Source organism: Shewanella morhuae (assembly GCF_900156405.1).
In the GTDB taxonomy this organism is placed as follows: domain Bacteria; phylum Pseudomonadota; class Gammaproteobacteria; order Enterobacterales; family Shewanellaceae; genus Shewanella; species Shewanella morhuae.
In genome coordinates this window covers 1-115,343 of sequence record NZ_FTNN01000010.1, presented here as the reverse complement: position 1 = coordinate 115,343, position 115,343 = coordinate 1, and the positions used below count along the sequence as shown (strand labels likewise).

General features: G+C 43.2%; 85 protein-coding genes, 1 tRNA gene and 1 pseudogene (1 of these 87 running past the window's edge). 49 read left to right on the top strand and 38 right to left on the bottom strand.

What is annotated here, in order from left to right:
* The 4 genes from pheS to lpxM form a co-directional block, all read left to right on the top strand.
* Positions 1-546, top strand: partial view of a phenylalanine--tRNA ligase subunit alpha gene (pheS, locus tag BW947_RS12865; RefSeq protein ID WP_076500197.1) — the 3' portion only. 438 nt of this gene lie to the left of the window's left edge; 546 of the gene's 984 nt are visible here — the last part of the coding sequence; its start codon lies off the left edge, out of view; the stop codon is at positions 544-546.
* Between the two features lie 15 nt (positions 547-561).
* Complete coding sequence (gene pheT, locus BW947_RS12860) at positions 562-2,949, top strand: phenylalanine--tRNA ligase subunit beta (RefSeq protein ID WP_076500195.1); 2,388 nt, start codon at positions 562-564, stop codon at positions 2,947-2,949.
* Positions 2,950-2,952: 3 nt separating this feature from the next.
* Positions 2,953-3,249 (top strand): integration host factor subunit alpha, encoded by a 297-nt coding sequence (gene ihfA, locus BW947_RS12855; protein ID WP_006081370.1) that lies wholly within the window; start codon positions 2,953-2,955, stop codon positions 3,247-3,249.
* Positions 3,250-3,353: 104 nt separating this feature from the next.
* On the top strand, positions 3,354-4,292 hold the full coding sequence (gene lpxM / locus BW947_RS12850; protein WP_076500194.1) for a lauroyl-Kdo(2)-lipid IV(A) myristoyltransferase: 939 nt from the start codon (positions 3,354-3,356) through the stop codon (positions 4,290-4,292).
* Positions 4,293-4,458: 166 nt separating this feature from the next.
* Here lpxM and hypA read toward each other — a convergent pair whose 3' ends face one another.
* From hypA to hyaA, 11 genes are all read right to left on the bottom strand, one after another.
* A complete protein-coding gene (gene hypA / locus BW947_RS12845; protein ID WP_076500192.1) occupies positions 4,459-4,812 on the bottom strand; it encodes a hydrogenase maturation nickel metallochaperone HypA in 354 nt (117 codons plus the stop codon).
* Positions 4,812-5,828, bottom strand: coding sequence for a hydrogenase expression/formation protein HypE (gene hypE / locus BW947_RS12840; RefSeq protein WP_076500190.1), 1,017 nt, complete (start codon positions 5,826-5,828; stop codon positions 4,812-4,814). The genes hypA and hypE overlap by 1 nt, the downstream gene beginning before the upstream one ends.
* Complete coding sequence (gene hypD / locus BW947_RS12835) at positions 5,821-6,960, bottom strand: hydrogenase formation protein HypD (protein ID WP_076500189.1); 1,140 nt, start codon at positions 6,958-6,960, stop codon at positions 5,821-5,823. Before hypD ends, hypE begins: the two co-directional genes overlap by 8 nt.
* 55 nt (positions 6,961-7,015) lie before the next feature.
* Positions 7,016-7,279 carry a HypC/HybG/HupF family hydrogenase formation chaperone gene (locus tag BW947_RS12830; protein WP_076500187.1) on the bottom strand — a complete coding sequence of 88 codons (264 nt, stop codon included), beginning with the start codon at positions 7,277-7,279 and terminating at the stop codon, positions 7,016-7,018.
* Entirely contained in the window at positions 7,279-8,070 is a 792-nt protein-coding gene (hypB, locus tag BW947_RS12825; protein ID WP_076500185.1) for a hydrogenase nickel incorporation protein HypB, read from the bottom strand. Before hypB ends, BW947_RS12830 begins: the two co-directional genes overlap by 1 nt.
* Positions 8,071-8,278: 208 nt before the next feature.
* Positions 8,279-10,723 carry a carbamoyltransferase HypF gene (gene hypF, locus BW947_RS12820; protein ID WP_076500270.1) on the bottom strand — a complete coding sequence of 815 codons (2,445 nt, stop codon included), beginning with the start codon at positions 10,721-10,723 and terminating at the stop codon, positions 8,279-8,281.
* A 94-nt stretch (positions 10,724-10,817) separates the two neighbouring features.
* A complete protein-coding gene (locus BW947_RS12815) occupies positions 10,818-12,779 on the bottom strand; it encodes a NiFe hydrogenase (RefSeq protein ID WP_076500184.1) in 1,962 nt (653 codons plus the stop codon).
* Positions 12,760-13,323: a HyaD/HybD family hydrogenase maturation endopeptidase gene (locus BW947_RS12810; RefSeq protein ID WP_076500182.1), complete on the bottom strand. Its 564-nt coding sequence runs from the start codon at positions 13,321-13,323 to the stop codon at positions 12,760-12,762. The genes BW947_RS12815 and BW947_RS12810 overlap by 20 nt, the downstream gene beginning before the upstream one ends.
* Positions 13,324-13,330: 7 nt before the next feature.
* Positions 13,331-14,005 (bottom strand): Ni/Fe-hydrogenase, b-type cytochrome subunit, encoded by a 675-nt coding sequence (gene cybH / locus BW947_RS12805; RefSeq protein WP_076500180.1) that lies wholly within the window; start codon positions 14,003-14,005, stop codon positions 13,331-13,333.
* 19 nt (positions 14,006-14,024) lie between these two features.
* A complete protein-coding gene (gene hyaB / locus BW947_RS12800) occupies positions 14,025-15,728 on the bottom strand; it encodes a nickel-dependent hydrogenase large subunit (RefSeq protein ID WP_076500178.1) in 1,704 nt (567 codons plus the stop codon).
* A 3-nt stretch (positions 15,729-15,731) separates the two neighbouring features.
* Positions 15,732-16,868, bottom strand: coding sequence for a nickel-dependent hydrogenase small subunit (gene hyaA, locus BW947_RS12795; RefSeq protein WP_076500176.1), 1,137 nt, complete (start codon positions 16,866-16,868; stop codon positions 15,732-15,734).
* A 617-nt stretch (positions 16,869-17,485) separates the two neighbouring features.
* Between hyaA and BW947_RS18925 the strand changes: the two genes are divergently transcribed.
* The 7 genes from BW947_RS18925 to mepK all read left to right on the top strand — a co-directional run bounded on the left by BW947_RS18925 (position 17,486) and on the right by mepK (position 26,642).
* Positions 17,486-17,698 (top strand): hypothetical protein, encoded by a 213-nt coding sequence (locus BW947_RS18925; RefSeq protein WP_076500268.1) that lies wholly within the window; start codon positions 17,486-17,488, stop codon positions 17,696-17,698.
* On the top strand, positions 17,662-18,321 hold the full coding sequence (locus tag BW947_RS12785) for a response regulator transcription factor (protein WP_076500174.1): 660 nt from the start codon (positions 17,662-17,664) through the stop codon (positions 18,319-18,321). Before BW947_RS18925 ends, BW947_RS12785 begins: the two co-directional genes overlap by 37 nt.
* Before the next feature lie 87 nt (positions 18,322-18,408).
* A complete protein-coding gene (locus tag BW947_RS12780) occupies positions 18,409-19,833 on the top strand; it encodes an ATP-binding protein (RefSeq protein ID WP_076500172.1) in 1,425 nt (474 codons plus the stop codon).
* 464 nt (positions 19,834-20,297) lie between these two features.
* Positions 20,298-21,926 carry a glucan biosynthesis protein G gene (locus tag BW947_RS12775; protein ID WP_076500170.1) on the top strand — a complete coding sequence of 543 codons (1,629 nt, stop codon included), beginning with the start codon at positions 20,298-20,300 and terminating at the stop codon, positions 21,924-21,926.
* A 23-nt stretch (positions 21,927-21,949) separates the two neighbouring features.
* On the top strand, positions 21,950-24,133 hold the full coding sequence (gene mdoH / locus BW947_RS12770) for a glucans biosynthesis glucosyltransferase MdoH (RefSeq protein ID WP_076500168.1): 2,184 nt from the start codon (positions 21,950-21,952) through the stop codon (positions 24,131-24,133).
* Between the two features lie 165 nt (positions 24,134-24,298).
* Positions 24,299-25,933 (top strand): L,D-transpeptidase family protein, encoded by a 1,635-nt coding sequence (locus BW947_RS12765; RefSeq protein ID WP_244153255.1) that lies wholly within the window; start codon positions 24,299-24,301, stop codon positions 25,931-25,933.
* 160 nt (positions 25,934-26,093) lie between these two features.
* Positions 26,094-26,642: a peptidoglycan L,D-endopeptidase MepK gene (gene mepK, locus BW947_RS12760; RefSeq protein WP_076500166.1), complete on the top strand. Its 549-nt coding sequence runs from the start codon at positions 26,094-26,096 to the stop codon at positions 26,640-26,642.
* Between the two features lie 13 nt (positions 26,643-26,655).
* Here mepK and BW947_RS12755 read toward each other — a convergent pair whose 3' ends face one another.
* Positions 26,656-27,027: a hypothetical protein gene (locus BW947_RS12755; protein ID WP_244153254.1), complete on the bottom strand. Its 372-nt coding sequence runs from the start codon at positions 27,025-27,027 to the stop codon at positions 26,656-26,658.
* Between the two features lie 303 nt (positions 27,028-27,330).
* On the opposite strand from BW947_RS12755, the gene rplY reads away from it, so the two are divergent.
* Positions 27,331-27,618 (top strand): 50S ribosomal protein L25, encoded by a 288-nt coding sequence (gene rplY, locus BW947_RS12750; RefSeq protein WP_076500164.1) that lies wholly within the window; start codon positions 27,331-27,333, stop codon positions 27,616-27,618.
* 112 nt (positions 27,619-27,730) lie between these two features.
* Here rplY and tamB read toward each other — a convergent pair whose 3' ends face one another.
* Both tamB and BW947_RS12740 read right to left on the bottom strand, forming a co-directional pair.
* Entirely contained in the window at positions 27,731-31,717 is a 3,987-nt protein-coding gene (gene tamB / locus BW947_RS12745) for an autotransporter assembly complex protein TamB (RefSeq protein ID WP_076500163.1), read from the bottom strand.
* Positions 31,714-33,567: an autotransporter assembly complex protein TamA gene (locus BW947_RS12740; protein WP_076500161.1), complete on the bottom strand. Its 1,854-nt coding sequence runs from the start codon at positions 33,565-33,567 to the stop codon at positions 31,714-31,716. Before BW947_RS12740 ends, tamB begins: the two co-directional genes overlap by 4 nt.
* Positions 33,568-33,687: 120 nt before the next feature.
* On the opposite strand from BW947_RS12740, the gene BW947_RS12735 reads away from it, so the two are divergent.
* The 4 genes from BW947_RS12735 to hrpA all read left to right on the top strand — a co-directional run bounded on the left by BW947_RS12735 (position 33,688) and on the right by hrpA (position 42,255).
* On the top strand, positions 33,688-34,719 hold the full coding sequence (locus BW947_RS12735) for an isoaspartyl peptidase/L-asparaginase family protein (RefSeq protein ID WP_076500159.1): 1,032 nt from the start codon (positions 33,688-33,690) through the stop codon (positions 34,717-34,719).
* Positions 34,720-35,419: 700 nt separating this feature from the next.
* Positions 35,420-37,669 (top strand): nitric-oxide reductase large subunit, encoded by a 2,250-nt coding sequence (locus tag BW947_RS12730; RefSeq protein ID WP_076500157.1) that lies wholly within the window; start codon positions 35,420-35,422, stop codon positions 37,667-37,669.
* Positions 37,670-37,837: 168 nt separating this feature from the next.
* Entirely contained in the window at positions 37,838-38,254 is a 417-nt protein-coding gene (locus BW947_RS12725) for a CBS domain-containing protein (RefSeq protein ID WP_076500155.1), read from the top strand.
* Positions 38,255-38,376: 122 nt separating this feature from the next.
* Positions 38,377-42,255, top strand: coding sequence for an ATP-dependent RNA helicase HrpA (gene hrpA, locus BW947_RS12720; protein ID WP_425272277.1), 3,879 nt, complete (start codon positions 38,377-38,379; stop codon positions 42,253-42,255).
* A gap of 71 nt (positions 42,256-42,326) precedes the next feature.
* Here the strand turns inward: hrpA and nrdD are convergent, their stop codons facing one another.
* The 9 genes from nrdD to BW947_RS12675 form a co-directional block, all read right to left on the bottom strand.
* Positions 42,327-44,120 (bottom strand): anaerobic ribonucleoside-triphosphate reductase, encoded by a 1,794-nt coding sequence (gene nrdD, locus BW947_RS12715; protein ID WP_076500151.1) that lies wholly within the window; start codon positions 44,118-44,120, stop codon positions 42,327-42,329.
* Complete coding sequence (gene nrdG / locus BW947_RS12710; RefSeq protein WP_076500148.1) at positions 44,107-44,577, bottom strand: anaerobic ribonucleoside-triphosphate reductase activating protein; 471 nt, start codon at positions 44,575-44,577, stop codon at positions 44,107-44,109. Before nrdG ends, nrdD begins: the two co-directional genes overlap by 14 nt.
* A gap of 256 nt (positions 44,578-44,833) precedes the next feature.
* Positions 44,834-45,220, bottom strand: a complete 387-nt coding sequence (locus BW947_RS12705) for a putative zinc-binding protein (RefSeq protein WP_076500146.1) — start codon at positions 45,218-45,220, stop codon at positions 44,834-44,836.
* Positions 45,221-45,297: 77 nt separating this feature from the next.
* A complete protein-coding gene (locus tag BW947_RS12700) occupies positions 45,298-47,961 on the bottom strand; it encodes a nitrate/nitrite transporter (protein WP_076500144.1) in 2,664 nt (887 codons plus the stop codon).
* 59 nt (positions 47,962-48,020) lie between these two features.
* Entirely contained in the window at positions 48,021-48,785 is a 765-nt protein-coding gene (locus BW947_RS12695; RefSeq protein ID WP_076500142.1) for a peptidylprolyl isomerase, read from the bottom strand.
* Positions 48,786-48,857: 72 nt separating this feature from the next.
* Positions 48,858-49,547 (bottom strand): respiratory nitrate reductase subunit gamma, encoded by a 690-nt coding sequence (gene narI, locus BW947_RS12690; protein ID WP_076500140.1) that lies wholly within the window; start codon positions 49,545-49,547, stop codon positions 48,858-48,860.
* Positions 49,548-49,558: 11 nt separating this feature from the next.
* Entirely contained in the window at positions 49,559-50,281 is a 723-nt protein-coding gene (gene narJ, locus BW947_RS12685) for a nitrate reductase molybdenum cofactor assembly chaperone (RefSeq protein WP_076500138.1), read from the bottom strand.
* Between the two features lie 2 nt (positions 50,282-50,283).
* A complete protein-coding gene (gene narH / locus BW947_RS12680) occupies positions 50,284-51,819 on the bottom strand; it encodes a nitrate reductase subunit beta (protein WP_076500136.1) in 1,536 nt (511 codons plus the stop codon).
* 21 nt (positions 51,820-51,840) lie between these two features.
* Positions 51,841-55,554 carry a nitrate reductase subunit alpha gene (locus tag BW947_RS12675; protein WP_076500134.1) on the bottom strand — a complete coding sequence of 1,238 codons (3,714 nt, stop codon included), beginning with the start codon at positions 55,552-55,554 and terminating at the stop codon, positions 51,841-51,843.
* A gap of 550 nt (positions 55,555-56,104) precedes the next feature.
* Between BW947_RS12675 and BW947_RS12670 the strand changes: the two genes are divergently transcribed.
* The 7 genes from BW947_RS12670 (at position 56,105) to BW947_RS12640 (ending at position 61,916) form a co-directional block, all read left to right on the top strand.
* Positions 56,105-56,263 (top strand): periplasmic nitrate reductase, NapE protein, encoded by a 159-nt coding sequence (locus BW947_RS12670; protein ID WP_076500132.1) that lies wholly within the window; start codon positions 56,105-56,107, stop codon positions 56,261-56,263.
* Between the two features lie 36 nt (positions 56,264-56,299).
* A complete protein-coding gene (locus BW947_RS12665; protein WP_076500130.1) occupies positions 56,300-56,557 on the top strand; it encodes a chaperone NapD in 258 nt (85 codons plus the stop codon).
* A gap of 2 nt (positions 56,558-56,559) precedes the next feature.
* Entirely contained in the window at positions 56,560-59,049 is a 2,490-nt protein-coding gene (napA, locus tag BW947_RS12660) for a nitrate reductase catalytic subunit NapA (protein ID WP_076500265.1), read from the top strand.
* A gap of 10 nt (positions 59,050-59,059) precedes the next feature.
* Entirely contained in the window at positions 59,060-59,545 is a 486-nt protein-coding gene (locus tag BW947_RS12655; protein WP_076500128.1) for a nitrate reductase cytochrome c-type subunit, read from the top strand.
* Between the two features lie 8 nt (positions 59,546-59,553).
* Complete coding sequence (locus BW947_RS12650) at positions 59,554-60,141, top strand: cytochrome c3 family protein (protein ID WP_076500126.1); 588 nt, start codon at positions 59,554-59,556, stop codon at positions 60,139-60,141.
* A 242-nt stretch (positions 60,142-60,383) separates the two neighbouring features.
* On the top strand, positions 60,384-61,553 hold the full coding sequence (locus BW947_RS12645) for a cupin domain-containing protein (RefSeq protein ID WP_076500125.1): 1,170 nt from the start codon (positions 60,384-60,386) through the stop codon (positions 61,551-61,553).
* Positions 61,554-61,625: 72 nt separating this feature from the next.
* The gene (locus tag BW947_RS12640) at positions 61,626-61,916 is read left to right on the top strand and encodes a hypothetical protein (protein WP_076500124.1); all 291 of its coding nucleotides are present in this window, start codon (positions 61,626-61,628) and stop codon (positions 61,914-61,916) included.
* A 229-nt stretch (positions 61,917-62,145) separates the two neighbouring features.
* Here the strand turns inward: BW947_RS12640 and asnS are convergent, their stop codons facing one another.
* Positions 62,146-63,546, bottom strand: coding sequence for an asparagine--tRNA ligase (gene asnS / locus BW947_RS12635; RefSeq protein WP_076500123.1), 1,401 nt, complete (start codon positions 63,544-63,546; stop codon positions 62,146-62,148).
* A gap of 151 nt (positions 63,547-63,697) precedes the next feature.
* Here asnS and BW947_RS12630 point away from each other — a divergent pair, with 151 nt between their 5' ends.
* The gene (locus tag BW947_RS12630) at positions 63,698-64,033 is read left to right on the top strand and encodes a hypothetical protein (protein WP_076500122.1); all 336 of its coding nucleotides are present in this window, start codon (positions 63,698-63,700) and stop codon (positions 64,031-64,033) included.
* 28 nt (positions 64,034-64,061) lie between these two features.
* Here the strand turns inward: BW947_RS12630 and BW947_RS12625 are convergent, their stop codons facing one another.
* Positions 64,062-64,649, bottom strand: coding sequence for a CoA pyrophosphatase (locus tag BW947_RS12625; protein WP_076500121.1), 588 nt, complete (start codon positions 64,647-64,649; stop codon positions 64,062-64,064).
* 41 nt (positions 64,650-64,690) lie between these two features.
* Positions 64,691-66,094 (bottom strand): aminodeoxychorismate synthase component I, encoded by a 1,404-nt coding sequence (pabB, locus tag BW947_RS12620; RefSeq protein ID WP_076500120.1) that lies wholly within the window; start codon positions 66,092-66,094, stop codon positions 64,691-64,693.
* 119 nt (positions 66,095-66,213) lie between these two features.
* On the opposite strand from pabB, the gene BW947_RS12615 reads away from it, so the two are divergent.
* From BW947_RS12615 to BW947_RS12605, 3 genes are all read left to right on the top strand, one after another.
* Positions 66,214-67,764, top strand: coding sequence for a fumarate hydratase (locus BW947_RS12615; RefSeq protein ID WP_076500119.1), 1,551 nt, complete (start codon positions 66,214-66,216; stop codon positions 67,762-67,764).
* A 283-nt stretch (positions 67,765-68,047) separates the two neighbouring features.
* Positions 68,048-70,099 (top strand): alpha/beta hydrolase family protein, encoded by a 2,052-nt coding sequence (locus BW947_RS12610; RefSeq protein ID WP_076500118.1) that lies wholly within the window; start codon positions 68,048-68,050, stop codon positions 70,097-70,099.
* Positions 70,100-70,362: 263 nt separating this feature from the next.
* Entirely contained in the window at positions 70,363-71,298 is a 936-nt protein-coding gene (locus tag BW947_RS12605; protein ID WP_076500116.1) for a M14 family metallopeptidase, read from the top strand.
* A gap of 162 nt (positions 71,299-71,460) precedes the next feature.
* Here BW947_RS12605 and adhE read toward each other — a convergent pair whose 3' ends face one another.
* A complete protein-coding gene (gene adhE, locus BW947_RS12600; protein ID WP_076500114.1) occupies positions 71,461-74,067 on the bottom strand; it encodes a bifunctional acetaldehyde-CoA/alcohol dehydrogenase in 2,607 nt (868 codons plus the stop codon).
* 316 nt (positions 74,068-74,383) lie between these two features.
* On the opposite strand from adhE, the gene BW947_RS12595 reads away from it, so the two are divergent.
* The 11 genes and pseudogenes from BW947_RS12595 (at position 74,384) to BW947_RS12550 (ending at position 84,539) form a co-directional block, all read left to right on the top strand.
* Entirely contained in the window at positions 74,384-75,016 is a 633-nt protein-coding gene (locus BW947_RS12595) for a YchE family NAAT transporter (protein ID WP_076500113.1), read from the top strand.
* Between the two features lie 328 nt (positions 75,017-75,344).
* On the top strand, positions 75,345-77,339 hold the full coding sequence (locus tag BW947_RS12590; RefSeq protein ID WP_076500111.1) for a methyl-accepting chemotaxis protein: 1,995 nt from the start codon (positions 75,345-75,347) through the stop codon (positions 77,337-77,339).
* Between the two features lie 200 nt (positions 77,340-77,539).
* Positions 77,540-77,627 (top strand) — tRNA-Ser (locus tag BW947_RS12585).
* A 357-nt stretch (positions 77,628-77,984) separates the two neighbouring features.
* Entirely contained in the window at positions 77,985-79,220 is a 1,236-nt protein-coding gene (locus tag BW947_RS12580) for a tyrosine-type recombinase/integrase (protein WP_076500109.1), read from the top strand.
* 128 nt (positions 79,221-79,348) lie between these two features.
* A complete protein-coding gene (mntA, locus tag BW947_RS18920; RefSeq protein ID WP_083948204.1) occupies positions 79,349-79,747 on the top strand; it encodes a type VII toxin-antitoxin system MntA family adenylyltransferase antitoxin in 399 nt (132 codons plus the stop codon).
* Between the two features lie 15 nt (positions 79,748-79,762).
* Positions 79,763-80,191 (top strand): type VII toxin-antitoxin system HepT family RNase toxin, encoded by a 429-nt coding sequence (hepT, locus tag BW947_RS18915; RefSeq protein ID WP_076500107.1) that lies wholly within the window; start codon positions 79,763-79,765, stop codon positions 80,189-80,191.
* 432 nt (positions 80,192-80,623) lie between these two features.
* A complete protein-coding gene (locus BW947_RS12565; protein ID WP_076500105.1) occupies positions 80,624-81,700 on the top strand; it encodes a hypothetical protein in 1,077 nt (358 codons plus the stop codon).
* A gap of 144 nt (positions 81,701-81,844) precedes the next feature.
* Positions 81,845-82,057, top strand: a complete 213-nt coding sequence (locus BW947_RS12560; RefSeq protein ID WP_076500103.1) for an AlpA family phage regulatory protein — start codon at positions 81,845-81,847, stop codon at positions 82,055-82,057.
* 57 nt (positions 82,058-82,114) lie between these two features.
* The gene (locus tag BW947_RS18985) at positions 82,115-82,573 is read left to right on the top strand and encodes a DUF3987 domain-containing protein (protein WP_115014957.1); all 459 of its coding nucleotides are present in this window, start codon (positions 82,115-82,117) and stop codon (positions 82,571-82,573) included.
* Positions 82,518-83,660 (top strand): annotated as a pseudogene (locus BW947_RS18910) (DUF3987 domain-containing protein). The gene BW947_RS18985 and the pseudogene BW947_RS18910 overlap by 56 nt, the downstream one beginning before the upstream one ends.
* Before the next feature lie 201 nt (positions 83,661-83,861).
* On the top strand, positions 83,862-84,539 hold the full coding sequence (locus BW947_RS12550) for an inovirus Gp2 family protein (protein WP_076500101.1): 678 nt from the start codon (positions 83,862-83,864) through the stop codon (positions 84,537-84,539).
* A 145-nt stretch (positions 84,540-84,684) separates the two neighbouring features.
* Here BW947_RS12550 and BW947_RS12545 read toward each other — a convergent pair whose 3' ends face one another.
* From BW947_RS12545 to radC, 9 genes are all read right to left on the bottom strand, one after another.
* A complete protein-coding gene (locus tag BW947_RS12545) occupies positions 84,685-84,978 on the bottom strand; it encodes a type II toxin-antitoxin system RelE/ParE family toxin (RefSeq protein WP_076500099.1) in 294 nt (97 codons plus the stop codon).
* A complete protein-coding gene (locus BW947_RS12540) occupies positions 84,966-85,250 on the bottom strand; it encodes a CopG family ribbon-helix-helix protein (RefSeq protein ID WP_011920070.1) in 285 nt (94 codons plus the stop codon). Before BW947_RS12540 ends, BW947_RS12545 begins: the two co-directional genes overlap by 13 nt.
* A gap of 286 nt (positions 85,251-85,536) precedes the next feature.
* A complete protein-coding gene (locus BW947_RS12535) occupies positions 85,537-86,259 on the bottom strand; it encodes a lecithin retinol acyltransferase family protein (protein ID WP_076500097.1) in 723 nt (240 codons plus the stop codon).
* 78 nt (positions 86,260-86,337) lie between these two features.
* Positions 86,338-86,904, bottom strand: coding sequence for a site-specific integrase (locus BW947_RS12530; protein WP_076500095.1), 567 nt, complete (start codon positions 86,902-86,904; stop codon positions 86,338-86,340).
* A gap of 108 nt (positions 86,905-87,012) precedes the next feature.
* Complete coding sequence (locus tag BW947_RS12525) at positions 87,013-87,420, bottom strand: DUF2787 domain-containing protein (RefSeq protein ID WP_076500093.1); 408 nt, start codon at positions 87,418-87,420, stop codon at positions 87,013-87,015.
* A gap of 192 nt (positions 87,421-87,612) precedes the next feature.
* A complete protein-coding gene (locus BW947_RS12520; RefSeq protein ID WP_076500091.1) occupies positions 87,613-88,026 on the bottom strand; it encodes a DUF2787 domain-containing protein in 414 nt (137 codons plus the stop codon).
* Positions 88,027-88,271: 245 nt separating this feature from the next.
* Positions 88,272-88,628, bottom strand: a complete 357-nt coding sequence (locus BW947_RS12515; RefSeq protein WP_076500089.1) for a type IV toxin-antitoxin system YeeU family antitoxin — start codon at positions 88,626-88,628, stop codon at positions 88,272-88,274.
* Between the two features lie 139 nt (positions 88,629-88,767).
* Complete coding sequence (locus BW947_RS12510; protein ID WP_076500087.1) at positions 88,768-89,130, bottom strand: hypothetical protein; 363 nt, start codon at positions 89,128-89,130, stop codon at positions 88,768-88,770.
* A 40-nt stretch (positions 89,131-89,170) separates the two neighbouring features.
* The gene (gene radC / locus BW947_RS12505; RefSeq protein ID WP_076500085.1) at positions 89,171-89,677 is read right to left on the bottom strand and encodes a RadC family protein; all 507 of its coding nucleotides are present in this window, start codon (positions 89,675-89,677) and stop codon (positions 89,171-89,173) included.
* 378 nt (positions 89,678-90,055) lie between these two features.
* On the opposite strand from radC, the gene BW947_RS12500 reads away from it, so the two are divergent.
* From BW947_RS12500 to BW947_RS12460, 9 genes are all read left to right on the top strand, one after another.
* Positions 90,056-90,817 (top strand): hypothetical protein, encoded by a 762-nt coding sequence (locus BW947_RS12500; protein ID WP_076500083.1) that lies wholly within the window; start codon positions 90,056-90,058, stop codon positions 90,815-90,817.
* A 3-nt stretch (positions 90,818-90,820) separates the two neighbouring features.
* Positions 90,821-91,366, top strand: a complete 546-nt coding sequence (locus tag BW947_RS12495; protein WP_076500081.1) for a BREX protein BrxB domain-containing protein — start codon at positions 90,821-90,823, stop codon at positions 91,364-91,366.
* 9 nt (positions 91,367-91,375) lie between these two features.
* Positions 91,376-94,849: a BREX system P-loop protein BrxC gene (gene brxC / locus BW947_RS12490; protein WP_076500079.1), complete on the top strand. Its 3,474-nt coding sequence runs from the start codon at positions 91,376-91,378 to the stop codon at positions 94,847-94,849.
* Between the two features lie 170 nt (positions 94,850-95,019).
* Entirely contained in the window at positions 95,020-98,505 is a 3,486-nt protein-coding gene (locus BW947_RS12485; RefSeq protein ID WP_076500077.1) for an Eco57I restriction-modification methylase domain-containing protein, read from the top strand.
* 1 nt (position 98,506) lies between these two features.
* A complete protein-coding gene (locus BW947_RS12480) occupies positions 98,507-99,619 on the top strand; it encodes an AAA family ATPase (protein WP_076500075.1) in 1,113 nt (370 codons plus the stop codon).
* Positions 99,616-100,287: a DUF4276 family protein gene (locus BW947_RS12475; RefSeq protein ID WP_076500073.1), complete on the top strand. Its 672-nt coding sequence runs from the start codon at positions 99,616-99,618 to the stop codon at positions 100,285-100,287. Before BW947_RS12480 ends, BW947_RS12475 begins: the two co-directional genes overlap by 4 nt.
* A 2-nt stretch (positions 100,288-100,289) precedes the next feature.
* Complete coding sequence (gene pglZ / locus BW947_RS12470; RefSeq protein ID WP_076500071.1) at positions 100,290-102,341, top strand: BREX-1 system phosphatase PglZ type B; 2,052 nt, start codon at positions 100,290-100,292, stop codon at positions 102,339-102,341.
* Between the two features lie 133 nt (positions 102,342-102,474).
* Complete coding sequence (locus BW947_RS12465; RefSeq protein ID WP_076500069.1) at positions 102,475-107,850, top strand: protein NO VEIN domain-containing protein; 5,376 nt, start codon at positions 102,475-102,477, stop codon at positions 107,848-107,850.
* Positions 107,850-109,532, top strand: a complete 1,683-nt coding sequence (locus tag BW947_RS12460) for a nuclease-related domain-containing DEAD/DEAH box helicase (RefSeq protein ID WP_076500067.1) — start codon at positions 107,850-107,852, stop codon at positions 109,530-109,532. Before BW947_RS12465 ends, BW947_RS12460 begins: the two co-directional genes overlap by 1 nt.
* Positions 109,533-109,609: 77 nt before the next feature.
* On the opposite strand, the gene BW947_RS12455 is transcribed toward BW947_RS12460, so the two are convergent.
* Together BW947_RS12455 and BW947_RS12450 are read right to left on the bottom strand one after the other, a co-directional pair.
* On the bottom strand, positions 109,610-111,469 hold the full coding sequence (locus tag BW947_RS12455; RefSeq protein WP_076500065.1) for a DEAD/DEAH box helicase family protein: 1,860 nt from the start codon (positions 111,467-111,469) through the stop codon (positions 109,610-109,612).
* Positions 111,470-111,509: 40 nt separating this feature from the next.
* Entirely contained in the window at positions 111,510-113,510 is a 2,001-nt protein-coding gene (locus BW947_RS12450) for a DEAD/DEAH box helicase family protein (RefSeq protein WP_076500053.1), read from the bottom strand.
* Between the two features lie 410 nt (positions 113,511-113,920).
* On the opposite strand from BW947_RS12450, the gene BW947_RS12445 reads away from it, so the two are divergent.
* The gene (locus tag BW947_RS12445) at positions 113,921-114,148 is read left to right on the top strand and encodes a hypothetical protein (protein ID WP_143562244.1); all 228 of its coding nucleotides are present in this window, start codon (positions 113,921-113,923) and stop codon (positions 114,146-114,148) included.
* Positions 114,149-114,212: 64 nt separating this feature from the next.
* Entirely contained in the window at positions 114,213-115,313 is a 1,101-nt protein-coding gene (locus tag BW947_RS12440; RefSeq protein ID WP_076499763.1) for an ISAs1 family transposase, read from the top strand.
* The last annotated feature ends 30 nt before the right edge of the window (positions 115,314-115,343 follow it).

Here is a 115,343-nt window from a genome sequence, read left to right as displayed (position 1 = left end):
GAGCACCACCCAGCGCGTGCTGATCATGATACCTTTTATTTCAATCCTAAACTGATGTTGCGTACCCAAACCTCGGGCGTGCAAATCCGTACCATGGAAACTGAAAAACCGCCATTACGCATTATTTCTCCAGGCCGTGTTTATCGTAACGATTACGACCAAACGCATACGCCAATGTTCCACCAAGTGGAAGGGCTGTTGGTGGATGAGCATGTGAACTTTGCCGAATTGAAGGGCATTTTGCATGATTTTCTGCGCAATTTCTTCGAAGAAGATTTGCAAGTACGTTTCCGTCCATCTTACTTCCCCTTCACAGAACCTTCAGCAGAAGTGGATGTGATGGGTAAAAACGGTAAATGGCTAGAAGTGTTAGGCTGTGGCATGGTGCATCCAAATGTGCTGCGCAGTGTGGGCATCGATCCAGAAAAATACTCTGGTTTTGCTTTTGGTATGGGTGTCGAGCGTTTAACCATGTTGCGTTACGGCGTAAGTGATTTACGTGCGTTTTTCGAAAACGACCTACGCTTCCTGAAGCAATTTAAATAACGGAGCTGTAATAGCATGAAATTTAGCGAATCTTGGCTTCGTGAATGGATTAACCCTTCTATTAGCCGTGAAGCATTATCCCACCAGATCACTATGGCTGGTCTTGAAGTCGATGGCGTTGAAGCCGTGGCTGCCGATTTTAGCGGTGTAGTGATTGGTGAAGTGGTTGAGTGTGGTCAGCATCCCGATGCCGATAAACTGCGCGTCACTAAAATTAACGTCGGTGGCCCAGAGCTGATTGATATCGTCTGCGGAGCACCAAACTGCCGTCAGGGTCTTAAAGTGGCCGTGGCTATGGTTGGCGCCGTATTACCTGGCGATTTCAAAATCAAGAAAGCCAAGCTGCGTGGCATGCCATCAGAAGGCATGTTGTGTTCATACAGCGAACTGGGTATTAACGTCGAAAGTGATGGCATTATCGAATTGCCATTGGACGCGCCATTAGGCACTGACATCCGCGACTATCTGCAACTTAATGATGCCGTTATCGATGTGGATTTAACCGCCAACCGTGCCGATTGCTTAGGCATGGCAGGTCTTGCCCGTGAAGTGGGCGTGTTAAACCGCCAAGCTGTGGCTGAGCCGCAGTGGCAGTCAGTAACGCCAACTACAGATTCACAGGTGACGATTAACGTTAAGGTGCCTGCAGCTTGCCCACGTTACTTAGGCCGTGTGGTTAAAAACGTTAATGTTAAAGCGCCTACGCCATTATGGATGCAAGAAAAACTGCGCCGTAGCGGTATTCGCTCAATCGATCCTATCGTTGATATCACTAATTTCGTGTTGATTGAATTTGGCCAACCGATGCACGCCTTCGATCTTGCCAAGTTAACTGGCGATATCCAAGTGCGTTTAGGCACAGGCGAAGAGAAAATAACCCTGCTTGATGGCAGCGAAGTAACGATTCCAAGCGATACCTTAGTGATCGCCGATGATGCGCGTCCATTAGCCCTTGCAGGTGTGTTTGGCGGCGAATACTCAGGCGTGAGCGACACGACCCAAGACATACTGCTTGAATGTGCGTTCTTCGCGCCGCTTGCCATTATGGGTAAGTCACGCCGTTTAGGCTTGCACACTGATTCATCACACCGCTTTGAGCGTGGTGTTGACCCAGAGATGCAGCATAAAGTTATCGACCGGGCTACCCGTTTAGTGCTCGATGTCTGTGGCGGTGAAGCGGGTCCAGTGGTTGAAGCCAAATCAGATGCTGATTTACCAAAACCTGCACAAATTGTTTTACGTCGCAGCAAGTTAGATAGAATTTTGGGGCACCATGTGCCAGATACTGATGTGGTTGAAATTCTACAACGCTTAGGTTTTGGGGTTGTGGTTAATCAAGATAGTTGGCAGATCACAACCGCGACTTACCGTTTTGATATGGCGATTGAAGAAGATCTCATTGAAGAAGTGGCGCGGATTTACGGTTATGACAATATTCCTAATACGGCGCCCGTTGCCGCGCTGCGTATGTCTGACCATAAAGAATCAAACTTAAGCCTAAAACGCGTGCGTGCCTTATTAGTCGCTCGCGGTTTCCAAGAAGCGGTAACCTATAGCTTTGTTGATCCCAAACTGCAAAATCTGGTTCACCCAGGCGTTGCGGCAATGGTGTTACCTAACCCCATTTCCAGTGAAATGTCGGCCATGCGTCTGTCAATGTTCACCGGTTTATTGGCAGCAGTGGGTTACAACCAAAGTCGTCAACAGAGCCGTGTGAGACTTTTTGAAACGGGTTTGCGCTTTGTTCCTGATATCAATGCAGAATCTGGTGTAAGGCAGCAAGCAATGCTTGCGGGTGTCATTACCGGACTCCAAAATGATGAACATTGGTCGATGGAATCGAAAACGGTTGATTTTTTTGACCTTAAAGGTGATTTAGAAGCTATTATCGGCTTGACAGTTTCCGTCTCAGAATTTAGCTTTAGAGGGGCGACGCATTCTGCTCTCCATCCGGGGCAATGTGCTGAAATATTGAGAAATGATCGCGTAATCGGTCATATAGGTGCAATCCATCCTAGTTTGGAGAAGCCTTTTGGACTCAATGGTAAAACCATCGTTTTTGAGTTGGAATTGGATGCTTTATTGCATACCAGTTTACCGCTAGCCCAAGCTGTATCTAAGTTTCCAGCTAATCGTCGTGATATCGCAGTAGTAGTAGATGAGAGTGTGTCTGCAGGCGATGTGATGAAATTGATAAGAAAAGTTGGCGAAAATCAGTTGGTTGGCATAAACTTGTTCGATGTATACTTAGGTAAAGGTGTTGAACCTGGCAAGAAGAGCCTGGCGATAGCACTTACATTACAAGACACTACTCGTACGCTTGAGGAAAAAGAGATTGCTGAGACGGTTGCTTCAGTTGTTTCTGCCCTTAAGTCCGAGTTCAACGCATCGTTGAGGGATTAAAGTATGGCACTTACCAAAGCCGAAATGGCAGAACATCTTTTTGAAACACTCGGAATGAACAAACGTGTCGCCAAAGAGATGGTTGAGTCGTTCTTTGAAGAAATTCGGGGCGCCCTCGAAAGTGGTGAGCAGGTCAAGTTATCTGGCTTTGGCAACTTCGACCTTAGGGATAAGAATCAAAGACCGGGAAGGAACCCAAAAACAGGCGAAGATATCCCTATTTCTGCTCGTCGTGTCGTGACTTTCCGTCCTGGCCAAAAGCTGAAAACTCGTGTAGAAGCAGCAAACACGGGTAAGTAGTTTCGTTTGTTTGATGGGAAGGCCACTCCTTTGAGAGTGGCTTTCCTGTTTATTTTTTAGTGCAATATTTTCATTGTCCTTATCCACTGTCTGAGGTGATTTCTTTGTCAAGACAGCCTAAACATTTCGACCGTCGTTTTAAACTCGCCTTATTACACCCTAAATACTGGGCCACTTGGTTGGCGATTGGTCTATTAGTCATTTTTGGACTCATGCCTGCATGGCTGCGTGATCCTATTGCAAGATTATTAGCAAAAATGGTGATGCCGATTGCTAAAAAGCCCATCCGCATTGCCCGAGCTAACTTAACAGCGTGTTTTCCTGATAAATCTACCGCTGAAATCGAAGCGTTAATTCAACAAAATGTGCAAAATTTTGTGCTAGTGCTGTTAGCTCAAGGCGAATTACTCGTACGATCAAAAGCGCATTTGCGTCGTAGAGTAAATCTTCTTGGCTTTGAGCATGTGCTCAAGGCACAAGCAGCGGGGCAGCCGATTATTTTTGTTATGCCCCATGTTTGGCCCATCGATTATGCTGGTTTACGCTTAAATGTTGAGTTACCCATGGTGACAATGGCTAAGGCCCATAAAAACGGCTTATTTAATTGGTTTAGTAATCGTGTTCGCAGCAGTTGTGGTGGCCATGTATATATGCGCGAGGCGGGTATTCGGGCGTTATTAGCCGAGCTTAAACGCGGTAACAGTTTCTTTTATCTTCCCGATGAAGATTTAGGTCCAGAACAAAGTGTATTCGCGCCTTTTTTAGGCACAGTTAAAGCAACATTGCCTGTCGTTGGACGTTTAGCGCAGGCGGGTAATGCCCAAGTGCTACCAGTTAAGATTGGTTATAACCAAGTAACACGTCAGTTTGATCTGACTGTGATGGCAGCTATTGCCCCCGAAGATATGCAGGGTAAGGAAAATGAAGCTCTGGCACTGAATAAAGTGGTTGAGCAAGTGATTCTAGCGTATCCAGAACAGTATATGTGGTTTTTACGTGTACTTAAAACGCGGCCAGAGGGTGAAGCCTCTATCTACGGTTGATGAGTGATCGGCAGACCCGTTGACCGGTTTGTGTTGCAAAAATGGCTTTGAGCACTCAGTGCTCAAAGCCATTTTTTGAGGGTTCCTAAAACGATGACACATCTACAGCGATAGCACTTTTTATCAATACAGCCTTCACTAGAAATACAGATAAGGAATATTGTATCTAATCTCCATCTTGCTCCATTTCAAGCTGCATCAATAACATCTCTTCACCATCTAGCACGCGGGTGCGATAGCTTTGGCAGGCTGGGCAAATAATCGTGCGTTCACTCAAAATAGATTCGATCTGGCAGTCATTGCAAAGTATCACTAAAGGCTGAATTTGCATATTTAGCTGCGCATTATGGCAAATGCTATCTTGTTTAAAGGTATCAAATGCAGTGTGTAGCAATGCGGGCTCAACGCCGCTCATCACGCCAATTTTGATGTCCACCCGAGTGATGTGAGTCGCCTGATTTGCTAAGGCATGTTGTTCACATTGCTCAATCAGCGCACTCACAATCGAATATTCGTGCATCAGCAAATCCTTGGTAGCAGTTCCCCTTTGGGGAGGTCAAGATAGCGCTTGGTATTCCAAGGGGTTTTTAGGATAACTTTTCCGACAGACTCATCACTTACTGCGCCGATAATGGCCGCGTGCTCACAGTGGCCAAAGCGCTGCATAATTTCTAAAGCGCCTAAGGCGATATTATTGGGTACGGCTAAAATGAAGGTGCCTTCGTTAGCCAGATCCATAGCCTCAAAACCATAGATCTCACACAGCCCTTTAACCTCATCACTGACGGGAACACAAGCTTCATCGACTGTGATGCCAACATTAGAAGCGACGGCCCATTCATTAAGCACGGCTGATAAGCCACCGCGGGTCGCATCACGCATTGCATGGATTTGTATATTTGCAGCAATGAGCTGCTCGACCACTGGCCAAAGTGTTGCGCAATCGCTTTGCAATGCCGATTCGAGCGTTAATCCTTCGCGCGCCATTAAAATTGCCGCGCCGTGACAGCCAATATCGCGAGAAACAATAATCGCATCACCAGCGGTGAGATTTGCCGCCGATATATTAGGGCGTAAAATACGGCCAATACCCGAGGTGTTAATAAATAAACCGTCGGCGCAGCCCTTAGGTACCACTTTTGTGTCGCCGCAAACAATCCGCGCACCACTTTGTTTTAACTCCTTTGCCATACTGCGGACAATGGTGGTTAATGCATTAATAGAAAAACCTTCTTCTATGATCACGCTACAGCTTAAATATTGAGGTTCTGCGCCCATCATGGCCAAATCGTTTACTGTGCCTGCGATGGCGAGCTTGCCGATATCACCGCCGGCAAAAAACAGTGGCGATACGGTAAATGAGTCAGTAGTAAAGGCGTTGGCACCGTGCAAATCAAGTTTTGCAGCGTCTTCTTCGCTACGCAAAATAGGGTTATCAAACTCGGCAAAAAAGAGATCGCGAATGAGTGTATTCATTTCTTTGCCGCCACCGCCGTGGCTGAGTTGAATGGATTTATCTTTTGGCGTATCAGCCATGATTTAGCTCCTTAATATCAACACCTTGATAGCGATAATAGGCATTACAAGCGCCTTCGGAGCTGACCATGCAACTGCCTAAAGGCGTTTCGGGATTACAGCCGCGGCCAAAGACTTTGCAGTCTTTGGGTTTAGCGAGACCGCGCAGAATATCACCGCACTGGCAAGCTTTATGATCGTCAATTTCTTTTACCGGTAAAGATGCTTTAAAGCGCAGTTCGGCGTCTCTATGGGCATATTCCGATTTAAGTTGCAGTGCCGAATGTGGGATTGGACCTAGGCCGCGCCAGCGAAATTGCGGCCGAATATCAAAAGCTTGATTAACTTTAGCTTGTGCTGTGAGGTTACCGTTTTCAGATACTGCGCGGCTATATTGAATATCCAACTCTGCTTTGCCGGCCGCTTTTTGGCGCACAATACGTAAAATAGACTCCATCACATCAACAGGCTCAAACCCTGAAACCACCACGGGCGTACCGTAGTTTTCGACTGTGTTGCGATAGATTTTAGCGCCGCTAATAACGCTCACATGTGCAGGGCCAATAAAAGCATTAACCCTGACGTTAGGGTCTTGCATCACAGCATCAATAGCCGGTGGTACCATTACATGATTAATGTGAAATAGCAGATTATCGAGTCTTTCTTGTTCAGCCAGTTGCAATAAAATGGCGGTCATTGGTGTTGACGTTTCAAAACCGATGGCAAAAAACACCACGGTCTTATTGGGATTATCGCGGGCAATTTTTAATGTATCTAAGGGGTCATAAATTGGGCGGATATCGCAGCCTTTGGCTCTAAAACTGGCTAAGGAACCTTGGGATCCGGGCACTCGGATCATATCGCCTAGCGTCACAAGAATTGCATTATCTTGGGAGGCAAGCGCCGCCGCTTGATCAATACGCTCTTTGGGCATAATACACACAGGGCAGCCAGGGCCGTGGATAAATTCAATATTATCAGGCAGTAAATCCAACAGGCCGTATTTCATAATTGTGTGAGTATGGCCGCCGCACACCTCCATGATATTGATTTGTTGCTTGACTGATTTAGCGGTTAATTGAATATCCCGTGCCAAATTAGCAATCGTATTGGGATCGCGAAAACCTTGATAGAGGTGTTTTAGTTCAAGCATGCGCTTTCCTTGGTGTACTTGATGTCAGATATGAATCTGTTTTTAAACTTAAGCGTTACATTAAAGATGTGGGCATTACCGCATCTTCGAGTTCGAGTTTAGTCACTATTTCACGATACAGTTCAATGCTGTGCAGTGCATCTTCCTTGTCGATTTTGTTCATCACAAAACCGATGTGGATCAACACATAGTCACCAAGTTCTAAAGGTTCTGCCATCAAATGGCTACTGACATCGCGGCGTACTCCTAGGGTATCTACGGTAACGCTTTGGCGGTCATTATCGATGGCGATAACTTGTGACGGTATGGATAAACACATTATTGTGTTCCTCGCATATTATCTTTAAGCCAATGGGCTACAGCGCGCATGGAATCACCATCTTTAATTGATACTTCAAGCAGTTGAATATCAGGATTGAGTTTTTTAAGCTGTGCTCTGGCTTCATCCATTTTGAAATCAAAATGAGGCAGTAGATCGCACTTAGTCACCAATACCACATCAGCACGGCGGAACATCACCGGATATTTTTCAATTTTGTCATCACCCTCTGGCACGGATAACAGCACGATATTTTTGTGGGTGCCGACGTCATAACTGGCCGGACAGACAAGATTACCGACGTTTTCGATAAAGCAGATATCGAGCCCTTCAAGTGGCAGATGATGCAGGGCGCCGTGCACCATAAAGGCATCAAGGTGACAGGCTGAACCGGTTTGAATTTGATAGGCTTTAATGCCTTTAGCAATTAAGCGGTCAGCATCGCGTGAGGTTTCTAAGTCACCTTCAATCACTGCGTAGTTGAGCTGTGTATATTCTTTCAGTTGTTCTAACAGCGTAGTTTTGCCGCTGCCGGGGCTACTCATAATATTAAAGGCAGTAATATTATGCGCCTCAAAATGGGCGCGGTTATGTCCGGCTTCGACATCATTTTTATCTAAAATCTTGTGGATCACTGATAAGGTTTTCTTATCATTTAACTGAGGATTGGTGTGTAACTCTTGATGTTCATGAGTATGGGAGTGACCGTGCGCATGGCTATGGTCATTATGATGTGTGTGCTCGCCTAAATGATCATGGCGGGTGAGGGAGCAACCGCAATCTTTACACATTTTATCTCTCCTTGGATTGGCACAGTTCTAGAACCTTGCCTGGCAAATCGTGAATATGGCTATAGGATCGTTAATTTGGTTACGCTAATGTTGAGTGTGATACAAATTGCGCTGTAGATCTTTGATGCCCGTCAGATTTATGGGGATAAAAAATAATCACAGGATGCTTATTAGCGCTTTTGTCGATTATTGTTATTTCTTAATAAAATCAGCTAAATCCCTGCGCATTAATCATGTGTTGATGCATGCCATACCAGAGTTGACCTAGGGCAATGCCGCCATCATTAATTGGGATGAGTTTACTGGGTAAAATGTGATTTCCTTGGGCGCTAAGTTTGCTAAGGCAGTATTCCAAAAGGTATTTATTTTGAAATACGCCGCCGCAGAGCACAGTTGGAATATTTTTGTACTGAGCGGCATAATCACAGATAGCATCACCTAATGTGTGTAAAAAGGCGCGGGAGATGGCATCGCGTCTGTTGTCTGTTAGCGTTTTTTCAGTAATTAATTCAACTATCTGCTTGAACATTTCACTGCTTTTCCACTGGTTGATATCAAGAGGTAAGTTAAGCGGTATGACGTCAAGGGCTAATGCATCGGCGCGATTAGCCGCGGCTTCTATTGCCATGCCGGCTTGACCTTCAAATTGGGTGGTTTCGATTAAGCCTAATGCGCAGGCGAGGGCATCAAATAATCTTCCAACGGATGAGCTTTTAAGGGCACGGTCGTTATGCCAGATTTTATACAAATTAGTTAGGGTATTTGGGCTTAGGCTGCTGAGTATGGGCAAGTTCAGTGCAAGTACAGCATTCAAGTTCATTTGCTTGAACAATAATGCCAATAATAACCTCACCGGTTGTTTAATTGCTTGCTCGCCGCCCAATAGGGACATTGGCTCAAAGTAAGCTAATCGCTGCGCTTTATCGAGCGTGGTTAATAACACTTCACCGCCCCATAAACTGCCATCGTCGCCAAGCCCGGTGCCATCAAAACTAAAACCTAATACGGTATCTTTATATTGGTTAGCCGCCATTACGCTGAGTACATGGGCATGGTGGTGCTGCACCGCTAAACATGCAATTTTGTGAGTGTTATCTAGCTCTACATTTGAGTTTGAGTGCGTCTCTGCCCAACGTGAAGGGGCATAATCAGGATGTTTATCGCGGATGATTAGCTGTGGTTCAAAGTGATACAGCCGTGAAAAAGTGGCTAAAGTGCGCTCAAAATACTGTTCTGCACCGACACTAAATAAATCGCCAATATGGGGACTTAAAAAAACATTGCAGCCAAAGCCTAGGGTAATAGCATTTTTTTGCTGCGCGCCTACCGCCAGAATTGATTGGCTGAGCGGCGTATCGAGTGAAAAACTTAGCGGTGCATAACCGCGCGCTAAGCGCAGCATTTGTATTTGTGTTTTAGTACCCAATTCAGTATTTGTTTGGATAACCTGCACCACACTGTCATCGCAACCATTAATAATGGGCCGATTATGATCCACTATCGCATCCACCACATGGCTTAAGCTATTAATCAACTCATCATAATCTGTGATGATAGGCTCACCAGAAACATTAGCGCTGGTCGCAACCAAAGGCCCTTTAAAAAGACTTAGCAGTAAATGATGCAGCGGCGTGTAGGGTAAAAATACTCCGAGCTTATTCAGATTAGGGGCGACAGCAAAGCTAAGATCGTGTTCAGCGCGACTGCTCATTAGCACTATGGGCCGCTCCTGTGAGCTGAGCACTTGCCACTCTGCATCCGTGCCGGTGACATACTGCTGCGCCATGGTGATATCTGCCATCATCACCGCCAGCGGTTTGGCTTGGCGCTGCTTTCGTAGCCTAAGTGTGTTGACGGCATTGCTGTTTTTGGCATCGCAGATTAAGTGAAATCCACCAAGCCCTTTAATCGCCAGAATTTGCCCTTGTTGTAATCTATCTGTTGCGGCTTGAAGCACCGCAAGGTCCGTACTCAATTCAGGTGCACTGACATTTGAGGCATTGGGAAGGATGCATTCCCGTTGCGGCGTTTTTAAACTGAGCTTGGGGCCACATGCTGGGCAGCTTACTGGCTGAGCATGGTAGCGACGGTCGAGTGGGTTTTGATATGCATTGGCGCAGTCGGGGCACATGTTAAAATCGGCCATAGCCGTATGGTGGCGATCATAAGGTAAGGCATTGATAATGGTGTATCTTGGGCCGCAGTTAGTGCAGTTAGTAAAGGCATAACCAAAGTGACGATCATCAGGGTTATGTATATCGTTTAAGCAATCTTGGCAGATACTTTTATCGGCAGATACCGCCACTTGTGCGCTTATTGATGAACTGGAATCATCGTCTTTATTGCTGTCACTTTTTATAATTTCAAATGCCGTTTCGCTTAGCAAAATCGGCAGCGGTGTTTGGGTTATATTGTCGATACGGGCCAGTGGCGGCGGGGTGGTATTGAGCGTTGTAATAAATTGCGTGAGATTGTCTTCTGTGCCTTGCAGCTCAATAGTGACGCCATTAACATTGTTGAGCACTGTGCCTGTTAGTTGATACTCAAGAGCATAACGATAGACAAAAGGACGAAATCCCACCCCTTGCACTATGCCAGTGATGTGCAACTGGCACCGCTTAAGCGCGGCGCCTTTATGAGTAAGGTATTCCAATGCCAGTCGGCGTTTTATGTGTAAATCACTGTGCTTTTTGTGCCGACTATGATGCTTATGCGGTTTTATACTTTTAAACTTCACTTTTGCTACCCTAAGCATGGGAATTAAGTCGTCGCTGCTTAACGTAAAGCGCGCCAACGGCTAAGTTATTACCGTCTACATCGAGACTGCGATTAATCATTAAGGGAAAGTTTTTACCTAGCCGTAAACTGATGCGCTTACATAAGGTTTCGTTCACCAATTCGTTGCCGGCTAAGGCAATATTATGCACACCGATATTTAAATCGATATGCTCTAGCCAGTTGGCAAGATAATCAGCCAGAGAGTCTTGCATCGCAAAGGCCAGTTGACTGGGGTCATCATTACCGGCAATACGAAAACTTAATAGTGAACCTAAAGTTTTGCACCAGTTCAGGCTACGGTGCGCTTCACCTTTGGTCAGCGGGTAATCAATACGCGGGGCATTGGCACCGTGGTAACGCATGGCGGCGGCCATCAGTGCATCGCTGAGCCATTCTTGGCTTTGGTTTTCCTCTTGGGGATTAAGGCCCATTAAAATGGCGGCAATCGCCCACAGGCTTTGTAAATTATCGCGCCTGCCATGCAGTTTTAGGCTCAAAAGTGCTAAATAGTCGCCTGGGAATAGGTGCTTAAATTTTTGTGCTATAGCATTTTGCGGGCTGTTATCCAGTTGATGGAAGATTTCATAACCGTTATCGGGTAGTTCGGGTAGGGCGAAAAAGAGTTCAGTGTCACCTTTATTATCGCAGGTGACGATTTGACTTGCGTGACTATGACTTAGGTAAATCACGGCGGCATTTTTTGCTGGTTTGTGGCTGGTGAGTTTACCGTTTAACAGTGCACTGAATAACGCAGCATCCGCTATGGTGTGATTTTCTGTATCGTTATCGTCAAAATCGGTAATCTCTTTGACGACAGCGCTTTCAAAATCATTACCTTCAAAATCATTACTCTCAACAGTAAAGCCTTCTACTGTTGGTTTGTGAGGTAAGGCGGCGACACTCAGCTCTCCTTGCTGTAAACGTGAGCGAGAACGTTTAGATGCTTGCCACTTTGCTTGATATCCATGAAAAATAACAGTTTCTCTTAAGGGTTCAGGTGCGATAAGGTTTTTAACGGCAACAGAATCGACTCCTACACTGCAAATCTGCGCCCATGCGCCATCGATCCACGCTAGTTGTGGCCGCTGATGCTGTCCTTGAATATAAATCCAATCGATACCTTTTTGTCGCAGTACTTCGGCGAGCACTAATGTCACTCGACTATAAGCAAAGCAAATTTCGTAGAGCGGCGCGTTGAGTTTATCGTGCTCTTGCGTTGGTCTGGCACAAATAAGCGGTTTTTCAATGCTGGATAGTGCAAGGATTTGTGCATCATTCAAACAAAAATGGGCATTCAATGTATTGGGGTTACAAATTAACAGCTGTGGCCGTCCGCCTAAGGATTCATTAAAGGGAGTCAGGCTGAGTTGCAGGTTATCGGCAGCGGCTAACGTTAATGTGACTTGTGTTGGTAAATCCTGTGTTGGTAAATTTTGTGTCGATAAACCCTGCGTTAGTAAATCCTGCACCATGGCGTGAATATCGGATAGCGTTAACGCTTTTTGCGCGGGCGTTAATAGCGTTTCACCTTTACAGCAAGGGCAGGTTAAATCTAGCGCGCCAAATTTAGCTGACTGATTATCGCCAATCAGGGGATAGCAGTGCTGGCAAAAGGGTGTGAGCGCTTGGTTGCTATCTGATTGTGGATAATTGAGTAAGGTTTTCCCACCTAGAGGCGTATCGATGGCCTTAATGCTGGAGTCAATCAGCCACGCAGAAATTAAAAAGTCTGCGGCTATGGCATCGGCTAATTGTTCTAGCTGAGTTTGTTCACCTAAAGCCTCGATAAAGTAGTTATATGTGCCAAAGCCATTTTGCCCATCACAGCCTATGTTAATGTTCAGTGCATCGTAATGTAGATATTGATTACATAAATGTGCATATAAAGGCACCTGACGTGAACAGGTAAAATCAAATCGAATATTCTTCATCTGCATGGACGCCACGTTTATAAGAATCAGGGATCAGCGAGTCGATACTATGTTCAGCAATACGCGTTGCAGTGAACCCAAGGGAGGATAAATGCGATAACAGCGTTTTTTCCATTAACGGTACCGCTGCCGCGACCTTAGGAGTAAGGCCAAGAACCATAGGTTCAAGTACTGTAGGTGTTACCCCTAAGATAAAGGTTTTAGGACGGTCACCCACCATTTCCATCATATTAAGGGTTTGCAGCATTTCAACTTCATGGGCGCTGCCTTGCCAATCGATTTCTTTGGGCGCTTTATCAAAATCGAAGAAGTAGACTTCGCCAGCTTCGACCCCGTTGGCATTGACGGTATCGACCACGATTAAGTATTCATATTGGCAGATAATAGGAATGAGCCCTTGAGCCAAGGTGCCACCATCGAGCAGCTCTAGCCGATGAGACTCATGGGTAAACTGATAGTTATCAGAAATGTAATTGACAAAATGTACGCCGATACCTTCATCGGCGTACAGGACATTGCCAATACCAAGCAGCAATATCTTCATTGGGCTCCTAGTGGTGTGAGTCTGGCTTTGGATAGTCGTAGCCAGAGACAATTGAGTCGACAGAGTTATGTTTGAAACGTATTCCTGACCAAACCGCCATGTAGACGTGGATCACGACAAAAATAACAAATGCCCAAGTTAAATAATGATGCCAAATCCTCAGCTGTGCCAGTCCACCCATTTGTGCGGTGATCCAAGCTGCACTCCCCCAAAGCATGCCACCTAAACCTTCGTGGTACACATTGGCGTATAGCACCAGACCCGTTATGCATATCACAACAGCGACAAGTGAGATTGCTACATAAGTCACAAATTGCAGCGGTCCATAGACACCAGCTTTATGCAAATGGCCCATCCACAAATAGGATTTGAGCTGAGTGATCCAGCTTTTTATGTTCATTACATCTCGAAATGAGCGCCGCTCAATATCACTTCGACTGAAAAAATACAGATAGAAGCGCACTAAGGTGATAGCGGTTAATAGAAAACCACCCATCAGATGAGCGAAGCGGATCCAGCCCTGTACCAGTACATCAGAGCTATCGGGTGTGGCTAAAAACGGCCAAGAAATATAAAATCCTGTCACGACGAGCACGAGAATTGATAATGCCCGTAGCCAATGAAAAATCCGTATTGCAGGACTAAAAACCAGTGTCCGAATGCGGGTTGCAGAATGGTCCATTTTGCGTTCCCTCCCTCGTTTATTGGCCATTGGGGCTGACACGAAACTCGCTCAGTTCCTGACCTTTAAAATCCATAACGTGTACTGAACACGCCATGCAAGGGTCAAATGAGTGAATAATACGTATCACCTCAAGGGGTTTAGTGGGATCTTCCAGTTTTAGGCCGATGAGTGATGCTTCATAGGGCCCCATTTTCCCGTTGGCATCAATAGGACCGGCGTTCCAAGTGGTCGGTACCACAGTTTGATAGTTTTCAATCACACCATTTTTGATTCTGATCCAGTGGCTTAACGAACCACGGGGAGCTTCCATCATGGCATGGCCAATATATTCCTTATTCGGGTCCATATCGGGTTTTATATAGGTTGTTTCATCTGACTGAATATTGGTAATTAATGCGTCGAAGGTTTTTAAGCCTTGTTGCGCCGCGATCAGTGTTTGCAACATACGTGCAGCGGTACGGCCTAAAGTGGTAAATAATGCTTCAATAGGTAAGCCCGTCCGCGCGAGTAGGCCATTAACGGTATCCACAACAATTTGATTACCGCGGGCATAGCTAACCAGTAAGCAAGCGAGTGGGCCAACTTCAACCGGTTCACCTTTATAACGAGGTGATTTCACCCACGAATATTTACCGTCACCGTCTAAGGTTGGCAATTTACCGTAAACAGTATCGCGCTCAACAAAGCCGGTATAGTTAGGGATAGTTGTCCCGTCGTAGGGGTGTTGCGGCGCATCGGCGCTGTACCAAGCGTGGGTGACGTCTTCGGCAATCCAGTCTGGGTTGATATCACTGACGCCCGCTAAATCGCCATTCATAATCACACCTTGGTCAAACAGGTGCTCACCATTGGCAAGAACAAACTCTTGTGAAGCCATAAAGTTCTTCACGTTAACGCCACCCAGTACACTGGGTTCAGCACCAAAAGCTTCGGCGGCCATGACGATGTCAGCTTGGTATCCGCGCACAATAAAGTCAGTCACGATAGCGTGTTTTTGCTTCCATTCTTGCAGGCGTGCAGGGCTTAACATGTCGCGTACTGAGGTTACTCCGCCGACCACAATCGATTGTGGATGAGGAGATTTACCGCCGAATATTGCCATCATTTCAGCAGCAATACGCTGTATTTCAAGAGCTTTAAGGTAATGTGATAGAGCAACAAGGTTTTGTTCAGGCGTAAATTTATAAGTGCCATTACCCCAATAAGCATTCGCAAAAGGGCCCAGTTTACCGGTATCGACAAAGCCCTTAATTCGCTCCTGGACTGCCCTTAAGTCACCTTCACCAGCGGCAATGGGGTTATCGGTATATTTTAAGGCAACTTGGGCGGCTTTCGCGGGATCGGCGCTGAGTGCAGAAACCACATCAACCCAATCTAACCCATGTAGGTGATAAAAATGCACAATATGGTCGTGCATAAATAATGAGGTTTGCATCAGTGAGCGCAAATATTTAGCGTTAAGTGGAGTGGTCATCCCTAAGGCATTTTCCACCGCTTCAGTACCACAGCGGTAGTGTGAATAAGTACACACACCGCAAATGCGCTGGACAATTAATCCCACGTCCATTGGAGTACGGCCTTTAAGAATGACTTCAATACCGCGCCACAGGGTAGAAGATGACCAAGCCTTACTGATGACATTATTCTCATCCACTTCGACTTCGATACGTAAGTGACCCTCAATACGTGTGATAGGGTCGATAACTACGCGTTTACTCATGGGTTATTCCTCCAGCGGTTTGGCAAAAAGACTGGCAACAGCATGAGCTCCAATACCCACAACAGTCGCGCCTAAAATCACCGCACCAATAGTATCTGCGGTCGCATCCAATCCATGGAGGAGTTGACGGCCAAGGGGTTTTTCAAAGTCAGCCATATCATCCCAGAAGTTAGGTTCTGAGCAGCCCATACAACCGTGTCCAGCGAGTACTGGCCAACTTGTGTGATGGTTAAAGCGCTCGGTGGGGCAGTTGTTGTAGGTATAAGGTCCTTTACAACCGACTTTATACAAGCAATAGCCTTCTTTAGCGCCATGATCGCCAAACTCTTCAACAAATTCACCGGCATCAAAGCGGCCGCGGCGTTCACAGTTATCGTGTACCCGTGCGCCATAAGCCCATTTAGGTCTGTTAAACATATCCAGCGCAGGTAATTTGCCGAACATAATGAAGTACATCAAAGTGCCAACTATGTTCTTTTCGCTTGGTGGGCAACCTCCTAAGTTAATCACGGGTTTACTGACCACCTCATGTACGCCCTTAGCCCCCGTTGGGTTCGGATAGGCGGCTTGCACGCCACCGAACGCGGCGCAAGTGCCTACAGATATAATGGCTGCAGCGCCTTCTGCGGCATGTTTGATGATTTCTAAACCTGTGTGACCTTTACAGCCTACCGTTAAAAAACTGCCGTTATTTGCAGTGGGAATCGCCCCTTCAACGGCCAGTAAATAACGTCCTTTGTAGGTTTCGAGTGCATTTTCAAGGTTTTCTTCGGCTTGCCAACCAGAGGCCGCCATTAAGGTTTCGTGATATTCCAAGGAGATGTGATCGAAAATTAGCGAGTCTAGGTTTGGCGTATCGGTACGAATTAACGATTCTGAACAGCCCGTACATTCGGCCATATGCAGCCAGATTAACGGAACTCTGTCGGCTAGCTCAGCGGCCTGTGCAACTAAGTTACTAAAGGGCAGTGGTAATGCGAGCATGCCCGTCACCATGGCACTCCATTTCATGAAATCACGGCGACTGATGCCATGTTGTTGCATCTTTTCAATCAAGGATTGCTGTTGACGGGGAGCGAATTGGCGTAACGCATCTAAGCGAGCCTTTCCCTGTTCATATAGGGCTGCATGTGTGTCCATGGGTCAACCTTTATTGTTGTTTAAATGTAAATTGGTAAGGGTTTACATAATTGACAAACTCAGTTTAGCCCTGGGGAATGTAAATAATGTTGATATATATCAAGGATTTTAAATCAACGTGACGAAAGCGGATTCTACATTCCATTAACATGACGCAGATCTGATTTCAGTTTTTAAAGTGGGTCAAAATGTCGCGCTTTTGTCATGTTGCAGGCAAGAGAGTATTAAGGGGGCTGTTTGTGGATTCAATTGAGTCGATACCAGCGTGATGCGCTTAATCCAGTTAATTGAAGCAATATCAAATAGGTTAATAAAGCCTTAAGATTGGTTGAATAGATTTGGATACAATTGTTGGTGTTAAACGTCCTTAATAATGAACCTCGATATTTTTGAAATAGATCCTTAATATTATGGTGATATAGCGAAGCGTGGCGCCGATTATCACGCCGGTTATATCGTATATTTGCTGCAGATAGTAAGGTTAAGAGTGTGACGGAATGGTGTGGTTGCAAGTATGACGAAGTATGCGGTAAGGCGTAAAATAGATAGCATTTTCACACTAATATAATGTTATACCAATCACATTAACTATCTAACCAGTTCAGAGCCCCACAGGTATTTCAACGCGCTTTATACTGGGTTTAAGGCTTTCGCCAGAGCACCACTATGCTTTCAAGCCTTCGCCTTGTCTAAAGCGCGTTGTACTCCCGCTGAATGAACAGATAGTTAATACGATTGGTATTAGAAACGTTAAAATTAGCATTCCCACCCATCGCTCAGTTAAGGAGATTAAATGCGTATTATGTTGGTTGAAGATAATGAGTTATTAGCCCAAGGAATATGCCTAAGCTTAGGTAAGCTAGGCATGCAGGTTGATCATCTTAATACTTACCAACAAGCATTACAGGGTGTTAAAAATGAAAGTTTTAGTGCCATAGTGCTCGACCTTGGTTTACCCGATGGCAACGGCAAAGAATTACTCAAGACTTGGCGGCAGCAAGGGGTATCCATTCCAACGATAGTGTTGACCGCTAATACCAATTTTGATACTAAACTTGAGTGTTTGGACATAGGTGCTGATGATTATTTAGGTAAACCCTTTGATGTGCGTGAGTTGGCAGCCCGTATACGTGCCATTGTTAGGCGTCAGTATGGACTCGATCACAACAGTTTGATTATTGGCGCATTGAGTATTGGCTTAGATACTCGTGAGGTGATTTTTCGCGAACAAAATGTAGTGCTTTCACGCCGTGAGTTTCAATTATTACTTGAACTTGCCCAGTCAGCTGGGCGCGTATTGACCCGCAGTCAACTCGAGCAGTTAACTTATGGTTGGGATGAAGTCGGTAGCAACTCGATTGAAGTGCATATTCATCATTTGCGTAAGAAGCTCGCCAACGAGCTGATTAAAACTGTGCGTGGCATAGGTTATACCTTGATTGAAACAAATTAATCCGATCAATTCAGTGACAAAAACTGCGTTTGTGGGTATTGATATCTTAACTGTTTGCTGAGAATGTAAAGACGTTAGGAAATTTAAGTGATTAGATTAAAAGGGCAGGATGTGTATTCACTGCGTTTAGTGCTGACATTATTGATTTTGTCAGGGATTTCAGTCTCAGTGGCTGTCTCTAGCTGGTTGAGCACCCGTGATTCTAAGCATCAAATAGAAGAGCTTTTTGATGCGCAAATGATACAAACTGCAAAAATGCTGGAGCTGTTTTATCATACAGATCTTGGCGCACCCGTTAAAAATCAAACGAAACTGCAAATATTGCATGTCCCAGATAGTCAAATCAGCACTTTTGCTGAAAAAGCGGATGCGTTGAAACTCGCCTATGAGCATAAGTTGGCGTTTCAAATTTGGAGTGAGGCAGGTGAAGCGCTGGTTTTATCCGATAATATTGGCCTCAAACCGATTACGCGTTTTGTGCAGGGCTATCATCAGACCATGTTTGAAGGTCAACTTTGGCATGTGTTTAGTTTTTTCTCAATAAAAAATAATGTGTGGATTGTGACCGCTCAGCGTGATGACGTGCGTCAAGAGTTGGTATCACAAATTATGCATAATGCAGTGATAGTGCCCTTGATTGTGGTGCCTTTGACATTGTTGATCGTAAGCTTATTGTTTTATCTTTTATTCAGGCCGTTAAAAACCTTTGAAAGAGAATTAATCAGTCGAGCGCCAAACGATCTTACGCCACTGACCATGTCGTTACCCAAAGAGCTTGTGCCTGTGCGCCGCGCATTAAATTTGTATATTGATAGCATTGCCCGCTTTATTGCCCGTGAACGCCGCTTTAGCGCCGATGCCGCCCATGAACTAAAAACACCATTATCGGTAATTAAATTACATCAACATGGTTTAGAAAGCTTGATTGAGGACGATCCGCAGCAGAAGTTTCATTTAGCGGCGATTGATGCGGGTGTCGAACAGATGAGTCATACGGTTGAACAGCTCCTAGTGCTTGCTAGAGTTGATTCAATTAATGAACTTAATGTGTCATCTCATGGTATTTTGCCGATGATTGAAGATGCACTTAATCAGCTGATGCCACAAATAACTGATTATGAATGGAACATGGATATTACCTCTGTGCTGACCGTGAAATGCGACCGCTTTTATTTGCTACTCGTGCTAAAGAATATTATTGAAAATGCCTGTAAATACAGCCCCAAGGAATCTGAAATATCAATCTCAGCTCGCATTGTTGATGATGAAATCAGTATTTGTATTGCAGACAAAGGGCAAGGTATGTCGGAACTGCAGATTGCCAGTGCAACTGAGCGCTTCTATCGTGTAAATGAAAATGAGGGCATTGGTGCCGGTTTAGGGTTGTCTATTTGTCATCACATCATTGAGTTGCATCAAGGTCGTTTGGTGTTGGCAGCAAGAGAGCTGGGAGGATTATCGGTGACTATTTTTTTGCCACGTGAGCAGCACAAGTCAAATCGAGAAATATAAGCAGTACTATAATGATCTTACTTCAGTTTGTAGCTGAATTTAGTTAGAACGCGAATATGCTGCTTATCGACTTTAACGCTAGAGTGTATTGTTTTATCAGATTTTTGTCGCAGGTGACATTCTGTACCTTTTAAGTTTTGCAACATTAAATCAAGCCTTTTCAAAGCACTGTTTATTGGCAATCATGTCGTATTTTGAACAAAAAATGTTGTTTTGTAACTGTGAAAGCATAAATAAGCATGCTAATGTTATTTTTATATGCTTTTTTAGTATAGACTTATTCTTAAATAGTATTGTCTAGAAGGAGTTAACTGCATCTTTACTTATGCGTTTTTTTCTCATTCTGATATCTTTCGCGATATATAAGCGGTTGTTTTTTTTCATCACTCATTCAGAGTGGGGGAAATGCGCTGCACATATAAAAAACATTGATTTTTTTAGTTTATTTTTTAGGTTACCTATCTATGGTTAGCTTGTTGCGTTGCCCATCGTCCAAACCTTATTCGTCACTCATCTGTTCATTGACGCTAGGCGCTGTTGTCGCCCTGTCTGGTGTCGCGTACGCTGAAGAGACAATTCCCACCGAGACAGTGCCTGTGGTTACTCCACCGAAAGCAATTGTTCAGCCGGCGGCTAAAAATCAAGTGCGCTTTACTAAAACAGGCGCTTTTGATGGTGAGACTGTCATAAAAATCGCAAAACGTTTGGCAGCAAAACCCTATGTGGCCCTCAAAGACCCTTTACCTGCTGGCCTTGCGAAACTGTCCTACGATGAATACCGTGATATCCGTTTCAATCCGACTGCGTCAATTTGGCGTGATCAGGGTGTGCCTTTTCAAATGCAAATGTTCCACCGTGGTTTTTATTTCCAAGATCTGATTGAAATAGCCGTCGTTGAGGGGAATAAAGCGACACATTTGGCCTATGAGCCTAAGTATTTCACAGCCGGTGAAGTGATTACCCAAGCGTTACCCAATGACGATATTGGTTATTCCGGCTTTCGTATTCATAACCAACTGAATACTAACGGTGTTTTTGATGAGCTAATGGTATTTCAAGGTGCGAGTTATTTTCGTGCTCTGGGTAAAGGTAATGCCTATGGCTTATCTTCACGTGGTTTAGCCTTAAAAACTGCTGATGCCGAAGGGGAAGAATTCCCGATATTTCGCGCATTTTGGGTTGAGCGTCCATACAATGATAGCAATTTGATTGTTGTACATGCTTTGTTAGATAGCCCAAGTGTAGCGGGGGCTTATACCTTCTCAGTGCGTCCAGGCGATAACACGCTGATTGATGTTGAAGCGACACTGTTTCCACGGGTTGAACTCAATAAAGTCGGTCTAGCGCCAAGTACTAGCATGTTCTTACATTCGCTAAATGGCCGTCACGATACCGACGATTTTAGACCAGAAGTACATGATTCTGATGGTTTATTGATGTTAAATGGTCGTGGTGAGTATTTGTGGCGTCCACTGGCTAATCCGCGTCAATTACAAGTTAGTGCGTTTTCAGACAACTCTCCACAGGGTTTTGGGTTAATCCAACGTGAACGTGACTATGAGGCATACCAAGATTTAGAAGCCCATTATGAACGTCGTCCTAGTTTGTGGATTGAACCGGTCGGTAATTGGGGCCAAGGTTCAGTGGTGTTAACTGAAATTCCGACTGAGTCAGAAATCCATGACAACATAGTGAGCTATTGGAAACCACGTCAACCTATCCCCGCTGGCGGTGAGTTTCATTTTGCTTATCGTATGAGCTGGGGTGATGAACCTACCGCTAAAATAGGCGCAGTGCATGTGTCTCGTTCTGCCAGTGGTCGTGCCGATATTGCTAAAGCAACACCAAGACGTTTATTTGTGGTTGATTACGAAATTAAAGGCCCGATGACGGATGAAATACCTGTTGCTAAAGTTGAAGCCTCTGGCGGCGTAGTGACCAATGTGGTGATTGCCCGTAATGCTACCAAAAATGGTTACCGCTTAGCCTTTGAGTTAGAACCAGAAGATAAAGAACTTATCGAACTGCGTGCTGAACTCAAATTTCCCACTCCTCGTCAGGTTGAAACCTGGCTCTATCGCTGGACGCTGTAAGGTTCATGACGGAGCAACATAATATGACTGTACCCGATAACTCGGTACTCGAGACAGAAGTTCTCGTCGGTGGTAGCGCTATGCCAAATGAACGGCCTGGCGCGATGGAACCGCAAAATTTAAGCAAGATGCCGGAAGGTTTTCCGCGCCGTAGCACAGTGGCGAATGGGGTGCGTTCGCGCGCCTCTCGCCGTTTTTTTGTGGTTGGCGGCGCTTTATTAATGTCTCTGTTTGCTATTTATGAAATGGGTGCGGTATTTAGTATTGGTGGGATAACGCCCTTAGAGTATCTGGTACTGGTACTATTTGCGGTTAACTTTTGCTGGATTGCTTTAGCATTTTGTAGTGGTATTGCAGGTTTCCTCATCTTGTTACGTAAGCCGCGTGCCAAAGACTTGGATGCGACGCAGCTGCATACGCGTACCGCGATTTTGATGCCAACCTATAACGAATCTCCTGACAGAGTATTTTCAGCGGTCTCAGTAATGGCTGAAACTTTGTCGCAAACCGGACATGGTCATGCTTTTGATTGGTTTATCTTAAGTGATACTACAGATCCGGATATCGCATTGCTCGAAGAGCAGGCGTTTTTGGTGTTACGCCAAGAAACTCATAAGCATTCGCGGGTTTATTATCGTCGTCGTCGTAAAAACGTCGCCCGTAAAGCGGGTAACGTGGCGGATTTTTGCCGTCGTTGGGGATCGCGCTATGATCATTTATTGGTGCTTGATGCCGACAGCTTGATGGAGTCGTCAACAATCACAGGCTTAGCGCAGCGTATGCAAGCCGATCCCGATGCGGGCTTGATTCAAACCATTCCATCTTTAATCAATGGCACCACCTTAATGGCGCGTTTACAGCAATTTGCAGCGCGTATTTATGGTCCTGTGATTGGCACTGGATTAGGTTGGTGGGTACAAAAAGAAGGTAACTTCTGGGGCCACAATGCGATTATTCGTACAGAAGCCTTTATGACTGCGGCAGGCTTACCCAACCTTAAAGGTAAACCGCCTTTTGGTGGCCATATCATGAGTCATGATTTTGTGGAAGCCGCGTTAATTCGTCGTGCTGGCTGGAGCGTCGTTATTGCCTATGACTTGCCAGGTTCCTACGAAGAATGCCCACCATCGATTATAGATTTAGCCGTACGTGATCGTCGCTGGTGCCAAGGTAACCTGCAGCATTCACGTATTTTGCCGACCAAAGGTCTGCACTGGGTGAGTCGTTTGCATTTACTGACGGGTATCATGGCTTATTTATCATCACCTTTCTGGTTGATGTTAATTTTGACCGGTTTGATGCTGGCTCTGCAGGCACACTTTATTCGACCTGAATATTTTACCGACCAATTTTCACTGTTCCCCACTTGGCCCATCATGGACTCGGACAGGGCATTAAGATTGTTCTACATTACGATGGGCGTTTTATTTGGCCCTAAAGTATTTGGTGTCTTGTTACTGCTTAAAGACGGCGAGTTTGCTCGCAGTGTTGGTGGCCGAATTAAAGCGATATTTAGTGTGATCTTTGAGGTCATACTCTCAGCGCTTATCGCACCTATCATGATGTTTATTCATTGTGGCGCAGTGATGTCGATTTTGATGGGGCGGGATAGTGGTTGGTCGCCGCAGCGTCGTGATGATGGCAGTATGCCTTGGATGACGCTTTTATACCGTCATCGCTGGCACATGCTAGCGGGTATTATGTTAGGTTATGCGGCTATTTTGGATTCTTTGACACTCTTAGCGTGGATGAGTCCTGCTTTAATTGGTCTGTGGTTTGCCGTACCTATCTCTGCATGGACGGGTTCAGTTAAAATAGGCGAAGTATTCAAACGGGCAGGTATTCTCGCAACTCCAGAGGAGCGTAATCCCGCCGTTATTTGTCTTCAAGCACAAGAAGCGCGTACTGCCTACCAAGGTTTTATTGCGGAACCTTGGACATTAGAGCAGCTTCTTAAAGATCCTACGTTAATGGAACTACATTTGGCTATGGTTGATAAACAACCCTTGCGCGCCGCTGGCACACCAATTGAAGCGATGGAAGCGATATTGCATGTGAAGGTATTAGAAGCGCGTTGTCAGCAAAGTGCTTTAGCGCTACTTAATCGTCAAGAAATGGCGATGGTGTTAGCCAACCCACAGATGCTGCGTAACTTACAAAAATTACCTGAACAATTTATCGAAGAAGATTTAGTTTCTTTTTGCTAATTGTTATTAGCGTATAGCTTGTCTTAAATGCCACTGACGAAGTTCAGTGGCATTTTTCTTTTCATTATCTATAGTTAGCGCTAGCAATTCATCAATCTCCGTGGAATAGTCTTAATGTAGTGTTCGTCCTCTGACATGATTGCAGACTGTATTAAGGGAGTGTTTATGGTGTTGCTAAAGATCATCCGCTCTTTCTACCGTTGGTTTGATTGTGCTGTCGTTATCTTGGTGCAGCATACCTTTGTGTTATCAAAGCGCACATCAAATGCGATAAAGGCAAATAGGAATAAGAGACTCAGTGGTGATCGCTTGGCTGCCTTATTATGTAGTCATTTAACATTCATTGTTATCGTTATATTACCTTTCTGTGTAGTTAATGCCGCTGATGAGATGACACCGCTGAATGTAACTCACAACACAGATAATGAGTCACATACTGAGCTAAGTACAAAGTTAAGCACAGATCTCTATGCAATAGAGCCCGAGCCTCAACTGCAACTTGAGGCATTAATGCCACAGGTATTGTTATTAGATCTTGCGGGAGTGAATCCCTTATTCAGCCAAGATTACCGTGAACTGGTCGCTTCACCCAATACATTATCAACGGCAGATTTAGCCCGAATACAAGCCAATGTAGCAAGTTATTGGCGTTATGTGACGTTATTAACGGCATGTAATGACACTGGAACGGTGGAAGCAACCTCTGCCGTTATCCCTATGGATACTCCATTCCAAAGCGTGTTGAAACAAATCACCCATCTTGTGCAACTTGATAGAGTAGAACCATGGGAAACCTTAGTGTTAGATGAAAAGCTGACCGTAGGTATGAGTAATCAAGTTATTGATATTATTGCAAAACGTTTACAAGTATTGGGCGACTTAACCATATGGCCAGATATGGCTCAAGTGTATACCGAAGAGCTAATGGTAGGTATTAAACGCTTTCAACTAAGGCATGGGCTGAAACAGGATGGGGTCATTGGTAAAAAAACCTTGTACTGGTTGAATCAATCTCCTAAAGCAAGGGCGGTATTACTGGCGAAAAATACGATTCGGAAAAGGCTTTTTGAGCGTAAATTAGCGTCGAGCTATTTGTTGATTAATATCCCTGCTTTTGAAATGATTTTAGTGGATAACGGTACTAAAGTGCTTAAGTCTAAGGTGATTGTCGGCAAACCGTCTCGACAAACACCGCTTTTAGATAGTCAAATATCCAGTATTGTGCTTAATCCTGATTGGCGAGTTCCGAGCAGTATCTTGCGCCGAGATATTCTACCGCAAATCAAAAAAAATGGTCATTACCTCAGCGAGCGTCAGTTTGATGTGTATGATTATAATGGTCAATTGGTGCAGCATACGCCAGAAGAGTGGCAAGCATTAGCATCGACTTCGTTTCCATACAAATTAGTCCAGCGCCCTGGTACGAAGAATGCGTTAGGCAAATATAAGTTTCATTTTGAAAACAGTTTTAGTGTGTATTTACATGATACGTCTGAGCCTAGCCTGTTTAATAAAGAAAATAGAGCATTATCATCGGGTTGTATTCGTATAGAGAAAGTTGCTGAATTAGCGCAGTGGTTTAAAGAGCATTTAGTCAAAGACAAACGCTTATGGGACAAATTAGTTCCAGAAATTACCCACGCACAGTGGTTTGCTTTGTCAGAAAAGCTGCCAGTACATCTTGTTTATTGGACGGCATGGCTAGAGGATAATGGCCAAGATCATTATCGCAGTGACATATACAACTTAGAACCTGAGTTAACCAATGCAGTGCCCGCAGCAGTACTCGATATTCGTTGAGGGAGCTTTTACCACTTTACTATTTGCATTACTAACAAATTGAACTCACACGGCATTTTAAAACTGCGCTAAAAAATCGAGCGAGTAAAACTTGAACTTAGTATTAATTCAGTATAAGTTGCCTCTTTGATGACCAAAAAATAGACAAAAAGGTGACCGTGTGACTTTGATCTGTCCTGCCCGTAGGCAGTTATTGTTAGGCCTTAGTGGTGTGGCATTATGTTCTTTTATTCCTTCAAAAGCCGTGGCGAGTCGTTCGACAAAAGGGATCCGCGAATTAAGTCTTTTTAATCGCCATACTGGAGAACGTGACGACGGCAGTTATTGGATTGATGGGCATTATCAAAGTAAGGTATTAAAAGATTTTAATCATTTACTGCGGGATCATCGTCAGAATATTGCTGCGCCAATGGATAAACGGTTATTCGATTTACTCTATTCGCTTAAAACGACTTTAAATACCGATGATGAAATACATGTGATTTCTGGTTATCGATCACCGAAAACCAACGCAATGCTGGCGAATAACAGTGGTGGTGTTGCCAAGAAAAGTTACCATATGCGGGGAATGGCGATGGATATTGCCATTCCAAGCGTTAAGTTAAAAACCCTACGTGAGGCCGCATTATCGCTGAAACTCGGAGGTGTTGGGTATTATCCCAGCTCTGGTTTTGTGCATGTGGATTGTGGCCCAGTAAGACACTGGTAACTCAGTACTTTTATTATTGCATCTGCAGGTGAAATGTTTGCTCTAAGGCTTGAGCCTCAATTAAATAATGCTGCAGCAATGGAATAAAGTGCTGGTTTAGCATGCTTAGCTCCCGATGCTGTTGCCAATGACAGATTAATAGGCTTAAGCGCTGCGATAATTGGTATTGTCTAAGTCTTTGCGCTTTTATGTCGACACCCTGAGTGGTTTGCATCAGCATAATTAAGATATGGTTTTTTTGTTGGGTACAGGCGAGTAATTCTAAACATTTTAATTCTAACGTATTTTGCTGATATGGCACAGTTTCGATAAGCGAGACTAACTCATGGGCTAATTGGCATGAAAGTCGATTCTCTTGCTGTAACTGGTATAGTGGATGAGACATATTATGACGCATCAATTATCGAAATTTGCTCGAGCTTATCAGGCTTTTTTAGAGCCCAGTGTGATCTAGAACGCGAGTTTTTCTTTTCAGGACAGAGCAGTTTCTTTAGTGTAACCGCCATGATACAAGTCCTTTAACTTGATAAAGACCCCTCCATTTTACTAACGCAGACATTGGTATGTTCAGGCATTGGCTGATTCTTGTGTGCTTTAGGTATCTATGTTAATATCCGCGCGCTTTATATGAGCCGCCATTGGTCGAAAATGTCGGCAATTTTTTACTCTAAATTTAAGTGAGAAACACATGTCTTACACTATCCAAGCACAAGCCCGCACTGAAATAGGGAAAGGTTCGAGCCGCCGCCTACGCCATGCTGCTAAAGTACCTGCTGTTATTTATGGCAAAGGCAAAGAGCCAGTTTCTATTGTTTTTGATCACAAAGATATCATTAACATTCAAGCTAATGAAGATTTCTACACTTCTACACTGACTATCGTTGTTGATGGAAAAGATGTAGGTGTACGTGTTCAAGCTATGCAACGCCACGTGTTCAAGCCAATCATTGAGCATGTTGACTTCGTTTACGCTTAATTGCCGTGACTGAAGTAAAAAGCGCCTAATGGCGCTTTTTTTGTCTCTCAAATCCAGCGGTTTTAGAATCCGTTACTGTTAACTCTATAAAATAGATTTTGAGTTAATCTTATTACTTGATATTGAAGTTGTAATAAATATCAAGAGATTGACCTAAAGTACCCGATACGGTTTCTAGGTAAAGTTGAGAGAGTAGATAGTATCTCACGGTCATTTCATAGCCGGGGTTAAATACGCCAACGCCATATTTCACCATTAAGTCCTCGCCAATATAACCACTGATCGCAACGCGTCCTTCATCGTTGGTATCGAGTTGTACGTTTGAGAAACCAAACTCTTCAATTAACCCGGTTGCAGTATTACCAATGTTGTTAATTGCGCCGCCGCCAACCTGTGAGCTTAACCCTAAGGCTGCGCCCATCATGAGTGAGTTATTCTGTTCATTATTCGCATTGTTAAAGCCACTACCTTTAACGATGTAAGATAGAATTTCGGCCTGCTCTTTGGCTGGATTTGAAAATAAAGTGACGACAGGGCGTGATGGAGTACCCGTTACGCGCACGCCGGCGACTAAGTCCTCGCTCTTAATTTCGCGTATCGCTTCAATATTAAGGTTAGGTACTGAGGTTGGCCCCACAAATTGTACTTCTCCGGTGCGAATTTTCAGGGTTTGACCCATAAACTTGTAACTACCTTGATTGACTTTGATATTGCCAAATAGCAAAGGAGGACGGAAAGCTTGTTGCTGTAACTTTAGCGTACCTTGCAGTTTACCTTTGAGGCCCATGCCATCAATTCTGAGTTCATTGCCCACATTGATATTAAGATCAGCGATTATGGCGTAGGGGCTGGCTTTAGGTTGAGTGGCGGCGATGGAGTCATCAAACACCACGTCCTCAGAGGTTGCGATACCGCCTTCTGCTAATGGGACAATTTTGATATTGCCAGATGGGACGTTGATTTGCCCCTTCACGGCCAGTTGCTTACTGCTAAACGTAACCGTGATATCAGGGGAAACATCGAGAATAGCCAGTGGTGGCTGGATCACCGCAAGTTTTTCACCTTGGACGGCTAACTCACCGCTAAATTGCCCTTGTGGCCATTGCAGTTGACCATTCACTCGTCCTAAACCATTACCCATCATCCAGCGGCCCTTGAGTTGCGCCTGTTGGCCTGCAAATGTCATCGACATGTCAATCTTATCAACTAAAGTTGGGTTGGCAGTCAATGCTAAAGCGCCTTCAGTTAAGGCCATGCTACCTGATACTTCTGGGGCATCAAGACTACCTGCAAAGTTTAGCTGGCTGGTTAGTAAGCCTTGCACTGTATTTAATTGCGGAAAAAACTCCCCAAGTGGCTGTAAGTTGATTTGCTTTATATTGGCGTAACCTGCGAGCGCTCGATCGGGCGTGACATTGACGTTAATCTCACTCTGCCAGCTTGCAATGCCTTCTGACTCGAAATTTAATGCCGTTGTTAATTGTTTTGCATCTAAATTGGCCCGCAACGATAGATTTTGATAATCGATAGTCACTTCACGATTTTTTGCTCGTTTGAGCATGATACTACCAGGCGTAAAGTCTAGATTAACATCAGCAGTAGGCTTACGGTTTGCGGCCCAAGCAAAGTTGGCTAATAATGATGCGGGCCCATCCCAGCGCATATTCGTGGGTAATATAGGGATTAATAATTTCCCTGGGTTACCTGAATAGCTTACTTGTGCATTGCCTTTGTTACCTAATGAGGTGTTGTTATTTAAACAAAAGCGACTGTTTGGGTTGATCAGACAAAACGGCGTAATACTGCCCTGATTCTTGGTTTGATCCCAAGCGAGATTAATTGTCTTGTCTAGCTGCCATGGGCCAATTGGTGTGTTGAGGTTTAAGCGTTCGACGTCAACTTGTAGCCGTGATTTTTTCACATCGTATTGGCTACTTACTGTGGCATCAAGGCCGAGATCGCCTGTGGCATTAAGGGTAAGTTTTTGAGCATTGATCGTGCCTTTTGCACCGAGCGTTAAGGTGTCTATACGTTCTGTTGCCAGCTGCAAAGTTTTTGATTTTAATGAAATGGCAAATTCATGCTGTTCTAATGGCTTGTAATAGGCTTTTAAATTAGATTCTTGTAGTTTGATATTTTGATAAACAAATTCAGCTAACAGTGCTGTAAGCTCAACTTGGGGATGTTTTTCGTCACCGGTAACATTAATTTGTGCCTGCAGTTGGCCGCTTGCCTTAGGGATCCACAAACCAAAATCTGGCACTTGTAATTCACCTTGAAGATCCCAGTTAGCGTTGGCTTCGCCTTTTAATACTAGCGTCGAGCCTAACACCTTGGCATTAAGTCCTTTAGAACTAACATACAGTGCATCATTTATATTGATATCCCCACTTATATCAAATGGATAACCTTGCAAACTACCTGTGAGCTCAGTGTCACTTAGGGACATTTGCCAATGGGGAGCAGCAAACGACCCTTGGGTACGTAATTCTCCTGAAATTAAACTGTCTGGCAGAGTCGTTGCTGTTGATGCCGCATCTTTTGGGGGCAGCAGTAACTCTTGGAGTTTGATGTCATTGAGTTTGAGATTAGCGGTCCAACTTATGGCTTTTTGATAATCAAGTTCCCCAGTGAGATCTACCTTGCCAATGGCGCCCAGTGCCTCAAGTTTGTTAATCGTTAATTTAGCCCCTTGATTGTGGACCAGAGTGTCTATATCGAGCACTTTGTGGAACGGTGTGGTGAGTTGACCCTTTAACCTTGCCTGCTGTTGATTGAAATCGCCTTCGCTCACCAGTGTGACATCATCTATTGAGTATTCTGGGTTTTGCAGTGGCCACTGTAATCGCACCTGTTCTAATTTTACCGTGTAGGGCAGGTTAGGGTCTCCAAGCGTTATCTGACCATTAAGGATAAGATCTGCATCGCCCTTTGCCACTGCATCAATCTGCAATTTACCTACACTTTGACTCAAACTTAGTGTTAATGCTTGCTGAGTGAGTTCGGGTAATTCTGCTAATTGATGAAGGTTAAGGTTAATCTCTAAATCAAGTGGATAATCTTTATCTAGGGTTAAGCTGCCAGTAATATCGGCATTACCATCGGTATGGTTGAGCAGCAAATGCTCTAGGGTCAATTGATATTCACGAAAGCGGCCTTGTAATTCAACATGACTAAAGACATCTTTGCGTTCACCAATTTGCAGTGTGGTGTTGTCTAGCGTTAGGGCGTTGACTGTCACAGGGAAAGGCATAAACACAGCTGGCAAATGAGCTAATGCCCACTCAGTGGGGTTATTATTTACTGGCGTTGATGGTGATGGTGTCGCTGTTGTTGGTGCTTGCGCTTGCGCTGCTACAGTAGGGATTTGCGTGGGACTATTGTTGCCTGTTGCTGAACCTGTTTGCACATTATCAGCCGATGTGGGGATAATTACCGATAATCCCTCGCTAGTTAATTGCTTTATTGACAAGCCTTCAGTAAACCACTGCGCTTGTGCATTAAGCTCATTTGCAGCGAATTGCATATCATCCACTTGGATATGAATCGCGTTAAGTGTGGCTGTATCTAGCACAATATCAAAAGGTAATAGCAGTTCGCTTGGTGCTTCATCCTGCGCTGTAACAGCAGCTTCGCCGTCTGCGGCAAGGGCAAGAGTATCAATGGTGACATCGACCTTAGCTACAGATAAGTTATTCACACATAAACGTTTTTGTAGAAAACAGGCCGGTTGCCACAGTAAATGTACATCATCGAGCTTAACTTTGATTCCGGCCATAGACCAAGTTGCATGGGATAACACTAAATCTTTATTAATTGATCCTGAGGTATAAGTCAGCCCAACATCGGGTACCAATTGATTAGCAAGTCCAACGGTAATGCGCGAGCCAAATTCTGTGCCTAGCAATAGCGCTATCACAACTAATAAAGTTAAGGGCACATAAATAATAATACGTGTCCACAGTTTGAAATTTCTCCATAATTTTTGTAGCCACGATACTGATAGCGTTACAGATGCGCTAATTGCATCACCTACTTCAGTGTTCGGGGTGTTTTCCGCATCTTGCACGGTGGGATGCTGCTCTGTGGGGGTACTCATAGATCTGTCCCCATTGTCAGGTGAATGCGCCATGACCGCTCAATGGTATCGGTTTCTTTCAATCCAACCCCTAAATCCAGTTTTATTGGGCCAATAGGTGAAATCCAATGTATGCCGCCGCCAACTGACACTACTGGTTCAAATTGATTGTTATCAAAAGCGTTACCCGCATCAATAAAAGTGCCTACTCGCCAAGTTGGAGTTACATAATATTGATATTCTAAACTGCCAACCATTAAATAGCGGCCACCGATGACTTCGCGGTTGAGTGAACCATCGTCGGCAATATAGTCTAAATAGGGCCCGAGTTCTTGATAACCATAGCCACGCACACTCTGATCACCACCGGCAAAATAACGTAATGAGGGTGGAATGTTTGCCAGTTCGTTCTCGTTGGCTAAGTTGGCGGCTAAATCAATGCGCGACACGATTCTGTGTTTATCAAAGAAGGTATCAATCCATTTAAATTTGGCTTGCAGACGAGCTAAACGGGTTTCAGAACCCAAGTAGGGATCGGCATAGTCTAGGCTGTAAATTTGTCTAAATCCTGATTTAGGATCAAGGGAATTATCACCACGCGTCGTTCGAGAAAAGTTAATCCCAGCCAAATAAAACGTCGGCATATAGTCGATGTCTGACTGGGTATATAGCTCGTGAATGGCCTCAAGGGAGTAATTCATTAACCATTGATTATCTAGCCTTTGTTGACGTAGTAGCCCAATAAGATACTTGGTAGATTCTAGTTGTCCCGTATTAGTAAAATCGCGATTATCCGCATCGTATACTTGGGTAACACCGTATTTATCTCGCAATAACCCAACGCGGATTTTCAGTTGGTCATCCAAAGGATGCGTCAGCGGAATTGTGTAAGTGGTTAATAATTTTGGTCTATCAGGCGACCATTCTAAACTGGTCTCCTGTGAGTGGCCGTATTTATTGATTTGTGGTGTGCGCCATGTCACCCGGACTCTGGGGTCGAAAGCTTGGTCCGTTTTTCCTATATCGCCACCAAAACCGAGTTCGATGGCGTGGCTGGCCTTGGGGGTTAACTCGACTCGCACCGGAATTTGACTGTCATCAACATCATCGATTTGTGGAATGACTTTAATATTGGCGAAATAACCCGTATCGAGTAGCTGGCGGTTAAGTGCGCTCACACGCCTTGTTGAATAAGAAGCGCCGGCTTTAAAAGGGATGAGGTCATCTAATATCTCGGGCTCTAAGCTATGTCCTTCGAAGCTCACTTGGCCAAATTTATAACGTTTACCAGAGCCAAAATGTAAACTGATTTTGGCAGTATTCAGGTCGCGATTCACTTTAATTTGGGATTCGGTAAATTCACCATCAAAATAGCCGCGCGCTAAAGCTAAGGTAACCAATTGTGATTTCATCTCACTATAAGCACCGTGATTTAATATATCACCAGGTTTTATTTGAATTTGTGCCAGCCATTGATCAAAAGCGCGATCATCGAGCATTTCGCCACTAAAGTTGATATCAACCCATTGAATGATAGTCGGTTCACCGAGGGTAATTTCAAGTTTAAGCTCCCACGGCCCTTTATCATGCTCAATCAGATTTTCGTCTATTTCGCCGTGGTAGTAACCCATCGATTCTAACGCTGTGCTGACATTGTCCTCAACATTAAACAAAAAGGCACGACGCTGCACCTCAGATTCGGGCAAGGGACCTAAGTGAGCAACAATATTGCGTTGCAGAGCTTCATTAACGCCAGATACTGATAACCGAAGAAAATTATCTGCGCCCATCGCGACTGATATAACTGACATTGATATCAGAAATAAGCAAAAGCGAAAGTAATGTGAGGTGATTTGCAAAAATGGCTGCACTCTAAATTCCCTGTGATGTGCCATCATTGTCGCCAGAATAAAACCAACAGGCAAGGAGAGGATTGAAATTACATGCTTAAATGGTTACAAAGGAGGTTAATTTTTAAGGGGATGTAAACAATGAAAACAAAACTAACCACCTTCAGTTTAATTATTTCGGGTCTACTTTTTATGTCGCAGAACGCTTTTGCCGCAGATAAACCTTATGCCATTGCGATTCACGGTGGTGCGGGCACGATTTCTAAGGCCAATCTCACCCCAGAACAACGCCAAGCTTATAAAGATAAGTTAAAAGAAGCGGTTGATAAAGGCTCAAAAATATTGGAAGAGGGCGGTGACAGTTTGGTGGCAATTCAAGCCGCGATTAATATTCTCGAAAACAGTCCTTTATTTAATGCAGGCCTCGGCGCGGTTTACACCTATGACGGCGGTCATGAATTAGACGCTGCGATAATGGATGGCAAAACCATGAATGCAGGTGCAATAGCGGGCGTGCGCCATATCGCCCACCCGATAGATTTAGCTTTAGCGGTAATGAATAAATCCGAACATGTAATGCTCTCTGGTGCAGGTGCAGAAGAATTTGCGCTGGCTCAAGGTTTTACCTTAGTACCGAATAGTCATTTTGATACTGACGCGCGCTATCAGCAATTGCTCGATGCACGGGAAAAGCTACAAGCAGCGGCTAAATCTGAACAAGTTGCCAGTGTTAAGATGCAAGATCTCGATTATAAATTTGGTACAGTCGGCGCAGTTGCTTTAGATAAAAAGGGTAACTTAGCCGCAGGGACATCAACTGGCGGGATGACAGCTAAACGTTTTGGCCGTATTGGCGACTCTCCTGTGATCGGCGCGGGCACCTATGCCGAAAATGGCGTTTGCGCTGTATCAGCTACTGGGCATGGTGAATTTTTTATTCGTTATTTAGTGGCTGGAGATATTTGCGCTAAGGTGAAATACCAGCAAAAGTCGATCATTCAGGCGGCCGATGAAGTGATTAATCAACGCCTTATTACTGCCGGTGGTTCTGGTGGCGTGATTGCTGTCGATCAGCGCGGTAATATTGCGACGCCTTTTAATACCGAAGGTATGTACCGTGCCACTCGCAGCAATGGCGAACCCGCTCAAGTGCTGATTTGGCAAGATGAATAATACGCTAAAGCTCATGGTTTAAGTCATCACGAAGGTGGATTTGAAATCGTTAACAGCGAGTGCTACTAACCTAGTGCTCGCTTTTTTTGGGTAAGTGACTTTGCCCTAAGATGAAATAAGTCATTTTTAAGCTTGTGTTGCCTCAATACGAGTGACTCTCCCCGTATTTATTTGCTATGCACATCGCTTTAAAATCGGTTGCAACATATGGCCTAAAACCGGGATATAGCAATCGCCACTTTTCAAAATATGTGTCATTTCGAGCCAGTCTAAAAGATATTTTTTAAAATATTGTTAGCGTTTCGCTTGTCATTTAACCCAATAAACACATGCAAAGTTCATTCTCGTCGGCTGGTGATATGTTTGATCCGCAGATAAGGTGGCAAAGCTACATAATTTAGTGACTAGAAATTTTGCACGGTTAAAAGTTAAGCTGCTGTGTGTTAATAATGTGATTATTGTTAAATAGCATTAAAGTGAATTAGCTTAAATGACTATACTGGTCCATAGTCTATATCGAAATGATATATAGGCTATCTTCAATATTTTTGAATGACGCGTGAAATCAGATTGACTTTAGTGTTTGAAAAATAGCCGAATTATCGGCAATCATTTTTAATAATTCGTTAATGATATTCATATTTACTTGGGAAAATATTCTTTTTTAAGGAATAGAACACAAATTAAAAGGAGAAAGACCATGGGAGAGTATAAGAAATTGTGGTGGACCTTATTAGGGGTCGTCGCAGTGACGTTCTCTATATTAGGTTACTATGGTACTGAGATATACCGAACCGCGCCGCCAATTCCAGCATCGTTTGTGTCGACAAATGGTGACATTTTAACGACCGAAGAAAAAATATTAGATGGTCAAACGGCTTGGCAATCCGTTGGTGGTATGCAATTGGGTTCAGTATGGGGTCATGGGGCTTATCAAGCACCGGATTGGACGGCGGATTGGTTGCATCGCGAACTACTTATTTGGTTAGATTTAGCCGCGGAAGGTGAATTTAAGCGTCCGTATGCTGATCTCACCGAGCAGCAGCAACATATGTTGCGTTATGAGCTGAAAAAAGAATACAGAACGAATACTTATAACGTAGAAAATAACACTGTAACGTTATCACCAAGACGTATTCAGGCAATTGAAAAAACTGGAGCTTATTACAATGCTCTTTTCGGTGGTGCGCCTGAACTGAAAAAGACCCGCGAAAATTATGCGATGAAAGAAGTCACGCTGCCAAATCCAGAGCGGCGAGCGCGTTTATCTGAATTCTTTTTCTGGACTGCGTGGGCAGCATCAACTGAGCGTACCGACGGTACCGCGACTTATACCAACAACTGGCCACATGAGCCATTAATTGACAATAAACCCACCACTGAAAACATTGTTTGGTCCATCATCAGTGTGGTTATTTTGGTGGCAGGTATTGGTGCATTAGTTTGGGCATGGGCATTTTTGCGTAAAGAAGATGGCGAGCCTGTTGCTCCAGAGCGCGATCCTATTTTGTCGTTTAACTTAACGTCTTCACAAAAAGCCTTAGCAAAGTATCTCGTTTTAATTGTTTCTTTATTTACATTCCAAGTGTTTATCGGCGGTTTTACCGCACATTACACCATCGAAGGACAAAGTTTTTACGGTATCCAAACCTCAGAATGGTTCCCGTATAGCTTAGTGCGTACTTGGCATATTCAGTCTGCACTATTTTGGATTGCTACTGGGTTTCTTGCTGCTGGGTTATTTCTGGCCCCGGTGATTAATGGCGGTAAGGATCCTAAATTCCAAAAAATTGGCGTTGATATATTATTTTGGGCATTAGTGATTGTTGTTGTGGGCTCGTTTATTGGTAATTACTTAGCAATTGCACAAATCATGCCTGCTAACCTGAGTTTCTGGTTAGGCCATCAAGGTTATGAATACGTTGACTTAGGGCGAATTTGGCAAATAGGTAAATTTACTGGAATCGTTTTTTGGCTAGTATTGATGATGCGTTGTATCACACCTGCATTACAGCAAAAAGGCGATAAAAATCTCTTAGTCCTCTTTATGTTATCAGTTATAGCCATCGGTTTATTTTATGGTGCTGGATTTTTCTATGGCGAACGCACGCACATTTCAGTCATGGAATACTGGCGCTGGTGGATTGTGCACTTATGGGTAGAAGGCTTCTTTGAAGTATTTGCTACGACAGCATTAGCATTTATCTTCTTTAACATGGGATTAGTTACCAAACGCATGGCAACCGTAGCTTCGTTAGCTTCGGCCTCTATGTTTTTGTTAGGCGGCGTTCCGGGGACTTTCCATCACTTATATTTTTCGGGTACAACAACGCCAGTCATGGCTGTGGGTGCGACGTTTAGTGCGCTTGAAGTTGTTCCTTTAATTGTGCTTGGTTATGAAGCTTGGGAACACTATCGATTAAAAGATCGTGCGCCTTGGATGGCAAACGTAAAGTGGCCGATAATGTATTTTGTTGCAGTAGCATTTTGGAATATGTTGGGTGCCGGTGTATTAGGCTTTATGATTAACCCTCCTATTTCTTTGTATTATATTCAAGGGCTTAATACAACAGCAACCCATGCTCATGCCGCATTGTTTGGTGTTTATGGCTTCCTAGCGCTTGGCTTTACGTTGCTAGTATTAAGGTATATTCGTCCACAGTTGATATTTAACGAACGTTTAATGAAAACATCGTTTTGGTGGATGAATATCGGCTTAGCCTTAATGTTATTTACCAGTTTATTACCGGTAGGCATTATCCAGTTTATCGCTAGTGCATCCGAAGGGCTTTGGTATGCTCGCAGTGAAGCGCTATTACAAAGCGAGACATTGGTGACATTACGCTGGGTGCGCACAATCGGCGATATAGTATTTATTGTTGGTGCATTGGCTGTTACTTGGCAGGTGTTTACTGGCGTGTTTAGCCGTTCTGCCAGCCATGAAAAATAATGTAAATATGATTGAGTGATGAAATTAAGTGGTGCTTTTTAGCACCACTTTTTTATATTTTTTATGCACTAGATGAGTTCAATCGATATTTATCACACCATTATCACGATATTTTGACTAGACTAAAGCTTAAGTTAGTACGAGGGAAATATCATGCGAGGAAAGACAATGGACTTAATTAAAATCCGTGATCATATGGACCGCCAACCCGTATTATTACGCGTCAATATGTCGCTTGCGACTGCGGTCGAAAAACTATTGGATAATAATAAAATGGGCGCCGCAGTGGTTGATGATTTGGGCAACTTAGTCGGTTTTTTATCCCAACAGGATTGTCTTGCTGTGATGATTAAGAGCAGTTATCACTGCGATATGACTTCGGTCGTAAAAGATTGTATGCGTACTGAAGTACTGTTTGTTGAGCCAGATGACAGTATTTTACACTTAGCTGAACAAATGCTTGGGCTTAAACCTAAGGTGTACCCTGTGGTCGAGCACGGCAAAGTGATAGGTACCATTAATCGCACTAATGTACTCAAAGCGATGAATATCTATATGCAGCAATGTTATCTGTCACCGGTTTAATCTAAGCCGTGCCAATGGGGAATTGATACGCTTTATCCTCAGTGCAGCGTAAATTAGCCATACCATTGCGTCAATTTCCTTGCTAGGATCGCCATTTTTGATGCTAGCACTGGAATTTGCATTTGAACTCAGACACACATCCGCTATCGAACGCCTTTCTTAATCTTTGTTATCAGAGCGATGCGTCGCGGATCCGTCGCCGTTTATTTAAGCTCAATAAAGAAGTCGACTCAGATAAAAAAACTCAAACCTTAGCCCAACTGAGTAAGCAAGCGCAGGCGGCGTTTGAGAAGGTTGAGCTGCGCCGTAATGCGCGCCCTAAAATCAACTATCCTGAGAATCTACCCGTTTCTCTGATGCGCGACGATATTGCTCGCGCGATTGCGGGTAACCAAGTGGTGATTATTGCCGGCGAAACCGGTTCGGGTAAAACCACTCAGTTACCTAAAATTTGTTTAGAACTGGGTTTGGGGTGTCGCGGCATGATAGCCCACACCCAGCCAAGACGTTTAGCTGCCCGCAGTGTGGCAAGCCGCATTGCTGAGGAATTACAAAGCCCGCTTGGGGAAGTCGTCGGCTTTAAAGTGCGTTTTGCCGATGCACTTAAAAGTGATTCATATATTAAGTTGATGACCGACGGTATTTTACTGGCGGAATTAACGTCCGATCGCAATCTTGATCAATACGACACTATCATCATCGATGAGGCCCACGAACGCAGTCTCAATATCGACTTTATTTTGGGTTATCTCAAACAAATTCTCAAAAAACGCCCTGATCTTAAAGTCATTATTACGTCAGCAACCATAGATGTTGAGCGGTTTTCTAAGCATTTTAACAATGCGCCCATCATCGAAGTGTCAGGGCGTACCTTTCCGGTAGAAACCCGTTATCGACCATTGGTGCAAGACAGCGATGCCGATTTAGATCAAATCGAAGGCATTTTTGCCGCTGTTGATGAACTGGTGAGCGAAGGCCTTGGCGACATATTAATCTTTATGAACGGCGAGCGAGAAATTCGCGATACGGCCGAGCAATTAAGCCGACGCAATTATCGTGATACTGAAATCTTGCCGCTCTATGCACGGCTATCCTACGGTGAACAATCCAAAGTGTTCAATAGCCACAGAGGTCGGCGGATTGTATTAGCCACTAACGTGGCAGAAACCTCCTTAACTGTGCCGGGCATTCGCTATGTCATTGACCCCGGCACGGCGCGCATTAGCCGTTATAGCTACCGCACTAAGGTGCAACGTTTACCGATTGAACCTATCTCACAGGCGAGTGCTAATCAACGCCAAGGCCGTTGTGGTCGTGTTGGGCCGGGGATTTGTATTCGTTTGTATGATGAGGCCGATTTTAATAATCGCCCAGCATTTACCGATCCTGAAATTTTGCGTACCAACTTAGCTTCGGTTATTTTACAGATGCTTGCTATTGGTTTGGGCGACATTGCAGGTTTCCCGTTTATTGAACCGCCCGATCCTCGTCATATCCGCGACGGTTTTTTGCTGCTAGAAGAATTACAAGCAGTAGAGAGCAAACATAATAAACTCGTACTAACGCCACTTGGGCGGAATTTAGCACAAATTCCGGTGGATCCGCGTCTCGCGCGTATGGTGGTAGAAAGTCAGCAGTTAGGTTGCTTGAATGAAGTGTTAGTGATTGCGGCGGGGTTATCGATTCAAGATCCCCGCGAGCGTCCGATGGAGAAAAAGCAAGCCAGTGACGAAGCCCATCGCCGTTTTGCCGATCCCAGTTCCGACTTTGTCAGCTGGATAAACCTGTGGCAGCATTTAAAAGAACAACAAAAAGAATTATCGGCTAGCCAGTTTCGTAAAAAGTGCCGCGATGAGTATTTAGCCTATTTGCGTGTGCGCGAGTGGCAGGATTTATACGCTCAACTTAAGCAAGCCGTACACGATTTAAAATGGCGTTTAAACGATACGCCAGCCAGTTACGATACCTTGCACCGCGCACTGTTATCAGGCTTATTGAGTCATGTGGGTTTTAAGGATAACAATAACGAGTATTTAGGTGCTCGTAATCGTAAATTCTTTGTGTTTCCGGGCTCGCCATTGGCCAAAAAAGGCCCTAAGTGGATTATGGCTGCAGAGCTGACCGAAACTTCGCGCTTATTCGCCCGTTGCTGCGCCAAAATTGAACCTGAATGGCTTGAACCCTTAGCCGCGCATTTGATCAAAAAAAGCTATGTAGAGCCACATTTTGAGGCAAAACCAGGTAGCGTTATCGCCCTTGAAAACCAAGTGCTCTATGGCTTGACGGTGGTGCATCGCCGTAAAGTGCAATATGGCCCTATCGATCCCGTTGAAGCGCGGGAGATTTTTATCCGCAGTGCTTTGGCAGAAGGGCAGTTGCAAACTCAAGAAGCATTTTTTGTGGCGAACCAAAAGTTGCTTGAAGACATTGAGTCCCTTGAGCACAAATCCCGTCGCCGCGATATTTTGGTCGACGAGCAAGTATTAGTCGATTTTTATGAGCCGCGCATCCCTGAAGGTATTTACAACGCGCAGCTGTTTCTAGGCTGGTGGAATAAAACTAAGCGTGAGCAGCCAGATTTACTCGATTTCAGCAAAGCCTTGTTAATGCAGCGTAGTGCCGATCATATTTCGAGCTTGGATTTTCCCGATACCTGGCATAAAGGCAATTTACGCCTGCAATTGAGTTATCATTTTGAGCCTGCCGCCAGTGATGACGGCGTGTCTGTACACATTCCGGTGGCGCTGCTTAATCAAATTGATGACAGTGATTTTGATTGGCTAGTGGCAGGGCTGCGGGAAGAAAAGTGCATCGCATTGATCAAATCGTTGCCTAAAAGTTTACGACGTAACTTTGTGCCAGCGCCTGATTACGCCCGAGCTTGTGTGCAGGCCATGGTACCTTTTAGTGCCAGTTTACTGGATACCATGTGCAAACAATTACTGCGTATGAGCGGCACGCGTATATCGCCAGAAGATTTTGATGCAACGCAAATGCCCGCGCATTTACAGATGAATTTTAAAATTGAAGACGATCATCATAATTTAGTAGCGCAGGGCCGCATGCTCGATAACTTAAAAGCCGAATTGCAGGGTGTTGTTGCTAAGGCGATACGTCAGGTGGCGGATAAGGGAATTGAAAAAGAAGCCTTAACTGAATGGTCTTTTGGTGATTTGCCGCAGCAATACCAGCAGCAAAAAGGCAATTATCAAGTACGAGCGTTTCCGGCACTGATCGATAAAAAAGACAGCGTCGCGATCAAATTATTTGATGATGAATTTGAGGCGCAAGATGCCCATCGCCAAGGCCTGCGACGTTTGCTGTTGCTCAACATTCCTTCGCCGGTAAAACATTTACAGCAAGCCTTGCCGAATAAGGCCAAATTAGCGATGTATTTCAATCCTTTTGGTCAAGTGCAAATTTTGATTGATGATATTATTGCCGCTGCCGTGCAGCAGTTGTTAGACCAAAAAGCGTTAGATGTACGTAATCAAGCTCAATTTGAGCTAGCAAAGGATTGGGTTCGCCAAGAATTAAACCCGACTGCTGAGCAAATAGCTCTTAAGGTTGAACAGATTTTAACCTTGTACCAAAGCATTAAAAAACGTCTTAAGGGCAAAATCAGTTTAGATATCGCCTTTGCTATGAGTGATATCCAAAATCAATTAGACAAATTAGTGTTTAAAGGTTTTGTAGAAGCCTGTGGTTGGCAGCGTCTAGCGGATGTGGCGCGTTATTTAAAAGCGATTGAAACCCGTGTTGAAAAACTGCCTATTGACCCGACTCGCGACCGTTTGCACATGCAAAGTATTAATAAAGTGCAAGCAGCCTTAACGGCGCAGCTAGCAAAAGTACCGCGCGCTATGCCAACACCGCCCGCATTAATTGAAGCTCGCTGGATGATTGAGGAATATCGCGTATCTTGTTTTGCTCAAGTGTTAGGTGCCGCATATCCTATTTCTGAAAAGCGTATATTAAATCAACTTACCGAACAGTCATAAATACGCCTAGATTAATATTGAGCAATAGCCAGTTATTTACAGCGCTGGCTATTGACTCAAATAAGGCTTTATCAGGCATGTGTTGATGCGGGCGACTGGTGATAATAACGTAAATCGTGTTCGGTTCGACGTCCTTGACTAAAGGCTGAGACGCGCTTTAAATAACCAATTACACGGGTACCGTAATCAATGTTTTTTGAACCGCATTGGTGACAATATTGCTGAGTTTGCTTATCAATATGTTGGCATTCATTGCAGATAGTAATTTTCACATTGACACAAAAATAATTACACCCTGTACGTGCAGCAACATTATATAAATTAAGATAATTTTTTACTGATAACTTTTCATCTAAATTTAAATGTAATGCTGAACCCCCATCTAAGTAGCGGGTCATTTTTTCACCGTGCATAATAAATTTATCAAGATAATTAATGTTAGTGTCTTCTACCGGATAAAAGTAACTGTTATAGCAATTTCGATTAACAAAGTAGCCTGCTTTTCTATCCCAAGCCGCATTCTTTATACCTAAGTTTTCTGCTGGAACAAACTCAGTATTAAATTTGTAGCCAAATTTTTGAGTAGCTTCTCGGTTAGCCTTATAAATAATCTGTAATTGTTGGTCGACAAAGGTTTGGTAATCATTATTAGTGTCAGCTATTAAGCCTATAGATTCAGCAGCTTCTACCATGCCATTAATACCAATCGTCATAAATTGTTTATCCAGAGAGATAAACCCTGCGGTATAGACTGGCAGCATACCATTGGCCAATTGTTCTTCCATTAGTTTACGATAGGCAATTTGATATTGATGAACCTTCCCAACTTCGATTTTAAGATCGCGTTTATCTTGGATTAAACGATTCATATTAATAGTGATAACATTAATTGAACCTGTGGCGACGCCGCCAGCACCTAAGCTGTAGGAGAAGGTGTGATCGCTTATTTCATTCCGTAAACGACAGCATGAGGCTAAAGAGTCAGCATTTTTGGATTGATAAATAAAAAATGCACCGCCTTCGCTCATATTTTTGGCACAAACATGGGCAAACTCCGTATCTTTAACTTTATCATTAGCGGTTAACATCGCGGCGGTGATCACTGGAAAGGTTAAAATGGCTTTATTCCGTTCTTGATTAAACCAATCTAAGAAAAAAACTTGTAACTGTTTTAAAGAGTGCCAATCTGGCGGGGTAAAGTCAGGAAATACAAATTGCCCAAACATGGCCTCAAAATAATATTGATCATAAAGAGAGATATTCCAAAATACACTTTGGTATCCTCTTGCTGCTGCAGGTTGATTTAACGCATACACAACGTGTTGTAGGTGGTTCTCTATTGCGTGTTTATGCTCGGTGAGATAATCATCTCCAAAGTCTTTACGGGCAAAGTAATCGAAATACATTAAAAATTCGACAGTCGCAATTGCGCCAGCAAATTGCGCGCTGATAGCAAATACTAAATTAACAAAGCTGCCACAAAAAGACTCTAAGTGTTTTGGCGCTTGTGATTCGCCGCCTAATTGAGTTAATCCGCTGAGTAAAAATGGATACATTGAAATAGAAGCGCAATAGGGTTTTAAACTGGTTTCATCATGAACATAAATTTCATGTTCTGTTATTTGTCTCTCGTATTCTTTCGCTAAATCTACACCATATAATTCAGTTATTTTTTGTTTTACTAATTCACGATTAATATCAATGAAATAATCTTTCATTAACTCGGTTTCTAAGGTGGCAATGTTCTTATGAGTCACATTTGCATTCGCATCTAAATGCGAAGCATCAGCGGCATTATTGGATTGTTGGTATTGCTTAATAAAAGCTAATTTTTTTTGTAATTGCTGTGGGTTAAGAGATGGCATGGTGATGTTCCCTAAATTTAAAGTTGAGTAGATTTCCCGTTGCGAGTTCAATAAAGCGTTGATTGGTTTTTTCCTTTTCTAATCCTCCTTGATTTGGTCGCCAAGCCCCCGTTTTGAGGTAATCCAACTGTGCAATTAGATGCTGTGATACCTTGGTTTTTCCAGTGTAGAGACAGGTTTTAAGACCGTGTTTTTTTGCCAGTGATAACTTGTCGAGTAATGCAGCGGGGTTCCATTCGCCACCAAAAAATAAAACACAACTCACCAGTCCCTGATAACGTGTTAAATAATGTTGAAAATTATCATTATTTAACTGAATACCCGTTTCTGGATCCCAAGTATCTTGGCTATGACATCCTTGGCAACGTAGTGGGCAACCTGTGATGGTAAATGCTAACGAGACCTCATCAGGAACCTCTTGAAAACAGATCTGTGGTGCAAAGCTATTAAATACCATAATTACCATATCTTGTGTTTATTATATTATTGCGCACTATATGTTGTGTTTTATGATATCGAGATAGACAAATAATAGTTTGATCAAGATCAAACTATTGAGGATTAATGCGATGAGGTTAATCTTGGGGGAGTGAAGCAGATAACACGGGTGAATGGCTGTAAATAAGTGCTTGTTTAAGCTGTATTAAACTTAGCTTATTTACAGTAGGTTCCAGATCTTAAATAAAACAGCGGCAGTGTAAATAATAGTTAGACTAATTAAGTTTACATTGAGGAATATGAATAATTTTTTGATGGATATGTTGTAACAAACGGTAACTATCAGCCAGATCGCAATCAATTTGCTGTTGTTTTTTATAGCCCAATTGGGTGAGCTCTATGTGCCAGGTGGGTACAATTTGCTGTAGCGCTAAACTATTTTTAACGCAATTGAGCTTACAACCATCAAGTGCCAATATGGGGCGTCCAGATTTCGCCAGTCTGACAATCGATTTTATATTCCCTCCAACGCCCGCGATACATGACATTTGCATCACGCCTGAACGATCAAGGGTCAGGGCCACATCATTAGCTAATTGTGCGACATTTGAGCAGCCAGAGCAGGCATAAACCAAGGGTTTATTCGTCGATAATTTTGTCATGTTGGCACCTTTGTAAAAAAGTGAATGTAGATGATAGGCACCCTAAATCGGCATGCCTACCATTGTTTAGCTAACAGTTAGCAAGGGATTTCTGCGTTACGCCTAGCGTAGAACCACCAAGTGATAACCACACAACTGGCGTAAAACAGGATAAACCCATAGAGCGCGGTATCTACCGCTCCAGTTAAGCTCATTGCGGTACCATAGGATTTGGGAATAAAAAATCCGCCATAGGCAGCAATGGCAGAAATAAAGCCTAAAACTGCTGCGGACTCTCGGTTTCCTTCGATTTCGGCTTGTTTTTCCATGCCTTTACCTAATGCTTTTTGCCTAAGGGTTAAAAACATCACTGGCACCATACGGAACGTTGAACCATTACCAATGCCTGTGGTGATAAAGAGCAAAACAAACATACCGAAGAAGCCGCCAAAATTACCCGCAGCACCGTCATGCGGTAAGAAGTACAGCACACCGATAACGCCCATCGCCATGAAGAAAAAGTTCCATAGTGTCACTTGAGCGCCGCCAAATTTATCGGCTAATTTACCGCCGATAGGCCTGGCTAATGCACCTGCAAGTGGACCGATAAAGGCAAACTTAACGGGATCGACATCTGGGAATAACATACCCGATAGCAGCGGGAAACCTGCAGCAAAACCAATAAAACTGCCAAAAGTTCCTAAATAAAGCCAGCACATTAGCCAAGTATGATGACGTTTAAAGACGACGGCTTGCTCCTTAAATGAAGATTTAGCATCCGTAATATCATTCATGCCAAACCACGCCGCAATGGAGCCAATAATGATAAATGGCACCCAGATAAACGCCGCGTTTTGCAACCACACCGAATGTGTTTCACTGTTTTGCAATACGAGGGTGAGAGGCTCTCCTTCTAAACCGCCAAACACACTGGCAGATATCACTAAAGGGGCAATTAATTGCATGCCCGATACGCCTAAGTTACCCAGCCCTGCATTAAGCCCTAGTGCAGTACCTTTTTCAGCTCTAGGATAGAAAAAGCTGATGTTGGCCATACTCGATGAGAAGTTAGCGCCACCTAAACCACAGAGTAAGGCTAAAATCAGCATGATGAGATAGGGGGTTTCGATATTTTGCAGTGCAAAACCCATCCATAAACAAGGGATTAAAAGTGATGCGGTTGATAAGGCTGTCCAACGGCGACCACCGAAGATGGGGATCATAAAGCCATAGAAAATTCGCAGTGTAGCACCCGATAATGCGGGTAGCGCAGCTAACCAAAACAATTCATTTGGGCTGTAGTTAAAGCCTAATGTCGGCATTTTAACCACCATAATGCTCCAAATAGACCATACGGCAAACGCAAGGAAGAGGTTGGGTATTGAGATCCATAAATTGCGCGTGGCAATTTTTTTACCTTTAGTGTCCCAAAAATGTTTATTTTCAGGTTGCCAATCGTTAAGTACAAAGGCGTCGGGTGTGGTCATTTCGGGTAAGTTTTTTACCGTTTGACCACTGGCCCATTCCATTCTCTCGGCTCGGCGAATTGAATAATGCATCCACATTAATGAGATAGAACTAATAACAAACAACAGCATGAAACAGCTTTGCCAGATACCAATAACGTCATTGAGCATCCCAAATGTGACGGGTAATAAGAAGCCGCCAATACCGCCGACCATACTCACAAGGCCGCCCACCACGCCGACATTATTCGGGAAATAAGTCGGTATATGCTTAAATACCGCCGCTTTACCTAAAGACATGAAAAAACCTAAGGTAAAAATAAGCAGCACAAAAACGGGCAAGGATAGGTGGAAGTTAAATTCAAAAACGTGTTCAACCCCTTTCACGCTGTAGTGGGTTGGGGGATAACTGAGTAAAAAGGTACAAATGGTACTGATGCCTAACGTCCAATACATGATGCGACGGGCGCCGTATTTATCGGACCAAAAGCCGCCTAAAATACGAAATAAAGAACCTGGAATAATATAAAACGAGGTAAGAATACCGGCGGTGACTAATGACACACCATAAACATCAATAAGGTAGTGGGGTAGCCATAGGGCGAGTGCCACAAAGGCGCCAAACACGAAAAAATAATATAAGGCGAAGCGCCAAATACGAATGTCGCTGAGCAAACCTAATTGTTCACTGAATTTGGGCGGTTTGAAATTAGTTAATCGGCGGGGTTCTGTCTTGGCAAAGATTAAATATGCGGTTGCCGAAATCGCAATGACCAAAGCATAAATTTGTGCTGTTTCTTGCCAACTGAAGTACTTTAATAAAAAGGGGGCGCCAAAGGTTGTTAGTGCAGCACCCACGTTACCCGCACCAAAAATACCCAGTGCTGTACCTTGTTTTTGTGTTTCAAACCAAGATACGACATAGGTCGCACCGACAATAAAGCCACCGCCCGCTAAACCCAGCCCAATACCTGCGACTAATAGCATATCGTAACTATCTGCAAGACTGAGCAGATAGGTCGCAATGGCAGCAATGTACATTAACGTACTAAATACAAGGCGCCCACCCCAGCGCTCCGTAAACATACCTAGGGCAATGCGGCTCAACGAGCCGCTTAAAATGGGCAGCGCCATTAATAACGCCATTTGCGTATCGGTTAAGGCTAAATCCGCTTTTATTTTTATCCCTAAAATTGAAAATATCGTCCAAACGGCGAAACAGAGCGTAAAAGCGGCGGTGGTAAGCCACAATGCGCGGTATTGTCCACTCTTAATGTGTAGCGGTAGACTACTCATTTGAAAACTCCGACAAATTAGCAAAATGTAACGTTAAAAAACATTAGCTTTTTAATGGGTTACTGCAGTAATGGCTCATTATTGGTGTCAAAATCAAAACCTTCTATATGGGCTTCGTCTATTAACACTTGGATATATTGAGCAATGGATTTTTGACGCACTTTTTCATTAAGGTATAAGCTAATCCTGTCGCTAACCGCTTCAAATGGGAGAGGGTTACCGGCAATTTTGTGTTTGATATCGACAATATGAAATCCATAACGACTTTCTATCGGGTAGGGTTGCAAGCCTATTTCGGCGGTTAATAGCTGTCGTTCAAATTCCGGCACGGTTTGCCCACGGCTGAGCTGACCTAAATTTCCCCCTACGGATTTTGAAGGGCAGGCAGAAAACTCCTGTGCTAAAGCGGCAAAATTGGCTTTTTGATGCAATTGTTCAATCAGTTGCTCGGCGATGATTTTACCCTCTGCTCTGGCTTTTAAATCATCGGGCGCAGCGGCAATCAGGATATGGTTAGCCTCAACCAATGGCGAGGTTGTAAATCGATGTGGGTTTTGTTCAAAATACTGTAAACACTCTTCGGGAGTCGCTTGAGGAATAGGTACTTCAGATTCAATGAGTTGCTCTAAATAATCCTCTTTATTACAGATCTCATCATTAGGGCGAGATAGCGATAATGCTTTTGCACGTTGAAGTAGCAATTCGCCAATGATTAAACTCTGGGCGGCTTCTAACATCGCTTTACGTTGGGTTGGGGCCGGGAAATACTGCATTTCACTGAGAACTTGCTCTTCGGTAATGCTGGCTTGGTTGACTGTGATCATAATATGGCTCTCTATAAAATAAATGCGGGCGAGCAAAGATCCCCTGATAGGCCAATATCAGGGGATTTAGCACTAACGGCTGACTTTACGACGTACTATTTGTGGTGCGCGTGTCAGATACTGCAGTGGTGCACTGAGCATGTGAACCAAGCGGCTGAATGGGAATACTACAAACAGCGTCATACCTAGAATGACGTGCAATTTGAAGACGATATTTACATCGCTAATGGCTTCAACGGCTGCAACACTATTAAAGGTCATAATGTTTTGTGCCCAAGCCATTAACTTAAGCATTTCAGCGCCATCTAAGTGTCCACCTGATACCGGAATAGAAATAAGTCCGAGGATCAGTTGTCCATAGAGCATTAATAGGATGATGATATCCATCTTTTTGCTAGTGGCACGAACGCGAGGGTTTGTTAGGCGACGACGGATCAAAATGGTTAATCCCGCAAAGCAAATTACCCCAAATAATCCACCCGCACCCATAGCAAGTAACTGTTTAAACTCGGCAGTCACGCCCAGCGCGTGCCAAACGGCTAATGGTGTGAGTAATCCCACAAAATGACCGAAGAAAATCCCGATCACCCCAACGTGAAACAATACGCTACCAATATGCAGTTGGCGTTTTTCCAGCATTTGGCTGGAGCTCGCTTTCCACGTGTATTGTTCACGGTCATAGCGGATCCAGCTGCCGATAAACATCACCGCCATAGCGATATAGGGGTAGATGCCAAAGGCAAATATTGAGAAATGGCTCATCAATGGTCTCCTTACAACCGTTGGCTATTGCTTTTAGGCTGCAATAGTTCGGTATTGAGTGGAATGTGTTGGTCCCGACGCTGCGTTTCACTGGGTTTATTGCTGCTATTACAGCCCGTTTGCGCGTTGTCCATAAAGCTCACCATTTCTTCTTCCCACACTTTATCGAGCTCTTTGGGGGTGTTGTCGGGTTGTTCGTCAACGATTTGTTCACGTAAATCCTTAAGATCGACATCAACCTTGCTTAAGCTCAATAGTGCATGGAGTAAGTTGGCATAATTTGATTGGTGCTTTTCAAGTCTGCATGCCAGTAGCGCTAAAATCGGCGCCACTTCTTCTAATCCATAACGGCCGTTTTCGCTGCCTTGGGTTGACATAAACTCAAGATATAGCGGGATATAATCTGGCAACTCTTTAGCACTAATATCTAGACCTGCTTGGTGATATTGATCTAAAAGGTTGACCATGGCTTGCCCGCGGTCACGTGATTCACCGTGAACGTGTTCAAATAACAGTAAGGACAAAGAACGTCCTCGCTCGAATAAGCCGTCATATTCGGCTTGCCAGTCCATGGTATCCATCGCAAAACGCTCGGCGATAAACTGCAGTACAAGGGCTTGATGCGCGGCATCAAGTTCAGATCCCGTGACAATGGCCTCTAACTCTGCCCGCGCGTCGAGTAGTTCAGCGTGCGGGTAATCGAGTAGTATTGAAATAACACTCAGTACTTTCATGTTTACTTCTCCAATGTGACAGGAATGACTTGGCGTACACCGGTCGCTTTGCTGCCAAATAAGTTGACGCCGTTGTTACCATCGCCACAGCCATTTCCAAAACTAAAGCCGCAACTGCTTTTCATGTCGTAGGCATTTTCTGCGTAGGCTTTATGGCTCGTTGGCACTACGAATCTGTCTTCGTAGTTAGCAATGGCCATGTAGCGATACATTTCTTCGACTTCGACTGCGGTGAGGCCAACTTGCTTTAGCACCTCTAAGTCTTCAACTTTGTCGACCTGTTGTGAGCGTTTATAGGCACGCATCGCGATCATGCGCTCAAGTGCACGCTCAACTGGTTTTTCATCGCCAGCAGTTAACAGGTTTGCAAGGTAACGTAGCGGTATACGCAATGATTTCAGATCGGGGATTTCACCGTTCATGCCGACATGACCTGCTTCTACTGCCGTTTGGATTGGCGATAGTGGCGGCACATACCACACCATAGGTAAGGTGCGATATTCAGGGTGTAAAGGCAGCGCGACTTTCCAGTCGATTGCCATTTTGTATACCGGTGAGCGCTGGGCCGCAGTGATCCAGTTATCACTGATGCCTTCTTTACGCGCCGCTTCAATTACCGCCGGATCGTTAGGGTCGAGGAAAACATCGAGCTGTGCTTGATATAGATCTTTTTCATTTGGAGTATTTGCCGCAATTTCAATTTGATCGGCGTCGTACAGCAATACGCCCAGATAGCGGATACGGCCTACGCAGGTTTCAGAGCAAACCGTAGGTTGACCCGCTTCAATGCGAGGGAAACAGAAAGTACATTTTTCTGATTTACCTGATTTCCAGTTGAAGTAGATTTTTTTGTAAGGGCAGGCAGAAACACACATGCGCCAGCCGCGACATTTATCTTGGTCAATCAGTACGATACCGTCTTCTTCACGCTTGTAAATCGAGCCTGAAGGGCAAGAGGCAACACATGCTGGGTTTAAGCAGTGCTCACACAGGCGAGGTAAATACATCATGAAGGTTTTTTCAAATTGACCATAAATGTCTTTTTGAATCACATTATCGAAGTTGATGTCTTTTTTACGCTTTTCGAACTCAGTCCCGAGAATTTCTTCCCAGTTTGGACCCCATTCAATTTTCTCCATACGCTGACCTGTGATCAGCGAGCGGGGTCTAGCAACCGGTTGATGTTGGCTATCAGGCGCTGTGTGTAAATACTCGTAGTCAAAATCAAAGGGTTCGTAGTAATCGTCAATTTCAGGTAAATCAGGGTTAGCAAAAATTTTTGCCAGCAATCTGATTTTGCCACCGATTTTGAGTTCTAACTTACCGGCGTCAGTGCGTTTCCAGCCGCCGTTCCATTTCTTTTGGTTTTCCCATTCTTTTGGAAAGCCAATACCGGGTTTAGTTTCTACGTTATTGAACCACGCGTATTCGACGCCTTCGCGTGAGGTCCAAACGTTTTTACACGTGATGGAGCAAGTGTGGCAACCGATGCATTTATCTAAATTTAGCACCATGCCGATTTGGGCTCTAACTTTCATATTGTATTCCTCGCTCCACGCTTATTTAGTATCTAACCAGTCGACGTTGTGCATTTTGCGTACAACAACAAATTCGTCGCGGTTACAACCGACAGTACCGTAATAGTTAAAACCATAGGATTGTTGCGCATAGGCACCAATCATATGAGTGGGTTTCATCACTGCGCGGGTGACTGAGTTATGGATCCCGCCACGGGTGCCGGTCATTTCTGACCCTGGTATATTTACGATACGTTCTTGGGCGTGGTACATCATGCTCATGCCTTCTGGCACACGTTGTGACACCACAGCGCGGCACGCTATTGCACCGTTGACGTTGAAGACTTCAATCCAATCGTTATCTTCAATACCCGCGGTTTTAGCATCGGTCTCACTCATCCACACGATAGGGCCACCGCGTGATAGTGTGAGCATCAACAGGTTGTCGGAGTAAGTACTATGAATGCCCCACTTTTGGTGTGGGGTGATCCAGTTCAGAACAATTTCTTTATTGCCGTTAGGCTTTTTGTTCAATACTGGGGCAACGGTTTTTAAGTTAATGGGCGGTTTATAGGCACAGAGCTGCTCGCCAAAGTCACGCATCCACTGGTGATCTTGGTAAAACTGTTGACGGCCAGTAATGGTGCGCCACGGTATCTGCTCATGTACGTTGGTATAGCCCGCGTTATAGGACACATGCTCATCTTCTAAACCAGACCAAGTCGGTGAAGAGATAATTTTGCGCGGCTGGGCAACAATATCGCGCCAACGAATTTTTTCATCCTCTTTGGGTTTGGCTAAGTGGGTGTGATCTATGCCAGTCATCTCGCCCAATGCTTCCCATGCTTTAACGGCAACTTGACCATTGGTTTCAGGGGCGAGGGTGAGGATCATTTCGCAGGCATCAATGGCTGTATCTAGCTTTGCCATGCCTTTGTTGATGCCTTCTGTGGTATGGGTATAGTTGAGTTGAGTTAATAACTTAACTTCATCTTTAGTGTCCCAACTAATGCCTTTACCACCATTGCCGATTTTTTCAAGTAGGGGACCTACCGAAGTAAAACGAGCGTAGGTATTAGGGTAGTCGCGCTCAACCATAGTTAAATGCGGCATGGTTTTACCCGGAATAGCTTCACATTCGCCTTTCCACCATGCTTTAACATCATAGGGTTGAGCTAATTCAGCTGGGGTATCGTGGTGCATTGGAATGGTCACCAGATCTTGTTCTACCCCTAAGTGCCCCACACACACGCGGGAAAACTCTTTGGCGATGCCTTTAAAGATTTCCCAGTCAGAGCGCGCTTCCCATACGGGATCGATTGCGGCTGATAAAGGATGAATAAACGGATGCATATCCGAGGTATTCATATCATCTTTTTCATACCAAGTTGCAGTAGGTAAAACAATATCTGAATATAAACAAGTGGTTGACATACGGAAATCTAAGGTGACCCATAAGTCGACTTTGCCTTCGGCGCCTTCATCTTTCCATTCGACGTCTTCGGGTTTATTGCCGCCAAAATCACCGAGATCTTTACCTAATAGCCCATGCTTAGTGCCGAGGAAGTGGCGCAACATGTATTCGTGGCCTTTGCCGGATGAACCCAGCAGATTAGAGCGCCAAATGAACATATTACGTGGGAAGTTTTTCGGATCGTCTGGCTGCTCACAGGCAAATTTTAGGTCGCCGCTTTTCAGTTGTGATACCACGTAGTCTTCAACGTTTTGTCCAGCCGCTTTAGCACTGGCGGACAAATGCAGTGGGTTAGTGCTTAATTGTGGTGCAGAGGGTAACCAGCCCATACGTTCAGCACGACTATTGAAATCGATAATGCTGCCAGTCCAGTTTTCTTTTGGCGCGAGCGGCGAAATAATTTCAGACATGTTCAATTTTTCATAACGCCACTGACTAGAGTGGTTGTAGAAGAATGAAGTGCCGTTCATGTGACGTGGTGGGCGCTGCCAGTCAAGTGCAAACGCCAGTGGTGTCCAACCCGTTTGTGGACGAAGTTTTTCTTGCTCTACATAGTGAGCCCAGCCACCGCCAGATTGACCGATACAACCACACATCATTAACATGTTAATGAGGCCGCGGTAGTTCATGTCCATGTGATACCAGTGGTTTAGTGCAGCGCCCACAATTACCATAGAGCGACCATTGGTTTTATCAGCATTACGCGCAAACTCAGTGGCAACACGGATAACATCGGCACGCTTTACACCGGTGATCACTTCTTGCCAAGCTGGCGTGTAGGGGATGTTATCGTCAAACGAGCTAGCACGATTGCTGTCGTTAACGCCGTTATCCACCCCATAATGCGCCAGCATTAAGTCAAATACGCTCGCTACTTTTGCCTGTTTACCGTTGGCAAGCGTAATGGTTTTAACGGGCACATTACGCAGCTGAATATCACTGTGATCTGTGTGTTGAAAGTATTCATATTCGTGCGGTGCACCGCCAAAGTAAGGGAAAGCGACTTCGGTCAGTTCAGTGTGATCTTTAAGAGATAGTAAAAGATCAATATCGCCTTTACTGTCTTTAGATTCTAAGTTCCATTTGCCTTTTTCACCCCAACGATAACCGATAGAACCGTTAGGGCTAGTGAGGTTACCATCATGGTTAAATGCAATCGTTTTCCAATCTGGATTATTCTCTTCACCCAAATTATCAACTAAATCAGCCGCACGTAAAAAACGTCCACTGGTAAGGTGGCCATTAACTTCTTCAAGCATGACCAACATCGGCATGTCGGTGTAGCGTTTAGCGTAGTTAATGAAATACGCACTTGGGGTATTGACGTAAAACTCTTTTAAAATGACGTGACCAAAAGCCATTGCCAAGGCGGCATCAGTGCCTTGACGTGGCGCTAACCAAGTATCACCAAACTTAGACGCTTCAGAGTAATCGGAGGTAATAACGCAGGTTTTGGTGCCCTTGTAACGGACTTCACTTAAAAAGTGCGCATCGGGAGTACGGGTTTGCGGTACGTTTGAGCCCCAAACAATGATGTAATTTGAGTTATACCAATCTGCAGATTCTGGAACGTCAGTCTGCTCACCCCAAACCTGTGGTGAGGCGGGGGGCAAATCACAATACCAATCGTAGAAACTTAGGCAGTTAGCACCAATTAATGATAAATAACGCGCGCCAGCGGCATAGGACACCATCGACATTGCCGGAATAGGGGAGAAACCGGATACGCGATCTGGGCCGTACTCTTTAGTGGTATACACGTTAGATGCAGCAATGATTTCATTGACTTCATCCCAACTCGCACGGATGAAACCTCCTAATCCCCGTCGTTCTTTGTAGCTTTTGGCTTTAACCGGATCGCTCACAATCGACGCCCATGCATCGACAGGATCAGCATGTTGTTGCTTAGCTTCGCGCCATAGTTTCATTAATTGTTGACGAACTTTAGGATATTTCAGGCGATTTGCGCTGTAGATATACCATGAATAACTCGCGCCTCGTGGGCAGCCTCTGGGTTCATGGTTAGGTAAGTCGGGTCGAGTACGAGGGTAATCAGTTTGTTGGGTTTCCCACGTGACTAAACCATTTTTAACATAAATTTTCCAACTGCAAGAGCCTGTACAGTTTACCCCGTGGGTAGAACGAACAATTTTATCGTGTTGCCAGCGTTGACGATAACCCTGTTCCCAACTTCTATCTTTATCGGTTGTCACGCCATGCCCATCGGCAAAGGGTTCTTGGTGGGTTTTAAAAAACCGCAATTTATCGAGTAAGTGACTCATCTTATTAATTAACTCCTAGTACGACATTGCTAACAACCTCGAATGTTGTGCAACACAGCATTGTGGGTTGTTGAGTGGTAGTTATATTGACTGCTGTTTTATGCTTAGAAGATGAAAGATGTTAATAAGTCTGGAGTGTGCAACGGTTTATAACGTTGATCGCGATCAATAAAGTGCTTTATATGTGATAAATATCTATTTATGAGTATATTGGTTGTTGTGTTGGTTAACGTTTTTGCAACGCAGCTTTTAGAGACAGAAGTGACGCTGTTTAAAACCGAAATTCCTTGTCTTCTTAAACAGTTATTTTGACGAGCATGGCGGGAGTAAACTTTTTGTTAAGTGCTTTGTAGATCGGGATCACGCTTATTGTTAATTACCTAATTAGAGGCACATAAAAAAAACCTAGACTTACCTATCATGGTGTTAGGTTAATAAAATTTCGCCAATAATTTAAAAAATGGCAAAGAATTTGATTGTATTTAAGTGTTATCAAATCGTTAAGTAAGATAAGGTAGTTAATACGATAGACGTACTTTAGGGAGCGTATATGACAACTCAAACAGATGAAAGTAAGAGCTTAGAACTCAAGATTTTCCTATTTTTAACCGTATTGTTAGCACCTATTCTGTCGGTGCTTCTGGTTAGCGGTTTAGGTTTTGCAATTTGGTTTAGCCAGATTTTAACTGGTCCACCAGGTGCGGGTTAACATAATAAAAATCATGAAATAAGAGTGAAGTGTCGGATGAGTAAAGAGATTCATATTACAAGTTTAGTCGTACAAGTTTTGCCACAAAAAATGGCAGAGGTTAGGCAGCAGATTATGACCATTGAGAATGCTGAGCTTTCCGTAAATAACGAAGTGAAATTAGTGGTAGTGCTTGAAGGGGATACTCAACGAGCCATTATGGAAAGTATCGAAACCATCAATGCCATTCCTGGTGTCTTATCCGCCACTATGGTTTACCACCAGAGTGAAGAGCTTAAAGAGGGTGAAGAATGAACATGAATAGACGTGACTTTATTAAAGCCAATGCAGTCATCGCCGCTGCAGGAGCGGCAGGTTTAGCTCTGCCAGCTGGCGCAAGCAATTTAATTACCAGTTCAGAACAGACAAAATTAGAGTGGAACAAAGCGCCGTGCCGTTTTTGTGGCACTGGCTGTTCTGTGATCGTTGCTACCCGCGAGGGTAAAGTGGTTGCCACCCATGGTGATGCTAATAGTGAAGTTAACCGCGGCCTTAACTGCATCAAGGGTTATTTCTTATCCAAGATTATGTATGGTAGCGATCGTTTAACTACGCCCATGCTACGTATGACGGATGGCAAATTTGACAAGCACGGTGAGTTTTCACCGATAAGCTGGGATAGCGCCTTTGATATCATGGCGCAAAAATGGAAAGCAACCATTAAAGCCAAAGGCCCAACAGCGATTGGTATGTTTGGTTCTGGTCAATGGACCGTATGGGAAGGTTATGCCGCCGTTAAGCTGATGAAAGCCGGCTTTGGTTCAAACAACATCGATCCTAATGCGCGCCATTGCATGGCTTCGGCCGTGGTAGGTTTTATGCGTACCTTCGGCATTGACGAACCTATGGGTTGTTATGACGACATTGAAGCTGCTGATGCCTTTGTACTTTGGGGCTCAAACATGGCGGAAATGCACCCGATTTTATGGAGCCGTGTCACCGACCGTCGCCTCAGTGCCCCCCATGTTAAAGTATCAGTATTATCGACCTTCCAGCATCGTTCTTTCGATTTGGCCGACTTACCGATAGTATTTACACCGCAAACTGACTTAGCCATTTTAAACTTTATTGCTAACTATATTATTCAAAATGATAAAGTGAATTGGGATTTCGTTAAAAAGCATGTGAACTTCCACATGGGAACCCACGACATTGGTTATGGTTTGCGCCCAACGCACCCACTTGAGAAAAAAGCCAAAAACGTTAAAACGGCTGCTGATTCAACGCCAATCGATTTCGATACGTTTAAAGCCTTTGTTGCCGATTACAATGTAGAAAAAGTCAGTAAATTATCAGGTGTATCAGAAGAGAAACTGATTGAATTGGCCAAGTTATATGCCGATCCTAATACTAAAGTGACTTCTTTTTGGACGATGGGATTTAACCAGCACACTCGTGGTGTATGGTGTAACAACCTGATTTATAACATTCACTTGTTAGTCGGTAAAATTTCAACTCCAGGTAACAGCCCATTCTCGTTAACAGGTCAGCCATCTGCTTGCGGTACGGCCCGTGAAGTCGGTACCTTCTCACATCGTTTACCTGCCGATTTAGTGGTCACTAATCCTGAGCACAGAAAACATGCTGAAAATATTTGGAAAATTCCTAGCGGCATTATTCCACCTAAGCCTGGCTACCACGCAGTTGAACAAAATCGTCGCCTTAAAGATGGTGATTTAAACTGCTATTGGGTCCAAGTTAACAACAATATGCAAGCGGGTGCGAACATTAACGAAGAGATGTTACCTGGCTATCGTAACCCAGATAACTTTATCGTGGTGTCCGATGCTTACCCAACAGTGACAACTCAAGCCGCTGACTTAATTCTTCCTACCGCGATGTGGGTCGAAAAAGAAGGCGCTTATGGTAATGCTGAACGCCGTACGCAATTCTGGCATCAAATGGTGCAAGCACCTGGTGAATCACACTCAGATTTATGGCAGCTGATGGAATTTGCTAAACGCTTCACTACCGATGAAGTATGGCCACAGGATGTATTAGCGGCAAACCCAGAGTTTAAGGGTAAAACGTTATACGAAGTGCTATATCAAAATGGTAATGTCGATAAGTTCCCACTTGCAGATGCAGATCCTAAGTACCTAAACAACGAAGCAAAACATTTTGGCTTCTACGTACAAAAGGGCTTATTCGAAGAATATGCAACCTTTGGCCGTGGTCATGGTCACGATTTAGCGCCCTTTGATGCCTACCACGAAGCACACGGTTTACGTTGGCCGGTAGTGGATGGTAAAGAAACCAAATGGCGTTTCCGTGAAGGCAGCGATCCGTATGTGAAACCAGGAAAAGACTTTGAGTTTTACGGTCACCCCGATGGTCGTGCCATTATTTTTGCACTGCCCTACGAACCCGCTGCTGAGTCACCAGATGAAGAATACGATATATGGCTATCAACAGGTCGCGTACTTGAACACTGGCATTCAGGTTCAATGACTCAACGTGTACCTGAGCTGTATCGTGCCTTCCCTGATGCTGTGTGTTTTATGCACCCAGAAGATGCTAAAAAACGGGGTTTACGCCGTGGTGATGAAGTGCGAGTGGTGTCGCGTCGCGGCGAAATCAAAACGCGCGTTGAAACCCGTGGTCGTAATAAGCCACCTATAGGCTTAGTGTTTGTGCCTTGGTTTGATGCTAGCCAGCTCATTAATAAAGTCACATTAGATGCGACAGATCCTTTGTCAAAACAAACTGACTATAAAAAATGTGCGGTGAAGATCGTCAAAGCATAAGGAGTACAACATGAAAACATTCAAATTAATGTCATTGATTGGTTTACTTGCTCTTGGTTCATTCGTCATGACGAATGCGGTGGCGACGAGTATTCCAGAAGATAAAATCGACACGTTACGCTTAGCGCCCATTGATATTGAGCCAACACCACCAGTGATGCAAAATGTGCGTAATACCGATATAAAAGAAGTGCGTAACTATCCAATGCAGCCACCGGTGATCCCACATAAAATTGATGGTTATCAATTGGATCTGAAAGTGAATAAATGCATGGCATGTCACGCTAGAAGCCGTACTGGAGAGTCGCAAGCTCCGATGGTCAGTGTGACGCACTATATGGATAGGGATAACAACTTCCTTGCCGAATTATCACCGCGCCGCTATTTCTGTACTCAGTGCCATGTGCCGCAGTTAGATGCCAAACTACTGGTCGAAAATGACTTTGTAGATATGGATCATCTCATTAAAGCCAACACTGAGCAGAAAAAACACTAGGAGCTAGCATGTTAGATAAACTGAAAAAAATCTGGCAGGTGCTCAACCGTCCGAGTGTGCACTATAGTCTGGGCTTTTTGACCTTAGGTGGCTTTGTGGCTGGGGTGATTTTCTGGGGTGGCTTTAACACGGCCCTTGAAGCAACCAACCAAGAAGCTTTCTGTATCAGTTGCCATGAAATGGAAAACAACGTCTATCAAGAATTACAGACGACGATCCATTTTACTAACCGCAGTGGTGTGCGGGCGACTTGTCCAGATTGTCATGTGCCACATAACTGGACCGATAAAATTGCCCGTAAGATGCAAGCTTCTAAGGAAGTGTGGGGTAAAGTATTTGGTACCATCAATACCCGTGAAAAGTTTGAAGGTAAGCGCCGTGAGTTAGCAGAGCACGAGTGGGAACGCTTGAAAGCGAATGATTCGCTCGAATGCCGTAACTGCCACAACTTTACTTACATGGACTTTACCCGCCAATCTCCTCGGGCGTCGCAGATGCATTCTACGTCACTGGCTAATGGTGAAAAGACCTGTATCGATTGTCATAAAGGGATTGCCCATCATCTCCCAGACATGAAAGGCGTAGAAGGGTTCTAATCCCTTTATAAGCAAAGATACACAGTTAAAAGCCAAGCATTATTGATGCTTGGCTTTTTTATTTGGATTGTGTTGATGCTTATCGTCATTCGTCATTCGTCATTCGTCATTCTTCAATCGATAATCTCATCGTTGAAATGAAAATATATCTGCGATAACTTTATTGATCCCATCGAGTTTTTTGGTTTTAGCTTACTGTTAGCATTGTCACTTATTTATGATTACTTGGCCTATAAACACCAATGAAACTCGATATTAATGGCTTAACTCCTGCGCAGTTTTTAGCAGAATACTGGCAGAAAAAACCACTGGTTATTCGTCAAGGATTTAGCCATTTTCAAGATTTAGTGTCACCAGAAGCCCTAGCAGGTTTAGCGATGGAGGAGCTGGTTGAATCTAGGCGGGTTTACCAGCAAGAAAGACAATGGCAAGCAGAGTTTGGCCCTTTTGAAAGCTATGATCATTTAGGTGAAAAGGATTGGACGTTAATCGTACAAGCCCTAAATAACTGGGTTCCAGATGCTGAAGCCTTGATCCAATGCTTTGATTTTATTCCCCGTTGGCGCTTAGATGATGTGATGGTGAGCTTTGCGACGCCTGGCGGCGGCGTTGGGCCACATATTGACCTTTATGACGTATTTATTTGCCAAGGTTCAGGGCGACGTCGTTGGCGTGTAGGGAATATAGGGCCGCACAAACAATTTGTTGCCCATCCCGCCTTGCTACACACTGAATCATTTGAGCCAATCATTGATACTGAACTATTGCCAGGAGATATTTTATATATTCCACCGGGGTTTCCACACGAGGGGGTAACCTTAGAGCAATCCTTAAGTTTTTCTGTGGGTTATCGCACCGCCTCTGCAAAGGAAATGGTAGGCGCCTTGGCGGATCATCTTTCTGAGCAGGATTTAGGTGTTCAGCAGATTAGCGATCCTGATCGCGCCTTATCAAGCCGCAGTGGTTGTGTAGATAATACTGATTTAGCACGTTTACGCTCACAGTTGACAAATATGCTTAGTGACGAGCTAGTGAGCGAATTTACGGGGCGTTATTTAACTCAATCGAAGTGTGCGTTAGATTTACCCGATGAGCCGCTAGATATTACGCAAATAGAAGTACTTGCTTGGCTTGATGAGCAGCCGTTAATACGTCTTGGTGGTCTTCGTTGTTTGTATTTTGATATCAATGTCGCCGAAGGTGCAGTTTATATTAACGGTGACAAATACCAACTTTCAGTGGAATTGGCCGCGGTGATCCCATTATTATGTGATGTGAATCAACTCGATAAAATGGTGTTAGCGCCTTGGCTAACCTGCCCAGCATTTTTGGTTCAACTAACTGAATGGATTAACCTAGGCTACTGGTATTTTGACGACTTCGACGCTGATGACGAGGTATATATCGATTAATTGCCTGTGAGTTAGCTTATTCTAGAAAAGTGATTACTCGTTCTAGAAGATCCATCAAAGGGAAATAAAATAATGCAACAGTGGTTTTCAGTGAGTTTAGGTGATGCTTTACTCGCGCAGGCGAAGTTATCTATGCTTGAGCAACATTTATCAGATTGCTATGAACAAGCTGAAAAACCGTCAACTATGTCAGCGTTATATAGACATGAGTCAACCGGAGTGCACTGTTACGTTAGTGTGTTTTTAACCGTGCCATTTCAGCAATGGGCAAAATTAGATAATGCTGTAGCGTGCGATAAAATAAATACGGATAATATGAGTTACTTAGCTGGCTATAACGTGTTGCCTAATATGGATTTTTAATAAAAGAATAGCGTAGATTTGATGCAACCTAAATACGGTTATTTGAGTGTTTTGATTATTTTTTACTGCTATTGATATCTAATGATGTAGGTATTTAATGATGTAGATATCTATGCTGACTACATCATTAGGTAGAGAGTGACATAATAAATAAGCGACACAATAAAAAACGCGCCGAGGCGCGTTTTTAGCTTAGGACAACTGCTAGAGCAGCCGTTTTAAACCCTGCTTAAAAGTTTGCAGTACGTGGAGCACGTGGGAATGGAATAACATCACGAATGTTGTTAACGCCAGTCACATAAGACACTAAGCGCTCAAACCCTAGACCAAAACCAGCGTGTGGCACTGTGCCATAACGGCGCAAATCGCGATACCACCAGTAATCTTCTTTACTCAAACCCATCTCTTCAAGGCGGGCATCGAGCATGTCTAAACGTTCTTCACGTTGAGAACCACCGATAATTTCACCAATGCCTGGGGCTAATACGTCCATCGCTGCCACTGTTTTACCATCTTCGTTTAAGCGCATGTAGAAGGCTTTAATGTCTTTCGGGTAGTTTTTAACAACTACTGGCGCTTTAAAGTGTTCTTCAGCTAAGTAACGCTCATGCTCAGAAGACAAATCAATCCCCCAAGACACTGGGAATTCAAAGGTTTTGCCACATTTCTGTAAAATCTCAACGGCTTCGGTGTAATCTACTTGGGCAAAATCGCTTGATACGAAAGATTGCAGACGTTCGATGACGGTTTTATCAACGTGTTGATTGAAAAACTCTAAATCGTCCATGCGCTCAGCTAATACTGCCTTAAAGGCATACTTGAGCATAGCTTCAGCTAAACCTGCGATATCGTTTAGGGTAGCGAAAGCGACTTCAGGTTCAACCATCCAAAATTCAGCTAAGTGGCGGCTGGTGTTTGAGTTTTCTGCACGAAAAGTCGGGCCAAAAGTATAGATTTTTGACAATGCACTGGCGTAGGTTTCGCCATTTAGCTGGCCTGATACGGTTAAGAAAGCCTCTTTACCAAAAAAGTCCTTGTCGTAATCGACTTTGCCATCGCTGGTACGAGGCAGGTTTTCCATATCTAAAGTTGATACGCGGAACATTTCACCAGCGCCCTCAGTATCTGATGCTGTGATGAGTGGCGTTGATACCCAAATAAAGCCTTCTTCGTGGTAGAAACGGTGAATCGCTTGCGATAAACAGTTACGTACACGGGCCACGGCACCAATCAAGTTAGTGCGTGGACGTAAGTGCGCCAATTCACGTAAATGTTCAACTGAATGACGTTTAGCAGCCATTGGGTAAGTGTCTGGATCGTCCACCCAACCCGCAACTTCAAGTGCAGAGACTTGTAGTTCAAATGCTTGGCCAGCGCCTGGAGATTCAACCACCGCGCCCGTCATCACCACAGAGCAACCCGCAGTGAGCCTTAACACTTCGTTGTCGTAATTATTTAAGCTATTTGGCACGACACCTTGGATAGGATTAAAGCAGGAGCCGTCATAAACAGCTAAAAAAGAGATACCGGCTTTAGAGTCACGACGTGTTCTAACCCAGCCACGTACAGTGACTGTTGAACCGACGGCGTGCTCACCTTTAAATACAGATGCGACAGATGCGATGCTCATTGTTACTTAATTCTCCAACGAAACGTTTTATATGAAAATTTTGGAGGTTTATATTACCTTGCTGGTGGCTTTTCTCAAGCTGAAAAAGGTATCCTGAGTCTAATAATATCGATATTTAATGATTAAAGTGTGTCAAACGGTGGGAGGTTGTATGCGCAAGACCAGAATATTTCAAATAATCCTCGCGACCTTATCCATTTTAGGCTGGGCAATTGCCGTCTATGCATTATTGGTTTTTGGTGAGGCGAGGCCAGATCGTGAGGTCGGCGCCTATTTGGCCCGTGGCGCCACGTTCAGATTGGATTGGGATCCACATGAAACTCAATTACTGCTGTATTTAATTTGGGCTTGTGGTGCAATCAGTTTGATCAGTTTGGCATTTAACTATTATGTCGCGCATCACAGCAAACTCGGATTTTGGTTTAACATTCCTATGTTACTGCTTACCTCTGTGGTTGCGGGTTTGTATGTGCATTTGATGATTTAAATTGGAATTTATCTGCATGTAGCCAGCATCAAATGAAGTCGGCTGGGATACTCAATTGACGACATAAGTGGTCAATGATGGCAGCGGTAGCGCCCCAAATAAATCGTTGTTGATAGGGCATAACATGCACACTGTAATAGTGACCTTGGCGCAAAAAGAATTTTTGATGGCGATGACTCGGGTCAATAAAAAAGCTTAAAGGCACTGTAAAACAATCGGCGACTTCACCGGGGTCGAGCTTCAAAACGAAGGTTTGTTTGACGATGCCGACCACGGGTGTTATTTCAAATCCGGTAAAGGTGTTATAGGGCGGAAATGTACCCAAAACGTCCACGTTATTCCTTGATAACCCAATTTCTTCTTCTGCTTCTCGCAATGCGGCCGCAATGGCATCGATATCATCAGGCTCTATTTTTCCGCCAGGAAAGCTGACCTGCCCAGGGTGAGCTCGTAGATGCATGGGTCTTTGGGTTAAAATAAGATGCAATTCTCCGCCAATATCTTGCAGTGCAATTAAGACAGCAGCTTTGCGTAACCCAATATGTGGGAAGGCTGCGGGATCTTGCTGGGCTAAAGAATGCAAATTAAATCTGAGCCTAAATTCTGCAGTTTCCATTAATTTTTCCGTTTATTGTGCCTTATTAACACTTAAGGATTTCATAAGCCTTTGCCCAGCAAGGGTAAAATCTGGCTTACTTTGTCAAAGCTTTCTTGGTACTCAGCATCTACATTCGAGTCGGCTACAATACCGCCGCCCGCCCAGCAATAAAGTTTACCGCCCTCGGCGATGAGTGTGCGAATGGTGATACTGGTATCCATTTGCCCATCTTGGCTTAAATATCCCATAGAACCACAATATAAACTTCGCCGCGACGGTTCCAGCTCTTCGATAATTTCCATGGCGCGAATTTTCGGCGCACCAGTAATTGAACCGCCAGGGAACGCCGCGCGCAGTAAATCACTGGCACAGTATTTAGCGTCTAGCTTGGCCGTCACTGTGCTAACAAGGTGATGCACAGCAGGAAAGCTTTCAATCTGAAATAGATGCGGTACACGTACCGAACCCGCCGCGGCCACTTTACCAATATCATTACGTAGTAAATCGACAATCATCACGTTTTCTGCGCGATCTTTTGGCGAGTTGGCAAGCGTATTGGCGGCTTGAATATCAAGCGTAGGATCACTATGGCGCGGCAAGGTGCCTTTAATGGGTTTGGTCTGAATATCAACGCCGCGAAGCTGGATAAAACGCTCTGGTGAAATGGATAAAATCGCATTTTGCGGTAAGCGCATAAAGGCCGAGAAGGGCGCTTTATTAGCACGACGCAGTTGGCAATAGGCTGGCCATTCATCGCCTTGATAACACGCTTCAAATCTTTGAGTTAAATTTATTTGATAGCAATCGCCACTGTGCAAATAAGCTTGTACTGCGTTAAATTTATCAGTGTATTCGGCTTTGTTGATTTGAGTGGCCCATGGGCTGGTAAGTGTAAATGGGGCGGCATTTCGCATTTTAACTATTTTTGCTTGAATATTTTTCAACTCAATTTCAAGGGCTGCTTCCCCTAAATAATGCAGCAAATGCCAACATTGAGCTTGGTAATCAAAAACCAGCGCCCAGTCATAAAAGCCAATATTCATCTCTGGCAGCTGTATATCTTGCGTTGCCGTGGTTGGTAGGGATTCAATACGGCGGCCTAAATCGTAGCTAAAGCTGCCCATGGCGCCACCACTAAAGGGCAGATTACATTCAAAAGATTTTGCATACCAATGGCTTAATAAAGTGTTGAGCAGGTCGAAGGGATCACGGTTTGGCTCCATGTCCTCGGGTATGCTCAAGTTTTTATCGATAAGCTTGATATCGCTACGCTCGCCTTGAGTGACTAACGTGGCGATGGGGCTGGCGCAAATAATATCGAACCTAGCGTCTTGGTGCGGCGCATTCGCTGAATCCAACAGGATTGCCCAAGTATCACCAGCAAAGTGTTCAAAAAGTGCTGCGGTGCTTAATGTCCAGTCAAGTTGGCGTGATGCAAGCTGTGTTGACGCCCTAAATGCCATCGATTAACCCTATCTAAAATGTGATGTAGCCCAAAAAGATGTGAAAGAGTATCATATTGGCCCAGAAAGAATTAAACAAAAACAAGTCAGGCCACATAGGCTGCTGGAGCGCTCCTACTATGTCATCTCACCATAAAATGTCTGAAAACGCTGTGATTAAACAAGCCGACTTTATTGAAAGTGTGGCAGATGCCCTGCAATACATCTCTTATTACCACCCGAAGGATTTTGTCGATGCCATGAGCGAAGCTTATGAGCGTGAGCAAAGTGCTGCGGCAAAGGATGCAATTGCGCAAATCTTAATTAACTCACGTATGTCAGCCGAAGGTAAACGTCCTTTGTGCCAAGATACGGGAATTGTGACTGCATTTGTGAAAGTCGGTATGGCCGTTCAATGGGACAAAACCGATATGACTATTCAGGAAATGGTCGACGAAGGTGTTCGTCGTGCCTATACCAATCCTGATAATCCACTGCGTGCATCGATTGTGTCAGATCCTGCCGGTAGCCGTAAAAATACCAAAGATAACACGCCGTCTGTGGTGCATATCGATATGGTACAGGGCAATCACATTGAAGTTGCCATTGCAGCCAAAGGAGGCGGCAGTGAAAACAAAGCCAAAATGGCAATGTTAAACCCATCAGACGATGTTGCCGCTTGGGTTGAAAAAACCTTGCCAACGATGGGCGCAGGTTGGTGTCCACCGGGCATGCTTGGCATCGGTATTGGTGGCACGGCAGAAAAAGCCGCTGTATTAGCCAAAGAAGCACTGATGGAAAGCGTTGATATCCATGAGTTAATTGCTCGCGGTGCCCAAACTACCGAAGAAAAGTTGCGTTTAGATATTTTTGAGCGTGCTAACAATTTAGGTATTGGTGCTCAGGGACTTGGCGGTTTAACCACAGTGTTAGACGTTAAAATCAAATCGGCGCCAACCCATGCGGCCTCAAAGCCTGTGGTAATGATCCCTAACTGCGCGGCCACTCGCCACGTGCACTTTCATTTAGATGGTTCAGGCCCCGCGGATTTAACGCCGCCATCACTGGCTGATTGGCCAGAAATCACCCGTGAAGTGGGTGATGATGTGCGCCGCGTAAATTTAGATACTGTGACGCAAGCGGATATTGAGCAGTGGCAGAGCGGTGAAACCATTCTGCTGAGCGGTAAAATGCTCACTGGTCGCGATGCTGCCCATAAGCGCATTCAAAGCCTGATTGAAAGTGGTGAAGGTTTGCCAGAAGGCGTGGACTTTACCGGTAAGTTTATCTACTACGTTGGCCCAGTTGACCCAGTTGGCAGCGAAGTTGTGGGTCCTGCTGGCCCAACAACGGCGACCCGTATGGATAAATTCACTGACTTAATGTTAGAAAAAACAGGCCTAATGGGCATGATAGGTAAAGCTGAGCGCGGCCCTGCCACGGTTGAGTCTATTAAAAAACACAAAGCGGTTTATCTGATGGCCGTTGGCGGCGCAGCGTATTTAGTGTCTAAAGCGATTAAACATTCCCGCGTAGTGGCCTTTGCTGATTTAGGCATGGAAGCGATTTACGAGTTTGACGTGCAAGATATGCCAGTGACTGTAGCAGTGGATTCAAATGGCGTTAATGCCCACGAAACCGGTCCAGCTATTTGGAAAGTGAATATTGCCAACGCTAAAGCGAAAGCCTAAGCGTCAGTTGAGTAAGGCGTTTTTTACACCATCTAGCTGCAATTTATGCAGTGATATCTGTAGGTGTGCTGAATAAATGCGCTACTGACATTTTGTCACAAAAAAATACGCTCAGGTTTGCCATTTGGCTTGCTTGAGCGTTTTTGTTTCGATAGTGTGGCAAGCTTATCTTCGAAAGATACGATTTAAGATCGTTTTTAACATGCGTTTGATTGCGACGACTACAACAATAGCAATGACGGATGCAACTCTCGAACCTGTTTAACAAAAGACGGATATAACAATGAAAATAGCTCCTCTCCTACTGGCACTTGGCGCCGCAGGATTAACGTTATCAGCTCATGCGGCCGATCCAACGCCTTTTACTGTGCAGCAGTTGCTTAAACTCAATAAAATGCATTCTGCGACTGTGTCCCACGATGGCACTAAATTAGTTTATGGTCTTAAAACGGTAAGCGATAAGGGAGAGAGTAGCTCTGATCTGTATTTATTAGATTTGACTGACACTAAAGCTAAGCCGCTGCAATTAACCTCAGCCGCTGGCACTGAACATGATGTCAGTTTTGCCACCGACGACAAATCGATTTATTTCCTTGCCAGTCGTAGCGGTTCAAGCCAGCTATTCCAAATGCCATTAACGGGCGGTGAAGCGGTGCAAGCTTCTGACTTACCACTGGATATTGATGGTTACAAACTATCAAACGATGGTAAACAAGTTGTGCTCAGTATGCGCGTATTCCCTGAGTGCAAAGATTTAGCCTGCTCAAAGACTAAACTTACTGCAGAGTCTGAGCGTAAATCGACAGGGCGTGAATACAAACAGTTGATGGTTCGTCATTGGGATACTTGGGAAGATCATGCCCGTAACCACTTATTTGTTGGCGCACTTAATGGTGAAAAACTTACTCAGGTTGTAGATGTCACTCAAGGGTTAGACACTGAAACGCCGCCAAAACCTTTCTCAGGCATGGAAGAAGTAACCTTCACTCCAGATGGTAAATTTATTGTTTATAGCGCTAAAGCGCCAAGCAAAGATCAAGCTTGGACCACAAACTATGATTTGTGGCAAGTGCCGGTCACGGGCGGCGTCGCTACTAATTTAACCCCAGACAATCTCGCATGGGATGCACAGCCAACGTTTTCGAGTGATGGTCGTTATATGGCCTACTTAGCGATGAAGAAGCCAGGTTTTGAAGCCGATCGTTACGGCATTATGCTGCGCGATACGAGCACTGGCCAAACTAAAGAAGTGGCACCATTGTGGGATCGCAGCCCAAGTTCACTGATGTTTGCTCCGGACAACCGTACTTTATATGTGACGGCACAGGACTTGGGCCAAGTATCTATTTTCCAAGTTAATACCCAATTTGGTGATGTGCGATCAGTCTATAGTGATGGTACCAATAGCTTACTCGCGGTCACTAACGATGAACTGATTTTCGATAGTAAAACCTTAGTTGAGCCGGGCGATCTCTACAGTATCACTACCGATGGTGAAGGCCTTAAGCGTTTGACCGAAGTGAACAAAGACAAATTGGCCGAAATCAAGTTCGGTAAGTTTGAACAGTTCAGCTTTAAGGGTTGGAATAACGAAGACGTTTATGGTTACTGGATCAAACCGGCTAACTTCCAAGAAGGAAAAAAATACCCGATTGCCTACTTAGTCCATGGCGGCCCGCAGGGTTCATTTGGTAATGCCTTTAGTGGTCGTTGGAACGCGCAGTTATGGGCGGGGGCGGGTTATGGCGTGGTGATGGTAGATTTCCACGGTTCTACTGGTTACGGCCAAGCCTTTACCGATTCGATTACTCAAGATTGGGGCGGTAAACCTTTAGAGGATTTGCAAAAAGGCCTAGCGGCTGTGAGCCAACAACAAAAATGGCTTGACCCGCAAAATGCCTGTGCACTTGGTGGCTCTTACGGCGGCTACATGATGAACTGGATCCAAGGCAATTGGAGCGACGGTTTTAAGTGTATTGTTGACCACGCAGGTCTGTTCGATATGCGCTCTATGTACCATGTGACCGAAGAGTTATGGTTCGCTGAGCACGAATTTGGCGGTACTTACTCAGATAACAAAGCGTTATATGAAAAGTTTAACCCAGTGAACTATGTTGAAAACTGGAAAACGCCTATGTTGGTTATCCATGGTGAAAAGGATTTCCGAGTCCCTTACGATCAAGGTTTAGCCGCATTTAGCTTTATGCAGCGTAAAGGTATTCCATCGGAATTATTGATTTTCCCAGATGAAAACCACTGGATCTTAAAACCTGAAAACTTAGAACAGTGGTACGCTAATGTCTTAGGTTGGATGGACCGCTGGACTAAGCAATAATAGCTGTAGCTGTATATAGACACCGCACTTGCCCTGATTGATGGTTTATCACGGACGCTGCGTTTAAAGGGTTAAGTGCAATTAAAAGTGTTTAAATTAAGTGTCTTAAAAAGCCAGGACTCTGTTCTGGCTTTTTATTGTGTTTTATAAACAGGATGTCAGCGTATTTTAATACTGTTCTGGCTTTAAGCTAAGTGCACTTGTTTACCACAGCAACACGATCTAACTTTATTCAGTCAAATAGAACAAAAAATAGAGGAAACATGGCAAATTTAACGTTTTATCCCATCGGCACCGCAGGCGAAAAATGGGGTGATGCTGAAAAAGCCGCATGGCTTGCAAGCACCCAAATCAAGCGTTCATATCAAGACGATGTCGTGACGCCACTAAAGGCAATGCAAGATGAGTTGTTAGCCCTTGGGCTTGGCATAGTGCAATATGGCGCTTTATCGATTAATGCAGAGCGTTACCCATTGCTGGCGGTAAAGAGCCTACAGTTTGACTCGCAAAAACCAACGGTATTAGTGACAGGCGGCGTGCACGGTTACGAGACTAGCGGTGTTCATGGCGCATTGGCCTTTTTAACTAACGAAGCGTTGAATTATGTGCAACAGGTCAATTTAGTGATTGCCGTGTGCGTGAGCCCTTGGGGATATGAGACCATTAACCGTTGGAACCCAAAAGCGATTGATCCAAACCGCTCGTTCTACGTCAATAGCCCAGCTGAAGAATCGGCGGCCTTAATGGCATTAGTCGCTTCAGTTGAACAAGGTTTTGATGTGCATGTTGATTTGCATGAAACCACTGACTCAGATGAATCGGAGTTTCGACCAGCATTGTCTGCTCGCGATGGTACTGACTATGAAGAAGGCACTATTCCAGATGGTTTTTATGCAGTGGGTGATACCGAAAACTCAATCGATGCCTTCCAGAAAGCTATTATTGATGGTGTAAGTAAAGTCACCCACATTGCCCCTGCCGATGAAAAAGGTGAGATCATTGGCTCGACTGTGGTGCAACATGGCGTGATTAACTATCCACTTAAGTCATTAGGGCTTTGCAGTAGCGTTACGGGTTGTATCTACAACACGACCACAGAAGTGTATCCAGATAGCCCAACGGCTACGCCCGCCGAATGTAACCTAGCCCAAGTTGCCGCTATTACTAGCGCCATCGATTTTGTGTTGCTGCAGCATTAGTTGGTTTGTGACTCAGTAGTTGACGGTTAATGAATTAATTTATTGATGATTTACCTATACTTTAAATATGCAATAAAAAGCCCTCACTTGAGGGCTTTGTCATTTGTGTCGCATCGATTTTACTTAGCACGCGCTTAGCACGCGCTTAGCACAGATGGACGATTACTTAGTGTTGTCGCTATAGTCACGGCCATAATAGCTATCGAGGAATAGTTGTTTCAGCTCGTTAATCAAGGGGTAACGTGGGTTGGCACCGGTACATTGATCATCAAAGGCATCTTCGGCTAATTCATCTAACTTGGCGAGGAAGTCGGTTTCGTTGACGCCGGCTTCTTGGATAGAAGCAGGAATGCCAATCGTCTTCTTGAGGAGTGTGATTTTCTCAAGCAATTTTTCGACTTTTTGTTCATCTGTTTTTCCGCCTAGTTTCAAGTGATCTGCGATAGCAGCATAACGACACAGGGCTTTTGGCCTGTCGTATTGGCTAAAGGCCGCTTGCTTAGTGGGCAAATCCGTTGCGTTAAAGCGTATGACGTTGTTGATCAGCAGCGCATTGGCTAAGCCGTGGGCGAGATGGAACTCGGCGCCTAGTTTGTGCGCCATTGAGTGGCAGATCCCGAGGAATGCGTTAGCAAAGGCGATACCTGCAATGGTGGCTCCATTGTGGACTTTTTCGCGGGCGACAGGCGATTGCGAGCCCAAGTTGTACGCATCGGGTAAATATTTGCACAGTAAATCGAGGGCTTGTAGGGCTTGGCCGTCGCTGTATTCGTTCGCCATCACGCTGACATAAGCTTCCAATGCGTGGATCACCGCATCGATACCACCAAAGGCGGTGAGCGATTTAGGCATGTCCATCACTAGATTTGGGTCAACAATTGCCATGTTGGGCGTGAGTTGATAGTCGGCAATTGGATATTTTTTACCGGTTACTTCGTCGGTCACTACGGCAAAAGGTGTGACTTCTGAACCTGTACCTGAAGTGGTCGGAATCGCCACCATCATGGCTTTGGTGCCCATTTTAGGGAATTTGTAAATACGTTTACGGATATCCATAAAACGCATGGCTAAATCGGCAAAATCAACGTCTGGATGTTCGTACATCACCCAAATAATTTTAGCTGCGTCCATTGGTGAACCACCGCCGAGGGCAATAATCACATCAGGTTTAAAGCTCTGCGCAACCTTAGCGCCTTGGCGTACTATGGCTAAGGTAGGATCGGCTTCAACATCATAAAAAATCTCAGTTTCAAGGCCTTGAGCCTTTAAAATGCGTATGGTTTCGTCGCAATAACCGTGGTTGAATAAAAATCTGTCGGTAATAATCAGCGCGCGTTTTTTATCGCTCAGTTCTTCGAGTGCGATGGGTAAACTGCCGCGGCGGAAGTAGATAGATGCAGGAAGCTTGTGCCACAACATGTTTTCGGCCCTCTTAGCAACGGTTTTTTTGTTGATTAAATGACTTGGGCCAACGTTTTCTGAAATCGAGTTACCGCCCCAAGAACCGCAGCCTAATGTGAGCGAAGGCGCCAGTTTAAAGTTGTATAGATCGCCAATACCGCCCTGTGATGCTGGGGTGTTGATCAAAATACGCGCGGTTTTCATTCTAAAACCAAAGGCATGCACACGTTCAGTTTGGGTATCTTGGTCAGTATAAAGTCCTGATGTGTGGCCAATACCGCCCAGCGCCACTAAGGCTTCGGCTTTGTCCATCGCATCGTTAAAGTCGATAGCGCGGTACATGCCAAGTAGTGGTGATAGTTTTTCATGGGCGAAGGCTTCGCTGTCGCTAATATCAGTGACTTCACCAATTAACACCTTAGTCCAGTGCGGTACTTCAAAGCCCGCCATTTGTGCAATATTGGCAGCGCTTTGACCAACGATATCGGCATTTAAGCCGCCATTTTTTAAAATGACGTTCTGCATTGCCGCGGTTTCATCCTTCGATAGCATGTAGCCACCGTGGGAGGTAAAGCGCTCTTTTACTTGCTCATAAATACTATCAACTACAATTACCGCTTGTTCTGATGCACAAACGACGCCGTTATCGAAGGTTTTCGACATGAGAATTGAACTGACCGCGCGTTTGATGTCGGCGGTTTCATCAATAACAATGGGCGTGTTACCCGCACCTACGCCAATAGCAGGCTTGCCAGAAGAGTAGGCGGCTTTCACCATGCCAGGGCCACCGGTTGCAAGAATTAAATTCACCTTAGGGTGAGTCATTAATTGATTAGATAGTGCGACGCTTGGTTCATCAATCCAGCCAATAATATCTTTAGGTGCGCCAGCAGCAATCGCAGCATCCAGCACCAGTTTTGCGGCGGTAGTGGTTGAGGTTTTAGCTCGTGGGTGAGGCGAAAAAATAATCGCATTGCGGGTTTTAAGGCTGATTAGTGCTTTAAATATCGCGGTCGATGTCGGGTTCGTGGTAGGCACGATACCGCAAATGATGCCTACGGGTTCGGCAATCGTAATAGTACCGAAGGTCACATCCTCAGATAAAATCCCACAGGTTTTTTCATCTTTATACTTGTTATAAATGTACTCAGAGGCAAAGTGGTTTTTAATCACTTTATCTTCAACAACACCCATGCGGGTTTCTGCAGCGGCCATTTTTGCCAGCGAGATCCGTGCATCGGCAGCCGCGAGTGCTGCTGCGCGAAAAATTTTATCGACTTGTGCTTGGCTGAACGTCGCATACTCGGCCTGTGCTTTGGCAACACGTTCGACCATGAGATCCAGTTCTTGTGCATTTGTCACTGTCATGATTAACACTCCTAAAAAGATTTAGTGAATAGGCGTATTCACTAAATCCTCTTTGATGGTAAAAAGTTACACAAAAAGTACTGGTAATAGTGTGACCGCATTATCAGAATAGGGCTTATGTGTAATAAAATTACAAAAAATATGATCTATTACGATAACTTTGATTTAAAATTATCAATATTGGATAATTAAAGTAATGCGAATTTGTGGTTTAGCCTAAAAATCTCATTTTTCAGTTATCTGCGGTTAAGATACTATATACACCCTGAAGTTTACTTTGCTGAAAATAGCGTGATGCGCATATAAGGATTGCAACTTGGAGTTAACACTTTACGTTAAGTTTTTTCTTGGCTTGGTAGCCATTATTAATCCAGTTGGTTTATTGCCAGTATTTGTGAGTTTAACCAGCCATCAAACTGAAGCAGAGCGCAACCAAACCGGAAAAGTCGCTAACTTTGCGGTAGTAGTTATCCTGCTAGTTACGATTGTGGCTGGGCAACATATATTGAATATGTTCAGCATTTCGTTATCGGCCTTTAGGATCGCTGGCGGTAGCTTGATTGCCATTATTGCAATGTCGATGTTGCAAGGTAAATTAGGTGAAGTTAAGCGTAACCAAGAAGAAGACCGCGAGTCTTCGGCGATGGAGTCTGTAGCGGTAGTTCCATTAGCTTTGCCATTAATGGCAGGGCCTGGCGCAATCAGTTCAGTAATCGTATTTGCGGCAGAACATAATTCATTCTCAAATATTATTGCAATGTGTATAACGGTGATTGTGTTTGGTTTAGTGAGCTTTGGTCTGTTTAGAATGGCATCTATAATCTACAAAATCCTTGGTAAAACTGGGATTAACGTGATTACACGTTTAATGGGATTGCTCATGTTATCTATCGGTATCGAAGTCATTGCCGCAGGTATTAAAGGTCTTTTTCCGCAGTTATTTAGCTAAATCAACGCAACTAAGCAAACCCTAAAACGGGTTTGCTTTTTATTATTTCAACTCAATTTATCGTAACGCCGTTGTCTTAACATAACGGCATTATCATTCTTCTAACAGATTGACTCCGTCTAAATAGCCTCAATGCACTTGTTTTACTTAGGTCTACTAGCAACTCACGTATTTTAGATTTAACTTAGATTTAATTAACGCAAGCACATGTTTTTAGACTATTTAATTTTAACTAAAACAGTATGTATGGGGCGTTTTTAATCTGATCCTATGCTATACATTATTAGGCTCTTATTATGTTCAAATGTGTAATAAAAGGAATAACGCGATGAAATGGCAATGGATTGGTAATCTTAGCTTGAAACAAAAATTACTCATGGTTGTACTCCCTCCGCTATTGGCGTGTTTTCTCTATGGTGCACTCTTTTTAGCCCAAAAATATGAATATCGTCAGGACTTAAAGCAAGTTGTACAGCTAAGTGAACTTGCTGTTACAAACAGTAATTTAGTGCATGAAATACAAAAAGAGCGCGGTATGAGTGCGGGGTTTATTAGCTCCGGTGGCAAAACCTTCGCAGATCAAATACCCAATCAAAGAAAAATGACCGACACACAGCTCAAACTGTATCAGTCGTTTATTAGTGAAAATACCTTACCAGCAGTGTTTGCGGCTAAAATCAGTGAACTCAATACCTTATTGGGGAAACTTACGGCTATTCGCTCGCAAGTTGATAATTTATCAATCAATATTGCCGATGAGGTTGCTTACTATACTGAGCTTGATAACCGTTTATTAGCCATTGTTGATGAAACGGCAAAAGCTGGTGCTAACCAAGAAGTTGCAATCAAAGCTGCTGCCTTTAGTGCCTATTTACAGATGAAAGAGCGGGCTGGGCTTGAGCGCGCAGTGCTTAGTTCCACCTTTGGCCAAGCAGGATTTAGACCTAAGATATATGCAAAATTTATTACATTAGTCTCAGAGCAAAATAGCTATCTCGAGCGTTTTGAAGCCTTAGCGGCTCCAGAGCTGGTTCAAGCTGTGGCGCGGATTCAAGCCTCTCAAGTCGTACAAGATGTAGAAGCACTGCGTGAGATTGCATTAGCCCAAGACAATCAAATTATCCAGCAACAAAGTCCCGAGAATTGGTTTACAAAATCTACTCTGCGTATTGATAGCTTGCGAGATTTTGAGCAGCAAGTCTCAACCGATTTAATCAACACCACTCAGACTCGACTTTCAGCAGCAAACCAAGAAATGTTTTTTGTATTAGCCACCTTAATCGGGGTGCTTATCGTAGTGCTGATATTAAGTTTATCGGTAATACGCTACCTACACGACAGCGTGCATCATTTATATTCAACCATTACTCATGCTCGTAAAAACTACGATCTTAGTGTGCGGTTAACGCAAACAGGCACTGATGAGTTTGGAGAACTGGCCATTGCCTTTAATGGCATGATGAATGATTTTGAAGGTGTGATCTTACAGGTACGGGCGAGTAGCGCTAAATTACAACAAGCTGTTGAGCAAATGGATTCTTGTACCCATGCAATGGAGCAAGATGTCATGGCGGGTCACAGTGAAGCGGAGCAAGTGGCATCTGCAATGACAGAAATGAGCGCAACGGTTGCAGAGATTGCCAGTAATGCAGTGCAAGCTGCAGAAGCCTCAACAGCTGCGAATGATGATGCAAAAGCCGGCAATATGGGGGTCGATAGAACGGGTAAAGCCATTAAAGCCTTAGCAAATGACATCAATAATGCATCGCAAGCGATTAATGATCTTGATCGAGAAATCCACGGCATTGTGGTGGTGTTAGATGTGATAACCAGTATTGCAGAGCAAACTAACCTACTTGCGCTTAACGCCGCGATTGAAGCTGCCCGAGCAGGAGAAATGGGTCGTGGTTTTGCCGTGGTCGCCGATGAAGTGAGGCACTTAGCGCAACGCTCGCAAACCTCAACGGCCGACATTAAAAATATGACCGACAGATTAAAATCAGGTGCGAGTGTTGCCGTAAAAGCAATGCAACAAGGGCTTGAACAGGCCCATACCAGCGTAAAAGAAGGCGAACAGGCAAGCCTTGAGCTTAAACGTATTGTTGAACAGGTCGACATTATTGACCGTATGAACGAACAAATTGCTACTGCAACTCACGAGCAATCTGCGGTATCTGAGGATGTTAACCGTAATGCGTTAAAAATTAGTGAAATTTACCTCAATACCCAACGCATTTCTGATGAACTTAGGGAGCTGACCAAAGCACTGACATTTGATGCAAATCTGATGTCTAAAGAAGTGAATAAATTTACGGTGAATTAATCGATTAAAGAATCAATTTGGCGGCGGTTTGCTTAGCAATTGTGCAACCGCCTGAAATAGAGTCTTTTTTACTTGACCCTTATTATGCTTTTGCGTACAGTACGGCTCCGTTAACGAATCAGTATTTCGGCAACACTGAGCTATATCGTAAACGAATTTTTACGTGAAAGATTAAACACGAAAACATAAATCGACAATATGGTGAGGTGTCCGAGTGGCCGAAGGAGCACGCCTGGAAAGTGTGTATACGGTAACGTATCGAGGGTTCGACTCCCTCTCTCACCGCCAAATTCAAGTTTAAAGACGTCCTAGGGCGTCTTTTTTCTTATCTATTTTTCATGAAATTCAATAACTTACCATCCTATATTGTTTAATGACATCCTACTGCATCCGAAATCTTTAGTAATGCCAAAAGTAATGCCAAGGAAATTGGGCAAATTTTGGCATTACTTTTGACTTCAAAAAATACCCATTTTTTATGCCGTTTTTTTACTTGATTTTCTCGATTTTATGGCCCAGATTTAACTTGGCAATATCCTGATTTATCTGAATTTATTCAGTGATAAGTAATGCTTGATTTTAGAGTGCGAAATAATGCCAAAATCAAGCATTACTTTGGGGCTTAATTTGAGGGGGTAGAACGGTATGGGAAGGAGTACAAATAAGCTGACTGCAAAAGCGGTGCTCAATGCTAAAGCGGAAGCAAAGCCCTATAGATTGTCAGATGGTGGCAATCTCTATCTCTATGTGCGCACTGCAGGGAAAACTTGGGAATTTAGATACATACGTCCCTCCACCAGCAAACCCACCTATTTTGGTTTAGGCTCATATCCTGACGTATCCTTGGCTGAGGCGCGAGATAAAGCGCTAGAAGCGCGAAAAAACTTGGCCGAAGGCATCGACCCTCAATTACTTAAAGTTGAAAACAAATTAAAAGCAGCAACAGAAAACGCTCAAACTCTCAAGCATATTGCGCAAATGTGGATGGACTCAAAGCAGGGCAGTATTAAAGCTAAAACCATCGAAGGTAATTGGCGCAAGCTTGAGCTGTATGCCTTCCCTAAGCTGGGGAGTATTGCGATTAGTAGACTCACGGCTCCTATAGCCATTGCCGCGCTCAAGCCCCTTGAACAGAAAGGGCATCTTGAAACGGTTAAACGTACCGCTCAGTTACTGAATGAAATCATGAACTATTCGGTTAACTCTGGTTACATTCATGCCAATCCGTTGTCAGGTATTCGAGAAGTTTTTAGAAAAAGCAAAGTGGAGCATCTGAAGGCATTAAAACCAGCAGAGCTAGCTGAATTACTGCAGACCGTCGCAAACGCCAATTTATTGTTAACGACCCGGTGTTTGATTGAATGGCAATTGCACACAATGACCAGGCCAAATGAAGCGGCCGGAGCCCGTTGGGAAGAAATCGATTTTGATGCCAAACTTTGGACTATTCCTGAATCACGCATGAAAATGAATCGTGAGCATATTATCCCGCTTACAGAGCATACCCTCGCGATACTCGAGACTGTTAAGCCGATTAGTGAACACAGCCAATTCGTTTTCCCGTCATCTAAAGATCCTCAAAAGCACACAGATCCTGAAACCATTAACAAAGCATTAGGGCGCATGGGATTAAAGGGAAGAACAACGGGTCATGGTTTACGCTCGCTGGCAAGCACTACCTTAAACGAGCAAGGCTTTGATGGTGATGTTATTGAGGCAGCGTTAGCCCACGTAGATAAAAATCAAATCCGCAGCGCCTATAATCGCACTACCTATTTAGAGCGACGGACCAAGTTAATGGAGTGGTGGAGCAATCATATTGCCACTGCAGCAGTTGGCTCTTTGTCAGTAACAGCGGGTTCAAGAAAATTAGGGGCATGACCTGTTAAGGCCGAATAGAGATTATCTCCCTGAGTCAAAAGGTTAAGGGATGTGACACACGAATCTAACCTGTTAACTCCGACTCAGGATTGGTACACTTACATCATGACCAACTTAAAGCCAAGCCAATGACTATCGAGCAGAGCCAGTATTTGCACCAACTAAGCGCTTTAGCTGCAAGCCATCCGAAGGTGGCGGTATTATGGCTGTATGGTTCGCAGGCTAAAGGAAATGCTAGCGAGCATAGTGATTGGGATTTAGCCGTCGCATTCGATCCCGTAAAGGCGGAGAGTGTGCTTGATACTCGTATTAGAGCTGAATTGCTTGCTATGGATTGGCAAAGGGCATTGGGGCTAGCCGAAGGGAAGCTTTCCGTCGTCGATATCAATCTAGCACCAATCCCTCTGGCCTTTGGTATCATTAATGCTAACAAACTTATCTTTAGTCGAGATGAAGGCCGAAGAATGCAAGAAGAGTCTCGCATAATGTCGCAAATGGAACTCGATTATTCTGCCCAAAGTCTATAAAGGAATAGTTGTATTATGTCGGATAATGCCTATATCACGTCATTGCGTTTAAGCCTTAGCCGGTATCAAGCCGAGCTTGGAGAGTTACGTCAATTACTTAGTCAGCGTTCCTTATCTAATCTCGAATATCGAGCAGCAGAGCGAACACTACAGGTCTCTATTGAAGCTTGCATTGGCATTGCAAAACATTGGGCTAAGGCACTGGCTGGACATAGTCCGCAGGATGCCTACCAAGCATTTGAGATCCTGTGTCAACGAGGAGCACAACCAGCTGATGAATTAAATGGCTGGCGTAAAGTGATAGGCCTGCGTAATGCACTGGTACATGATTATCTGAATATTGACCCTGAGATCATCCGTAGTGTGATCTCTCAAGGTTATAGTGATAGATTATTTGTCTTTGCAGAGCAGGGGCTAGAATGGTTATCTTTGAAGAGTGACTAAAAAGGGCCCTCCTGGCTTTTATATAAGTTAAAAATGAATGAAAATCACTAAAGTAAACTTGTTTGCTTAAATCCCAACGACTGGGGTGTTTGTGTTTTTTACACTTAAGAATTTAAGCTCTAATATGTGTTGCCATCAAGTTTAGCATTGTTAACACTTTGCCTAGTCAAAACATCCATCCAACAAGTGAGCCTTACTGTATTAAGTGATTTCTTCATGTTTACTCTGCGTCCCCGCTTTTCCAGCTCGGGTATTGGCTCAACCTTGGGATCGGCTGTGGTGGCTGATTTCGGTATTTTCGTTCTCCTGAGTGCCCTGACTTATATGTTATCTCAAAATCAGTTGGCTCAGGCTTAGGTTGACACACAGGGACCTTGTTTGCTATTTCTGCTATTAGTAGCAGAAATAGCAAACAGTTAAGGATATAAGTCTATGGAAAGAGTGGTTCAGCTATCGTCAGTCAATTTGAATAAAAGTACCGCCTCTGTCATAAAATTTTTGATGGATAAGGATATGCCGATATTTTTCAGGGTGCCTGATAATAAGAATGCATGGGTTATCAAACGCGCGAGTGATGATCTACTTAAATGGATACAAGGAGAAATAAAAAAATCACAGGAAGTAAGGCCTTTCATTCCTTACAGTGATGCTAAAAGGGATAAGGAACAACAGTTTGAAAAAGATCTTCAAAAAATCACTGATGTCCAACTCATAAAGGGGGTCAGCTACGGTGGTCTAGGAGCAAATGAACTATCCATTTTACTTACACACAAAAGCATAAGAATCAATAAATTAGATTTAATCATGATTTTTGACTCCAATGGTGAATTGAATTTAGCAGTAGAAACTCGCCGAAGTGAAAAGTCTAATATTCAGACGATTGATGACAAACCAATTTCCCGTACCGTCCTGAAATCCGCCTCTTGTGGTGAAATCCTATTTACCAATAAAGCCGTTGATTATTGGGCTAAAGATAATAGCACGCTAAATGACGTAGTTGGGATTGATATTACCTTCGATTCATTAGCCGTCTATGAGTCAGACATTCTCAATTTTATAAAGAATGATCTGGATTCTATCCCCTCTGATAGTCCTTACTACATTCCAGAGGATTTGCGTGATAAGAGTGATCTTGATCAATTAGCAGCGTTAGGTTATCAACTTTTCTCAAATAATTGTAAATCAACAATCACATCCAAGGACCTGGCTGCAAAAATAGAACGTACAATAGGATACACTGGTAAAAAAGCTGTGGCTGCAGCATATTTCATAGCCCCAAACCCTAAGGGTAATAATATTAGAGAACAATCAGTCAACGATAACGCTAATCCAAATTGTAATTTCCCCTTTTTGGTACAAGCGTTTGCGTTACATGGGAAAGACATCGAAACTGAGGATATGTCTAAAAGAAACAAATTATTATTCTCGTATTTTAAAGATCGTCATTTTTCAGTTGATAATACAAAATATGCTGAGCTTATTTTACGGAAAAAAGTTAGGGTGAGGTAAATCTCTTTTAAATCAGTAGCCTCGATTTGGTAGGGGAGTGGTTTGCACCCATTCACCCCCCCATTTTTCCTCCATTTCCCCTTTATTTAAGTTCTTAAGATTGCTTATAGTTACCTCGTACATTTACACATAAATGAGGTGACTATGTTTGATGCAACTCCTAGCTATTCAATTATTAGACTTGTTAGCGTTATTCAGTTAACGGGACTATCACGCTCTACTATCTATGACAAACAAAACCCGCGATCACCGCGATACGATCCGACTTTCCCTAAAAAAGTGACACTTGGGGCCAGAGCCGTTGGTTGGTATTTCGGTGAAGTTGAAGCATGGCTTAAATCAATAAGAGTTCAGTAATGGATTAAAGGTGAACTGGTAACTGACCATATGACTTATTATCAAAGGAAAACTGATATGTCTGAACGTTTTGAAAATAAAAACTTACCTCCGCGGCGGTATAATAAAAATATATATATTACATTTCCAGTATCTAATGGAGTTTTTCCTCGAATAGGAGAAGGTACTCTGTTAGGTAATACGATACTTGAAACTCATTTAATTACTAAAGCAGCATATCCCTTAATTGCCAGTACAGCACTTGCTGCTATTTCTACCGCCTTACAGGTACATATAGATGTTGAACTACCAACAGGGAAGATTTGTCCAATCTCGCTTAACTTATTAACTTGTGCTGATTCAGGTGAGCGAAAATCTACGGTTGAAAATTTATTAATGGCAGGGATTAAAAATTACCAAAAAAAGCGTGAATTATCTTGTAAAGAACAGTTAATTAAGTATGAGATTTTGAGAGAGGTACATGATGCTAAATCCAAGTCGCTTAAAAAAAGATTGCTCAGAAATGCAGGAATCTAGGAACACAGAAAATGAAGTAAGTGAAGTAAATGAAATAAATGATCCTTTACAAGAGTTGATCGAGCATGAAGCAAAACAACCACAACGGCCAAAGGCTTTCAGAATTATGTATGAGGATAGTACGATAGCGGCGCTTACGTTTGGACTCAAGAATGACTCACCACATGCGTATCTTGGGTCAAGTGAGGGCGGTGTGCTAATGAATAGTGCCTTAATGTCAAACACACCTGTGCTTAATGCCATTTGGAGTGGAGATGATGTCACTGTTGCAAGAAAAACAACAGATTCTTATACGCTTTCAGGTGTTAGGTTAACTACACATATCATGATCCAGCCTCAAGCATTGAAACGATTTATGGATAAATCACAGGATGTTGTAAGAGGCAATGGTTATCTTTCTCGCTTTTTAGTGTGCTTCCCAATGCCTCTTAGCGGTGGTCGGAAAACCAATGGGATCAGGTATGAGAAAGAATTTATCAATCAATTCAATCAAAGAATAGAACAATTACTAGAGGGTAAATAAATGGAACGTAAAATAGTAACATTTTCAGATGAAACTATAGAATTATGGTTCGATATATCTAACGATATTGAATTTAAAATGGCTCCTGGTGGAATTTACGAGAATGCCAGAGATCATGCTTCAAAGCAACCGGAGATTATTGCTAGAGTTGCAGCAAATATTCACTATTTTGATCATCCTTTTGACTCTAAAATATCAGTTGAGTCATTAAAAACAGCAATTGACTTGGTGAGTTATTACTCTTTTCAGTTTTTAAATAACTTTTGCCAACCACCTATGGAGGTTATTCTGGGGCAAAAGTTAGCACTTTTGTTAAGTTCATATCGTGATCGAGGAATTCGCTATATTAAAAAGAATAAGGTCTTACAATATGGCCCTCCTATGTTAAGGAAAAGCAAGAATTTAAATGATGCGTTGAACGAACTTTTATCGAATAGACTTATTGATGTTTTTGATTATAACACCACGGTCGTTATTGATTTGTATCCAGGAGTTCCTTTTGACAGAATTATCTTTGATCGTGATATGAACTTGTTTAATATCAATCAAAATGGTCCTGTGTAGCTTGATTTTTCTGCATATAAAATCAGAGTTGTTTTTTTATAATGTATAGTTTGGATATCTATTTCTTGACGAGCATATTTTATTTCAGACTGTTTGTTTTGTAAGGAGATCGTTTGTTTTTAATTGCTGCGACTCCTAGGTTATTAATAATATATTAATAATCTAGGGTTGTTATTTTTATTACTTTAAGGTTAGTGTGGTATGTCTCAGTATAACAATAGAAACTTAACCGTATTAAATGCCAAAGAGTTTAGTGGACTGCCAATTCTTCAATTTAAAAATGGAGTCTATGGGGAGTATTTACACAATAACTTTAACGTTATTTATCACGCATTAAAAAGGTACTCAAAGGTTTTCGCTGTGAGAGTTGACTTGAGATTTCCTGAATATTATGACGCCGATGATAACCGTTATGTTACGCGTTGCATTGAATCTCTAAAAGCGAAAATTACCGCAGACTATATTGCAAAGTGTAAGAACACTGAAGGATTTGTGCATCAAAGTGAAGTACTGTATATCTGGGTGCAGGAAACCAGTGAACTTAACCGACCACACTACCATCTTTGTTTGTTTTTTAATGGTAACGCTTATAGAAGTTTAGGTGTATTTGAACTTGGTAGACCTAATTTGTATAACCGAATCGTTAAAGCTTGGGCGAGTGCGCTAGCGTTGGATGTTGTTGCAGCACAAGGCTTAGTTCACTTTCCCAAAGCGCCTTGCTATCTATTAGAGCGTGGTCGGATTCACCAGACTAATACTTTACGTGAGTTGTTTCTGCGGTTAAGTTACTTTGCCAAAGTTGACAGTAAGACCTATGGTGATGGACGTCGTCATTATGGCTGTAGTCGATTATTGGGTAGGCTACAAGTTGGTGATTAGTTTTCTTAGTACGGTTGCTGCAGCGAGTACAAATACGGAAGTTGAGAGCAAGGGCTCAAATCCCTTGCTTTTGTCTTTATAGAGAGCAGCAGTATATTCATAATTACATCATCCATAAGAAGACATCTTTGCTGATGCATCTCTATCAATATCCGGCTTCTTTTTGGTGGCGGATACACAATACGGTCAATCGTTCGCCGCCATCATACTGGTACATTGCCAGATAGCCAGTGTCACCAAAGTCAATCAGCAGTTCCCTAAAGCTAAAGTCATTGTCATCGATAGGCCGACCAATGTCTGGATAGCTTTCCAGTTTTCTAATGGTATTGATTATGGCGCTGGCAGCCCGTTGTGCGGCAGGGGGATTTTTAGTGCGAAGAAACTCACGTAAGCGCTCTAAATCACGTAATGCAGTGGCGGTGAAGATTATTTGTGGCATGTAGGGGCAGCCTTTTCATTTTCACTTCCCCAGGACTCCAGCCAACTCACCACTTCGTCACCGGTGACATGCAAGCCTGATGTCTGGTGTTCTTCCCATGCGCGTAACGCTTCTTGCTGCAACGCCTCTCGTTTCTCTTCTCTCTCAACGTATTCACGGATCGCTTCACGCATCATCCAGTGTGATGAACGTTTGCGAGTTTCGGCTAAATGCTCGACTCTGGCTTTAATATCGGCATCTAATTTAACCGACACGGGTTTGATTGTGCTCATCTGTTACTCCATAGGTAATGCTTAGTAATACTAGGTAATACCTTAGCATAACGTGGTACAAAAAAATAATGATTACACGTTTACTCGTCTGCTCGAGCAACGCCATAAGCTCAAGGATGATAGAAGATAGTTTGTATCACTTAACAGGGCAAACATCTTACGCCGTCATCACGCTAATCTTCAACGTAATCGCAATAGGGGTGAAAACGATAGCGGCGAGTTGTGCCGCTTCGTTTAGAGGGTTTGGCTAATGGGTGACTTAGCACTCAATACCGTCGCAGAATCATTATGACCTTAGCCACTGCCATGCATCGGATATCAGCTCAGCGCCAGCTTTTACGCCATTGATGCCCACTTCTGCTGTCGTCAACACGGTGTTTAAGCCGGTTTCTACACTGCCAATGACGAGTTTGATCCCTGCATCAGTTATCTCGCCTTGGCGTAAGCAAGCATAACTCTCACCCAGGGTTTGTGTGGTGCCTTTTAGTAGGGATTCGGCAGGTTTAGCGACAAGATCTCCAGGTGTCCCTAGCAACGTATTGACGTTATCGGGTAGCCCGAGGTATTCACCGGTCATTTTGATGGTGGTAGAGGCTAATACGACGTTTGCGACAGTCCCCGTGGCAAGCTTTGAAGCAGTACTTCCCAGTAAGCCTGCTCTGGCTGAGCTTTGCAGCGCAATGTGGGTGAGATTACTGACTTGATTGGAGGTGCTGCTCCCAGCTAAGCATTCATTGACGAAGTGCTCGCAATTATTGGTAGCTACGCCGTATGGGCTGTGACCCAGCTGACTGCGTGCAAGCTCAATGGCTTGATGGGGAAACAGGCTGGACTTTTTCACTCTGACACTATGGCCACCAGCAAATCGCTGCAGATCGATTTCTTCGATGATGCCCTGTTTAGATAAGTGAATAATATTTCCATGGCCCACATAGAGGCCGTGGTGTTCGGTTAAGCCAAGCGGATCAATATTGGTGACCAGATGATCACCGGGATGAAATTTATACATGATATGTACTCCAAGAAAACAAAGCAGATACCCCTAGGTCGCATCTGCTAATGGGTTGAATAGGGCGTGCTGATTGACTCAGATTTCCAGCTCGACAAAGTCTTTATCGATTTGCTGCTGAGTGATGCCGATATAACGCAGGGTGACCGCTTCTGATTGATGCCGCAGCATGCGCATCACCCGGCCAATGTCTTTGCAGGTTTGATACAGGTGATACCCGCGGGTTTTGCGCATTGAGTGGGTCCCTAGGGCTAACTTGATATCGTCACCGACAAAGGAAAACGCTTTGGCTACGGCGCGCCGTGTCAGCGGTTTGGCGGGGGTCTGCCGGTCTTTGGCTTGGCTCGACCGGTGGGATTGGAACAGGTAGATATGCTCGGGGTGACGCTGGTGGATCGCCTCAATCAACGCCAGTGTCTTCGGGTTGAGTTTGATGCTGGCGCGTTTACCGGTCTTCTGCTCAATGATATTTAAGCGGTCGCCGTCGATATCGCTGAACTTGATGGCCAGTAAGTCAGAGATACGCAGTGCCAGGTTAAGGCCGATATTCCAGATATCGGCCATCTGCTGACCAAAGTGACGTTCGAGCAGGTAACTGATAAGCTTGATGGTGTCGCGGTTCTTGACCGCTTCGACTTCGTTCATGCTGGGTTCCCTCAATTGTCTATGTGATGAATGTGGGCACCAGCACATCGCAAACCCGCATCGGGCCTGCGTTGCTTGGTGCCCAAAATACCTTTGTGGGCACCAAGTTCAGTCGGCGCTAACCTGAACCTGGTACACCTCCATCTCGAGGTAGTTGCAAAAGTTCTCCAGCAGCAGCCGTACCTGGCTGTCGGCATGCTCGAGGTAACAGCGGCCAAAGAAGCTGTTGTAGACCAGCTTCTCCTGAAACAGCACTTCCATTTCTTTCTCAAGCTCAGGGAAGGGCCCGCCGCAGTAAGCAAAGTCAGTGAAGTAATTGAGATACCAGCAATCACCTTGGCGGTAGAGGTTGATCTCCACTGGGTGATAACCGCCGCTCTCTGCGTTGTACTCGGGATCGCGGTAGTTAAAGGTGACGATGTTGAGGTTGGGGTTATTGAGTGCTGCCAGTTGTCGTTCTAACACTTCATAAAAGGGCTCTGGCAGTGGCAGGATGGTTTCGCGGTGTATTTTCATGGTGGACTCCAAAACAAAAAGCCCGCGAACGACAGGCGTTGCGGGCAGGGTAGGTTGTTGTTAACGACAGAGGCTTGCCGTAATGATTTAGGTTACAAGGGCGCGGGTGTGATGGCTTGACCCGTTGATTGCGATAGAACTGAAACCGATAGATCGGATTAGGATGCTCGCGTGAAATACGGGCGAGGCTAGTTAATCCAAACTCACTTCCACTTGATAGACTTCCATCTGGTAGTAACTGACAAAGTTATCGCTAAACAACTTAATCAGTCCCTGTGATTCCCGTTCCCCAATCCAGCCGCTAAACAGGCTATAAACCTGGTTGCTGTTAAAGCAGATATCGATGTCTTTAACCAGTTCTGGGAAGGGATGACCGCGAAAAGCAAAGTCGGTGACGTAGACTAAACGCCAGTGATCTTGCTGTTTCTCAAGCCGGACTTCGACGGGATGAAAGCCACCCGCTTCGGCGCTGTAGTCTGGGTCTCGAAAATTAAGGGTGATAGCGTTGGCGTCTTTTGGATCGACGTTGGCAAGTTCCTTTTCAATCACTTGGTAAAAACGATCGGGCATCGCTGGCTGTTGATTACGCTTGATGGTTAATGTCATGGGATATTCCTTGTTTGATTGACGTGCATACGCAAGAGCCAAGGCGCAGTCACGCCTTGGCTCTTGTTGTCTATGCGGTTGGGTTAATAGAACTAGTGTTGGCTAAGCGGTTTAATGTGAGTCGCTAAGGGCTACTTGCTAAAGCTTTTGAGCTGGGAGATTAAAGTTTGGTGGTTATGTTTAACGGATTAGTACTGACTTACGATAATGGACGGGTTATCGAGTGAGGGCGAAGTTGCTGGTGGTTAGTGGCTTAGCTTTGGTTTAGTTTCGGTTTGATAAATCGCAATATACAAATAACCGTGGCTGCCTAATGTGTCGGCCTCACAGGTAAAGCCGGCGTGTTCAATGCTAACGCAGTGCTGCTCAGTGGCATCAATCTCGCCTTTGGCCACCAGCCGTTCAAGCTGTTTAACCATGGTAGGAAAGGCCTCGACAAATTGTTGTTTAATTGCTGGTGGAAATTCACCGACAAAGCTTGAACGGTCATTGAGATAATCCAAGTGCAGACCACGTAAAATCAGCCTTGCACCAAAGCGGGGAGACACTTTACGGGGTAAGCCCCAGGCGTGCTCAATATCGAAAAGTTTAAGCGTTGTCATAGTGACCTCAATGGTTGAAAAGAACTTTAGGGAGTAGGGGGCTCGTTAGCTGACTGGCGAGAGCAGTGATAAATACCAGTGCTAGTAAGAGTGGTTAATACAGCCGATTAGTGGAGTGGGTGATGACAGGTAACGGTCTTTAGGTGTGTACGCTCCAATTCGGTTGCTCGTTGCTGCCATGGTTGAAGTACACCCCGTTGATCACCCGCTGCCATTCACCTGTTGGCACACCATAACTATCACAGGGGCAAACATAGCGGCAAAAGCTGATCTCCTTGGGTAAGTGCTCAACCACATCACGGTGAAACACACTCAATACGGTTTTATGCAGCTTTGGATTTGGTGCCACAATCGGCTTGCCAATCACTTGGCCCATGGCATTAAGTGGACGGACAAACATCGGCAAAATGAGTTCAACCGCTAAGCGGTTACGCAGTTCCGGAAACGCGGCGCAGGCCTCAGCAACACAGGCCTGTGAAAAGCTATCAGTAAATTCAATCATGATGGACTCCTTAAAAAGGTGTGGCAGGTTTAAACGCTGGCTAGAGTAAGCCGCGCTCAGCAAAGGACACTGGTGTGCGGCCAACCACGATATGGTCAAGCACACGCACATCGATAAGCGCTAATGCATCGGTTAACCGTTGAGTGATGTTCTTATCTGCAGCCGAAGGTTCAGACTCGCCGGATGGATGGTTATGGGCAAAAATCACCGCTGCGGCATTGGCGGCCAACACAGCTTTAACCACCTCCCGAGGATAAACACTGGCGGCATCTAAAGTGCCAAAGAACAGCTCTTTAAACTCCAGTAATTGATGCTGGTTATCGAGCAGCATCACTGCAAACACCTCCCGTTCATAACCGCCCAGTTTGTAAGTTAAAAAATCCTTAGTGGCCTGCGGATTGGTATAGGCGTCCTTCTTTACATAGCGTTCGGCAATGATATTGGCGGCAGAGGCTAGGATCGCTTCGGCAGTCTGCGGCCATTGATTGATCGGCTGATCTATCGAGTCGTTAGGTTCAGCTTTGGTGGGTATCGCTTTTGTTGACATATCTGGCTCCTTGAAAGCGTTAATGGGCTTATGCACAGGAGTGATATATATCTGAAAATATTTGGAAAAGTTAAAAATTACTGGCATAGGTAATGGAAAGAAACCATTACCAAGAGTTCAGCATGACACCAAACATAAAGCTAATTCGAATAAAAGACGTGATTGACTAAACAGGCCTCGTGCGTTCAACCATTTACAATCATAGAAAATGTGGCGTTCTGGTTGGGTTCAAACTGCCAATTAGCATTTGAGCACGAATAGACCTTTTGATAGACTTTTTTTGCTGAGTTTTAATATTAATTGCGATAAGATACTTAGTAATTAAATCATTAAGTTTGAACAAGTTTTGTTCAGAAAAACATAGGTTTATTCTTTCGTATGGAACAATCAGAAGAGCTTGTCAAAATTGGCTTTAAATTTGGCAAAAATGGAGCACATTCAGCGCGTAGTATGATGATTGAAGAGTTATCAACACTGTTGTTCTCTTGTCCTGAAAATTCGATGCGTCCAGACTATGAAAGAGATATTGTTGAGTTCAATATTTTACACAAGCCGACTGAAAAATCTCGCAAGTTAACTTATCGTCATCTAGTTGATCTTTATGGACTTTCATTAGAAGTGCCATTATTCATCATTTTACGTAAATTTTGGGCGTTATCAGAAGATGCACATGCCATCTTGGCATTACAGCTAGCTGTTGCACGAGATCCTATATTAAGAGGCTCAGCTGAACTGATCTTAAATCTTGAGCCAGGTGAACATATTTCCCGTGAAACAGTAGAAGCCCATTTGGCCACAGATGATCCCGATCGCTTTAGCCCAGCCTCACTAAAATCATTTGCTCAGAACATTAATGGCACTTGGACCCAAGCGGGTTATTTGACCGGTAAAGCCAAAAAATACCGCGCAATACCGAAAGTCACCTATATCCATGTTGCCTATGCATTATTTCTCGCGCATTGTAATGGTCTGTCTGGCCAAAGAATGTTTGATAGCTTTTGGTGCAAATTGTTAAACCAAGATAAAGCCAGGCTTTTTGAATTAGCGCATAGTGCCTCACTTCGAGGCCTGATTAACTTCAAGCAAGCCAGTGAAGTTGTCGAAGTGACGTTTCCAAATATTGAAATACCTAAGGTGTAGGTAATGTCAGATAGATTATCAAAACTGTTAAACAGCTATGAAAGTCATATTAGCCTTCCATGGCCATCAACTGTGTCTGCGGATGAACGAACCATTTTTTTGGTTTATCACAAAGAAGATGAGCTAAAACTAAGAGCCCGAATAGGCGAGTTTGAACAGGCCACAACCCAGTATAGCCATCCGTGGACGCTATTGGACTTAACCAACAGCTTTGAAACATGGATGGCTGACCAAGATTACAAAGAAACCTATTTTGAAGACCCTGAATACCTAACAGGGCTTTATGGTGACTTTGCTGATGAACTTGTTGAGAGTCTTAAAAAACAGTTTGTCGATGACCAAGATGAAAATGAAGTCATCGCAATGTTAGGTTGCGGTACATTATTTGGTTTTGCTTCAGTATCAGGGCTTGTTGAAGCCGTGGCTGAACATGTAAAGGGACGCTTGGTGATATTTTTTCCAGGCGAAGTACATAACAATAATTTTCAATTACTAGATGCAAAGGACGGTTGGGGATATCACGCCACCGCAATTTCAGCTAATTCATAGGGATCAAGGATGTTAAACCGTGAAATTTTTATAAACGACCCAATCAATAGTCGTTTAGCTAACAATGGTGTTGCACAAGTCAAGGACGATCACTCAAAAGCCGCGCTTGAAACACTCGAATACGAATTAAGAACCTTTGTGTGCGATGGGGCTTACGCTAAAGGTATGGACAGCATTTTAAGTCACTACTTAAGTGCGGTTAAAACCAATAGTGAACAACCAGGTGTGTGGATCAGTGGATTCTTTGGTTCTGGTAAGTCTCACTTAGCAAAAATGCTACGTACTTTATGGACTAACCAAACGCTAAATGATGGAAGCAATGCACGCAGTGTTGTTGAACTACCTCCTCACATTGCCGCACATTTTGATGAGCTATCATCACTAGCCATTAATCACGGTGGTTTACATGCCGCATCAGGCACACTCGGTGCCGGTGTTCGAGACCAAGTGCGTATGGCATTTCTTGGCATTATCTTTAAATCTGTCGGTTTGCCAGAGCAGTATCATCTCGCTCGTTTTGTTATGTGGTTAAAAGCAGAAGGCGTATTAGCTCAAGTACAACAATATGTAAAAACTCACGCAAAAGCGAAAGACGGTGTCGATAGCTGGGACAAAGAGCTTAAAAATCTTCATGTATCTCCAATACTGCATACCGCCATATTAGACGCGATCCCAGGTTTTGCATCAGACGCCAAAGAAGTGCGTGAGATGCTTCGTTCTCAATACACAATTGTAAAAGATGTCACCAACGATGAAATGGTATCGGCTTTAGTTGATGCAATATCTGTTGATGGTGAACTACCGTTAACCCTTGTCGTGCTTGATGAAGTACAGCAGTACATCAGTGATGATGCCCAGAGGGCGTTTGATGTTCAAGAAGTGGTAGAAACCTGTAGTGGTGCAAGCGCATTAAAATCTAAATTACTGTTTATCGCCACAGGCCAAAGTGCCTTATCGGGTATGTCTAACTTGCAACGTTTATTAGGCCGTTTCCAAGTGCCGGTGCAACTTGAAGACACCGACGTGGATTCAGTGATCCGTAAAGTTATTCTGCAAAAGAAAAGCTCGGCAGAAGCACAAGTTCAAGCGGTTATTGATAACAACCTAGGTGAAATATCACGTCATTTGCGTGGTAGTACCATAGAACACAATAAAGACGATGAAAAATGGATGGTAAAAGACTATCCACTATTACCTGTCCGTCGTCGCTTTTGGGAGCGAATTCTTCCCGCACTAGATAAAACCGGTACCGGCTCTCAACTGCGCAATCAATTACGTGTGGTACATGAGGCTGTTAAAAATACCGCAGAAAAAGAGCTAGGTTATGTGGTCCCCGCCGATTTTATATACGACCAAATTGCGACTAATTTGCTACAAACAGGTGTGATATCAAAAGACATTTACGAAACCATCAGCCGTAAGAAAGCGGGTAATGAAGATGAGCAATTACAAGGTCGCTTATTAGCACTTATTTTACTCATTAGTAAACTTCCGAGTGATGTCGAGTATGGCATTCATTCAACGGTAGACAGCCTAGCGGATTTATTATTAGAAGATTTACAGCAAGATAAACACAAACTGCGCCCAATCGTACCCAAAATGTTGCAAGTGCTTGAGGATGAGCATTTAATCATGTCGATGGAAACCACAGTAGGGCAAGAGTACCGCTTACAAACGGTTGAAAGCCAAGCCTGGTACGATGAATTTCGCCGTCAGGAATCTGATTTAATCGGTAACCCACAAATGCTGGAGTCATACCGTTCTAAAGAACTTCAAACCTATGTACGTCAGCAAATTGCTCAAGCACGCATTACCCAAGGCAGTGTTGCAGAGTCTCGCATGATCACGGCGATTTTTGAGGGTGAACTGCCTAAAGATGCAAATACAAAAATCTGCGCTTGGGCACCAGAAGTAACAGAGAAGCAGTTTAATGATTTATCACGGGGTAGCGATCCTGATGAGGCAACCATCTTTATTCATGTGCCGACATCGCACCGTAGTGAATTACAAGCGGCAATCGTCTCGCTTAAAGCGGCAGAGAACACCTTAGACATTCGTGGTGGCGCCACTACCGACGCAGGTAAAGAAGCTAAAGATGCCATGGAGACTCGTTTACGAGATGCCGAGCGAACTAAAAAGGCATTGCTGAAAGATATCTTCTCGCAAATCCAAGTTCGCTTAGCGGGTGGTCAAGAAGTTGAAGGCGAAAACCTAAAAGATCAAATTCAAAATGCCGGTGAAATAGCCTGTCAGCGCTTGTACTATAAATTTAAAATGGCAGATGATAAAGGCTGGGCTAAAGTGTTTGAGCGTGCGAGTAAGCATGCGGATGCCAATGCACTCGAAGCTATTAGCCATAATGATGATGCCGACAAACACCCAGTGTGCGCCGAAATAAAACGTTTTATTGGTTCAATGAAGCCTGGTAAAGATATTGTCGAAAACTTCCGCCAAGCGCCTTACGGTTGGAGTAAAGACACCATCGATGGCGCACTACTTGCTATGGTAGCAGCCAATGTTTTACGCGCCGCCGACAGCCAAGAGAGAGCGGTAGACGCTAAAAAACTAGACAGGTCTTCTATATCGCAAACAAAATTCCGCCCTGAAAATATCACTTTATCAAAAGTACAGTTAATCAAGGTGCGTGGCGTGATTAGTACTTTGCATGATCAAACATGCAATGCCGGTGAAGAAGCAACCAATCTACCACAAGCCATTATTAATGCCCGTAACCTTGCTCGTCGTGCTGGTGGTGAAGCGCCATTACCTATGGCGCCAAACACTAAATTACTCACTGATTTAGAAATGCACTCAGGCAACGACCAATTACAACAGGTGTTCGATAATAAAGATCAATTACTCAGCGACTTTTCTGATTGGCAGGCTTTAGCAGATAAAGTTAAAGCTCGCGAAATCCGTTGGAAAGAATTTTTACTTGCACTTAAGTATTCAAAAGATTTAGGCATTTTTACTACTTTAGATATAGAGCGCCAAGCGATTATCGCTAATCGCAGCTTGTTAGACGATCCAAATCCAGTGGATACCTTACTCAAGCAAGCGGTCAATGGCTTACGCGACACGCTAACGAGTCGGTTAACAGAATACCAGCAAGAGCATAAAGCTTGCATGCTCGAGCTAGAAGAAGATGAAAACTGGCAAAAACTCAATGAAACTAAACGCAATGAATTCTTAAAAAAACGTCATCTCGATAAGTTGCCAGAAGTTAATGTCAGTGATGCAGCTGGCGTGTTCGATTCGCTCGATGAGATAAATTTTGATCAATGGAGTGATAAAACTGCCGCGCTACCGAGTATTTTCGACCAAGTACTTAAAGATGCCATCAGTGAGCTGACACCAAAAGTCAGGTATTACAAACTCAATAAGTCGTTAATCGAAAACGAAACCCAGCTACAAAACTGGCTGACAAAAGTCGAGCAAGAGCTACGTGAAGAACTTGCCAAAGGACCAGTTGTGCCATCTTAAATGGTGCATTTACATATATAGCCGCTCACCCTTGCTCTATGTGTTCATCACACAAGCAAGGGTTTATCACATATATGGCTAACGATTGATGACTAATGGCTAATAACTAATTGATCGAGTCTAAACACTAGCGGCAAGACAATTGTGACTAACAAATTTAAGAGATTACTATGCGCAGTTCACTCGATAAAGCATTACGTAAAAAATTAGAGACAACAGTTGAAAAAGCACGCGAGGTGGTTGAAGCCGCAGTAACTGATGCGCTAACACGATTAGGTATTAGCGTTGCCCAGGCACCCAGCTATTTATCCGATGATGAGCGTAAGCTGCGTAACACTCTGCGCGCCCATGCTCGCCAGTTAGGCGATAAGCTCGTGGGTAGCGAACAAGAAACCGAATCATTGGTCAATGAAATGGCCTATGAGCACTGGCACCGCATGCTGTTTGCTCGCTATCTCGAGCAAAATAATCTGCTCATGTATGAAGGCACCCCGGTTACACTGGATGAGTGCAACGAGCTTGCTGAAGAAGAACCCGATTGCAAAGATGGTTGGGAGCTGGCAGGGCGTTTGGCACAAAAAATGTTGCCACAAATATTTCGTGCCGACTCACCAGTATTTGAGATTAAGCTATCCATTAACCATATCAATACCCTCGAAAACCTCATCGCTGAGTTAGATTTAGCTACTTTCCAAGCCCAAGACAGCTTAGGTTGGTGTTATCAGTTTTGGCAAAATAAAAAGAAAAAACAGGTGAATGAGTCTGGGGTAAAGATTGGTGCCAAAGAGCTAAGCCCAGTCACCCAGTTATTTACCGAGCCTTATATGGTGTCGTTTTTATTGGACAATGCCCTAGGAGCCTGGTGGGCTAAACGCCGTTTAAGTAGTGATGATTTAATCCGCGCTAACAGCGAGCAAGAACTGCGTGAACTAGCCGCTATTCCAGGAGTACCACTTGAATACCTTCGCTTTGTTAAGGATGAAGGTGCCTACAGCGAAGATAAAAGTGCCGACAGCGAAGATAAAAGTGCCAACAGCGAACAGAATGAGGGGATCTGGAAGAGTGCTGCTGGTGATTTTGACAAATGGCCTGAGCATTTAAGTGAACTGAAAACCCTCGACCCGTGCTGTGGTTCTGGCCACTTCTTAGTGGCAGTCTTTTTAATGTTAGTGCCAATGCGCATGCATCTTGAAGGCTTAACCGCTAAAGAGGCGGTCAATGCCGTATTGCAAGATAACATTCATGGCCTTGAGCTTGATCAACGCTGTGTAGAACTGGCGGCTTTTGCCTTAGCACTGGAAGCATGGCGATATCCTGGTGCGGGTGGCTATCGTGCATTACCTGAACTGCAACTCGCCTGTTCAGGGATGTCGATTACTGAGGCGCAAAAAGAGTGGAAAAATTTAGCTAAGGGCGATGAAGCACTTACTGATGCCATTACCTGGATGCAACATACCTTTAAAGATGCCCCAACGTTAGGGAGCTTGATTAACCCAACAAAAGCGCTTAAAGAAGGGCAAATACCACCGTGGGAATTGTTGCAACAAGCGATGACTAACAAGTTAGAAGCAAGTAATGATGCGAAGGCAACTGCACATGGTCTAGCTAAGGCTGCTAGCTTGCTATCTATTAAATATCAGTATGTAGTAACCAATGTCCCTTACCTTGCCAGAGGTAAGCAATCTTTAGTGCTAAGCAATTTTTGTGTTAAAAACCATTCAAATTCTAAAAATGATCTGGCAACGGTATTTTTAGAAAAATGCTTACATCTGTGTGGTCTTGAAGGTAGTGCTAGTGTCGTTTTACCTCAAAATTGGTTGTTTTTGTCTGGTTACAAGCAATTTCGAAAGGAACTACTATCAAAATTTTCTTGGGATATCCTAGCTAAATTAGGACCTAAGGGATTTCAGACTCCTATGTGGGACTTTAATGTTCAACTCATAACAATCTCTAAGAGTAAAGCTGATAAAAACTTCCAATTAAGTGGCGTTGACGTGTCTGGTTATGCGTCGGCATCATCGAAAAGTGACAGCATCAAAGGAGTGCTAGTTGAGTCGATTTCGCAGAAGATACAACTAGATAATCCTGATTTTAGAATTTCATTTAAAAAGCTATCAACTCAAAATTTACTTGGTGCTTATGCTAGCAGTATCGAAGGACTAACTACTGGCGACATGCCACGTTTTATCGCTTACTTTTGGGAGCGAGTTAATTTCGATGAACGTTGGGCTCCCTATATGGGTTCTGTTACTAAAGAGGTTTTTTTTGGAGGTAGGGAGCAAACTATTTTATGGGAGTCTGGTAAGGGGGAGTTAGTTCGTTTTTCCGGTGCCCATAACTTCCCAAGCGAAGTTATGAATGGAAAGAAGGTCCTAGGGAGTAAAGGGATAAGAGTAGGCCAAATGGGAAAGTTATATCCAACAATTACTCATGGAGATGTCTTTGATAAAAATGCTGCGAACTTAGTTCCTGATAGTGGAACCAATTTAGCCGCTATTTGGTGTTTTACTAGAGACTCTAGTTTTGCAGAGAAAGTTAGAGAGGTAGATCAGGCCTTAAAAGTTACAAATGCTAGCTTCTTGAAAGTTGAATACGATGAAACTTTTTGGTCAAAGAAGGCTAATACCGAGCTCCCCAATGGGTTACCAGAGGCTTTTTCTGATGATCCAACTCAATGGATCTTCCACGGTCATCCTTGCGCTTCAGTAATTTGGGACGTAGAAACTAAAACCACAGCCGTTGGCGAATTACGCCAAGATGATACCGTACTGCAAGTCGCTGTTGCTCGTCTGCTAGGCTACAAATGGCCTGCTGAGTTAGACGAAGGCATGGAACTGGCACCTGAAATGCGTCAGGTGATGCTAAAAAATGCTGGTTTTGATGGTCTAGTCGATGATGATGGCATTGTTTGTATTCCCGCTATTCGCGGTGAAATGAACGCGGTAAAACGTATAGAGGCGATATTACAAAAAGCCTATGGCACAAAGTGGTCAAACTCGGTTGAAGCTAATCTACTTAAGGCTGTGAAATCCACCAGCATAGATGATTGGCTTCGTGATAAGTTTTTTGAACAACATTGTAAGCTATTCCAACATAGACCCTTCATCTGGCAGATTTGGGATGGATTAAAAGATGGCTTTTCGGCATTAGTGAATTATCACAAGCTGGACTATAAAGGCCTTGAACGTCTTATCTATACCTACCTCGATGACTGGATAAGCACCCAAAAACGCGGAATTGCCGATAATATCGATGGGGCAGACATTCGTTTGTCAGCCGCTGAAAACCTAAAAGTGCAGCTAGAAGCTATCCTTGAAGGTGAAGCTCTACCAGGTAAACCAGGCTTAGATATCTTCGTGCGCTGGAAACCTTTAGCTGAACAACCTATTGGCTGGAATCCAGACTTAAACGATGGTGTGCGCTTAAACATTCGTCCATTTATGTACGCCCAAGATATGGGTAAAAAAGGCGCAGGGGTATTACGTGCGGCACCAAATATCCATTGGAAGAAAGATCGGGGCACAGACGTCGCCTCAGCACCTTGGTTCCACCTAGGCCCAGAATACGGCGGCAAAGAAGGCGACCGTATCAACGACCACCACTTAACGATTGCAGAAAAGAAAGCGGTTAGAGAAAAGTTAAAAGAGGATATATGAAATGGGTACAGTAAACCCCATCAATGAGTTGAGCATTATCGGTTTTAAATCGATTAAGTCGATGACAAACTTAAGATTAAACAGTTTAAACGTCTTAATTGGTGCTAACGGAGTTGGCAAGAGTAACTTTGTCTCATATTTTCGTTTACTCGGTGAAATGCTTGATGGACGTTTACAGGTATGGAATAAGAAGCAAGGTGGGGCCGATCGGGTATTAAGCTTTGGTGTAAAAGAAACTGAAAAATTCGGTTCTTTTGTTACCTTTGGTATTAATGGCTATAAATTTCTTTTGGAACCTACTGTCGATGGTGGTTTTACTTTCTCTCAAGAATCTCTTTACTTTAAAGGACCTTATTATGGTGATAAGTGGATTTCTTTAGGTTCTGGACATGATGAGGCAAAGTTAAAAGTTAAATATGAAAAGGATGGAAAAGGAGCTGTTGCTGATTACTGTTACAGTTCAATCTCTAGTTGGCGTGTATACCATTTTCACGATACTAGCGACACGGCAGGAGTAAAGCGTTTATCTTCTGTGCATGATAACGAATATTTACGTAATGACGCGTCGAATTTAGCTGCTTATTTATACGAGCTTAAAAACAAAGAGCCTGACGTTTATAGTCAGATTCGTAAGACGGTTAAGCTAGCCGTGCCATTTTTTAACGATTTTGTGTTAAAGCCGACTGAGTTAGATACGGGGGAAGAGCAAGTTCGTCTATTATGGACACAAGTAGATAGTGATTATGCGTTATGGCCTAGCCAGTTATCAGATGGCTCGATCCGCTTTATATGTTTGGTGACAGCATTACTGCAGCCTACACCGCCTTCAACCATCATTATTGATGAGCCGGAATTAGGGCTTCACCCTTACGCTATTACCTTGCTAGGGGCATTGTTGCGCTCTGCGTCACAACGGATGCAGGTGATTGTTTCGACCCAATCAGTGCCTTTGTTGAATGAGTTTGAAATTGATGATCTTATTGTTGTTGAAAGAGAGAATGGTGTATCTAGCTTCAAGCGTTTAGAAGAAGATGATTTTAAATCTTGGCTTGAAGATTATTCAATTGGTGAGCTATGGGAGAAGAATATTTTAGGCGGGAGGCCGTCAAAATGATCACCGTTCATGTCATTTGTGAAGGGCAAACAGAAGAAGCTTTTGTTAATAATTTACTGGTAGAGCCCTTTGCCCATAAAGGTATTTATTTAAGGCCTGCGTTAATCGGTAAACCTGGGCATAAAGGTGGTAACTTCAAGTTCGAACGTCTTTTGGTCGATGTAAGAAATCGCCTTACTGCAGATAAAAATTGTTATTGCACTACTTTCTTTGATTTTTATGGATTACCTGAATCATTCCCAGGAAAAAATGCTTTAGCGGCTAATGCAGCAATTACTGATAAAGCAACAACGCTACAAAATGAATTGATAGCAAAGTTGACGGAAGCGCTGGGTACTGATGTGATGAGGCGCTTTATTCCTTTTGTACAAATGTATGAGTTTGAAGGTTTATTATTCAGCGATCCTGAGAAAATGGCTTTAGGTATGGATAAGCCGGATTTAGTCGGGGAGTTCCAAGCTATAGCTGATAAGTTCGCTTCACCTGAACACATCAACAACAGCCCGCAAACAGCACCGAGTAAGCGCATCATAAAGTTGATTCATAATTATGAAAAACCACTTATGGGAACTCTTGCAGCACTAGACGTAGGCCTTGAAGTAATGCGTGGGAAATGTGAGTTATTTAATGCATGGCTGCAACAAATTGAAGCATTGGAAATAGTGTAATTATGGTAACTATAATCGATTTTTTAGCAACACAACTACGAAACTGTGCTACCTACAATTCCGCTGTGCAAGTTGCACCTGCAGCTATTTTGTGGACTGATATTGAATGCCAATGGCAGTCTGCAATGCCGTTTATTAAGCAGCAACTGCCTGAATTGATAGAGCTTGGCGAGTATAAGCCTGAGGAGCGTACAGGCCCCGCAATATGGATTAAGTGTGCTATTGCGGGGGTGTTAGAGGATTGCCAATTACCTGCTAGTAAAACGCCTATCATCTATTTACCTGGTGTTGGCCGTAAAGATTTACGTACCATCGAGCAGTGCCCTGATTATCTTCGTCCGCTAGCAGAGCTTCAATATCGTGGTTGCTGGTGGGCGTATAACTCAGCTGGCCGTGATTGGAGTGTATCGTCATTTTTGACCAATCCCAATGTCGGTTTAGGTCTAGATTTAGCTAAAGATAAAAAAACCTTGGATGCGATAATTCAGGTGTTGCCGGATATTCTTGAATCACCGGCAGATCGTTTACAGGGTAAGAAACTCACCGCGGATGAGTTTTATGCGATTGTGTTAAATGATCCTGCTAAAGATATTTTGGGTTGGTTGAATAATCCCCAAGAGAAAGAGTCCCAATGGCAAGGCAATAAATGGGATATTTTCAAGCAGTCTTGTGCTCAGAATTACGGTTTCACTCCGACTCAGACTGAACTGAATATCCCATTAACACTGCTATGTGCAGCCGATGGCGCTTGGCAAAGTGTGTGGCAGCGCTTTATTGATACCGCATCTAACCTTCCTTTATTGGTTAAGCGTTTAGCTGATGTTGAGCCATCAGACTTAGCTTTTGAGGCGCAGCATTACCTATTTGAAAATAACCGCGACGAACTTATGATTGAAAGTGAGCTAAAAGCGCTAAAAGATAAGATGCGTGTTGATATTGCTGCGGTTATTACTCGATTATGGAGCGAACAACACCAGCGCCAATCTTGGGTTTGGGCTCAATTAGGTTTATCTCCATGGCTAGCAATATTAGCTGAGTTAAAAGCTGTGCTTGAGCATACAGAAATCCCCTTTAGTGGTTCAACACCTCAAGCGATGGCAGAGTTTTACCAACAACGATTTTGGCAAGCTGATGCTTCGGCCATTGCCGCCATGGCTAAGGCGCAAGATATCCACCAGCAAGAAGTGATTGCTGATGTATTAACGGTTATCTATACCCCGTGGTTAGAGCTGGTAACATTGAATTTTCAAACCTTAGTAGAGCAAAATGGCTACCCTGGTGATAATCAAATTAAAGAATCTACATCACATTACACAGTAGGCAGTGAGGTTATCTTTTTTGTTGATGGTTTGCGTTTTGATACCGCGAAATTATTAGAAGTTAAGTTAAGTAGGCTTGGCCTTAATATTGATTTAACCACCCAATGGGCGGCACTACCATCGTTAACTGCGACAGCTAAAGCTGCGGTTACGCCGGTGGCTGATTTATTGTCGGGCCTTCAAGATAATGAAAACTTTACACCTGTTCTAGTAGGTACCGAGTCAGAGTTTTCTGCTTATCAGTTTAAAAAAGCCTTAGCCGAAAAAGGTTGGCAATATTTAGATGGTTTAGAAACCGGTGAACCCGATGGTTATGCCTGGGTGCAAACGGGCGACTTAGATAACATGGGGCATGCTCAGCAACGTAAAATGCCATTACACATTGATGCTGTGCTTAATGATGTTGCTGCTCGAATAGAAGGGCTTTTGAATGCTGGATGGAAGCGAATTAAGGTTGTAACAGATCACGGCTGGCTTTGGGTGCCAAACAAGTTGGCTGAGGCGAGCATCCCTAAAACATCGGTTAAAAAGCGCTTAACTCGTTGCGCTATTTTGAAAGACAATATGAGCTCATCTGGGTTAACGGTTCCTTGGCATTGGAATCCAAGTGTCACAGTTGCGATGGCTCCAGGCATTGCAGGTTATGTCGGTGGTGATTATTACAATCACGGTGGTTTGAGCCTTCAAGAGTGCTTAACGCCAGTGATTAAGATTAATAAAGTAAATATATATTGATAAGGCGTTTTTTGAAAGGCAAGCAGATAAGTCAGAACTTTTAATATCGATTTAAATTTTCTTGATTTAGGCATATCTCGAAATGCCAGCTAAATACCTTCGGTCATTACAATCATTATGAAAGGGATTTCTTATGCCGTTTGAAGATAATTATGAAGAAGATCTAATCCCAAGAATAAGGGACCTAATAGATGGATATCCAAAAAACTCTATATTGAAGGAGTATTTACAAAACGCAGATGATTCTGGTGCTACAGAATTAATAGTCACCTTTGACAGAAGAGAGCATTCATCACTAATTGAAACTAAGTTTCAGGCTGCAAGTGGGCCGTCACTGATTATTCAAAATAATTCAAGTTTTAAACAAAAAGATTTTGAGGCGATAGTCAAAATTAGTGCACAAGGCAAAGTTGAAGACCCCAATTCTACTGGTCGATTTGGTCAAGGTTTTAGTTCAAGTTTTAGCATTTCAGATCACCCTTCATTTGTGTCTAGTGGAAGAGCCTACTGGTTTGACGTATTAAAAATCGCAGTTGCCAAAGAAAAGGTTAAAAGTATCCAAGGTTGGTATACCGAAAATGATGAGGAAGATATTTCAGATTGGATAAGAACTTTTCAGTTAGATAACCCAATTAAAGGGACTGCTTTTCGTTTACCGTTGAGAACAAAATCTACCGCCACTTTGGGTGGAATCAGTCATGAAGTATTTTCGTTTGAAGATTTTTTAGAATGGTGCCATGAATGGAAAAGTCGGTCTTCAGGATTATTATTCCTTAGGCATCTACAAAAGCTCACCCTCCAAGAAATTAACGAAAAAAATGAGCGTATAGTCCATGTTGAAATTAGGACTACGAACACAGATGAAATCAAGACTATTGGCGACAAAATACAAGAAGAATTTTCTTCTAGTTTGTTAGATATCTGTGAACGTTGGAGAAAAAATAATGTGCAACTTCCATTATTCAAATATGAACATCATTTTACAATTAAATTTTTTGATAGTGTAAAAAATAACAGTTTTGAAACTAACGAAAGCTGGGCAGTTGTAAATGGTCTATTTCGTGGTCGTAATGACGTTTTAATAGAGCAAGCAATAAAAGTTCTGAACATATCACCAAACCCTAGAAAAGTTTTGCCTTGGGCAGGAGTCGCCGTTCCGATAAGTGAAAAAGGAGTAATTAAAAAGTTAGACAATCCTGATATTTATTCATTTTTGCATCTTCCCATAAAATCAAAGCATGCCGTTCATATCCATGGCTGGTTTGATCTAAATCCAAAGCGAACTGAAATATCAGCAGATGGAAAAGGCAACGACAAAGAAATATTGATTGAATGGAATCGTCTCTTATTTCGAGACGCTGTAGGTCCTGCTTGGGCGCTATTAATTGATTTTATAAAAGCCATCTGTCCTGTAAATAGTTATTATTCTCTCTGGCCAAAGAATAGTGGAGACGAATTTGATGATGCTTTAGTTGAAGGTTTCTTCCAATCAGCAATGAGTTTAGAATGTATTCGGACAAAAAATAAAGCTAAAGTTTTTTGGAATAAGCCGAGCGATAATATCTATTATCTTCCTAATGCGTCTAAAAATCTGTTACTGGCAATTCAACAGCATTTTTCAATTATAGTCCCAAAACCAACTTCACATGTGCTCGATGGGTTTGATGTAATAGATCATAATTTACGAGCCGTGACGCCGGAGTGCATTAGAGATTTCTTACTCAAAGCAACAAAAAATATTGAACTTCCTATTCCTATAGATGAAATGTCTATTTCTATGTTGTCGAGAATAGATTGGTTAAGAGAAATTATAATTTATTGTGCCGAGGCAGAGACTGACCAAAATTATAGCAATTTAAACAAGTTACCTTTATCACTAACGTTAAACTCCAATTTAGATTTTGTGAACGAAAAAAGGCTAGTTGACGCTAATCCAAATTTATCAGTCTTTCAAAATGACAAGAATCTCTTTGTTCACCCGGAATTAGTCGATATTGTGAAATATGCAGAGATGCTGCCTTCTTCTTGGCTAATCCCCTCGCTTGAAAACTATCTAGTGCTTTTAAATGAGCACTTAGCATCATATGATCGAAGTAATAAGTCATGGTTAAAAAATGTAATTAAATTAATTTATTCTGCTGATGAAAACGAAATTTCAAAGTTGACGGAAGAAATTTCTGCGCTAGAGATTGTTCGATTAAGTAACGGTGAATTTAAACAGCTCGGTGCTGATAGAGAGTCCCCTTTCTATTTGCAAAGAACTGAGTTCGACAATATCCATTATTTAACAGATGCTGGAATGGATGTCATACATCCTAGCTATATGAGTTTATATAGTCCATTAACAAAATTGGAGGGATGTGAATTTATTAAGGAATTAAATTCTCACACTCTTTCTAACTACTTGATTTACCTTCCTGTAGATGAATACGAATTTTTTCAAAACAAGGAAATTAGAGAGTATTTTACCGACATCTTGGCGCAAAATATCTCATGGATAGATGAGTTGGATGAAAACGAAAAAGAATACCTAAATGACATGCCGTTCTTGTCATCAGAAAACGGAGATATTTACGCAAAAAATTCGGATGTGAAACTATATTTGTCTGCTGGTTTTTCGCCCCCCAAACATGTCCATAACTTAAAAGGAGAGTTTGAAATAATTAGTACGTTAGGTGAAAAACATCATCAAATGTGCCTAAAAATGGGTTTTGAAGAGCAAACCCCTTTGAATTACCTTAAGCAAGTTATTTTACCATTTATTGAAAATGAACCTTCAGTTGATGATGTTATAATAATTTCAGAATGGTTAGCGAATAGCTGGGACGAACTTGTAAATGAATTAGATGAAGCAGAAGAACAAGATCTAGTTTTAAGTTTGTCCACAGCCTATTTTGTAATTGATTCTGATTGCAATCTAAATAAAGCTGGCAACTATTATCATCCTACGCTTTTCGCCAGCTTACCAACTGCTATGCAGGATATTAATTATGTTCCATATACTTTTAAAGACCCAGTAACCCAAAACAATTGGATGAAATTACTAACAATACTGGGGGCGTCAAATTCAATAATTCCTGCGCACATAATCTCATTAGCAAGTTCAATAGTTAGAGAGCAAAATGTAGAGAAATCAATTGAACTCATAAACTATATATCTAATCACTTCGAGATTTTCGAAAATATGAATTATGAGAATAAAAATATTTTTGCATCACTTTCTGCAATGCCTTGGATTCCTGCACAAAAATTTAACGATAGAACTTTATTTCCAGAGAAAGAATTCAAACAACTACAAAAACCAAGCCAGCTTATTTTGAATAGTGATTATAAAAAGGCCGGTGGAGTGCATTTCTGCATATCATCAAAGATAAAATTAGGGAAAAAAGATGAAGATGCTGAATTCTCTGTTTTTGACATGGCCCAAAAAATTGGTCTTTTAGTTATTCTTCCAAATGAAAGTATATTTGACAGTTTTAGACGATTAATTCATTTGAGTAATTCAAATCGAGTTACAGACTCAAGGGTTACTGAGTTTGCAAAAGAGTTTTATAAATACTTAGGGCGAAATACTAAAATATTTCCAACCCAAATACCTGAAGACATTAGAATAAAAGGGGTTTTAATTAAAAATAATTGGTTGTCAGCAAGTAAAGTTTTTCAAAGGCCAATTCAACTTTCTGGTATCTTCAGTTGGGATGAATTAATTGCAAGTGACGGTATTGATTCAAAGTTAGCTGAAGGACTTAAAAAGCTTGGGGTTGAAGAAAAACCTGATATTGAATACTTAATTAAATTTTTAAGCGAACTCCCACAAAATGAAAAACTATCAACTCAAAACCTAAAAGATGCCAAAGCTATATTATCTGAATTGCAGAATAGCAGTATAGGCGACTTGAATCATTCGAATATTCCATTGTTGTCTCGCTCGGATAAGTTGTTAGATGCTGGACAGTTATACCTCAAGGATTTAGATTCATACGATAGTTCTACTAGTAAAAATGAGGAAATAGAATTCTGCCAACATCAATTTAAAAACCTAGCTGAAAAATGCGGAGTGCTCTCATTAGCTAGCAATATACAAGCAAAATTAGATGTTCAAAATTCAATAGAATCTTTAGACAGTATAGGTTTATTGGGCGATGCCATTCACAGTGAAGTGTTTAAGTCTGCAATCTTACGGCTAATGTATCATGAAGGAAGAATTAATGAAGAGGACATGAGCCACGATTTAATTAACTCTTTATTGCCTGAAAACCTTTATTTGATGAAATCTCTTGTTGTAAATTATTCCGTAAATGGTAAATGGATATATGACGATTTAACGGCTGTTACCTTTCAAGATATTGATGACCTGTCACTATATCTTTTAAATCAAGACGATATGGAAGATATTTATGAAAGTATCGCAGCTTTCATCAGTGATACTTCTTCGCTAGGTAGGGATAGCTTTAGCATAATAGGCCGAATTCTCAGGAATGATTTATTTTCTATTGGAGAAATTAAATCGCTATTGGATCAAAAAAACATAAAATCGTTACCCGAAAAGATAAATTTTGATGAGGGGATATCCCTTTATGGTGATGATTCTGGTAATACAGTCGAAGAACGTTTTGGTATTGATGATATGGAGAGTGAATCCGTAGAAACGGAAGTCGTGGATGAACAATACAAACCTAATTCAGTTGGTGATGAAATTGCACCACCAACTAAGTCAAAATCTAACAATATAAAAAATGAGAATATTGACGAAAGGAAAGGACGGAGTAGTAGTTCCAACATCAACAGTAGGAATACTAATTCCGAAGCATATCAAAGAAATGGTTCAAGTCATCCCAATAGTAAATCTGATACTAAACATGAAAAATCCTCCTCTGATATTGTAAGCCCGAATGATAGAAAACCACTTTATGTTGGGCGTGAAAAAGAAATAGATACTAAAGAGACCGAAGATAAAAAAACAATTGCTACAGAAATTGGTAATAAAGGTGAGAACCATATTCTAAAACACTCATCTGATTATATCATTGCTAACTCACATAGATTTGAGAAAGCGTCAGTTAATAATAAAGGCTATGATATTCTAGAATTAAACTCAAAAGACGAAGTGGTTAGGTATATAGAAGTAAAAACATTAACAGGAGTATGGGGGGAAGGGGGTGTTGCTGTTACTAAATCGCAACTAGAGTTTGCCCAAGTTAATGATAATTGGTGGCTGTTTGTCGTTGAAAATATAAACACACAAAAACCAAATGTCTATTTATTTGAAAATCCCGTACAAGAAGCAAATCGTTTCATGTTTGATAATAGTTGGAAACAATTGAGCAAAGCAGATACTAAAGTTTACGAAAAAAAACCCCAAATAGGTGATAAATACAGGTTACTAAATGGCGTATATGAGATTTGCGAGGTTGAGAAGAAGGGAGCATTTCACAAAGTTACTCTTCAAGAACTCAATTCTGGTGAGCAGATTAAGAAAAAGTTTGATCCGGCATGGGAAACATATTGATGGCGAACATTATTCCAAGATTATCTGATGTACAAATCGGAGATATTTCATCAAATGCAGAACAAAAACTTTATAAAGCGTTAGCTAAACAATTACCTAATGATTGTCTTATTGTTCATTCGTTAGAATTCATTAAGAAGACATCAAAAAGTAATAGCCATGGAGACAGGGAGGCCGATTTTGTTATTTTCTCACCTTCACTCGGTATATTGGTAGTTGAAGTTAAAGGTGGTGGAATTAAATACGATAAATCAATCGACCAGTGGTATTCGATTGATCGAAACAGTAATACGCATGAAATAAAAAACCCTGTAAGACAAGCAAGAGACGCAAAATATGAGATAAGAAATCATCTGCAGCAAAAAATGGGCAAAAAGAACTTACTCCTTGGACATGCAGTTATGTTTCCTGATATAGAGCATGCGGCACCTTTGGTAACACCTGAAATGGCCCTCCAAATAATTGGGACGAATCGCAACCTTAGTAACCTCAATGATTGGGTAACAAGTGTTTTTGAGTTTTGGTCTGGTGAAACTCCTTATTACGAAAAATTGGGAGAGCAAGGTATTAAAGCGGCTGAACAAATTTATGGAAAGCAAGTTACAATTCGACCTTCTTTGCGTTCAAGTATTGAAAAAGAAATTGAAAAACAAATTGAATTAACGAACCAGCAGAAAAGTATTCTAAGACAATTAAAAAGAAGAAAACAAGCTTTAATCGAAGGCGGAGCAGGAACTGGAAAAACTGTTTTAGCGCTGGATCAAGCAATCAGTCTCTCTGTGCAGGGATTGAAAGTCTTACTGCTTTGCTACAATCAAAAATTAGGTGATTCACTTAAGACTAAAACTGAGTGTTTTGAATCTCTCCACTCTATGAGTTTCCATGAATTTTGTTCATGGCGAGTACGACAAGCAAAGAATAATACTGGGAGAGACTTAATAGAAGAGTCGAAAACGGCTTACCCTAAAGCTGACTTTTACGATGTAATTATGCCCAGTGCGTTAATCGATAGCTATGAAATAGCGCCAATTGAATATGATGTTGTTTTAGTTGATGAAGGTCAGGATTTTAAAGCTGAATATTGGTTAGCCATTGAGTTGTTATTAGATCAGAAGGCTGATACTAAGCTATATATTTTTCGGGATTGTAACCAAGCTATTTACTCAGATGAAACTGAGCTTCCAATTAGCTGCGAACCATTATACTTATTTGATAACTGTAGAAACACAAGGTTTATACACGAAGCCGCTTATCAGTACTACAAAGGGGCTGACGTTGAAGCTCCAAAACTGGAAGGAGAAGAGACTCAATTTATTTCCAAATCGACTATTGAACAGCAGGCTAGTGAAATTGACAAATTAGTTTCGAAGCTTGTAAGTACAGAAAATATCAACCCCAATGATATTGCTGTGATAACCATTGGATTGTACTCTCAAGCTCAAGATTTACTATCAAAGTCTAGAAATAAACATTTATGGGCATTTAAAGAGTTTTCACCTAATTCAAAGATATTGGTAGAAACCTCAAAACGTTTTAAAGGGCTTGAGTCAAAAATTTTAATTCTCTGGATTATTGATGAGCATGATGCCGATGAGAAAATGCTTTATGTATCGATCTCTCGTGCAAGGCTGAGATTATGGATTGTTGGGAATCAAACGTTTATCGATAGGTTTAATGGATAAGCATATTGTGTTAGCTCAGTTAATTTGTTGTTAACTGGGCTGTATTACATGCAATAATCACTTTAGTTTAGTTGAATTTAAAACACGCTCATATGCTTGATCCTACCACTGTGTAAGGTCTCATCGTTTTGTACGATCGAATCGGTTAGCTCTTGAGAGTAATCACCTCGTAGATAGAGTAAGATTAACGTGTCATCTAGCTCGATATCAAATAGCGTACAAATTTCTGCCATATCTTCGATGTCCATCGCACGCTTGTAGGCGTCCATTTGACCTGACAAATTGTAAATACTAAAGATACTGGCCATCACTCGTTTATCTTCGGTTTTCTCACCACCGCCAGGATTAACAATGCGGTTGAATTCGACTGATTCACCATTATTTAAGCGCTGAGTAAAATGTTGTGCTCTAGATTTCGCACAACTAGGTGTGTAGTCATTATAAGTGACACCATTAACCCATTGAGCCTTAATCCAGTTTTGATGATCACCACGTAATGCGCGACCTTTTTTGCGAAATGGCCCATCATTGTCGAGAAGTTCTTGCCGAATAAGCTGAATGGCGCTTAGTAATTCAGGGTCGGAAGTCAATACACTATAATCGAAGTCTGAATCAGTAAGCTTACCAGGTACGACAATGTAACCTTTGGTTAAGTATGTTTTTGAGTCATTAAGCTTTCTGGTTACGATAGTTTCTATTGTTGGTGTAACAACAGTGCCTCTGTCGAATCCTCGGACATCATACTTAGCACAAATTTGTTCAAATACGTCCTGAAGTCCTTCAAACTCTTTGTCCTTATCTCGGGACTCTAAATGCTCTAATAACTCACTGTATGCTCGAACCGCATCTAGATTGGTATAGTGTTTTGCCTGTATATTTTGATGATAGCCACATGCACGACCAATGTTGGCCTGGACCACTGCTGCAATGTTGGCAATACTACTGTCCCAGGTATTGATTAATGTCTCTTTCATTTCCTGACCAAAATTAACACCAGCGCGGAATCCTGCGACAGTAATAGCAATCAGTTTTTCATCAAATAGACTCGCCGTTTCAAACTCCCTTTTTAAATCATCAATGGAGCAGAGTTCATGATCCTCAACACCGACTAACTTTTGGCCAACTATGTGAATTTGGTCTTCATCAATACCATTTTCGAGTAAGATCTGTTTTGCCAACTTTGCTTGACTACTTGGAACTCTGACGAGAGACCAACCAGTACCCACATGTTCTTTAAATTGCTTAATAAAGCGCTTTCTCATCAGCGATTCTTCACAGAAATCTCGGTGACTCTCATCAAGTTTAATAATCTGGTTGAAGCGATGCATCTGGCGAATACCATGATATTCGCTACTTGTCTGATGAAATACGAGGGAGGTATTAAAGTTATGGTGCAATATGGAGTCTGCACCCGCAGCATAAAGAGCGCTGAATGGTGTTGCGGAAACAAAAGCAACTCGGCAATGAATATTATCTTTTTCTAAGTAACTGAACACTTTATCATAACGGACACTGTCGCTACTTGAACCGTAGTGGCATTCATCAATGATAATAAGTTGTGGCTGATGATGTTTAAAATCCACTTTTAGGGCTGTTTCGAAGTTGGTAAAGTTGCTTACAACGACATTTTTACATGGAGCTAAATCTTTTTTAGCTTGTTCTTGAAGGGCTATATCAGCCATGGTGATTAGGTAAAGTGTATCTTTTAAGCGCTTTCTGTCACTGATTTGGTCGTCGGTAAGCGAAAGTCTTTGCAACCCGGATAACGCCAGTGCAATCCCTGATTTACCAGATTGCATTTCAGCGGCTAACACAACTGCTCGAGAACCAGCACTGAATTTTGCAAAGGTTTTTGCTGCAGCATTACGCTGATGCTCGAAGGTATTTGCTGAAATCGCATTTTCAACCTGTTGTCGATATTTGTATAAAGCGGTCATTAGGTTACCCAGCTGTATAGTCTAAGGCTCATCGGCATTTTTAATGTGCAGAATTTACTTTGTCTGAAAAGTGGGATTCATCACTAAGTGAGCCTGTTTTTTCTGGTAATTCGTTGTGCTGTTTTTTACTGATGGAGCGATCAATATCGTATTCTCCACGTTTATAAAGCACTAACATAGTGTCATCTCTTTCGATTCCGAAATGGTCACACATTTCCCAAACATCCTCTAGTGACATGATTTTCTTATCAACTTTACGACGAGAAATGTTGTAAACACTAAAGATGGCTGCTGCTATCAATTTGTTCTCTGACAATTCGCCAGAGCCAGGGGCTACGACTCTATTAAATTCGAGGTATTCGCCGTCATCGAGCATTTGCGTATATAAGAATGTTTTTTGTTTTTGAGTTCCGTCCGCGCGGGCTTTTTCTGGATTGTCAAAACTATCGCCATTTACCCAGTGCGCTTTTATCCAGTTTTTGCCTTTACCGCGCATAGCACGACTGCCTTTGACGCAGGGAGCTCCTTTAGCAGTAAATTCATTCCGAATAACGTCTATTGCCTGTAAAAAATGCTTGTCTCGAGTGAATTGGCTAAAATCTGCATCTTCCTCAAGCAGCTTCGCTGGGACTGCAACGTAACTATCGGTTTTATAGGTTTCTACATCTCCGATTGGTCTACGACGTTTGTATTTAATTGTAAGTCCAACATCAAGGCCATTTACTTGATATTCTTGACAAATATCATCAAAAAACTCTTTCAATCCATCAAAATCAGAGGCGGCGTTGTCGGAACAGGTAAGTTCTAAGTGGTCTAGGATTGCGCCATATGCTTCAGTTGCATTTAAGTTGGTGTAGTGGGTCGATGCATTATTGCCATGGTAACCACACGCACGACCAATGTTTGCTTGAACTACAGCAGCGACACTGGCGACTGTACTATCCCAAGTAGAGATGAGATTGTTTTTCATCATCGCACCGAAATTGATACCCGCGCGGGCACTGGCGACCGTAATCGCTATCAGTTTATCTTCGAACAACAATGCGTCATCAAACTCCTTTTTAAATCTTTCAATTGAGCAATGTTCGTCTTCTGGTACACCACTCAATGAATTACCGATAATGTAGATGGCGTTTTCGTCAATTCCTTGCGTGATTAAAAATTGTTTGGCCTCCATTGCCAATCCTGCTGGTACCCTAACTAACGACCACCCCATCCCTTCGTGTTGCTTAAATTGAGTTATAAATGCATCTCTTTCCTGCGATGGGAAAAGAAAATTGCGGTTATCGTCAATAAGCGCTTTAACCTTACCATTATTTAACATTTCGCGAACACCGTAATACTCATCACTTGTTTTATGAAAAACCAGGCGAGTATTGAAGTCGCGTCTTAAAATCGAATCCTTGAGTGCTTTAGAGGCAACATCATTAGCTTCTTTTAAAAGCTCTTCATCCTGCTTAGATTCTGCTTCTGTTTGCAGTTCTAACGCTTCTTGATATTCGGTTTCCGCACCGTAAAGCGCACCAAAAGGTGTTGCTGAAATAAACACAACGTTGCAGGAATCGTTTTCTTGTTCTAGATAATCGAAAATTTTGCTATATCGAACGGCTGCCACATTAGAGCCATAGTGACATTCGTCGATAATAATCAGTTTAGGTGGGTTGCCTTTGAACTCATTCTCAAGCGCTTTTTCAAAGTTAACAAAGTTACTGACAACAACGTTTTTGGCTAATTTTAAGTCTTCTTCAGCTTGTTCTTTGAGTGCGGTATCGGGCATTGTGACAAGGTAAAGTGTATCTTTGAGCTGTGCTCTGTTACAAATTTGTTGAACAGTTAAGCTAAGTCGTTGTAAACAACATAAAGCCAGCGCGATTCCCGATTTGCCTGCTTGCATTTCCGCAGCGGTAACAACGGCCCTGACTTGCTCACTTGATAATGCATTAAAGGTTTTTTGTGCAGCATTGATTTGGTGAGAGTGCAATGCGTTACTATCTAAAATATGCTGTACTTTTTGACGCATGTTTTGAGCTTTTGAGTCCATTCTGGCTACCTTGTTTTTAATTTAAAATACTATAACACGTTAATTTTAATTAATATATTTTAAAAATCGCATGTTTAATTGAAATTGTGAAGTGAGAATTTTAGATAGTCTGGCAAGAGGATACTACACCTGCATGATGCCACTGATGTTTAAGTTAATGTGTTTGCGTTTACCACAATATGGTTTCAGTGTAGTGCTAAAAAATACATATACAGCAAAGATGAAGACACCGTAATTTATAGTGCAAATATTTATTAAAAATATGATCTTAGTGAGTAGAAAAGGTTGAGTCTTATCGTGTAGCATGTGTCAAATTCAAGCTTGCGTAAGGATTACCATGCCTGTTCCTCCCCCTTGCACGACATTTATTTGTTCGAATTGCGACTGGCACAAAATAGTGGTGTTTAAAAGTGATGTCATTACGCGTGGCTACAACTGGTTTGATGTATGTCCTAAGTGTCGTGCTGGATGAGTACATCAACGCCCAGAAACAGGCTAACGGTTTTGATCTGCGTTACACCGAGACTATGTCTCCATTAGAGAAAGATTGGCGCGATTGTTCCAATGTACTTTCACGTCGTGATTTTAATGAATTGATGACGTCTGGTTGGAGCCAGGGCGGGATCATACTTTGTTAACAGTAGGGAACTTCTTCGTATCTGCATGATCTGATCGGGCATGTTATTCTACTGAACCTAATCCATGTCCTTATTTGAACACTTGAAACTCATCGAAGACCCTCGCTCTCACATCAACCTAGACCATGATTTAGTTGATATTATTTTTCTCGTTTTAGCGGCAATCACTTCAGGTTGTGATGGCTGGCAAGCTATCGAAGAATTCGGCAAAGAGAACCTATCTTGGCTACGTAAACATCGAGATTTTGACAAAGGGATCCCGACTCGGCATTCCATTGCTCGGATCATTAAAGTCATCGATACCGAAATACTGGTGTTGGCGCTCTTTAGTTGGGCAAATAGCTTAAGAGAGGCCTCATCCAAGCCATTAATCGCTATCGACGGCAAAACGTTGCGGGGTGCAGTTAATCAACATGGCGCTAAAAATGCGCTACACCTCGTTTCGGCCTTTGATACCGAACAAGGAATTGTGCTGTATCAGCAAGATACACAGACCAAAGGTAACGAAATCGCAACGGTTCAAGCGCTGTTGCACATGTTAGACATTAAAGACGCTGTTGTAACCTTTGATGCACTTCACTGCCAGCGGGAAACGCTTCAACAAATCATCAAAGCTAAAGGTGACTATGTTGTTCAGGTAAAAGGCAACCAACCTCTACTTAGGCAGGCCATAGAGATGCAGTTCCAACCTCACTGGGATAACGACGGCGTCGACATATTGAGTATCGAAGAGGATGACAAGGGGCATGGCCGTAAGGAGCGTCGCACGACATTTCAAATTCCAGCAAAGCTGCCGCAGGCGCTCGCGAAAAAGTGGCCATCAGCCAAGTCGCTAATTGCCGTTGAGCGTCAACGAACATATAAAGGTGTTACAAGCATTAATACGGATTATTACTTAAGTTCTTTACCTCTGGACGTCGAACTTGCAGCCAAAGCGGTGCGTCAGCATTGGCACATCGAGAACCAGCAACACTGGGTGCTTGACGTCACCTTTAGGGAAGACAGCTCAAGAATGGGTGACCGTGAAAACGCGAAGAAGATGGCGCTATTTCGGCGTATCGTGCTGAACCTTTTAGAGCAGCATCCGCTAAAAGCCAGTAAACCAACCAAGATAAGAAAGGCAGCATGGAATGGCGATTTTAGGAGCGAGATTTTCTTTGGTTAAAAGATTTAACAAAGCTTAATCCCGCCCTGG

Coding starts and splice junctions, on each gene's coding strand:
- BW947_RS12615 (WP_076500119.1), top strand. CDS start 66,214: ATGTCATCTCACCATAAAATGTCTGAAAACGCTGTGATTAAACAAGCC.
- BW947_RS18985 (WP_115014957.1), top strand. CDS start 82,115: ATGTCTGAACGTTTTGAAAATAAAAACTTACCTCCGCGGCGGTATAAT.
- BW947_RS12605 (WP_076500116.1), top strand. CDS start 70,363: ATGGCAAATTTAACGTTTTATCCCATCGGCACCGCAGGCGAAAAATGG.
- brxC (WP_076500079.1), top strand. CDS start 91,376: ATGTTAAACCGTGAAATTTTTATAAACGACCCAATCAATAGTCGTTTA.
- hepT (WP_076500107.1), top strand. CDS start 79,763: ATGTCGGATAATGCCTATATCACGTCATTGCGTTTAAGCCTTAGCCGG.
- BW947_RS12475 (WP_076500073.1), top strand. CDS start 99,616: ATGATCACCGTTCATGTCATTTGTGAAGGGCAAACAGAAGAAGCTTTT.
- BW947_RS12655 (WP_076500128.1), top strand. CDS start 59,060: ATGAAAACATTCAAATTAATGTCATTGATTGGTTTACTTGCTCTTGGT.
- narJ (WP_076500138.1), bottom strand. CDS start 50,281: ATGAAAGTACTGAGTGTTATTTCAATACTACTCGATTACCCGCACGCT.
- BW947_RS12815 (WP_076500184.1), bottom strand. CDS start 12,779: ATGAAGAATATTCGATTTGATTTTACCTGTTCACGTCAGGTGCCTTTA.
- BW947_RS12520 (WP_076500091.1), bottom strand. CDS start 88,026: ATGACATTAACCATCAAGCGTAATCAACAGCCAGCGATGCCCGATCGT.
- BW947_RS12540 (WP_011920070.1), bottom strand. CDS start 85,250: ATGAGCACAATCAAACCCGTGTCGGTTAAATTAGATGCCGATATTAAA.
- BW947_RS12640 (WP_076500124.1), top strand. CDS start 61,626: ATGCAACAGTGGTTTTCAGTGAGTTTAGGTGATGCTTTACTCGCGCAG.
- hyaA (WP_076500176.1), bottom strand. CDS start 16,868: ATGGACACACATGCAGCCCTATATGAACAGGGAAAGGCTCGCTTAGAT.
- BW947_RS12485 (WP_076500077.1), top strand. CDS start 95,020: ATGCGCAGTTCACTCGATAAAGCATTACGTAAAAAATTAGAGACAACA.
- BW947_RS12515 (WP_076500089.1), bottom strand. CDS start 88,628: ATGACAACGCTTAAACTTTTCGATATTGAGCACGCCTGGGGCTTACCC.
- BW947_RS12580 (WP_076500109.1), top strand. CDS start 77,985: ATGGGAAGGAGTACAAATAAGCTGACTGCAAAAGCGGTGCTCAATGCT.
- BW947_RS12700 (WP_076500144.1), bottom strand. CDS start 47,961: ATGAGTAGTCTACCGCTACACATTAAGAGTGGACAATACCGCGCATTG.
- BW947_RS12810 (WP_076500182.1), bottom strand. CDS start 13,323: ATGAAGATATTGCTGCTTGGTATTGGCAATGTCCTGTACGCCGATGAA.
- pabB (WP_076500120.1), bottom strand. CDS start 66,094: ATGGCATTTAGGGCGTCAACACAGCTTGCATCACGCCAACTTGACTGG.
- BW947_RS12480 (WP_076500075.1), top strand. CDS start 98,507: ATGGGTACAGTAAACCCCATCAATGAGTTGAGCATTATCGGTTTTAAA.
- narH (WP_076500136.1), bottom strand. CDS start 51,819: ATGAAAGTTAGAGCCCAAATCGGCATGGTGCTAAATTTAGATAAATGC.
- BW947_RS12830 (WP_076500187.1), bottom strand. CDS start 7,279: ATGTGTTTATCCATACCGTCACAAGTTATCGCCATCGATAATGACCGC.
- BW947_RS12665 (WP_076500130.1), top strand. CDS start 56,300: ATGAGTAAAGAGATTCATATTACAAGTTTAGTCGTACAAGTTTTGCCA.
- BW947_RS12785 (WP_076500174.1), top strand. CDS start 17,662: ATGCGTATTATGTTGGTTGAAGATAATGAGTTATTAGCCCAAGGAATA.
- cybH (WP_076500180.1), bottom strand. CDS start 14,005: ATGGACCATTCTGCAACCCGCATTCGGACACTGGTTTTTAGTCCTGCA.
- mdoH (WP_076500168.1), top strand. CDS start 21,950: ATGACTGTACCCGATAACTCGGTACTCGAGACAGAAGTTCTCGTCGGT.
- BW947_RS12670 (WP_076500132.1), top strand. CDS start 56,105: ATGACAACTCAAACAGATGAAAGTAAGAGCTTAGAACTCAAGATTTTC.
- BW947_RS12500 (WP_076500083.1), top strand. CDS start 90,056: ATGGAACAATCAGAAGAGCTTGTCAAAATTGGCTTTAAATTTGGCAAA.
- BW947_RS12440 (WP_076499763.1), top strand. CDS start 114,213: ATGTCCTTATTTGAACACTTGAAACTCATCGAAGACCCTCGCTCTCAC.
- BW947_RS12460 (WP_076500067.1), top strand. CDS start 107,850: ATGGCGAACATTATTCCAAGATTATCTGATGTACAAATCGGAGATATT.
- BW947_RS12565 (WP_076500105.1), top strand. CDS start 80,624: ATGGAAAGAGTGGTTCAGCTATCGTCAGTCAATTTGAATAAAAGTACC.
- nrdD (WP_076500151.1), bottom strand. CDS start 44,120: ATGCCATCTCTTAACCCACAGCAATTACAAAAAAAATTAGCTTTTATT.
- BW947_RS12530 (WP_076500095.1), bottom strand. CDS start 86,904: ATGAACGAAGTCGAAGCGGTCAAGAACCGCGACACCATCAAGCTTATC.
- BW947_RS12495 (WP_076500081.1), top strand. CDS start 90,821: ATGTCAGATAGATTATCAAAACTGTTAAACAGCTATGAAAGTCATATT.
- rplY (WP_076500164.1), top strand. CDS start 27,331: ATGTCTTACACTATCCAAGCACAAGCCCGCACTGAAATAGGGAAAGGT.
- tamB (WP_076500163.1), bottom strand. CDS start 31,717: ATGAGTACCCCCACAGAGCAGCATCCCACCGTGCAAGATGCGGAAAAC.
- BW947_RS12450 (WP_076500053.1), bottom strand. CDS start 113,510: ATGGACTCAAAAGCTCAAAACATGCGTCAAAAAGTACAGCATATTTTA.
- BW947_RS12695 (WP_076500142.1), bottom strand. CDS start 48,785: ATGATCACAGTCAACCAAGCCAGCATTACCGAAGAGCAAGTTCTCAGT.
- BW947_RS12675 (WP_076500134.1), bottom strand. CDS start 55,554: ATGAGTCACTTACTCGATAAATTGCGGTTTTTTAAAACCCACCAAGAA.
- BW947_RS12525 (WP_076500093.1), bottom strand. CDS start 87,420: ATGAAAATACACCGCGAAACCATCCTGCCACTGCCAGAGCCCTTTTAT.
- BW947_RS12590 (WP_076500111.1), top strand. CDS start 75,345: ATGAAATGGCAATGGATTGGTAATCTTAGCTTGAAACAAAAATTACTC.
- BW947_RS12735 (WP_076500159.1), top strand. CDS start 33,688: ATGAAAACAAAACTAACCACCTTCAGTTTAATTATTTCGGGTCTACTT.
- pglZ (WP_076500071.1), top strand. CDS start 100,290: ATGGTAACTATAATCGATTTTTTAGCAACACAACTACGAAACTGTGCT.
- nrdG (WP_076500148.1), bottom strand. CDS start 44,577: ATGGTATTTAATAGCTTTGCACCACAGATCTGTTTTCAAGAGGTTCCT.
- ihfA (WP_006081370.1), top strand. CDS start 2,953: ATGGCACTTACCAAAGCCGAAATGGCAGAACATCTTTTTGAAACACTC.
- hyaB (WP_076500178.1), bottom strand. CDS start 15,728: ATGAGTAAACGCGTAGTTATCGACCCTATCACACGTATTGAGGGTCAC.
- BW947_RS12705 (WP_076500146.1), bottom strand. CDS start 45,220: ATGACAAAATTATCGACGAATAAACCCTTGGTTTATGCCTGCTCTGGC.
- BW947_RS12455 (WP_076500065.1), bottom strand. CDS start 111,469: ATGACCGCTTTATACAAATATCGACAACAGGTTGAAAATGCGATTTCA.
- BW947_RS12730 (WP_076500157.1), top strand. CDS start 35,420: ATGGGAGAGTATAAGAAATTGTGGTGGACCTTATTAGGGGTCGTCGCA.
- BW947_RS12545 (WP_076500099.1), bottom strand. CDS start 84,978: ATGCCACAAATAATCTTCACCGCCACTGCATTACGTGATTTAGAGCGC.
- hypE (WP_076500190.1), bottom strand. CDS start 5,828: ATGGCTGATACGCCAAAAGATAAATCCATTCAACTCAGCCACGGCGGT.
- BW947_RS12645 (WP_076500125.1), top strand. CDS start 60,384: ATGAAACTCGATATTAATGGCTTAACTCCTGCGCAGTTTTTAGCAGAA.
- BW947_RS12775 (WP_076500170.1), top strand. CDS start 20,298: ATGGTTAGCTTGTTGCGTTGCCCATCGTCCAAACCTTATTCGTCACTC.
- asnS (WP_076500123.1), bottom strand. CDS start 63,546: ATGAGCATCGCATCTGTCGCATCTGTATTTAAAGGTGAGCACGCCGTC.
- napA (WP_076500265.1), top strand. CDS start 56,560: ATGAATAGACGTGACTTTATTAAAGCCAATGCAGTCATCGCCGCTGCA.
- adhE (WP_076500114.1), bottom strand. CDS start 74,067: ATGACAGTGACAAATGCACAAGAACTGGATCTCATGGTCGAACGTGTT.
- BW947_RS12550 (WP_076500101.1), top strand. CDS start 83,862: ATGTCTCAGTATAACAATAGAAACTTAACCGTATTAAATGCCAAAGAG.
- pheT (WP_076500195.1), top strand. CDS start 562: ATGAAATTTAGCGAATCTTGGCTTCGTGAATGGATTAACCCTTCTATT.
- BW947_RS12560 (WP_076500103.1), top strand. CDS start 81,845: ATGTTTGATGCAACTCCTAGCTATTCAATTATTAGACTTGTTAGCGTT.
- BW947_RS12630 (WP_076500122.1), top strand. CDS start 63,698: ATGCGCAAGACCAGAATATTTCAAATAATCCTCGCGACCTTATCCATT.
- BW947_RS12610 (WP_076500118.1), top strand. CDS start 68,048: ATGAAAATAGCTCCTCTCCTACTGGCACTTGGCGCCGCAGGATTAACG.
- BW947_RS12755 (WP_244153254.1), bottom strand. CDS start 27,027: ATGTCTCATCCACTATACCAGTTACAGCAAGAGAATCGACTTTCATGC.
- hypA (WP_076500192.1), bottom strand. CDS start 4,812: ATGCACGAATATTCGATTGTGAGTGCGCTGATTGAGCAATGTGAACAA.
- BW947_RS12535 (WP_076500097.1), bottom strand. CDS start 86,259: ATGTATAAATTTCATCCCGGTGATCATCTGGTCACCAATATTGATCCG.
- BW947_RS12625 (WP_076500121.1), bottom strand. CDS start 64,649: ATGGAAACTGCAGAATTTAGGCTCAGATTTAATTTGCATTCTTTAGCC.
- hypD (WP_076500189.1), bottom strand. CDS start 6,960: ATGCTTGAACTAAAACACCTCTATCAAGGTTTTCGCGATCCCAATACG.
- hypB (WP_076500185.1), bottom strand. CDS start 8,070: ATGTGTAAAGATTGCGGTTGCTCCCTCACCCGCCATGATCATTTAGGC.
- BW947_RS12725 (WP_076500155.1), top strand. CDS start 37,838: ATGGACTTAATTAAAATCCGTGATCATATGGACCGCCAACCCGTATTA.
- BW947_RS12465 (WP_076500069.1), top strand. CDS start 102,475: ATGCCGTTTGAAGATAATTATGAAGAAGATCTAATCCCAAGAATAAGG.
- radC (WP_076500085.1), bottom strand. CDS start 89,677: ATGTCAACAAAAGCGATACCCACCAAAGCTGAACCTAACGACTCGATA.
- BW947_RS12650 (WP_076500126.1), top strand. CDS start 59,554: ATGTTAGATAAACTGAAAAAAATCTGGCAGGTGCTCAACCGTCCGAGT.
- BW947_RS12765 (WP_244153255.1), top strand. CDS start 24,299: ATGGTGTTGCTAAAGATCATCCGCTCTTTCTACCGTTGGTTTGATTGT.
- mntA (WP_083948204.1), top strand. CDS start 79,349: ATGACTATCGAGCAGAGCCAGTATTTGCACCAACTAAGCGCTTTAGCT.
- BW947_RS12510 (WP_076500087.1), bottom strand. CDS start 89,130: ATGATTGAATTTACTGATAGCTTTTCACAGGCCTGTGTTGCTGAGGCC.
- narI (WP_076500140.1), bottom strand. CDS start 49,547: ATGAGCCATTTCTCAATATTTGCCTTTGGCATCTACCCCTATATCGCT.